This is a genomic window from Streptococcus sp. 2018WUSS126 (genome assembly GCF_044427425.1).
GTDB lineage: Bacteria > Bacillota > Bacilli > Lactobacillales > Streptococcaceae > Streptococcus > Streptococcus hashimotonensis.
The window spans coordinates 115344-227944 of record NZ_JAOTGB010000001.1 but is presented as its reverse complement, the minus strand read 5'-3'; the positions used below and the strand labels follow the sequence as shown (position 1 = coordinate 227944).

At 41.4% G+C, this 112601-nt stretch carries 89 protein-coding genes, 3 tRNA genes, 6 pseudogenes and 1 other annotated feature (1 of these 99 only partly in view); of the genes and pseudogenes, 17 read left to right on the top strand and 81 right to left on the bottom strand.

Translation table 11 applies throughout. The annotated features are described in order from the left end of the window. Window positions 1-266 precede the first annotated feature (266 nt). From rpmA to ODU34_RS01085, 5 genes are all read right to left on the bottom strand, one after another. A complete protein-coding gene (gene rpmA, locus ODU34_RS01105; RefSeq protein WP_009909754.1) occupies window positions 267-560 on the bottom strand; it encodes a 50S ribosomal protein L27 in 294 nt (97 codons plus the stop codon). A gap of 46 nt (window positions 561-606) precedes the next feature. After that, window positions 607-921 (bottom strand): 50S ribosomal protein L21, encoded by a 315-nt coding sequence (rplU, locus tag ODU34_RS01100; protein ID WP_002941330.1) that lies wholly within the window; start codon window positions 919-921, stop codon window positions 607-609. 35 nt (window positions 922-956) lie between these two features. Further along, window positions 957-1045, bottom strand: a sequence feature (ribosomal protein L21 leader region). Window positions 1046-1113: 68 nt separating this feature from the next. Beyond that, window positions 1114-2442, bottom strand: coding sequence for a branched-chain amino acid transport system II carrier protein (gene brnQ, locus ODU34_RS01095; RefSeq protein ID WP_169051045.1), 1329 nt, complete (start codon window positions 2440-2442; stop codon window positions 1114-1116). A gap of 118 nt (window positions 2443-2560) precedes the next feature. Next, window positions 2561-3778 (bottom strand): tRNA uracil 4-sulfurtransferase ThiI, encoded by a 1218-nt coding sequence (gene thiI / locus ODU34_RS01090; RefSeq protein ID WP_105179457.1) that lies wholly within the window; start codon window positions 3776-3778, stop codon window positions 2561-2563. A gap of 1 nt (window position 3779) precedes the next feature. After that, window positions 3780-4922: a cysteine desulfurase family protein gene (locus ODU34_RS01085; RefSeq protein WP_105148335.1), complete on the bottom strand. Its 1143-nt coding sequence runs from the start codon at window positions 4920-4922 to the stop codon at window positions 3780-3782. A 112-nt stretch (window positions 4923-5034) separates the two neighbouring features. Between ODU34_RS01085 and ODU34_RS01080 the strand changes: the two genes are divergently transcribed. Beyond that, the gene (locus ODU34_RS01080; RefSeq protein WP_398578291.1) at window positions 5035-5448 is read left to right on the top strand and encodes a DUF6556 family protein; all 414 of its coding nucleotides are present in this window, start codon (window positions 5035-5037) and stop codon (window positions 5446-5448) included. Between the two features lie 59 nt (window positions 5449-5507). Then, entirely contained in the window at window positions 5508-5891 is a 384-nt protein-coding gene (locus ODU34_RS01075; RefSeq protein ID WP_205028062.1) for a hypothetical protein, read from the top strand. Between the two features lie 18 nt (window positions 5892-5909). Here the strand turns inward: ODU34_RS01075 and ODU34_RS01070 are convergent, their stop codons facing one another. The 16 genes and pseudogenes from ODU34_RS01070 to parE form a co-directional block, all read right to left on the bottom strand. Then, window positions 5910-6938, bottom strand: a complete 1029-nt coding sequence (locus ODU34_RS01070) for a threonine aldolase family protein (RefSeq protein ID WP_398578290.1) — start codon at window positions 6936-6938, stop codon at window positions 5910-5912. A gap of 61 nt (window positions 6939-6999) precedes the next feature. Beyond that, a tRNA-Arg gene (locus ODU34_RS01065) sits at window positions 7000-7071 on the bottom strand. Between the two features lie 37 nt (window positions 7072-7108). Then, window positions 7109-8314 (bottom strand): 30S ribosomal protein S1, encoded by a 1206-nt coding sequence (rpsA, locus tag ODU34_RS01060; protein WP_013730343.1) that lies wholly within the window; start codon window positions 8312-8314, stop codon window positions 7109-7111. A gap of 123 nt (window positions 8315-8437) precedes the next feature. Next, window positions 8438-8509 (bottom strand) — tRNA-Gln (locus tag ODU34_RS01055). Window positions 8510-8646: 137 nt separating this feature from the next. Beyond that, a tRNA-Tyr gene (locus ODU34_RS01050) sits at window positions 8647-8727 on the bottom strand. A 51-nt stretch (window positions 8728-8778) separates the two neighbouring features. Continuing rightward, complete coding sequence (locus ODU34_RS01045; RefSeq protein ID WP_012775068.1) at window positions 8779-9012, bottom strand: DUF2969 domain-containing protein; 234 nt, start codon at window positions 9010-9012, stop codon at window positions 8779-8781. A gap of 66 nt (window positions 9013-9078) precedes the next feature. After that, entirely contained in the window at window positions 9079-10101 is a 1023-nt protein-coding gene (locus ODU34_RS01040; protein WP_208497914.1) for a branched-chain amino acid aminotransferase, read from the bottom strand. Window positions 10102-10211: 110 nt separating this feature from the next. Further along, window positions 10212-10829 carry a DUF4230 domain-containing protein gene (locus ODU34_RS01035; protein WP_398578289.1) on the bottom strand — a complete coding sequence of 206 codons (618 nt, stop codon included), beginning with the start codon at window positions 10827-10829 and terminating at the stop codon, window positions 10212-10214. A 61-nt stretch (window positions 10830-10890) separates the two neighbouring features. After that, a complete protein-coding gene (gene parC / locus ODU34_RS01030) occupies window positions 10891-13344 on the bottom strand; it encodes a DNA topoisomerase IV subunit A (RefSeq protein WP_398578288.1) in 2454 nt (817 codons plus the stop codon). A gap of 27 nt (window positions 13345-13371) precedes the next feature. After that, on the bottom strand, window positions 13372-14184 hold the full coding sequence (locus ODU34_RS01025) for a hypothetical protein (protein ID WP_398578287.1): 813 nt from the start codon (window positions 14182-14184) through the stop codon (window positions 13372-13374). Window positions 14185-14254: 70 nt separating this feature from the next. Continuing rightward, a pseudogene (locus ODU34_RS01020) lies at window positions 14255-14811 on the bottom strand (GTP pyrophosphokinase). 28 nt (window positions 14812-14839) lie between these two features. Then, complete coding sequence (locus ODU34_RS01015; RefSeq protein WP_398578286.1) at window positions 14840-15343, bottom strand: YkvA family protein; 504 nt, start codon at window positions 15341-15343, stop codon at window positions 14840-14842. 32 nt (window positions 15344-15375) lie between these two features. Continuing rightward, on the bottom strand, window positions 15376-15966 hold the full coding sequence (fic, locus tag ODU34_RS01010; protein WP_398578285.1) for a protein adenylyltransferase Fic: 591 nt from the start codon (window positions 15964-15966) through the stop codon (window positions 15376-15378). A 48-nt stretch (window positions 15967-16014) separates the two neighbouring features. Further along, entirely contained in the window at window positions 16015-16359 is a 345-nt protein-coding gene (locus ODU34_RS01005; protein ID WP_029172649.1) for a hypothetical protein, read from the bottom strand. Between the two features lie 198 nt (window positions 16360-16557). After that, complete coding sequence (locus ODU34_RS01000) at window positions 16558-17370, bottom strand: phosphate ABC transporter ATPase (RefSeq protein WP_318804336.1); 813 nt, start codon at window positions 17368-17370, stop codon at window positions 16558-16560. A gap of 29 nt (window positions 17371-17399) precedes the next feature. Further along, on the bottom strand, window positions 17400-19343 hold the full coding sequence (gene parE, locus ODU34_RS00995) for a DNA topoisomerase IV subunit B (RefSeq protein ID WP_398578284.1): 1944 nt from the start codon (window positions 19341-19343) through the stop codon (window positions 17400-17402). A gap of 142 nt (window positions 19344-19485) precedes the next feature. Here parE and plsY point away from each other — a divergent pair, with 142 nt between their 5' ends. Then, on the top strand, window positions 19486-20130 hold the full coding sequence (plsY, locus tag ODU34_RS00990; protein WP_024406229.1) for a glycerol-3-phosphate 1-O-acyltransferase PlsY: 645 nt from the start codon (window positions 19486-19488) through the stop codon (window positions 20128-20130). Window positions 20131-20140: 10 nt separating this feature from the next. Here the strand turns inward: plsY and addA are convergent, their stop codons facing one another. The 7 genes from addA to uvrC all read right to left on the bottom strand — a co-directional run bounded on the left by addA (window position 20141) and on the right by uvrC (window position 35948). Continuing rightward, window positions 20141-23794, bottom strand: a complete 3654-nt coding sequence (gene addA / locus ODU34_RS00985) for a helicase-exonuclease AddAB subunit AddA (protein ID WP_398578283.1) — start codon at window positions 23792-23794, stop codon at window positions 20141-20143. Further along, window positions 23794-27060 carry an ATP-dependent nuclease subunit B gene (gene rexB, locus ODU34_RS00980; RefSeq protein ID WP_398578282.1) on the bottom strand — a complete coding sequence of 1089 codons (3267 nt, stop codon included), beginning with the start codon at window positions 27058-27060 and terminating at the stop codon, window positions 23794-23796. Before rexB ends, addA begins: the two co-directional genes overlap by 1 nt. A 290-nt stretch (window positions 27061-27350) precedes the next feature. Further along, window positions 27351-31277 carry a MucBP domain-containing protein gene (locus ODU34_RS00975; RefSeq protein WP_398578281.1) on the bottom strand — a complete coding sequence of 1309 codons (3927 nt, stop codon included), beginning with the start codon at window positions 31275-31277 and terminating at the stop codon, window positions 27351-27353. 362 nt (window positions 31278-31639) lie between these two features. Beyond that, window positions 31640-31804 carry a hypothetical protein gene (locus ODU34_RS00970; protein ID WP_024393955.1) on the bottom strand — a complete coding sequence of 55 codons (165 nt, stop codon included), beginning with the start codon at window positions 31802-31804 and terminating at the stop codon, window positions 31640-31642. Between the two features lie 656 nt (window positions 31805-32460). Further along, a complete protein-coding gene (gene obgE, locus ODU34_RS00965) occupies window positions 32461-33774 on the bottom strand; it encodes a GTPase ObgE (RefSeq protein WP_398578280.1) in 1314 nt (437 codons plus the stop codon). Between the two features lie 204 nt (window positions 33775-33978). Further along, complete coding sequence (locus ODU34_RS00960) at window positions 33979-34107, bottom strand: DUF4044 domain-containing protein (RefSeq protein WP_002935474.1); 129 nt, start codon at window positions 34105-34107, stop codon at window positions 33979-33981. Between the two features lie 56 nt (window positions 34108-34163). Continuing rightward, a complete protein-coding gene (gene uvrC, locus ODU34_RS00955; protein WP_398578279.1) occupies window positions 34164-35948 on the bottom strand; it encodes an excinuclease ABC subunit UvrC in 1785 nt (594 codons plus the stop codon). Window positions 35949-36401: 453 nt separating this feature from the next. Between uvrC and ODU34_RS00950 the strand changes: the two genes are divergently transcribed. Next, window positions 36402-37145, top strand: coding sequence for an ABC transporter ATP-binding protein (locus ODU34_RS00950; RefSeq protein ID WP_011922278.1), 744 nt, complete (start codon window positions 36402-36404; stop codon window positions 37143-37145). Next, complete coding sequence (locus ODU34_RS00945; RefSeq protein WP_105179442.1) at window positions 37142-38752, top strand: permease; 1611 nt, start codon at window positions 37142-37144, stop codon at window positions 38750-38752. Before ODU34_RS00950 ends, ODU34_RS00945 begins: the two co-directional genes overlap by 4 nt. A gap of 43 nt (window positions 38753-38795) precedes the next feature. Here the strand turns inward: ODU34_RS00945 and ODU34_RS00940 are convergent. From ODU34_RS00940 to ODU34_RS00855, 18 genes and pseudogenes are all read right to left on the bottom strand, one after another. Further along, a pseudogene (locus ODU34_RS00940) lies at window positions 38796-39217 on the bottom strand (VOC family protein). 88 nt (window positions 39218-39305) lie between these two features. Next, window positions 39306-40055 (bottom strand): LD-carboxypeptidase LdcB/DacB, encoded by a 750-nt coding sequence (gene ldcB, locus ODU34_RS00935; protein ID WP_032497807.1) that lies wholly within the window; start codon window positions 40053-40055, stop codon window positions 39306-39308. A 472-nt stretch (window positions 40056-40527) separates the two neighbouring features. Continuing rightward, a complete protein-coding gene (locus ODU34_RS00930; protein WP_024382988.1) occupies window positions 40528-40779 on the bottom strand; it encodes a phage holin in 252 nt (83 codons plus the stop codon). 411 nt (window positions 40780-41190) lie between these two features. Next, window positions 41191-41955 (bottom strand): CPBP family intramembrane glutamic endopeptidase, encoded by a 765-nt coding sequence (locus tag ODU34_RS00925; RefSeq protein WP_398578278.1) that lies wholly within the window; start codon window positions 41953-41955, stop codon window positions 41191-41193. 78 nt (window positions 41956-42033) lie between these two features. Beyond that, window positions 42034-42717 (bottom strand): YjjG family noncanonical pyrimidine nucleotidase, encoded by a 684-nt coding sequence (locus ODU34_RS00920; RefSeq protein ID WP_105179444.1) that lies wholly within the window; start codon window positions 42715-42717, stop codon window positions 42034-42036. Window positions 42718-42898: 181 nt separating this feature from the next. Further along, window positions 42899-43624 (bottom strand): TipC family immunity protein, encoded by a 726-nt coding sequence (locus ODU34_RS00915; RefSeq protein ID WP_105179445.1) that lies wholly within the window; start codon window positions 43622-43624, stop codon window positions 42899-42901. 242 nt (window positions 43625-43866) lie between these two features. After that, window positions 43867-44259 (bottom strand): hypothetical protein, encoded by a 393-nt coding sequence (locus tag ODU34_RS00910; protein WP_238140490.1) that lies wholly within the window; start codon window positions 44257-44259, stop codon window positions 43867-43869. Next, complete coding sequence (locus tag ODU34_RS00905; protein ID WP_105179446.1) at window positions 44240-44734, bottom strand: hypothetical protein; 495 nt, start codon at window positions 44732-44734, stop codon at window positions 44240-44242. Before ODU34_RS00905 ends, ODU34_RS00910 begins: the two co-directional genes overlap by 20 nt. Window positions 44735-45116: 382 nt before the next feature. After that, on the bottom strand, window positions 45117-45644 hold the full coding sequence (locus ODU34_RS00900; protein WP_024393939.1) for a hypothetical protein: 528 nt from the start codon (window positions 45642-45644) through the stop codon (window positions 45117-45119). Then, the gene (locus ODU34_RS00895) at window positions 45644-54847 is read right to left on the bottom strand and encodes a DNRLRE domain-containing protein (RefSeq protein WP_398578277.1); all 9204 of its coding nucleotides are present in this window, start codon (window positions 54845-54847) and stop codon (window positions 45644-45646) included. The genes ODU34_RS00900 and ODU34_RS00895 overlap by 1 nt, the downstream gene beginning before the upstream one ends. A gap of 221 nt (window positions 54848-55068) precedes the next feature. Then, a pseudogene (gene tnpA, locus ODU34_RS00890) lies at window positions 55069-55542 on the bottom strand (IS200/IS605 family transposase). Window positions 55543-55747: 205 nt separating this feature from the next. Beyond that, a complete protein-coding gene (locus tag ODU34_RS00885; RefSeq protein ID WP_105179107.1) occupies window positions 55748-56347 on the bottom strand; it encodes a hypothetical protein in 600 nt (199 codons plus the stop codon). Between the two features lies 1 nt (window position 56348). Next, the gene (locus ODU34_RS00880) at window positions 56349-57032 is read right to left on the bottom strand and encodes a class B sortase (protein ID WP_105179108.1); all 684 of its coding nucleotides are present in this window, start codon (window positions 57030-57032) and stop codon (window positions 56349-56351) included. Between the two features lie 252 nt (window positions 57033-57284). Then, window positions 57285-57671 (bottom strand): hypothetical protein, encoded by a 387-nt coding sequence (locus ODU34_RS00875; protein ID WP_105179109.1) that lies wholly within the window; start codon window positions 57669-57671, stop codon window positions 57285-57287. Between the two features lie 2 nt (window positions 57672-57673). Continuing rightward, complete coding sequence (pcrA, locus tag ODU34_RS00870; protein WP_105179110.1) at window positions 57674-59953, bottom strand: DNA helicase PcrA; 2280 nt, start codon at window positions 59951-59953, stop codon at window positions 57674-57676. A 180-nt stretch (window positions 59954-60133) separates the two neighbouring features. Next, window positions 60134-61501, bottom strand: coding sequence for a H2O-forming NADH oxidase (gene nox / locus ODU34_RS00865; RefSeq protein WP_105179111.1), 1368 nt, complete (start codon window positions 61499-61501; stop codon window positions 60134-60136). A gap of 137 nt (window positions 61502-61638) precedes the next feature. After that, window positions 61639-62602, bottom strand: a pseudogene (locus ODU34_RS00860) (IS30 family transposase). Window positions 62603-62941: 339 nt separating this feature from the next. Next, a complete protein-coding gene (locus ODU34_RS00855) occupies window positions 62942-63280 on the bottom strand; it encodes an ATP cone domain-containing protein (protein ID WP_002935455.1) in 339 nt (112 codons plus the stop codon). Between the two features lie 166 nt (window positions 63281-63446). Here ODU34_RS00855 and pepF point away from each other — a divergent pair, with 166 nt between their 5' ends. Then, entirely contained in the window at window positions 63447-65237 is a 1791-nt protein-coding gene (gene pepF / locus ODU34_RS00850; protein ID WP_105179178.1) for an oligoendopeptidase F, read from the top strand. A gap of 28 nt (window positions 65238-65265) precedes the next feature. On the opposite strand, the gene ODU34_RS00845 is transcribed toward pepF, so the two are convergent. The 18 genes from ODU34_RS00845 to ODU34_RS00760 form a co-directional block, all read right to left on the bottom strand. Continuing rightward, complete coding sequence (locus tag ODU34_RS00845; RefSeq protein ID WP_192874244.1) at window positions 65266-65868, bottom strand: alpha/beta hydrolase; 603 nt, start codon at window positions 65866-65868, stop codon at window positions 65266-65268. A gap of 37 nt (window positions 65869-65905) precedes the next feature. Beyond that, complete coding sequence (locus ODU34_RS00840) at window positions 65906-66874, bottom strand: VOC family protein (protein WP_105179179.1); 969 nt, start codon at window positions 66872-66874, stop codon at window positions 65906-65908. A 131-nt stretch (window positions 66875-67005) separates the two neighbouring features. Beyond that, on the bottom strand, window positions 67006-67713 hold the full coding sequence (locus ODU34_RS00835; RefSeq protein ID WP_105179180.1) for an MIP/aquaporin family protein: 708 nt from the start codon (window positions 67711-67713) through the stop codon (window positions 67006-67008). A gap of 13 nt (window positions 67714-67726) precedes the next feature. Further along, on the bottom strand, window positions 67727-69556 hold the full coding sequence (gene glpO, locus ODU34_RS00830) for a type 1 glycerol-3-phosphate oxidase (protein ID WP_105179181.1): 1830 nt from the start codon (window positions 69554-69556) through the stop codon (window positions 67727-67729). Between the two features lie 75 nt (window positions 69557-69631). Further along, window positions 69632-71146: a glycerol kinase GlpK gene (glpK, locus tag ODU34_RS00825; RefSeq protein ID WP_136647170.1), complete on the bottom strand. Its 1515-nt coding sequence runs from the start codon at window positions 71144-71146 to the stop codon at window positions 69632-69634. A 229-nt stretch (window positions 71147-71375) separates the two neighbouring features. Further along, entirely contained in the window at window positions 71376-72839 is a 1464-nt protein-coding gene (locus ODU34_RS00820) for a helix-turn-helix domain-containing protein (RefSeq protein ID WP_136647169.1), read from the bottom strand. Continuing rightward, a complete protein-coding gene (locus ODU34_RS00815; protein ID WP_105179184.1) occupies window positions 72829-74181 on the bottom strand; it encodes an FAD-dependent oxidoreductase in 1353 nt (450 codons plus the stop codon). Before ODU34_RS00815 ends, ODU34_RS00820 begins: the two co-directional genes overlap by 11 nt. Window positions 74182-74634: 453 nt before the next feature. Continuing rightward, the gene (gene dapA, locus ODU34_RS00810) at window positions 74635-75570 is read right to left on the bottom strand and encodes a 4-hydroxy-tetrahydrodipicolinate synthase (protein ID WP_024400438.1); all 936 of its coding nucleotides are present in this window, start codon (window positions 75568-75570) and stop codon (window positions 74635-74637) included. Window positions 75571-75642: 72 nt separating this feature from the next. Continuing rightward, window positions 75643-76719, bottom strand: coding sequence for an aspartate-semialdehyde dehydrogenase (locus ODU34_RS00805; RefSeq protein WP_105179185.1), 1077 nt, complete (start codon window positions 76717-76719; stop codon window positions 75643-75645). A gap of 167 nt (window positions 76720-76886) precedes the next feature. Continuing rightward, on the bottom strand, window positions 76887-77981 hold the full coding sequence (locus ODU34_RS00800) for a glycerol dehydrogenase (protein ID WP_024384405.1): 1095 nt from the start codon (window positions 77979-77981) through the stop codon (window positions 76887-76889). Window positions 77982-78101: 120 nt separating this feature from the next. Then, window positions 78102-79058: a glycerol dehydrogenase gene (locus ODU34_RS00795; RefSeq protein WP_105179186.1), complete on the bottom strand. Its 957-nt coding sequence runs from the start codon at window positions 79056-79058 to the stop codon at window positions 78102-78104. A gap of 31 nt (window positions 79059-79089) precedes the next feature. Then, on the bottom strand, window positions 79090-79758 hold the full coding sequence (locus ODU34_RS00790; RefSeq protein WP_105179187.1) for a fructose-6-phosphate aldolase: 669 nt from the start codon (window positions 79756-79758) through the stop codon (window positions 79090-79092). A 14-nt stretch (window positions 79759-79772) separates the two neighbouring features. Continuing rightward, a complete protein-coding gene (locus ODU34_RS00785) occupies window positions 79773-82217 on the bottom strand; it encodes a glycyl radical protein (protein ID WP_105179188.1) in 2445 nt (814 codons plus the stop codon). A gap of 151 nt (window positions 82218-82368) precedes the next feature. Further along, window positions 82369-83670, bottom strand: coding sequence for a PTS sugar transporter subunit IIC (locus tag ODU34_RS00780; RefSeq protein WP_024414650.1), 1302 nt, complete (start codon window positions 83668-83670; stop codon window positions 82369-82371). A 12-nt stretch (window positions 83671-83682) separates the two neighbouring features. After that, window positions 83683-83988: a PTS sugar transporter subunit IIB gene (locus ODU34_RS00775; protein ID WP_002935430.1), complete on the bottom strand. Its 306-nt coding sequence runs from the start codon at window positions 83986-83988 to the stop codon at window positions 83683-83685. 32 nt (window positions 83989-84020) lie between these two features. Beyond that, window positions 84021-84344: a PTS lactose/cellobiose transporter subunit IIA gene (locus tag ODU34_RS00770; protein WP_024376531.1), complete on the bottom strand. Its 324-nt coding sequence runs from the start codon at window positions 84342-84344 to the stop codon at window positions 84021-84023. Window positions 84345-84533: 189 nt separating this feature from the next. Continuing rightward, window positions 84534-85505, bottom strand: a complete 972-nt coding sequence (locus ODU34_RS00765; protein ID WP_105135745.1) for a sugar-binding transcriptional regulator — start codon at window positions 85503-85505, stop codon at window positions 84534-84536. A gap of 12 nt (window positions 85506-85517) precedes the next feature. Continuing rightward, on the bottom strand, window positions 85518-86261 hold the full coding sequence (locus ODU34_RS00760) for a DeoR/GlpR family DNA-binding transcription regulator (RefSeq protein WP_205014815.1): 744 nt from the start codon (window positions 86259-86261) through the stop codon (window positions 85518-85520). 131 nt (window positions 86262-86392) lie between these two features. Here ODU34_RS00760 and ODU34_RS00755 point away from each other — a divergent pair, with 131 nt between their 5' ends. After that, window positions 86393-87169, top strand: coding sequence for a glycyl-radical enzyme activating protein (locus ODU34_RS00755; protein WP_205014813.1), 777 nt, complete (start codon window positions 86393-86395; stop codon window positions 87167-87169). Window positions 87170-87584: 415 nt separating this feature from the next. Here the strand turns inward: ODU34_RS00755 and ODU34_RS00750 are convergent. From ODU34_RS00750 to ODU34_RS00735, 4 genes and pseudogenes are all read right to left on the bottom strand, one after another. Further along, a pseudogene (locus ODU34_RS00750) lies at window positions 87585-87873 on the bottom strand (DUF1905 domain-containing protein). An 8-nt stretch (window positions 87874-87881) separates the two neighbouring features. Beyond that, window positions 87882-88535, bottom strand: a complete 654-nt coding sequence (locus ODU34_RS00745; protein WP_205014811.1) for a DNA alkylation repair protein — start codon at window positions 88533-88535, stop codon at window positions 87882-87884. After that, entirely contained in the window at window positions 88525-89034 is a 510-nt protein-coding gene (locus ODU34_RS00740; protein ID WP_172078767.1) for a GNAT family N-acetyltransferase, read from the bottom strand. The genes ODU34_RS00745 and ODU34_RS00740 overlap by 11 nt, the downstream gene beginning before the upstream one ends. Continuing rightward, window positions 89035-89652: a DUF5052 family protein gene (locus ODU34_RS00735; RefSeq protein WP_024400873.1), complete on the bottom strand. Its 618-nt coding sequence runs from the start codon at window positions 89650-89652 to the stop codon at window positions 89035-89037. Window positions 89653-89836: 184 nt separating this feature from the next. On the opposite strand from ODU34_RS00735, the gene ODU34_RS00730 reads away from it, so the two are divergent. Then, window positions 89837-90652, top strand: coding sequence for a PrsW family glutamic-type intramembrane protease (locus ODU34_RS00730; protein ID WP_398578276.1), 816 nt, complete (start codon window positions 89837-89839; stop codon window positions 90650-90652). Between the two features lie 188 nt (window positions 90653-90840). On the opposite strand, the gene ODU34_RS00725 is transcribed toward ODU34_RS00730, so the two are convergent. After that, window positions 90841-92157, bottom strand: a complete 1317-nt coding sequence (locus ODU34_RS00725; protein ID WP_205014806.1) for an FAD-containing oxidoreductase — start codon at window positions 92155-92157, stop codon at window positions 90841-90843. A 214-nt stretch (window positions 92158-92371) separates the two neighbouring features. On the opposite strand from ODU34_RS00725, the gene ODU34_RS00720 reads away from it, so the two are divergent. After that, entirely contained in the window at window positions 92372-93181 is an 810-nt protein-coding gene (locus ODU34_RS00720) for a PrsW family glutamic-type intramembrane protease (protein WP_205014804.1), read from the top strand. 43 nt (window positions 93182-93224) lie between these two features. Here the strand turns inward: ODU34_RS00720 and ODU34_RS00715 are convergent, their stop codons facing one another. Further along, window positions 93225-94895, bottom strand: a complete 1671-nt coding sequence (locus ODU34_RS00715; protein WP_398578275.1) for a formate--tetrahydrofolate ligase — start codon at window positions 94893-94895, stop codon at window positions 93225-93227. 299 nt (window positions 94896-95194) lie between these two features. Here ODU34_RS00715 and ODU34_RS00710 point away from each other — a divergent pair, with 299 nt between their 5' ends. The 4 genes from ODU34_RS00710 to ODU34_RS00695 all read left to right on the top strand — a co-directional run bounded on the left by ODU34_RS00710 (window position 95195) and on the right by ODU34_RS00695 (window position 98795). Beyond that, window positions 95195-95890, top strand: a complete 696-nt coding sequence (locus tag ODU34_RS00710; RefSeq protein WP_024400423.1) for a phosphopantothenate--cysteine ligase — start codon at window positions 95195-95197, stop codon at window positions 95888-95890. Beyond that, window positions 95883-96431: a phosphopantothenoylcysteine decarboxylase gene (gene coaC / locus ODU34_RS00705; RefSeq protein ID WP_029172770.1), complete on the top strand. Its 549-nt coding sequence runs from the start codon at window positions 95883-95885 to the stop codon at window positions 96429-96431. The genes ODU34_RS00710 and coaC overlap by 8 nt, the downstream gene beginning before the upstream one ends. Beyond that, window positions 96418-96987, top strand: coding sequence for an ECF transporter S component (locus tag ODU34_RS00700; RefSeq protein WP_015646942.1), 570 nt, complete (start codon window positions 96418-96420; stop codon window positions 96985-96987). The genes coaC and ODU34_RS00700 overlap by 14 nt, the downstream gene beginning before the upstream one ends. An 89-nt stretch (window positions 96988-97076) precedes the next feature. Further along, window positions 97077-98795, top strand: coding sequence for a phospho-sugar mutase (locus ODU34_RS00695; protein WP_205014800.1), 1719 nt, complete (start codon window positions 97077-97079; stop codon window positions 98793-98795). 584 nt (window positions 98796-99379) lie between these two features. Here the strand turns inward: ODU34_RS00695 and ODU34_RS00690 are convergent. The 5 genes and pseudogenes from ODU34_RS00690 to ODU34_RS00670 all read right to left on the bottom strand — a co-directional run bounded on the left by ODU34_RS00690 (window position 99380) and on the right by ODU34_RS00670 (window position 102477). Further along, window positions 99380-100387, bottom strand: a complete 1008-nt coding sequence (locus ODU34_RS00690) for a hypothetical protein (RefSeq protein ID WP_238145851.1) — start codon at window positions 100385-100387, stop codon at window positions 99380-99382. Between the two features lie 102 nt (window positions 100388-100489). After that, the gene (locus ODU34_RS00685; protein WP_238145852.1) at window positions 100490-100618 is read right to left on the bottom strand and encodes a DUF3847 domain-containing protein; all 129 of its coding nucleotides are present in this window, start codon (window positions 100616-100618) and stop codon (window positions 100490-100492) included. Between the two features lie 210 nt (window positions 100619-100828). Continuing rightward, complete coding sequence (locus tag ODU34_RS00680) at window positions 100829-101431, bottom strand: Type 1 glutamine amidotransferase-like domain-containing protein (protein ID WP_105178603.1); 603 nt, start codon at window positions 101429-101431, stop codon at window positions 100829-100831. Between the two features lie 30 nt (window positions 101432-101461). Continuing rightward, window positions 101462-101635 (bottom strand): annotated as a pseudogene (locus ODU34_RS00675) (helix-turn-helix domain-containing protein); the annotation flags it as partial. 191 nt (window positions 101636-101826) lie between these two features. Beyond that, entirely contained in the window at window positions 101827-102477 is a 651-nt protein-coding gene (locus tag ODU34_RS00670; protein ID WP_398578274.1) for a DUF3885 domain-containing protein, read from the bottom strand. A 123-nt stretch (window positions 102478-102600) separates the two neighbouring features. Here ODU34_RS00670 and ODU34_RS00665 point away from each other — a divergent pair, with 123 nt between their 5' ends. Continuing rightward, on the top strand, window positions 102601-103476 hold the full coding sequence (locus ODU34_RS00665; protein WP_105178605.1) for a CPBP family intramembrane glutamic endopeptidase: 876 nt from the start codon (window positions 102601-102603) through the stop codon (window positions 103474-103476). 17 nt (window positions 103477-103493) lie between these two features. Here ODU34_RS00665 and ODU34_RS00660 read toward each other — a convergent pair whose 3' ends face one another. Then, complete coding sequence (locus ODU34_RS00660) at window positions 103494-104330, bottom strand: DUF975 family protein (RefSeq protein WP_105178606.1); 837 nt, start codon at window positions 104328-104330, stop codon at window positions 103494-103496. Between the two features lie 169 nt (window positions 104331-104499). Beyond that, window positions 104500-105888 carry an amino acid permease gene (locus tag ODU34_RS00655; protein ID WP_105178607.1) on the bottom strand — a complete coding sequence of 463 codons (1389 nt, stop codon included), beginning with the start codon at window positions 105886-105888 and terminating at the stop codon, window positions 104500-104502. A 246-nt stretch (window positions 105889-106134) separates the two neighbouring features. Between ODU34_RS00655 and ODU34_RS00650 the strand changes: the two genes are divergently transcribed. After that, entirely contained in the window at window positions 106135-107298 is a 1164-nt protein-coding gene (locus ODU34_RS00650; RefSeq protein ID WP_205014798.1) for an IS30 family transposase, read from the top strand. 301 nt (window positions 107299-107599) lie between these two features. Here the strand turns inward: ODU34_RS00650 and ODU34_RS00645 are convergent, their stop codons facing one another. After that, complete coding sequence (locus ODU34_RS00645; RefSeq protein WP_105095466.1) at window positions 107600-109261, bottom strand: hypothetical protein; 1662 nt, start codon at window positions 109259-109261, stop codon at window positions 107600-107602. 155 nt (window positions 109262-109416) lie between these two features. On the opposite strand from ODU34_RS00645, the gene ODU34_RS00640 reads away from it, so the two are divergent. Beyond that, the gene (locus ODU34_RS00640) at window positions 109417-110244 is read left to right on the top strand and encodes an exodeoxyribonuclease III (RefSeq protein ID WP_012775042.1); all 828 of its coding nucleotides are present in this window, start codon (window positions 109417-109419) and stop codon (window positions 110242-110244) included. A gap of 291 nt (window positions 110245-110535) precedes the next feature. Continuing rightward, window positions 110536-111435, top strand: coding sequence for a cation transporter (locus ODU34_RS00635; protein ID WP_105179547.1), 900 nt, complete (start codon window positions 110536-110538; stop codon window positions 111433-111435). Window positions 111436-111451: 16 nt separating this feature from the next. Here ODU34_RS00635 and ODU34_RS00630 read toward each other — a convergent pair whose 3' ends face one another. The 3 genes in view from ODU34_RS00630 to ODU34_RS00620 are tightly spaced (at most 2 nt apart) and all read right to left on the bottom strand, a layout consistent with a single transcriptional unit that may run on beyond the window. Then, entirely contained in the window at window positions 111452-111805 is a 354-nt protein-coding gene (locus ODU34_RS00630) for an arsenate reductase family protein (protein ID WP_044761300.1), read from the bottom strand. After that, window positions 111789-112295, bottom strand: a complete 507-nt coding sequence (locus ODU34_RS00625; protein ID WP_105179546.1) for a methylated-DNA--[protein]-cysteine S-methyltransferase — start codon at window positions 112293-112295, stop codon at window positions 111789-111791. Before ODU34_RS00625 ends, ODU34_RS00630 begins: the two co-directional genes overlap by 17 nt. 2 nt (window positions 112296-112297) lie before the next feature. Next, window positions 112298-112601 carry the final stretch of a phosphoglycerate dehydrogenase gene (locus ODU34_RS00620; RefSeq protein WP_014638089.1) on the bottom strand. Its footprint extends 878 nt past the window's final position, so the window shows 304 of its 1182 coding nt (coding positions 879-1182); the start codon falls outside the window, past its right edge — the gene reads right to left on this strand; its stop codon occupies window positions 112298-112300.

Below are 112601 nucleotides of genomic sequence, written 5' to 3'. Positions count from 1 at the left end.
AAGATCCATTTTCAGATGGCAGTTTTAGAACGAGATAAAAGCCCGTTGTTACGGGCATTAGTCAAGTAATTATAGCACTAACCTGAACGAAGTTCAGCGAACGTCTTTAGACGTCGCTGGAGAGAAACGGCTTATAGCCGGTGTACAAGCCACCCGTTTTCACGGGTGGTTATGACTTCAAGGAGAGTTGCTAAAAAGGTTCCCCGAACCTTTGCCTTTCATTTAATTCAAAAAGGCAAGAAAAAATGGTCCAGTGGACCATTTTTTTACTTAGCGATTGGGTAAACAGATACTTGTTTCTTATCGCGACCTTTACGTTCGAAGCGTACAACGCCTTCTACTTTAGCGTAAAGAGTGTCATCTCCACCACGACCTACGTTAGCTCCTGGGTAGATTTTTGTACCACGTTGGCGGTAAAGGATTGAACCACCTGATACAGTTTGGCCGTCAGCAGCTTTCGCACCAAGGCGTTTCGCTTGTGAGTCACGACCGTTTGACGTTGAACCTCCACCTTTTTTGTGGGCCATAAATTGCAAGTTAGCAAGATTCAAGTTTAACATATGTTATTCCTCCGAATTTCTGTAATGATTGCTTCAAGCTACGCGATTAAGCGTTGATAGCGTTGATAACAACTTTTGTGTAAGGTTGACGGTGACCTTGTTTGCGGTGGCTACCTTTTTTAGGTTTGTACTTGAAGGTAACAACTTTTTTCTGTTTACCTTGTTTTTCAACAGTACCAACAACAGTAGCGCCTGCTACAAGTGGAGTACCCACAACAGTTTTCTCACCACCAACAAGAACTACTTCTTCGAAAGTAACTTCTTGACCTGCTTCAACGTTCAATTTTTCAACGTAGATAGCTTGACCGACTTCAACTTTAACTTGTTTGCCGCCAGTTTTAATGATTGCATATGTGCTCATTATGCACCTCCTATGATTTTTGGGGCTTGCCCGAATTTGATGTGAAGACTCGCCTAGTACCGTGGGACGAACCACTTACTCTACTCTCAACGAAAGAACGGCATTCGTGCGGTTGCACAGGAAATGTGCATAGTCAACTATTGTAATATACCAAAAAACACTCGCAAAAGCAAGTGTTTTGAATTATTTTTCTTACATTTCGAAAACTTCGCTCTCCTGCTTGTGTGGTAAGAACAGAGAGAGGACGATTCCGACAAGAGCTGGTAATAACCATGCTAATGATTGTCCAGCCAATGGCAGAGCTGAGATGATTTTTGAAACAGCAGTCCAGTTGAATTGTCCTGCTAACACTTCTACCAATGACAAAGCTGTCACTACTCCCACAGTTAATTGCATACCATAAGTGGAAAGCGGTACAAATTTGTTAACAATGGTAATCAAGACAATACAGATAGTAATTGGATAGAGAACCAAAAGAACTGGAACTGAGAAAGTGATGATATTGTTCAAACCGAGGTTAGCAATACCAAAACCAATCAAAGTAAAGATTGTCGCATACACTTTGTAGCTAAAACGTGGGAAACGCTCAGCGAAAAATTCACCTGAAGAAACAATCAAGCCAGCCGTTGTCGTAAAGCAAGTAACGATAACCATGGCAGCTAAGAAAATTTGTGCACCCGGTCCAAAAATAGCCTGTGTTGCTTGCGAAAGAATGTAAACACCCTTGTTTGTATCGGAAGCCAAAACATCAGCAGGAACTGGGAAATGATTACCTAGGAAAGCCAAACCGACATATAGTGCTGAGAAAGCTAAGGCTACAACAAAACCAACAGACCAGATGGTTGAAACATATTCTTTCTTGCTGGAGAAACCAAGTTGTTTTAAGGTATTCACCGCTACAACACTAAAGGCAATTGAGGCAAGGGCATCGAGGGTGTTGTATCCTTCAATAAATCCTGTACCAAATGCCTGTCCTGCTGAGTAAGCATCGGCTGCAGGAAGTGGATTTGTAGAACCATATTTAACAATACCAAGCACAACCAAAATCACAATCAAAATGGCAAAAACAGGAGTTAAAATACGTCCGATACTGTTTAAGATTTGAGACGGATTGAGGGCAATCAAATAAGCTGCCACAAAGTAAAGAGCTGTAAAGCCAAACAACCAGATACCCAGATTCGCATCACCCAACAAGGGTGCAATACCAATTTCAAAGGACGTTGTTGCTGTACGCGGAATGGCAAAGAAAGGACCGATAGCCAAATACAAGGCAACAAGATAGACCGTTGCAAAGGCAGGAGAAATCTTACGAGAAATCTCATGTACATAACCTTTTGGGTTTAAGGTACCGACGATCAAGGCAACGACAGCAATACCAACACCCGATACGACAAATCCTAAAATAGCTGGCCAGAAATTCTCACCAGATAAGACACCAAGTGCAGGTGGAAAAATCAAGTTTCCTGCACCAAAAAACATACCAAACAGGAGTAAACCTGTTAGCGCTCCTTTTTTCATAATAACTCCTTTGTATTTTTCTGAAGTCTTATTATATCATACAAATTCGATTTTTCCGAACGATTCGTATTAAAAAATCCAGCAATAACTGGATTTACATGTATGTCGAAATAATTGTATGCTACAGTAAGTCTTCAATCAAACTATCCACTTCGTCTTTCACTTCCTCTTTCGGTGTGATTTCAGTTACGATAATCCCAGCCACAGCACGTTCCACCAAGCTTTCAACATCCATACGGGCTTCGTATTGCTCGACATTTTTAATTTTAGGGTTGGTTTTTGGACGGTCAGGGGCAAAGATGGTACAGCAATCCTCAAATGGCTGGATGGAAATGTCAAATGTATCAATTTCTTGAGCAATATCAATGATTTCCAACTTGTCCATGGTAACGACAGGACGGATAACAGGTGTATTTGTCACCGCATTGATAGCCTGCATGGATTCCAAGGTCTGACTTGCCACTTGTCCTAGACTTTCACCATTGATAATAACCATGGCACCACGCTCTTCCCGTACTCGGTCTGTAACCCGCATCATGAAGCGACGTGTCAAGGTCATCAAATAAGCTTCAGGTGCTTTTTCTTTGATTTCTTCTTGAATTTCTGTAAACGGCACTTCGATAAAGGTGATATTACCACCAAAGGCAGTCAATTTACGAGTCAAATCATGGGCTTTTTTAAGCGCACCTGGGCTAGTATAAGGCGGACTTGCAAAGTGCAGGGCTTCGATTTCAACCCCACGTTTAAGTGCTAAATAGCCCGCAACAGGCGAATCAATACCACCTGATAGCATCAGCGTACCCTTGCCAGATGTACCAACTGGAAGACCGCCCGCTCCCTTGATTTCTTCATGGGAAATATAAGCAGCGTCAGGACGAATCTCCACTCGCAAGGTAATATCTGGTGACTTCATTTGCACTTGCACATTTGGAATGGCTGTGAAAACCGCATCTCCAAGGACTTGGTTAAGGTCACGGCTGTCCAATTCAAAACTGTGGTCACTACGACGTGCCGCAATCTTGAAAGTCATCCCTTCCTTGTAAATGGACTGCATAATCTCCACAACCGCCTCTTTCAAGGCTGGAACAGACTTTTCAATCTTATAAGACGGTGCGAAATTTTGGATACCAAAAATCTTCTTCAAAGAAGCTGAAACTTCCTGATAATCTGCCCCATTCAAATAGACATGACCACGGTCACGGTCAAAATAAACCGTCACTTCTGGGTAAACAGAAAGGACATGCTTGATATTATTGCGGAGTTTGTTAACAAACCGCATCTTGTTTTTCCCTTTGGTTGACAATTCGCCATAGCGAATCATAATTTCTGAATAGTTCATTCTACCTTACTTTCTGTGTGTTCTGATAAATTTGTTTGAAAATCGTGAGGAATTGCTCGATTTGCCCCATATCGTTGTCATCATCCAAGCTGATACGGACGGCAGTTTGAGCCAACTTCTGCGGAACACCCATGGCAATCAGTGTTCCAGCTGGTTTTCCAGCCTTGGACGAGCAGGCTGAGGTGGTCGAAATGTAAATCTGGTGATCTTCAAAGGCGTGGACAATGACCTCGCCACGAATATTTTTAATTCCGAACGTCACAATGCTTGGCACAAAGTCCTCTGTCCCAGAAAAGACAGTCACATCAGCATATTTGCCCAATTCATCCACAAGGATCTGCTTCATGGCTGCCAGCCGCTTCTGGCTATCTACCGCCTTGTCCAAGGTCAAGCGAAGTGCCTTAGCTGTTGCTGCAATTCCAGCCACATTTTCCGTTGTTGAGCGTTTGTCGCTTTCCTGTCCTCCTCCTGTCAATAGCGGAGCGATTTTCTTGCCTGACTTAACATAGACGAAACCTACTCCTCTGACAGAATGGAATTTGTGACCTGAAAAACTAGCAAAATCAACTCGGTCTGTCAGATACCGTTCTATTGGCACCTTGCCGATAGCCTGTACCGCATCCACATGGAAGGAAATGGTTGGCTTATCAGCTAACAGTTGAGATATTTCCTGAATGGGCTGAATGGCACCAATTTCATTGTTGACGGCCATGATAGAAACCAGTGTGGTATCTGGACGAATCAAGCTTTCTAAGGCTGAAACATCCACAAAACCTTGGGCATTGACCGGAGCCAAATCCACCTCAAAACCTTGCGTTTTGAGCCAAAGTGCCGACTCTTTTACCGCTGGATGCTCAATAGCTGACACGATGATGTGCTTGCCCAGGTGTGCCTTTTCAAATGCCACTCCCTTGATGACCCAGTTGTCACCTTCCGTACCACCTGAGGTGAAAAAGATTTCTTTGCTATCCTGGCCAAGCAATTCTGCGATTTGCTTGCGAGATGCTTCCAAAATACGGGTTGCCTGACTGCCTAGACTATGGAGGCTAGAGGGATTTCCCCAGATTTTTGTCGCCACTTCCGTATAGGTCTTGAGAACTTCTGGATAGACCTGTGTCGTTGCCGCATTATCAAAATAGATCATTTTTTATATTCCTTTTATTGCAATAGTCCTATTTTATCATGTTTTCATGCCTTTCGGCAATCTTTAAGATAGTTTTAAACTTCCTATCTTAAACTAAAGGTGGAGGTACATCATGAATACACGTAAGAATACAAATAAAAAACCGGCTGGTTTAACTAATTTTCAAAAATATTTAACCTTTATCGGATCTATTTTAGGGATTATCACTGCCTGCATCACTATCTACACCTTTACAGCAAAACCTGCAACATCCTCAACATCTCCAAGTACTACCATTTCATCATCCAGCGCCACTGGCCCCAGCCAATCATCAACCGACAATCCATTAACAGAAGTACAAGCTTCAACAAGTTCAAGCTCCGAAACAACATCCTCAACCCAAACCGAGACCAGCTCTTCAGTAGAGTCTACTGCATCTTCCTTGTCTACAGAAACGTCTGCTACAGAAGTTTCTGAGACAACGACAGAAACCCGCACTAATACAGAGGTAACTAGTGGGGCATCCGAAACGACTTCTAATCAATAGCACAAAAATATTTGTTTTACTTTCTTGGATTTGATATACTAATTTCAGGAGGGGACAATATGAAATACGTCATTCTAAAAACACCGATTTTCGTTTGGCTACTGATTTTTGCGCTTATACAAATCTTCGCCTTATCGTCATTTTTACCAGAACCATTTGATACTCGTTCATTGCTCCCCATGGGAATATTAATCAGCTGTTCAATCAGGGTTTCCAGTGAAGTTAAAGACCAGGATGGCCAGTATGCTCCATTTAAGTACTTATGGTGGGTCATACTAGGATGGACTGTAATCGGTATTCTATTTGGTATCACTATAAAAGCACCACTAGAATTGCACATTGCTCTGATTGTACATGCAATCGCAGGAGGAATAGGCTACCGCCTTATTGAACGTTATGCAGTTTATCGCTATCATTATTTACAGACTAAAAAGAAAGGCTAACCCTTTCTTTTTTGATTACTATAATATATTTATCAATTCATCAATATCTGCTTGACTAGTTGACCAGCTGGTCGCAAAGCGGATGATACTGTGGCTATCGTCGTATTTTTCCCAGAAGCCATAGGCAATTCCAGCTTCTGTCAATCTAGTCAATTCTTCATTCTTAACAATAACGAATTGCTGATTGGTTGGAGATTTGAGATAAAATTTAAAACCTTTCTCTTCCAAAATCTGGGTCAGTTGCTCTGCCATTGCGATAGCATGACGCCCCAATTCAAGATACAAGTCATCAGTAAATAAGCAATCAAACTGGACCCCCATCACTCTTCCTTTCGCCAACAAGGCACCATGGTGTTTGACGATCGATACGAAATTCTTAGGCTGGTTGTTCTTTGTAAATACCAAAGCTTCTCCCAACAAAGCACCAAGTTTTGTCCCTCCGATATAAAAAACATCGGTCAGCTCTGCAATTGTTGGCAAATCAAGATCCGTATCGCGAGCTGCAAGACCGTAACCCAAACGAGCTCCATCTAAAAAAATCGGAATATTATGGGTGCGGCAAACTTGGGATAATTCTTCCAACTCTGACTTGCTATAAAGTGTACCATACTCTGTTGGATGGGAAATATAGACCATACCAGGATGAACCATATGGGCATGATTAGCATCTGCGTAGAAATCGGAAACATAGTTCTCAACTTCACTTGCGATAAGTTTGCCATCCGTATGCGGTAAGGCCAACACTTTATGGCCTGTGAATTCAATTGCTCCCGCTTCATGAACTGCAATATGACCAGTATCCGCCGCAATGACTCCTTCATAGGAAGCTAACATAGACGAAATGACAATTTGATTGGTCTGCGTGCCACCTGCTAAAAACGTAACTTGTGCATGAGGACAGTCCGTAGCAAGTCTGATTTTTTCGATAGCAGATTCAGTATATTTATCAGTGCCATATCCAGATAACCCTTCTTGGTTGCTTGCAACTAAGGCTTCTAGCAAGGTAGGATGGGCACCTTTGTTATAGTCATTTTCAAAATGTAACATATCACAGCCTCCTTGATATAATATAACAAAAAAGCCTGTTAATCCAGGCTTTTCAATTTAGTCCACCCTGAGGGAATCGAACCCCCATCTCAAGAACCGGAATCTTACGTGATATCCATTACACTAAGGGTGGAAAGGAAAAACTTGCACAAGGCAAGTTTTTATATGAATTACAATTCAATGTCACCGAAAAGGTCAGCCATTGAGAATCCAGATTGAGTTTCTGGCAATTCGTAATCACGTTTTTCTTCACGTTTTTGACGACGTGGACGTGGAGCACGTTTTTCAGCTTTTTCTTCACCTTCAACTGCTGCTGGACGCTCTTCCAAAGCTTTGATAGAAAGTGATACACGCTCATCAGCTGCGTTTACTTCAAGAACTTTAACAGTTACTTCTTGACCTACTGACAAAGCATCTTTTGGATTTTCAACACGTTTGTGTGAAATTTGTGAGATATGTACCAAACCATCGATACCTGGCAATACTTCAACGAAAGCACCGAAGTCAGTCAAGCGTTTTACTTTACCTTCGATGACATCGCCAGCTGCCAATTTTTGCTCAACGCCATCCCATGGACCAGGCTGCGTAGCTTTCAATGACAATGATACGCGACCTTCAACTTCGTCGATTGCAAGAACTTTAACTTCAACTTCTTCACCAACTGTTACAGCTGATTTAGGAGATACGTTACGCTCGTGTGACAATTCAGTCAAGTGTACCAAACCATCTACACCACCAAGGTCGATGAAAGCACCGAAGCTTGTGATACGTGCAACTTTACCAGTCACAACTTCACCAACTGCCAATTTACCGAATACTTCAGCACGTGCAGCTGCAGCTTCTGCTTCAACAACGTCACGACGTGACAAGATGAAACGGTTCTCAGCAGGATCAACTTCTTTGATTTTAGCATCAAATTCTTGACCTACAAAACGCTCAGTGTTACGAGTGAAACGGCTGTCGATCATTGAAGCTGGGATGAAACCACGAAGACCTTCAAATTCAACTGCAAGACCACCTTTAACGGCACGAGTTACTTTAACTGTAACAACTTCTTCTTCACGACCAACAAGCTTGTCCCATGCTTTACGTGCTTCCAAACGTTTTTTAGATACAAGATAAGTAACAGTGTCTGTATCTTTACCAACAACTTGGCGAAGCACTAACAATTCAAGTGTTTCACCAACTTTTACAAGGTCGTTGATATCAGCATCACGGTCGTTAGTCAACTCACGAAGAGTCAATACGCCTTCAACACCAGTACCTGAGATAGCTACGTTTGCTTGACCAGCATCAACTGTCAATACTTCTGCAGTTACCACATCACCAGGTGTAACTTCGCTTACACTGTTCAACAAATCTTCAAATTCGTTCATTATAAAAAAACCTCCGACAATCAGGTCTTTCGACCCAACATAAAATATATTTTATTTAAGGCACACGCAAGGACAACAACAATTAGACATCTTTGACGAACTAGACTATATCTAGTACCTTTACTGGGGTAGCTGGATTCGAACCAACGCATGAGGGAGTCAAAGTCCCTTGCCTTACCGCTTGGCGATACCCCAAAACATTTTCTAAGATAGTATTCTGAAATGAACTCGGGCTAAACGCTGTGTAAAAAAGATAAGTCGCCTAGCAAATCAGGATTTGCAGTCAACTTCCTATTTTTACTATGCGTTTGACACCCTTAGTATCTTAGACATGGAGAGAGAGGGATTCGAACCCCCGAACCCGAAGGAGCGGATTTACAGTCCGCCGCGTTTAGCCTCTTCGCTATCTCTCCGTGCACTAACAGTCACTATTCTAACATAAAATAGCGACTATTACAAGCCTTTTAGTGACTTAAATTATAATTTTCAATAATATTTCCGACTGCTTTTTCTAATTTTTTGTAAAAGCTTTCGGTATTTCCATTTTTAATAACTGCAAAGTTATTTTCAGCCAATTCTGCAATTTCTCCAATTACTTTTTTACCTATAACAAGGCGGTATCCAGGGAACTCTTCTCTATTGACAAGAACTTTGCTATCTTCAATCTGAATTTCAATTTTTTTATCTTTTTTACTCATTTTCAAACCTCACTTTTACTATTCTACAAAAAAAGAGAAGAGCTTGCAAGTGCAAGCCTTCTGAAATTATTCTACTTCGACAATCCAGCCTTCTGGCGCTTCAATATCACCAAACTGGATACCTGTTAATTCGTCATATAATTTACGAGTGACAGGTCCTACTTCTGTTTCACTATGGAAAACATGGAGTTTGTCTGCAATCTGGATACCACCAATTGGTGAGATAACTGCAGCTGTTCCGCAAGCTCCTGCTTCGACAAACTGGTCTAATTCTTCGACAAGGACTTCTCGTTCCACTGCCTTCATTCCCAGACGATGCTCTGCCAAATACAAGAGAGAATACTTGGTAATGGACGGCAAGATTGATGGCGAAATCGGTGTAACAAACTCGTTATCAGCTGTAATACCAAAGAAATTAGCAGACCCTACTTCTTCAATCTTGGTGTGGGTAGCTGGGTCCAGGTAGATCACATCTGAGAAGCCCTGCTTTTTGGCATATTGGCCCGGTAAGAGCGATGCTGCATAGTTGCCACCAACCTTAGCCGCCCCTGTTCCATTTGGTGCCGCACGGTCGTACTTGTCCTGAATGAGGAAGTTGGTCGGAGCCAAACCACCCTTGAAGTAGTTGCCAACCGGCATAGCAAAAACGGTGAAAATGTACTCTTCTGCTGGTTTTACGCCGATGATGTCGCCGACACCAATCAGGAGCGGGCGGAGATAAAGGGTACCACCAGTTCCATAGGGAGGAACGTAGTCCGAGTTGGCTTTGACCACCTCTTTACAAGCCTTGATGAAAAGGTCAGTCGGTACAGGCTCCATGAGCAAGCGGTCAGCTGTTCGTTGCAGGCGCTCAGCGTTTTGGTCTGGACGAAAGAGCTGGAGTTTTCCCTCCTTGGTGCGATAGGCTTTAAGGCCCTCAAAGGCCTGCTGACCATAGTGAAGGGCTGGTGAGCTTTCTGAAATGTGCAGTTCCGCATCTTCGGTCAATTGCCCTTCAGACCATTGGCCGTTTTTGAAATGAGCGATGAAGCGGTAAGGTAGTTTCATATAAGAAAAACCAAGGTTTTCCCAGTCGATTGTTACTGTCATAGGTATTCTCCAAAGGTATTTTTTACTATTTTACTACTTTTGAAAGTGATTTTCAATTAAAAATTCAGAAAATTTTGTGAATATAAGAAAAAGCCTGGTAAACCAGACTCTTACTCTTTAAAAACAAATTCTAATTGAATTTCAGGTGAGATAGCATTAAATAAATTTTGATAGTAATTTTTTGCTGACTCTTTTATGTCTTCCTGATAATCTGCTAGAAACGTTTCTTGTTCTGCTGACTGAAATTCATCTGTGATCAGTTGGGCAGTATCGATTTCTTCCGTCGCAAAACTCAGTATCTCACCACTCTTATCATATAAGGTATAAGGTTCTTCTGCATCTAATTCCAATCCAATGACTTCAAAGGCTGGAAGGGTAATTTTGTACCGATTTTCAGAAAGATGTTCAATGGATACAGGACTTTTGATACCAAATTTTGCCTTGTACTTGATGATTAAGAGGGCTGATTTTTCTGAGAAGGGCATTTCTTGACCAAATAAGACCGTATAGTTTTTAGCGGTCACAATTTTCTGGACAGCCGTATTTAGAAATACCAATTCATTGACTTGCTCGACAGACTCAATAGCCGTATGGACACTCATTTCCTGCTGACTGCTCTTCTCACCAGAGATGTAGCCGTATCCCCATACACCACACAATAACAGAAGGAAGGACAGAACAAGCCATAGATAGACTTTTATACTGAAAAATAATTTGATAATTTTCATAATATGTACCTCTCTTACAGTATAGCAAAAAGACTGCTTTGCGAGCAATCTTTTCATCTTTTTAGTCTATCCAGGCTCTGAAGACTTCCTCATCGGAAATGGTATCTGAAATGAAGCTGCCGTTGCTAGTGCGTTCAGACAGGCTAAGCTGGGTCACATCAACCTCATAGAGTTTGCCCGTTTTAGACTGCACGTGAAGCACTTGACTTGTCGTTTCATCTTCATTTGCTGTACTAAAGAGATCAAAATCTCCCTGATCCGTCAAGACTGGACCCGCCGCAAAGACACGGTGAGGCTTAGCCTTGAGTTCACGAAGCACCTGCAAACCACGCTTGGCACGGCTGGTCACAGGGATTTCCTCCGCCGCCATCCGCTTCAAACTACCACGCTGGGTCAGGAGATAGACGGAGCTGGTATTGCTGATAAAGGCCGCAGCCACCACATCCCCATCCTTGAGGTTGACCGCCTTGACACCGGCCGCCTTGGCACCGATGATTGGCACTTCTTCAATGTTAAATCGCAGAGCGTAGCCCTTTTCTGTCATGAGCATGATGTCATCCAAGACTACAGGCGATACGGTAATGACCACATCATCCACATCTTTGAGTTTGGCATACTTGGTTGACTTGGACTTATAAGTCCGCCATGGCGTGAACTCCTTCCGCTCCACACGCTTGATTTGACCGTATTTAGTCACCGCGAAATAAGTTCCCTCTTCAAAATTCTCAACCAGTTCAGCGAAGATAACCTCTTCATTGGTATCAAAGTTCATCAAGGTCTGACTCAGGTGTTCACCGATGTCTTTCCAACGAATATCTGTCAGTTCATGGACAGGTCGGTAGATAACATTTCCAAGATTGGTAAAGAGCAGGAGATGCTGAGTTGTCTTGGCATTTTGCAAGAATATCAGCTGATCATCATCTCGCTTGCCCATTTCTTCAAGGGTTGAGGCATTGAAAGAACGTGGACTGGTCCGTTTGATGTAACCTGCCTTGGTCACGCTGACAAAAGTTTCTTCTTCGACAATCAAGCTGGCGGTGTCAATCTCAATCGTTTCTGCCTGATCTTGCAATTCACTCAAACGAGGATTGCCAAACTGCTTCTTAACCTCACGCAGTTCTTTCTTCATGAGATTGAACATGGTCCGCTCATCACCGATAATGGCTGCCAAGGTCTGAATCTGCTCGCGTAAGCCTGCTTCTTCATTTTCCAAGGTCACAATGTCGGTATTGGTCAAGCGGTAGAGTTGCAAGGTCACGATTGCTTCTGCCTGTTCCTCGCTAAACTCATAGCTGACTTTCAAGTTTTCCTTAGCATCCGCCTTGTTTTCAGAGGCACGGATAAGGGCAATAACCTCATCCAAAATAGAAATAACACGGATCAAGCCTTCTACGATATGGAGGCGTTTCTCTGCCTTTTCCTTGTCAAACTTAGAACGAGCAATGATAATCTCACGGCGGTGGGCGATGTAGCTAGACAGAATTTTCTGCAAGCCGACCTGACGCGGAGTGAAATTGTCAATGGCCACCATGTTGAAGTTGTAATTGATTTGTAAGTCGGTGTATTTGTAGAGGTAGTTGAGAATGGTTTGCTCATCGCTGTCTTTTTTCAGCTCAATGGCAATCCGCAGACCTGTACGGTCTGACTCATCACGCACCTCAGCAATACCAGGCACCTTGTTGTTGACACGGATATCATCAATCTTCTTAACCAGAACAGCCTTGTTGACCTCGTAAGGAATCTCGGTAATGACAATCTGTTTCTTTCCTGCCTTGAGTTGTTCAATTTCACAACGGCTACGGACAACGACACGGCCCTTACCAGTTTCATAGGCTTTCTTGATTTCGTCAGCCCCTTGGATAATAGCACCTGTTGGGAAGTCTGGTCCAGGCAGGAACTCCATCAACTTTTCTAACTTAGCAGTCGGATGATCAATCATGTAAACAACGGCATCGATGACCTCCGCCAGATTATGCGGCGGGATGTCAGTCGCGTACCCTGCTGAAATTCCTGTCGCTCCATTAACCAAGAGATTAGGGAAGGCAGCTGGTAGCACCGTGGGTTCTTTTTCCGTATCATCAAAGTTCCAGGCAAACGGCACTGTCTTTTTCTCGATGTCGGCCAAGAGATAGCCAGCCATTTCCGACAGACGAGCCTCGGTGTAACGCATGGCCGCAGGCGGATCGCCGTCCATGGAACCGTTGTTTCCGTGCATCTCCACCAAGATCTCGCGGTTTTTCCAGTCCTGACTCATACGGACCATGGCATCATAAATAGAGGAATCACCGTGCGGGTGGAAATTCCCCATGATATTCCCGACTGACTTGGCAGACTTACGGTAGCCCTTGTCAAAAGTGTTGCCGTCCTTATTCATGGAATAAAGAATCCGACGTTGCACGGGCTTGAGACCGTCACGAATGTCCGGCAGAGCCCGCTCCTGAATAATGTATTTGGAGTAGCGACCAAAACGCTCTCCCATGATGTCCTCAAGGGACATATTTTGAATGTTAGACATATAATGTTTATCTCTCTATTCTCGTTTTTACAAAATATCCGTACCGTCTTGAAAATTGTATTTACTATCTTTTATATTAGGTATGATAACGTTGAAATATAATTTATTATCCTCTGATTTTGATTGGAGATTAATTGCCGTTGGAATGAGATTAGACGAGTCTGTGTATATCAACTTGGCATAAAAAATCAATTTTTTATTCTCTGGTAGATGATAGTATTCATAGCTACCATCTTTAGGTATTAGAGAGTTCTCAAGAAGAAGGTTATAAAATTCTCTAAGTCTTTTTTTCTCTGGCAAAATTCTTTTTTCATTTTTAGAAAATTCTTTCATTCCAATCGCGTTCTGGACTATTATTTCAAGAAGTCTTTGAGGCATCACATCTTGCTTAAAACCTTTACTCGTAAATTCATTGGCTTCTCTAGTTTCATAAAATAAATTATATTGATGAAATTCCTTTAAATCTAGTCCTTTTTTGTATTCTACATACTCTAAAATAGAGTGGGCTAACAAGTGACCAATTCGAAAACTATTTGAATTGGGTTCTAACTGAGTTATAGGTTTTAATTTTTTCCTATTTCGTTTTGTTCGCGTCTTCCCACCCTCTAAAATAGCTACAATTTCTGTTGCTTTATTCTGTTTCTGATATACAATAGGAATACATTTGTCCAAAGCACTATATATAGATTCCTCAGGTATGTCAGGCTGTAAATTATTTATTATAAACCAGCCCAGTTTTTCTAAATAGATTACGTTCGATGAATCGACGCCTATCTTATCACAAAATAATGCTAGAGATGTGAATCCCATTTTATCCAATACAACTTTCTCAGATAACACTAAAATCAACTCCTAAACTAATTCTAATATTAAATATTGATTTGTGATAGATAAGCACGAGGTACCTATTTCAAACAAACTTCCTTTTATACTTGATATGACTAGCAATATTGCCCTCTACATCATTCTCATCCCACAGTTGCAGTTCCCACGGATAGTAGAAATTGCTCTTATTTTTGAAATAGATATGAATACCGATATAGCCTCTTTATCTCGCAGATACCAGTTTTTCAGACCATATTGTTCCTGCCAGTCATCCAGACGCTCCATGACCTCCGCAATTTCCTCAGAAGTTAAAATCATACGAACACCGAAAATATCATTGAGAATGGAGTTGACAGGATAGCCCTCGCTTCTCTCCTTAAAACGCTCAATCTTATCCAAAATCGATTCCGATGTTTTGACACGATAAAAATAAGCAATATTCTTGACATCGGCACGCATCAAGTAATCGTTAATGGACTCGTGTAAGTTGAGTCGATAAGTCAGAATAGGCTGGGTTGGAACCTTGGCAAAGGTATGCTTAAGATTGACTTTTTCAACCTTACCTGTTTCAAAATAATCCTTTGAATACTCCAGATGAATACGGTTAATCTCACTTATTAAGCGTTCAACTTTCTCTAACATCTTCTTTCTCCTTTTGAAAATAGCAGAGCTACTCATCCACTTTCCACTGGCTTGCTTGCCAGCTTCTAAAGTCATCGACATCTGTTTTGATTAATTTCAAACAGGCATTAAGGATAAAGGCATCGTCAAGTAGACCTGCTCCAAGGATGAAATCTGGTAAGGCATCAATAGGACTGAAAAAATAAATCAAAGCACCTATAATTGCAAGGATTGTCCCTTTGGGTAACTTGCTGTAATCTCTACGGATATAGCTTCGCACCATGGAAATCAATCCTGGAATAGCCGCAAACTTATCTCCACCAAAAGGCATACGAGACAGTTTCCGTTCCGTGCTATGTAAAAAATGTTCTAATTTCCCTTGCTCAGATAGCAAGTTTTCTGCATGTTGCCGAGTTTTGGAAGATTGCCAAATCTTCAATGCTTGGTCAAATTTCTCTTCCAATTCCTGGTTGTTTTTAAATGGCTTGCGCTTTCGAGCCCATTCCGTCAACTGTTTTTGAAAACGGTCAGTTAGTTTTACTCTTAGTGGCATAAAACACCTCACATCATTTGCTTATGCTAGATTTACAAATCCTCAGTACGATAAAGGTTATAGCCCTCATAGTAATAAGAATGGTCGATGCCTTTGAAATAAGTAGCCTGACCAAGATCTTCCGTTAAGGCTTGCAATAACAGATATTTAAGCTCTCCTGTTGATACATGACTTCTAATCATCGCATTGAAATATTCATCTTTATCAATACTATTCCAATCAACCACCTTGCCCAATCTATCCCGTAGCATACAATCCAGCCAGATACGCATACTGCGTCCATTTCCTTCACGGAAGGGATGTGCAATGTTCATATCCGCATATTTTTCAACGATTTCGTCAAAGGTTTCATGAGGTAGCTTGTCAATATAGGCCAAAGACTGTTCCAGAAAGATTCGTGGAGCAAATTGAAAATTCCCTTTGGCAATGTTGACATCACGAATTTTCCCTGCAAAGTCGTAAATAGCCTGATGAATGTGTGCCAAACCTGCAAAAGTCCCAACTTCTATCTGGAACAGTTGGCCTGTTTCGAACAAGAGGGCTGCCTTTTTCTTGCTGATTTGTTCTTCAAGACGGGCTAATTCAGCCGAATTTTCAATCCCCAATTTATTTTCTAAAACCATATGGCACCTCAACAGCCGTATATAATGTTTTATGTAAAGCAACCATTTTTATTCATATGTAATGTTATAATTTTCTTTGACATAGTCTAAAGTTTCGCTAAACAAATCTTCGGCTTGACCTTGAAAATTCAAAGTCCCCGTACTTTCATACCAAGTAAACTTAATTTTAAGTCCATTACTATTTCCAAACTCTGATATCTTTGTCCGTACTTCTTGACCCGGTGCTGGCGAATGTGTCTCTGATTTCCAATGAATTAGAGTTTTTACCCCTGATAAATTTTGTATAAAATTAGTAATTTCTTTTGCTTCTTCTAAAGCAAACTCCCGAATAGTACAAATAAGATTGTCTCCTTTTTTAGTACCTTTATATATTACTGTTACTTCCTTTTTCATCATAAACCTCTTTTGTTTACTATTTTTATTAACTTGTATTAATTTGCTTAAAATACCGTACTCTCTTCCAGGGTAAACTTCACATTGTCTTCAATCCACTTGCGGCGTGGCTCGACCTCATCGCCCATGAGGACGGATACACGGCTTTAGGAACAATCGATTCCTATCGCAAATTATCGAATTGAACAGTTTATAGTATTAGTTAGCTATATTTTTAACAAATTGACAGACCCTTCGGGACCAGTCTGTCATCCCCTCCTGACAATAGTCTAAATAATAAACTTTTGAAGACATATCTAGGGGAATAATTGTCTCAAAATGTGATTTTTCACTTGAGGGAACAATACAGGCAAATAAATATTTCAAACTTAAACAATCCCTGACCTTTGCAGGGTGGTATCCATCAAAAACATAACCATCTGCACTGACTATATCGTCGTACTTAAAATGAAAACTTACGCCTGGAATAAAAGATTTCCCCAACTCTTCCTCTGTTGGTTCTCTACCTAGTAATCTTTCCATTGCAAGTCTGTAGCCAGAACTTGTATTTGACCAACCTAGCATGACATAATCAAAATAATCTTCTGGATCACCTGCTGCGTTTCGATTATCCTGAACGAGTTCTTGATGAGTTTTGTTGAACGCACGAACAGCGGACAATAATTGACCGCTCTTGAAAATATCTTGTGCAGTTTCGACAGTACACGTATGACTTAAAAAATCCGAATAAACATAATTACCACCAACATCATATGTTGAGGCCACAATCTTTTTCGAAGGAGTAAATGGAAATGCAGTGGGTGAGCAACAAGACAAATAGTCAAGTTGTTCGAGCATTACTTTGTCTTCACAATCTATTTGCGTCTCTCTGCCGTAAAGTTTCTCATAAGCTAAAAAAGCTACAATTTTCTCTAATTCCCAATCTTGAATATTAGGATAGTCAGACAAAGCAAGAAAATATGTTCCTTTCCATTGGAGACTATAAGATTCATTCCAAATTTGTAATTTCATAACGTAGTCTTACAATTGTATTTCAATTTCTAAAACACCGTGTTCTCCTCCAAGGTAAACTTAACATTGTCTTCAATCCACTTGCGACGTGGCTCGACCTTGTCGCCCATGAGGACGGATACACGGCGTTCAGCACGCGCCAAATCTTCAATGGTGACACGGATAAGGGTACGGGTTTCAGGGTTCATGGTTGTTTCCCAGAGCTGATCGGCATTCATCTCACCAAGACCCTTGTAGCGTTGGAGGATAAAGCCCTTGCCAAAATCCTTGCGGAGATCTTCTAATTCCCCGTCAGACCAAGCATAAGCAATCTTTTCTGTCTTGCCCTTACCTTTTGACATCTTATAAAGTGGCGGAAGGGCAATGTAAACCCGTCCTGCTTCTACCAATGGTCGCATATAGCGATAGAAGAAAGTCAGCAAGAGTGTCTGAATGTGGGCACCGTCCGTATCCGCATCGGTCATGATAATAATCTTGTCATAGTTGACATCTTCCAGCGTAAAGTCTGATCCAACACCTGCACCGATGGTGTGAATCATGGTGTTGATTTCTTCGTTTTTAAGAATGTCCGCCATTTTTGCCTTGGCAGTGTTGATCACCTTACCTCGCAAAGGTAGAATGGCTTGGAACTTGCGGTCACGGCCCTGTTTGGCAGAGCCTCCGGCTGAATCTCCCTCGACCAGATAGAGTTCATTTTTAGCTGGATTTTTGGACTGGGCTGGGGTTAGCTTACCTGACAGGAGGCCCTTGTCCTTCTTGTTTTTCTTACCGTTTCGGGATTCGTCACGCGCCTTACGCGCAGCCTCGCGGGCGTCACGCGCCTTAATGGCTTTACGAACTAGATTTGATGCTAATTCCCCATTTTCCAAAAGGAAGAAGGTTAATTTGTCCGATACAATGCCGTCCACCACAGGACGAGCAAGCGGGCTTCCCAGCTTGTCCTTAGTCTGCCCTTCGAACTGCAAATGCTCTTCTGGTACAAGGATAGAAAGGACCGCAGACAAACCTTCACGGTAGTCAGAGCCTTCCAAGTTCTTGTTCTTTTCCTTGAGCAAGTTGGTCTTGCGAGCGTAGTCGTTCATAGCCTTGGTAATGGCTAGTTTGAGACCTGTTTCATGGGTACCGCCATCCTTGGTACGAACGTTGTTAACGAAGGACAGGATGTTATCTGAATAGCCGTCGTTGTACTGCATGGCCACTTGGACTTGGAAACCTGCATCTTCTCCTTCAAAATAGAGGACAGGTGTCAGAGTTTCCTTGTCTTCGTTGAGGTAGGATACAAAGTCCTGGACACCATTTTCATAGTGATACTCTTCCTGCTCACCCGTCCGCTCATCTGTCAAGGTCATGGTGACTTGTTTGAGCAAGAAGGCTGATTCTTTCAGGCGTTCGGCAATGGTGTTGAACTTGAAATCAGTCGTTGAGAAGATGGTATCGTCAGGCATAAAGGTAACTTTTGTACCTGTTTTTGATTTTGGAGCGGTACCAATCTTCTCTAAAGTCGTAACTGGTTTTCCGCCCTGCTCAAACCGTTGCTTGTAAACAGCACCGTCACGGGTAATCTCAACTTCCAACCAGCTGGACAGGGCATTGACCACCGAAGAACCAACCCCGTGGAGACCACCTGAAGTCTTGTAGCCACCTTGACCGAACTTACCACCTGCGTGGAGAACGGTGAAGATGACTTCAACCGTTGGCTTGCCTGTAGCGTGCATACCGACAGGCATTCCGCGTCCACGGTCAGACACAGACAAACTGCCGTCCTTGTTAATGGTCACATCAATCCGATCACCGAAACCTGACAGGGCTTCATCGACAGCGTTATCGACAATCTCCCAGACCATATGGTGCAAGCCATTTCCGTCTGTGGATCCGATGTACATACCAGGGCGTTTGCGAACGGCATCTAGGCCTTCCAATACCTGAATGGCATCATCATTGTAATTATTTATATCAATCTCTTTCTTAGCCAAAATTGACCTCCATACTTATCATCCTTTCTATATTACAAGTTTTTTAGCATTTTTGCAAAATATTTCTGCTACCTATCGGCTGAGACAGCTCACAAAATAAGATTTTGGACTAAATTAGATGAAAATATGCTATAATGAAAACATGTTAGTCAATCTTATTTTACTATTTATTGCATATTTATTGGGATCTATCCCGTCAGGACTTTGGATAGGTCAAACTTTTTTCAATATCAACATTCGTGAACATGGTTCGGGAAATACTGGAACAACCAACACATTCCGTATTTTAGGTCCAAAGGCTGGTACGATTGTATTTGTAATTGATTTTCTCAAGGGAACGTTGGCAGCCTTGCTTCCGCTGATTTTTCATGCCCAAGGAATTTCTCCGATTGTATTTGGCTTAATGGCTGTACTGGGTCACACTTTCCCTATCTTTGCCCAATTCAAAGGTGGAAAGGCGGTTGCAACATCTGCTGGTATGCTTCTGGGCGTCGCACCTGCTTTTTGCCTCTATCTAGTCATCATTTTTGTGACTTCTCTTTACCTCACTTCGATGGTTTCCTTCTCCAGCGTGTTGGCTGCTGCTTTAGCAATCTTAGGAGCTCTGCTATTTCCAGCAATAGGTATCATCCTGCCAAGCTACGACTGGCTCTTTACAGTGATTATCGTCTTTTTGGGCCTATTTGTCATTATCCGCCACAAGGAGAATATCCAGCGGATTTTGAAAAAAGAAGAGAACCTTGTCCCATTCGGACTCAATCTAACCAAACAGAAAAAGCGAGTTTAACCACTCGCTTTTAATTTGTATTGACTTCAACCACTTCAATTCTTTCCCCACCAAGCAAAATCAAATGACAGTCTACACGATCTATCTTGTAGGCTTTTTTCAATGCCTCGGCATAGAGTTGCATTTGAGCTTGGTAACGTTGGCTGAGTTGGATTGGTTGGTCATATTTGTCTGTCTTATAATCAAAGAGGACAATATGATCATCATATAGCAGGTAGCCATCGATAATCCCACGAAGGACAAATTGTTCCTGCGACAAAGAATCCGTCTGCAAACTTGCAAATGGAGCTTCTCTGTGGAGTTTGTCTGTATTGGCTAGAATTTCTCTTCCTAAATCTGTATCAAAGAAATCCAAAATCATTTGAACATTGATTTTGTCTTTAATCGCTTGCTCAGCATGAACAGCTTCTAGGGCTTCTCTTACCGTATCTTCTGTCACCAACCAAGACAGGTCCAAACGTTGCATGAGTTCATGGACTGCTGAACCGACTTGGGCTCCAGTAATTTTTGGCTTCTTGGAGAAATCTGGCAAGTTGAAAGTCCGTTTTGGCTGGTATTTTTCCATAACTTCCATGCCTTCTTGTTCCAAGATTGGTTCATAAAGTTTTTTTATCTGACTTGGAGTGCGTAAACTTGGTAATTCAATAGCAGCCTTATAGCGTTCGTTCAACTCTTGGACAGAAGATAATTGGTCCAAGGCCTGGGCAATGTCTTCTGATTGACGAATATCTTTAAGGCTGGTGTTTTCTAGCTTATTCTTCAATGTCAGTTTACCAATCTTCTCCTCTGTCAAATCCTCATCTGTCACAAAGACTTTCTTGAAGTGCAAGTCTTCTCCTGAAAAAGCCTCATCAATGGCTAGAATCCAGTCTTGGAAGGTCGCCATACTTTCACGTGTTGATTGGGCAAGTACGCCATCTTCCTTCTTGCCATCGTATTTTTCAGCTAACTTGTCAGCATTGCCCTTTCCAACCAGATACAGCTTCTTCTCTGCACGCGTTAGTGCAACATAAAGCAACCGCATTTGTTCTGAAAGATTGGCAATTTTTAGCTCTTGGAGATTATTTTGATAAGGCAGGGTGTTCATTAAGACTCGCACCTGAGGCAATGGGCTAGTTACCTTATCTTTCATATCCGCTAAATATTGGATACCCAGACCATTTTTTCGGCTGATGATGACTGACTGGTAATGGTCTTCCAAGTTGAATCGCTTATCGATGTTCATTAGGAAGACATACTTGAACTCCAAACCTTTTGACTTGTGGATGGTCATAAGCTGTACAGCATTTTGCGGTAGAAACTCTTGTACATCTGCCAAGTCCTTATCATTTGCTAAGGCACGGTCAATCATGGCGATGAAGCGGGACAAGCCCTTGTAGCCTGTTTTTTCAAACTGGTTGGCACGCAGACCTAGTGCATATAGATTGGCCTGACGCTTGCTGCCATTTGGAAGAGCACCGACATAGTCATAGTAGAATTTTTCATTGAAAATCTTCCAGATCAAGTCATAAATAGAATGCAGCTTGGCATAGGCACGCCAGTTTTCCAAAATAGACAAGAAATCCTTGATTTTCTTTTTCAACTCTCCTGACATCAGTTCAGGGTGCTGCCCATTTGTTTGCTGGGCTAATGCCATTTTCTGGTAAAAGAAACCTGTCCCAGCCTGCAAGGAAATCCGTGTCAGTTCATCCTCATCGAATCGGAACATAGGCGATTTAAGCAGGGCAACCAAGGCGTAGTCGTTGAGTGGATTATTGATAACCCGCAAGGTATCCAGCATGATCATGACTTCTAAAGATTGCAGATAGGAGGCTGCTCCGCCATCTGTCACAATAGGAATCCCATGTTTTTCAAAAATGGACATAATGAGATCATTGTGCGTCCGCTTTTGTACCAAGAGAGTGATGCCCTTGAAGTCTGCACCTTCTTCATTGTGAAGACGAATAATCTCCTTTGCAACGACCTCAATTTCACCAGCAGTCAGAGGTGTTTCCTCCTCGGAATCCGTTGAAGAATGTACGCTCTCCTGCTGGTCGTAAATCAAGTATTCCATCTCATGCTTGGGCTGGGCAATTTTTTGACCAGGACTACCAGCCACCAGACTGTGGGTGTCGTCATACTTGATTTCCCCTACTTGGCGGTCCATCAGGCGCGTGAAAATAGCATTTGTTGCCTCCAAGACCTCAATCTGACTACGGAAGTTTTCCTTGAGCAGAATCAATTTCCCAGCCTGAGGATTTGCCTGGTACAGTTCAAATTTCTCTTGGAAAATCATCGGATCCGCCTGACGGAATCGATAGATGGACTGCTTAATGTCGCCCACCATAAAGCGATTATGCCCGTTAGACAGCAAGTCCAGCATCCGCTCTTGGCTATGGTTGTTATCCTGGTACTCGTCCACCATGACTTCGTGGTATTTTTCTTGGAAAAACTGGCGGATATCCGCATTTTCTTCTAAAATGCGAATAGCGAAATGCCCAATATCGCCAAATTCAAAAGCTGCTTCCTTGATTTTGACATCCAGATAAGCCTGCGAAAAATCCAAGACAAAGTCACGTAGTAATGTAAGCAGTGGCAAAGCTTGAACCTGATAATCTTTCAGCAGAGTTAATTCATAAACTTCCTGACCTAAATCTCTAAGTCCTGAGATAATCTGGCTCTTGCCAGCATTGTATTCTTCTTTAAAGGCTATCAAATGCTCATCTTTTGGTCGATTGGCATTGGTCAGGCCCTTGCCTCTGGACTGATCATTGATGAGAAGGATTCTTTCAACCCGCTCCATCAAGTCCTTCTGGTCCAGACTATCTAAACCTGTCAACAAATCCAAAACTTCTTCCACATTGGCAAAATACTTAGCGGAACCAAAGTCATTTCTGCCCCATTCCACATGGTAGCGGAAGAAATCTGCAGCTTGATAGAGCTTATCTAGAACTTTTTCCCTAAAACCCTGCTCTAAGATCTGCTCTATACGCTCTTGACTGTACAAATCAGCTTGAACAGCCTGCTCTTTCAGCCATTTAGTTGGACTGCTCGTCGATTGGCTAAAATCATGCACCTGATAAACAACCTGACGGAAACTACTATTATCCTTGCGGTTACCTGAAAAATTGCGAACCAGTTTGCGGAATGCACCATTTTCATCCTGTTCAAGATAATCTGCAAAAAGCTGATCGAAAACCTCTTTTTTCAGACTTGCTTTTTCAGTCTCATCCTGTAAAATCCGAAACTGCGGAGAAATACCAAGGCTATAACCATAGGTTGTGACCAATTTCTGCGTAAAGGAGTCCATGGTCCCAATATCCGCCTTGGTCAAATCCGCCAACTGGGCAGACAAATGCCGACGCAATTCCATATCGGTCGTCTCCGCAATGGTTTCGTTGAGATTTTTCTCAATCCGCTCCTTCAACTCACCAGCCGCTTTGACTGTAAAGGTCGAGATAAAAAGCTGGTCGATTCCCACACCACGCTTCAACTTATCCAAAATCCGTTGAACCATGACAAAGGTCTTGCCTGACCCAGCCGATGCAGAGACCAGAACATTCTGACCGTGCGTGTAGATGGCTTCAATCTGCTCAGGTGTGCGTTTTTGTTGCTTATCAGAATTGGCTTCCGCCAGCTGCACAGCCTTGATTTCTTCCGCACTTAAAAATTGTTCAAAAGCCATTAGTCCTGACCTCCTTTCATTCGTTCCATCCAATCTTGACGCTTGGCCTCTTTGATCAACCGCCGCGCCATGCCCATGTGCCGATCCGCCTCAAAACCAGTGATTGCCTTCAACTGCTCACCTGCCACCGAACGACCATCTTTGGTATAAGGGTTAATAGCAAAGCGACCATCCAGGATGTCCTTGGCAGCTTGTTTGTAGAGTTCTTGGTTGTGGTTCAATAAAACCGCAAACTCATCTTCCGTGTAGAGTTGGTTACGAGTCTGATAAAAATGATTGAGCCCCAGACTTTCCTCCTTCAAGAAAAGCCCCTTGTAAACCAAGCTCGTATTGGCAGCTCCTTCTAGCTGTTCTAAATTCTTCGTATCTTTTAACTTGATAATCGGATCCTGCAAATGCAAATACATAGCCCCAAAAACTGGTTTATCCTTGGTTTCATCCAGCTCTTGTAAGGCTGCCAAGTAGGTCACCAACTGAGGTTTGAGACCATTGTAAAAATCCCCAACTGAAAAAGATTGGTCGCTGGACTTGTAATCCACAACACCGACAGCCTGATTGATTTGTAAGGTATCCAAGCGGTCAATTGTACCATTTACATGCACACTCTTGCCATTTTGAAGGTCAAAAACCAGCGCCTTATCCTGACGAAAACTCTTTTCCTGACCATCAATTTCAACCAAATCATTATCCCGCAAAATAGTCGCACTGGAGCGAGCAATCTTATCCAGCACCTCCTCCGTATAACGAGCATCCGCATCCTGGTTATAAAACATAGCAAATTCTGCCTCGTCACGCGTATGCAGGATGGCCTTGTCCACTTTTTGATCAAAATCTAGATCAGATTGGTCCATGACCACACGTTCAAAAATCCGATGCAAAAACAAACCATGCTGAAAGGCAGTCGGATGGATGGATTCCTGTTCCCGCAAGCGAAGAACATTGCGGACAAAGTAAAGATATTGGTTGTTGTAGAAATTGGTCAAGCTGGATGCAGAAAGATTGAGCGGCTTATCCTCTGGATATAAAGCAGCCAAGGTATCAGCTGCAAGCTGTTTAGAAGTAATTTCGCCAGTAATGGTCGGAATTTCAATGCCTTGCGACTCCAATTTCTTCTTCAAATGGCGAACCAGGACTGTCCAGAAGGCCGTCTGCCCTTCCCATTCTTCAAGTTCAAGAGAGGGTCTTTCTGACTCAATCAAACGGGATAAGAGACTCTTGTAGTGACCAATGTCTTGCGGACTAAGTGTTTTCATCCGACCACGTTCTTCGGATTTCAGCCCCATTTTTTGGAGAATCTTGATATAAGGGGAGAGACTATCCTCGCCTTCGTTATATATCTGAGGAGTTGAAATGACTAACTGTTCCGTCGCAGCATTCAGCAGAGACATCATGGCAGCATGGTTCTTCTTGATATTCTCTCGACTGACCAAATCAAAACGTGAAGAGCTAGCCGAAACAAGATTGACTTTTTCCATCTCTTCTTCTGTCAATAGACTGGTATTCTTGGCAACTTTTGGAAAATTGGACTGGCCCATACCGATAGCAAAAACATACTTAGCAGTGTGCGGCTCGATCAAATCATAGGATTTGACATTGACCACATCAACCGTTGCAGGAACGGTACGATAGTGACTGGCCTGCATGCCAGCCTGTAAAATAGCCAGAAATTCATCCATTTTCAATTTTTCTTTTCCGAAAATCTGATGAAAATTCTCTAGAATATGGGTGAAACTTTTCCAGACCTGCTCTTCTTTTTCTTGCTCTACTTCACTCAAATTTCGAGACATTTTTTCCATATTTTTAGGAAGCTCAATTGCCTCCAAAAAAGCCATAAATTTCTCAAGCAAGGCAGTTCCAGATTGTGGTCCAGCCTTAAACAGCTGGTTCAAAGGCTCCATAATCTTAGCACGCAGGGGTTCCAAGACAGTCAAATCATAGACAAGCCTTTTCTCCTTGATGGCTTCAGCATCGTAGTCCGCTCTGCCATTAACCGAAAAAGCCCTCGAAAAAGCAGCCTGCCCCTTCATATCCGCAAAAAGGATGTAAGACTCAAATAGGTCCAGCTCCTTTTGGGAAATGCTGGCGTACAAACCAGATTTGAGGAGATTGAGCAAGTCTTCCGCTCGGAAACGATAGCGGCGCAAGCGCTCCAAGGACTCCACAAAATGGACCAGGGGATGATGACTCATCTCCTCTGCCTTACCGAAATAGTAAGGAATCTCATACTTGTCAAAAATCTTGCCAATCTGCAACTTGTAGCTATCCACATCACCCAAGAGCAACAAGATGTCTTTATAGCGAGCCCCTTGATGCACATGCTGACGAATCGCAGTCGCAACCTGCTCCACCTCTTCTTTTTGGTTAACGACTTCCCATAGTTGGATTTTTTCTTGGTCAGCTGGAGTCAAGTCTATCATGGTCCCGCTGTAGTCATAATAGGCTTCCATATTCTTTGAAAATTTACCAATACTGTCCAAGACTGGCTCTTGACCAATATAAGTAGCCTTAGTCTGGAACTGCGTTGATAACTGACGTAAAAAGTCAACGTTGGCTTGATAAACGTTCCCTTCCGCATAGGTCGCTTGAACAGCTTTCTTGCTGGCATATACACCAATCAGGATTTCCGACACCCGTTCATTTAAAGCACTTACTAAAGCTTCTTCTTCTGCCGAAAAACGAGAAAATCCGTCTACCACCAGCACAATGTTCTTCAACTGCTCATCCAACTGACCAGTTTCCACCAAGCTAGTCAGCTGTGCTAACTTAGACTGATGCTCAAAGCCTTCTTTGGACAAAATGTCTGTTACAGCCAGAAAAATCTTTACTAAATCAGCCTGCTTATCTGGTGACTCCATGGCTTCCAAGTCCAAAACAGACATATTTGCCCGTTGCAATTCTTTGTATAAAGCAACTAGCTGGTTAATGAACCCAAAATCTGTCTGTAAACGACCATAGACTTTCAAGTCGCCGTCTTCAAATTGCGATAGAACACGAAAGAAAATCATGGCCAGACCAACATCATCCAGTGGTTGACCTGTTTCTTTCTTATCAATCATCAAATAGCGGACCAATTGCCCAAAACGGGTCACGATAATATCAAAAGTTGCCTGTTCAGGCAGGTATTCCAAGACCTTGCGCTCCATCTCAAAGGATAGAGAGTTTGGAGCAATGTAAAAAACACGCTTACCTTCCTTAGCAAATTCTGCTGCGGTATCCGTTAAATACTGCGTCAGAGGATTGCGAATATCTGTATAGACTAATTTCATATCAAATTCTCATGCTTTCGTTGAATATACTATATCTAGTATATCAAAATAAGACAAAAATATGGAAGTGGAAAAGAACTCGACCGAACAAAAAAAGAGCTCGTCTCCCACCCCCACACAGCTCCAACAGTCAGAGTAGTGACTGTTGGAGGTTGGAAATGGAGCGAACTCTAAGATGTAGCTCTGGACTTTTTGCCCAGCCTCATTTTTTCGGAAAGGCAATCCTGCCTGTTACGTACAATTCTTATACTTTCTATATGGGGGAATAAAGTCTGTATAAAGAATTTTGACTAATCTTCGTTACGACGACGTTTTCTTGCAAACGCAAGTGTTGCGACAAGCATTGCTGTACCAAGCGCACCTGCCACAGATGAAGCCTCACCAGTATTTGGCAATTGAGCTTTACCTGAAGCGGTTTTACCTGCTTGAGGTTTTGCAGGAGTTTCCTTCTCAGGTGTTGTTGGTTTATTAGAAAGTTTGCGATAAATATGTGTCGTATTACCTTCTTCATCAACTACAGTACGCACATACTCGTAACCTGAAATTTGACGTTTTGGTGTTGACCCATCCTCTTTTGGCGCAATAGGGTTACCTTCTTCATCAACGTGGTTAGTCACAACTTTCTTAGCAGGTGTTTTCTTGTAGATGTGAGTTGTATTACCATCTTCGTCAGTAACAGTTTTACCTGTGAACTCGTAACCTGGGATTGATTTGTTTGGTTTTGTTCCCTCTTCTTGTGGCGCAATAGGGTTACCTTCTTCATCAACGTGGTTAGTCACGACTTTCTTAGCAGGTGTTTTCTTGTAGATGTGAGTTGTATTACCATCTTCGTCAGTAACAGTTTTACCTGTGAACTCATAACCTGGGATTGATTTGTTTGGTTTTGTTCCCTCTTCTTGTGGCGCAACAGGGTTACCTTCTTCATCAACGTGGTTAGTTACAACTTTCTTAGCAGGTGTTTCAACTTTACGGTAAACGTAAGTCACAACTGTTTCACCTTCTACAACTTTACCATTTTCTGTACCATCAACACGAACCAATTCATACTCTTCATCTTTGAAAGTAATTGTCTTAGGTTTGTTGTCTGTAGTGTCGTATGGCGTACCCTCTGGAGAAGTCGGTGTATCTGTTACAGGATCCTTGATAACTGTACCATCTTCTGTCACGTAGTTAACAACAACTGTACCATTCTTAACTTCCGGTGTTTTCTTGTAGATGTGAGTTGTGTTGCCATCTTCGTCAGTAACAGTCTTACCTGTGAACTCGTAACCTGGGATTGATTTGTTTGGTTTTGTTCCCTCTTCTTGTGGCGCAACAGGGTTACCCTCTTCATCAACGTGGTTAGTTACGACTTTCTTAACTGGAACATAAGGAATTGGTGTATCAACACCTGGATTTTCTGGTGTTGGTGGTACATATCCCTTACCTGGATCGTTTGGATCAACTGGTTCCAACGGTGTGTTGTCCTTAGGATCAACCGGTGTGTATCCTGGAACGTAAGGAATATTTGGAATCTCACCATTTGTTCCTGGTATCGTTGGATCGATTGGCTCATCTGGCTCTGTTGGGTCAAATGGGTAAGGTACTTTTGGACGCTCTGACTCTGGTACATTTGGAATCTCTGGAATCCAGTTTGCAACTTTCTGGTAAACATAAGTTACTGTGATTGTTCCTTCGATAACTTTACCATTTTCCTCACCATCTATCTTAGATGGAACAAGGACATAGCGTGACCCATCTTTTGTGACGATTTCGTTTGGTTTCTTGTCAGTTGTAGTATAAGCATCTCCAACCGGTGCATCAGACACATCCGTTTCTGGATCTTTAATTACATTACCTTCTGTATCTTTGTAATTTACAACTACAGAACCTGTCACTGCTTTATAGACATAGGTAACTTCTTTATTAACACCAGCTTCAATCTTGCCTGTTGTTGGGTCAATACCTTTCGCAGTATTATTGCCAACTGCAATCAAGTTATTTCCAGTGCCAACTTTACCAACCGGATAATCACCAGCAGGAACAAGTTTGTACACCTTGCCTTCAAAAGTGATGGAAGCTAATTTCTGATCCAAGTCGGTATCATAATTATAACCAGGTTTCGCATCTTTTTCATCTGAAACAGGAGCTTTGATTACTTTACCATTGACATCAACAAAGTTAACATTAACGTTACCAGCTTTTTCGTAAACATACTTAACAGTTGTTGTACCTTCAACCACCGCACCGGTTGTCTTAGCTGAATCAGATTTAACTTCTTTGTAGAAGTAGACTGTCCCGTCAGCAGCAACCAATCTATCCGGTCTATGGTCAGCATCTGTATTATACTGGGTACCAAGTTCTGACTTAGGAGTATCCACAACTGAATTTACAATTTGTTTTCCGTCAGTATCGTAGTACTCAACAATGACATCACCGTATTTAGGACTCACTTTATAGACATGAGTTGTCTCTACAGCTGTAGCCACTGCAGCGTTTCGGAGATATTGTTGGATACCAAATGGTTTATACCCCTTATCAACGTGAGTTTCACCTTTAGCCGTACCAATCCATTTAAATTCTGTGCTACCTGTATTTGCAGTCGTCCAAACTTGGGTACCGATATAAATTCGACCATATTTACCACCAGTTGTATCATCCCCAGACCATTGGGCAACTACACGATACTTACTACCTTGGTCATTTGTAGCACTTTCCTTGAATACCATAAAACCATCCTCAACTGTATAAGGAGATAGAATAGTTGTGTTGGTATTATAATCGTATACCTTCGAATCAGCAGTGTAGACAGTTGGGGAGGTTTCAAGCAACGGAATAAAGCCAGTAGTATCCGTTCCAGTCCAGTCCACAGTACCCGTATAAGTTGGATCCAAAAGATAGATTTTGATAACAGATTGGTTGTCTGCTACAACCTCGCGAATAGCCTTATATTGTACAGTCCCTTCTCTAACGGCACCTGCAAGCATGACCGTACCTTTTGGATAGGCACCTTGAACAGCTCGTTGTTCTGTTTTTACATAGTCATAACCAGTAAAAGTACGGACTTTAGATGAAGTAACCTTTTGACCTGCAATGGTTTGTAAACTGTAAGTCGCCAAAACTGTTCCATCTTCAGTAACATAACGAGTTGTATTGACTTGATATGCAGGTACTATGATTGTGGAATAAAGTCGATCTGCATCATCAAAAAATTTCAATGCCCCTGGAGTACTTGTTGTAGCTATTGAAGCATCATAGGTTAAGATAATTTTACTATTCTTCTCGTTGACTGTTTTAGGATAGCTAAAAGTGGCAGTACTACCAGCTTCAAGTTTGTAACTCTCTAATACTTCTCCGTCCTTCGTACTAACCAACTCTGCTAATACAGTTGAGGTTGATGGATCCGAGTCCAAAGAATAACGGATATAAGCATTAACAACAGCCCCTCCAATAATCGATCCTTCTTGGTTTTGATTATAAGCATTTAAATCAAATGACTCAAAAGTATACCAACCAGATTCTTTTGTAGCCTCAATTTTATCTCGAAGCGTATGAGGAGCAATTTCTGCACCATTTGGATCAGACATTGAAGGTGTTGCTGTTGTCGTTCTATCTAGAAGGGTACCTTCGCCATCGCCAACTTTCAATGTTGATGCAGTTGTATCAAGAGCCGCTGTCAAGAGACCATCTACAGTGTATTTTTGCAATGCATTCCCCAACGCCTCATTGGCTGCTTTAACCGCTGCGACTTGCGCTTCAACTTGCTCAACAGTTGCTGCTGGGTCCGCCCAAATTGCCTTAGCTGCTGCAAGTTTTGCTTGAACATCCGCTACAGCTCCCGCAAGGGTTGCATCTTCAGTTTTAGCCAACTCTTTTTGACCAAGATCAACCAACAGTGGTGATTCTGATGTTACCTGTTCAAGAACAGCTTTCGCTTTTTCAACTTCTATCGAAGTCGTAGCTACCGCACTCGTATTTTCAGCCGGTGCTGGCGTAGCTTCAGCATTTGTTTTTCCAACTTCTTCTGCAACCGCTTCTGTTGAAGCAGGCGCTACACTACTGGCAATAGTTGGTTCTGACGAAGCACCAGCTTCTTCAGCTTTAACAACCTGTGTACCGGCACCTAAAACTAACGACACACCAAGCAAAACACTTGCTGCACCAAAATGATACTTACGAATCGAAAATTGTTGTTTCGTGCCGTACCAGTCAAATGATTTTTTATTTGCTTTACGCATAAAAAATCCCCCATATAAATATTAATTTAATTACACAAATTTTCTACTCTTTGTATCAAAGCCTTGAAAACTCCTGCAATCATCTGAGGTATTATACTACAAATAACTTTAAATGCCAAGTAATATTATAAAATTCCTCAAAAAACATTATGAATTCGCTTCAATTCGAGAAGAAACCAGTATATTCATAGTTTTTTCATATTTTTTAAGAAATTTCACTTTTGAGAATTTCTATAAAATTACCGACACCGCAAAAATATTCGCGCCATATCTTGTATTCTTATACATATAGCCAATAATAAATAGTCAATAAATTTTAAAAAAATCTGCCTGTTTTCTGATACAACAAGCAGATTTTGACTTTATTCCTTTTCTTGCTCTCTTGCCAAACGCTCACGTTCCAAACGGAATTTGCGATTGGGATTGAGCCTGTTAAAGAGTTCTTCTAATTTTTCAGCATTCCAAACATCGGCTGCTGAAACAAAATTCCCATCTTTATCCTTGAAGGATATTGGCTTATCACCCATACAGACCTCCAACTATTTTTTTAGATTGCTCACAAACGACTGTCACCAACTGAATGAAATTTGTAAAGCTATAGTCTGCTCTAGAATTTCTAAGTTCGTACTAGACTAACTTACCGGACAGGTTACGACATGGAGTACAGGCAGTCGAAACTACTGCCTGTACGGAATAGTCCACCATAGCGGCTACCGTACTACATCAAGTCCTTTAGGACTTAAAGGTAGTTCCAACGTTACGACACGGAGCCCAAATGGTCGATACTACCATTTGGGTGAAGTTAGTAAAGTAGCTAGCCAAGGTCCCCTAGGACTTGGCGTAGTTTGACTAGAGGCTGGGCAAAAAGCCTAGCACCACTCTTCAGAGTTCGTGTCAACATCTCAGCGCAGTGGTTGATTGGCAGATTTGTTCGTGTTTTACACTCCAAATCTGATCTAATCAACTGTGCGGGGGTGGGAAGACGAACTCTTTTTTAACTAGTCGAGTTCTTTCCCACTCCCAGTCAAACTGCTTACCTCGCTTGCGAGTTTTCAGGCTCGGGCTGAAAAAGTCCCCCAGACATGGTCGCTTTCGTATTTCAAGGCGACCAGCTGATACAGTTCCCCAAACTACCTCGCTTTCGAATTTTTAGGCTCGGGTTAAAACTGTCCCCCAGACAGTTTTAATCCACAAACTCAAATTCGAACTTGCCAATACGGACGATGTCGCCGTCTTTGGCACCACGCGCACGGAGGGCTTCATCAACACCCATACCACGTAACTGGCGAGCAAATTTCATGACAGATTCGTCACGATCGAAGTTGGTCATGGTGAAGAGTTTTTCCAGCTTGTCACCAGATAGAATCCAACTTGCATCGTCTGCACGACTGATTGCAAATTCTGGTTCATCTGGATTAAAGCCATAGTAAGCCTCTTCTTCTTGGAAATCTGATTCGTCGTAGAGCAAAAATTCTGGCGTTTTCTCAAGCAACTCGGCTGTGGCTTCTAGTAGATTTTCCAGACCTTGGTGAGCAATACCAGAAATTGGGAAAATCTGTGGCAATTCTTCAAACTCATCATAGTTGGCTGCCAATTTTTTCTTGAACTCTGCCAAATGTTCTTCTGCCTCTGGCATGTCCATCTTGTTGGCAACGATAATCTGAGGACGCTCCATCAAACGAAGATTGTAAGTTTCCAATTCATTGTTGATGGCTACATAGTCCTCATAAGGATCACGACCTTCACTTGCTGACATGTCCAAAACATGCAAGATAACACGTGTCCGCTCGATGTGACGGAGGAATTGAGTTCCAAGTCCCACGCCTTGACTAGCACCTTCAATCAAGCCAGGCAAATCAGCCACTGCAAATGACTCGCCAGACTTGGTCCGCACCATTCCTAAGTTGGGAACAATGGTTGTAAAATGGTAAGCACCTATCTTAGGTTTGGCAGCTGTAATCACACTGAGAAGCGTTGACTTACCAACTGATGGAAAACCAACTAGACCAACATCAGCCAGGACTTTTAATTCCAATTCAAGGTTCCGCTCCTCACCAGGTTCCCCATTTTCAGAAATCTCTGGTGCTGGGTTCTTAGGTGTCGCAAAACGAATATTTCCACGACCACCACGACCACCGTGGGCAATGACAAATTCTTGACCATTTTCAACCAAGTCCGTAATGATTTTACCTGTATCAGCGTCACGCACAGTTGTTCCCTGCGGTATACGAACAATTAAATCTTCCGCTCCTCGACCGTGCATACCTTTGGTCATCCCTTTTTCACCATCATCAGCCTTAAAGCGACGGTTGTAACGGAAGTCCATCAAGGTCCGCAAGCCTTCATCTACAACGAAGACAACATTTCCACCATGACCACCATCACCGCCCCAAGGACCGCCGTTTGGTACATACTTTTCACGACGGAAGGCAACCATCCCATCGCCTCCCTTACCTGCCTTGACCTTAATCTTGGCGGTATCTAAAAACATACTCATAATTTACCTATTCTTTCCTAGAAAAAAACGCTTAAAAGCGTTTTAGACCTCTATTCACAAGCGAAGTGCTTATATATAAGCGAAGGTTTTTTAGCTAATCAAGGTCGTTCTTTGAGAGAATACTGACTGTATTTTGAAAAAACTAACGATGAACAGCTTAAAAACCAAACTTAGATAAAAGTGCCGAACTGTCAATACAGGTTCTTAATTCATCAATGCATTAATAGCTGGTAAAATCAAGCCAGCCAATGTCGCGACAACCATCACGACAACGATTACTAAAGTCACTTTCTCAAATGTTGTTTTTTTGTGTTTTTCTTCACCAAAAGCCATTGCTTTCTCCTTATTTAGTCATTGATAGTTTATTCTAACACATTATGGGAATGTTTTCAAATCTCATCCTTTGAAGAAAGGCTTTCCTTCACCTTCTCCGCCACCTTATACGGCACTCCTGCTTCTGCGATTTCTTGCAGGCTGGCCGACTGGATATTGCCAATAGACTTGAAATGCTTCATCAAAGCCTGTTTGCGTTTTGGTCCCAAGCCCTCTATGCCGTCCAATTTGGATGAGAAGGAATTTTTTGACCGAACCTGACGGTGAAACTCGATAGCAAAGCGGTGAACTTCATCTTGAATCCGATGCAGGAGGAAAAATTCCTGTGAATTGCGAGGTAACTCAACTACTTCCAGCGGATTGCCAAAAAGCAACTCGTGGGTCTGGTGCTTGTCATTCTTCTGTAAACCTGCAATGGGAATGGACATCCCCAACTCCTGCTCGATGACCTGCTTGGCAACATTGACCTGCCCCTGACCACCGTCAATGATAATCAAATCAGGCGGTGTCAAACCGTCCCGCTGCACCCGACTGTACCGCCGCTGCAACACTTCTCGCATGGAAGCATAGTCATCCGGTCCCTCCACCGTCTTAATCTTGTACTTGCGGTATTCCTTTTTATTAGGCACCCCATTTTCAAAGACCACCATAGCCGACACAGGACTGGTCCCCATGATGTTGGAGTTGTCGAAAGCCTCAATCCGCACAGGCGTCGTAATCCCCAAAAGCTGACCGATATTCTCCACAGCACCGTAGGTCTTCTCCAGATTTTTCTCCAAAAGATTAAACTTCTGCTCCAGACTAACACGCGCATTCTTGGTCGCCAGATTGATGAGTTGCTTCTTCTCGCCACGCTGGGGCTTAAGCACCTTGGTATCCACCAGAGCTTCTACGGCTTCTTGGTCAATATCCTGCGGTATCAAGACCTCTGAGGGAATCAAATGTTGCTGGTCCCTGTAAAACTGACCGATGTAGGTCAAAAAGTCTTCGTCCGCATCATTATAGTATGGAAAAAGATTGACATTCCGCTCAATCAGTTTCCCCTGCCGAACAAAGAAAACCTGCACACACATCCAGCCCTTGTCCACATAGTAGCCAAAGACATCCCGATTTTGCAAGTCATGGGCCATCACACGCTGCTTGGTCCGCAGGGTGGAAATGGATTGCAGGACATCACGGTATTCTGCAGCCTTTTCAAATTCCAAATTGCCAGCAGCCACTTTCATCTTTTCCTGCACTTCCTTGACAATCTTATCATCATGACCTGTCAAAAACTGGGCCACTTCCTTAGCCATCTTGTCATAGTCAGACAGGCTGGGCAGGTTTTCTCCATGGGCCAAACATTGCCCCAAATGATAATAAAGACAATACTTGTTCTCAGGCAATTTACACTTGCGGAAAGGATAGAGGCGTTCCAATAGTTTGAGGGTCTGGTTGGCCGCCCCCACATCTGGATAGGGTCCAAAATACTGACCGCCATCTTTTTTTATCTGCCGTGTAATCATCAACCGTGGATGACGTTCCTTGGTAATTTTGATAAAGGGATAAGACTTGTCATCCTTGAGCATGATGTTATAGCGAGGCTTGTTTTCCTGAATCAGATTGATTTCCAGTAAGAGGGCCTCGATATTGGAATCTGTCACGATAAATTCAAAGTCGGCAATTTCAGATACTAAGGCCTCTGTCTTGGTATCATGGGCACCACGAAAATAAGACCGCACCCGATTGCGCAGGTTTTTGGCCTTGCCCACATAGATAATCTTTCCGTACTTGTTTTTATGGAGGTAGCAACCCGGACTGTCCGGCAGCAACTCCAACTTATGCTTGATCAAATCGTTCATAGGTCTATTATAGCAAATTTTCGGATAATCGAGCTTATTCCACTCCATTGTATATAGTCTTTTAGTTTACTTTTAGTACTCGCTTCAAAGGTTTGGGGAACCTTTGAAGGCTGGAAATAGCGCGAACCAAGTTCGCTTCAAAAGCCGCAGGCATAACTGAAGTTAGGCAAGGCGAGTTCAAACAATCCAGTGGAGTGTTTGAAGTTGGAAATAAGGAAACGGAGTTTCCTCTTACGTCGAAGTAATAAAAGAAAAACTAAATGACGATACTCGACTTCTTGGAATATATCCCATCTATACTACAAAAATATTGATAGAAACTATTGCTTTTGTACTAATTCAGCAGTATAATAAATGTAATTAATTGTATATATTATTCGAAGAACATTGGAATAAGGCTCGGAATACCTAGCAAGCTCCTACTTTTAGTTCACGAATAACAAGGAGGTTACTATGATACAATTTGACCATATCACAAAAACATACGGCGAAACAATCGCACTTGATGACCTAAATTTGACAATTGAAAGCGGCGAGATTTTCGGTTTAATTGGTCACAATGGGGCAGGAAAAACAACGACAATCAGTCTATTGACTTCGATAATCGAAGCCAGTTATGGAACTATCTCAGTTGATGGTTTAAATCTAGAGGAGAACCGTGATGAAGTCAAGAAACGGATAGCCTACGTTCCAGATTCGCCAGACATCTTCCTACACTTAACAGCTTTTGAATACTGGCACTTTATGGGCAAGGTCTATGGTGTAGAAAAGGATACAGTTGATGACCGTATCGCTAAACTATCTAGTCTATTTGATATGACCGCGCGCCAGCATGAGCCTATTGATAGTTTTTCACACGGTATGCGTCAGAAAACCATTATTATTGGTGCATTGATCCCTAACCCTGATATTTGGATTTTGGATGAACCCCTAACTGGACTGGATCCTCAGGCCTCTTTCGACCTAAAACAAATGATGAAAGAACATGCTCAGTCTGGTCACACCGTTCTATTTTCTACACACGTCCTTTCAGTAGCTGAACAACTCTGTGACCGCATTGCAATTCTCCGAAAAGGGCAACTCATTTTCGTAGGAAGTCTAGATGAACTCAAATCACAGTATCCAGATAAAGATTTGGAGACCATCTATTTGGAATTAGCTGGACGCCAACAAGTGAAGGCAGGTGAGGAAGTATGAGTAAATCCATCATTTGGGAACTAGTAAAGATTAATATTCTTTATTCCAATCCTCAACTTCTAGCTTCCGTCAAGAAGAAACAAAGCAAGCGCAAAGACGCCTCCTTTTCAGCCTATAAAAGTGTCCTCTTGCAACAAGTATTTATGGTTTTGAGTTTCGGACTTCTCTATTCTGTCTTTTTCATGGGAGTAGATTATAGTCAGTCCATCGGTTTCTTTTCTCTGCAACTAGCGCTCTTTACCATTATTGCCATTGTCTACGGTTTTACAGGTTTCTTCTCCGTTTTCTACGATAGTAAGGATACAAAGTTGTATTTAGCACTTCCCCTGAAGCCACAAGAAGTCTTCCTCGCTAAAATCCTCTCTGCACAAGGGATGGTCTTACCCTTCCTCATGCCGTGTCTGTCTTTACTTCTAATCACTTACTGGCAAATTGGCGGTCCGCTCCTCGCCTTAGCTTCCATTCCTTCCTTTTTGATACTCTGGATTTTAGTTAATTTAGTCAATCTGATTATCATGCACTTTGTTGGGGAAGTTCTGACAAAAAGCCCTCGTAAAACATTGATTTCTACAATCCTGATGACAGGTTCTTCCTTGCTGGCTTTTGCTGCACTCATGTTCCTGCAATCTCAGCAGACCGTTTCACTCGAATCTGGTGGCTTTGTTGATTTTCCTATCATACCTATATTTGCTGGATTCCATTACTTGGTCAGCCATACTATCTCACTAGAAACACTCCTTCATTTTGGACTTCCTCTCATTTTGATGATTGGACTTATTGTATTTGCGTTTAAAACTGTCATTCCCAACTACTTTAATCAAGTTTTAGCGATTGAAAATGCTTCGACAAAACGGACCAATAATGCTAAATCTGCCAAAATTCCTAGCAATCTCAATCAGGCTTTAGTGAAACACCACCTATCTACTCTTAAAGATAGCAACCTCATGGTCCAAACCATGATACAACCAATCATCATGGGAGTGGCGCTTTTTCCAAGTTTTAGCCGTTTCATGGAGAATGGTGGTCTGAGTTCAGTTGAATGGGATTTCTTTGGTATTGCTCTATTAGCTGGATTCTTGCTTGGTAGTCTATTTGCTGGTTCTACAACCTTCATCGGAGTGGCCATGTCATTGGAGAAGGAAAATTATCATTTCATTCGAACACTTCCTATAAGTTTCAAAAAATTTATCATCCAAAAATTCTGGGTATTGGCTGCCGTGCAATTTGCACTACCGACTCTACTTTACTTTGCTTTGGCGCTAGGTTTCATGAAAGTCAAATTCATTCTAGCATTCTTCTTTACAGTCGGCATCATTATCTCAGCCCTGCTAACTGGTCAGATTTATTACTGGCGTGACCAACGACTCCTCATGCTCAACTGGCAAAATAGTAACCAGTTATTCGGTCGCGGAGCGGGTCAATGGTTGATTGCTGGATCTATCATAGGAACAATGTTTCTTGGAGCCATCATTCTAGTTTTCAGCATCATATTAGCTGGCACTATTGGTGCAGCTTATGTAAGCTCAGCCTTGATGACCTTACTGCTTATCCTATCAGCTACTCTTCAACTGTATATTTACAAAGCTTATTGGCAAAAACTAAAATAGATTGGACAATGTCCAATCTATTTTAGTTTTCTGCGTAATATTCCTAACCGTAGCCTTCTACTTCAGCATTGATTTGCCAAGAGATACCAAACTTGTCTGTTACATTGCCATAGGCAGGAGACCAAGGAACTGCTTGAAGTTCCATATTGATAGCAGTTGCATCTACGGATAACTTGCTGTATAGTTCCTGCGCTGTCTCAGCATCATCTGTGATAAGCGCAACTGTAATATTGTCACCTACTGTATAAGGCATTTCTGGGTTGTTGTCTGACAACATAAACCGTTGACCATTCAAACGAAACTGTGCATTCATCACGTAATTTTCTAGTTCAGCAGGGCAGTCTGGTAAGAATCTTTAAATAGATTTACTTGCTCAACTGTTGCCCCAAGAGCATTTTTATAAAACTCGATGGCTTCCAAACCATTACCATTAGTAACCAAGTATACTTCCATTGCTTTGAGCATGATGGACCTCCAAAATTATGATGGTTTATTATATCACGAGTTAGTTATACGGACAAATTTTTCGACTTATTTCTGACTAAATGTAAAATTAGTAGTCTCCACCTGGTACACCAAAATATTCTTCCAAGGTCAAGCCTGAATTGTAAATATCTGTCGCTTCTTGACCAATATATCGCACATGCCAGGATTCTGCCATATAGCCTGTGCTAGATTCTTTTCCTGGAAGATAGCGGACAATAAAGCCATATAGGTGTGCATTCGTAGCCAACCACTGAGAAGCATTGGGTTCTTCTAATAAATTACCACTTGTATCCAATAAATCAAAGGCTAATCCTGTCTGGTGTTCACTATATCCAGCTCTTGCAGAATACCTATCTGCCGCTGCTTGTCCTTCTTGATTTACATAGGACTGATAGAGACTTGCCTGAGTTTCATAGGAACGAAATCCACTGTAGTTGTTGGAGATACCAAATCCTAGCGCCTGCATATCTGCTTTTAAACGTTGAAAAGCTGCTAAGGCTTCAGGATTTTCGCCTGGTGCATAATCAGCTGCAAGCGGATGCTTTTTATTGGCGATAATCACTTCGCCATATTTTCCTTGTACACTATAATAGGAACCGTTAAAATTTACCTGAGTCTTTGTGTTTGTTACTTCTTGATTCGTTTCCGCTGATGTAGAGCTGCTTGTTGACTGCTCCGAAGATGTTGAAGCAGACTGACTTGAAGTAGTCGAAACAACCGTTGACGAATTTTTTGTAGTATTGGTCTGTTCCGTCTTTTGATGACATGCTGCTAGTAAAAACATAGCCGGCAAGCATAACAGAATAGTACGTTTCATTATTATCACTCCGTTCTCTTATAATTATGTCTATTGTAGCACAATCATAAGACCCCGTCTAATGGCGGCTTATGATTTTAACCATTAATATTTTAATGCACGTTGAACTTCTCTAGATTTGTTTTCTTTACAAGAATGCACATTTACCACTGTTGCAAAAATGATAACATACATGTCATAAAAAGAAACACCAGCCTTTCGACTGGTGGACATATATGATGTTAAATACCTGTATTCACAAGTAAAGTGATTTATATACAAATAGTTTTTGAGGAAATACTGACTGTATTTTGAAAAATCAGTATTAGCTAGAGATACTGATACTCAATGAAAATCAAAATCAGACTAGGCGACGCAGATGCAGATAGAACTGAAGTTCATCAAATCAAGTCAACAACGTCTGATTTTGATTTTCGAAGAGTATGAACTGTAAGTACAGCTGAGATACCTCAGCAATAGTCCCTACCAAACATTATTTTTGATTTTTAGATGACATACCGTTTGTTATGATGTCTTCTACCTTCACATCCGGTTTATTATTTAGCACTCCTAAAAATACAAGAATACTGAGGATAATACAAATAGTCTGCTCGATTTGGTTTAAAGTACGACTACATTCAATATTGAAATAACAAACCAGGACATTATCAACGAGCATCAATACCAACGAAATTAGTCCAATCCAAAACATATGTTTTTTCAAACGATTCTTTATTTGTTTCATATCTATACTCCTTTTTGATGTATAAAAATACATTTTACCATAAATAAATCATTAATTCAAAAAATATAGAATAAAAATATGATAAAGCAATCGAAATTTGACTGAATAGATTAAAAAGTTTCACTATGGTCGAATGAATTAGCTTTCAGACAAGGAACTGAGGTACAAGTTGCTAGAACAACCTAGAGGCTGTTCTAGATTGGAAATAAGACTTGCGAAGCAAGTCATTTTCGTAGAGTATGGCAAAGCGAAAGAGACGATGTATCAAGGCTAATTCAAATGTCTATATATCAGCATAATAAAACGGGTGATGATACCGAGTTGATAGAAACTACATATCATCATCCGTTTGTCAGCTGTAGGGAGAAAGAAATGTTAGCCGATTAGCTTGATGTCCGTTCTCTGCATTATTTACCCTGCAATAAACAACGAGAAGAAACTTGTACCAACCATATCCGCAAGAGCATGTCCTAAGAAATAGGGCAATAAATTATCATTTTTCCTTGTATACATGTAGTAATAGAAAAGACCGAAGGCTACACCAATAACAAGAGCAGATACCATTCCTTGATAGGTATGGAAAGATATACGGACAATTGTTGAAAAGAGTAAGACCAGCGAACGCTTTTTCTTATCTGTACTCAACAATAAGCCTAAGAAAAAGAACTCTTCATAGAAGCCATTAAACAAGGAATAGATAACTGTGCTGTAGTCAACCGCTAGGAAACGGTTGAGCACTGTCATGATATTCCAGTCATAGTAAGGCAAGTATCCGAGAAAATTATACCCACCAGACAGACCTGGAATATATGAAAAGGCTGTAAATGCCAAATCGCTAATCAGACCAGCACCGATGAAAATCAGTGGTCCCCAGAGTAAAACTCTCCACTCTAATTTTACTTTTAGCTGCTTGAAATCATAATTCCGAATCAATAAATACACCAGGGCAAACAGGAATAACTTTCCTTGATTGGCTAGAGCCCACCAATTGTCTGCTGCAGTAAAGGATTGGACTCCTGTTTCCACTACTTCTGTTGCAGAAAATGATGCTATCCATTGCATGGTTGAGGTATAAATAGCATTACCACATAAAATCGTTGTGATAATAAACAAATCTATCCAAGTGAGTTCTTTTAGGGGCTTGGTTGGACGAATGCGTCTCAATAATCTTTTCACCTTTTCCTCCTTATATTTTGGTACATATTCTTTCTGTACAATTATATACTAAAATCCTTATAAATTTCTTAAAATATCTTATAACAAATCTAATAATTCTTGATAGCTATGAATGGTATAGGTTGGAACTGCTTTACTGTTGTTTATCTTGTGAGTCGGATTGTACCAAACAGTATCCATACCTGCATTATTTCCGCCTTGAATATCTGCTGTCAAACTGTCTCCAATCATTAAGGCTTGGTCAAATTGAAAACCTGAAATCTGCTCTGCTATTTTTTCATAAAAATCAGCCGCAGGCTTTTGCGTCCCCATCTGCTCAGAAATAAATACTTCTTTGAAATACGATTGAATGGGTGAGTGAAGCAAGCGATTTTCCTGTATATAGGTCACGCCGTTGGTCGCCGCATAAATTTGGTAGCCTCGGTTTGTCAATTCCTGCAAAAGTCTATCTACACCTGTAAAAATTTGTCCCTGCCGCCCAATAAATTCTTGGTAGCGCAAAGCCATCTCCCTTCCATCAACCTGCCGACCAAAGTGGGCAAAGGTCCGTGAAAAGCGGGTATTGATCAGCTCTTTCTTTGTAATGTTCCCTTTTTCCAAATCCTTCCACATGCCCTGGTTGAGCGGTCGATAGACTTCTTTAAAAGCTTGAATATCTTCAACCTCCATAGCTGTCAAAAACTGGGTTAAGGCTACTTCTTCTCCACGACTAAAATCAAGAAGAGTATGGTCAAGATCAAAGAGTAAGTGTTTGTATTGCAAGATGATAAGTCCTTTCTAAGCAGAAACTACTGAAGCGATGTCAGGCAGTATGTCTAAAGTATACCACAGTTTCTAAAAAAATAGCTCTGTGTCCTAGGCTCTATTATACTTTCAGTAGCTCTGGACGTACGGATTTCCTCATTTTCATTGATCAACAAGCCATAATATACAAGCTTGCAATTTATTTTAATACACTTGATTCTATAATTTTAACATCCCCAAGATTGTCAAACGAATAGCGTTGACTCCCCTTTTCAAACCAAGTCTTGAGAACGACATCATTCAAAATATAGGATGATTTTTCCCTTAACCAAGTAGCATCTATGCCATAGGTGTTCAAATAATTTAATAGTTCTTCTTTTTCAGTTACCTGCAAAGAAGGGAGGCCTTTGGAGGAAGAAAACCAATAGGAACTCTCTAGATGTTCTTGCAGATTTACCGCTTCACCCCTTTTTTTATCTATCCAATAGTCAGACTTAGCCCATACTAAAGAACTATTTGAATTAGAAATTTCAATGCTTCCTAGTAATTTCTTATCCCTATACTCATAGTCTATATATAAATAAGTATCATTCCCTAATTTTTTTGAATACTCAATACTGAACGCTTGTTCCAGACCAACAAATATAGATACCTCCCCTCCATCTGGGTCATTAACAAGAACGGGTAACTCTGTTATTCTATCCGGTTCTCTAAATGATTGCGAACTTCCTAAAATAGTACTCAAATCTGGTAAGCCTTTCAGTGCCCCACTATATACCTCGGCATAGTTCATTTCAAAGAATACATTCTCTAAGGAATTATATTTTATCTTTTGACTATAGTAATTAAAAACTTTAAAAATCAGAAATGAGCTCGTGACAATTATGACAATTATAAAAAAATATTTTGAAAATTTATGCTTCATATATACCTCCACATCATTGGCTCAAATCTTGAATAAATTGATGAGCGACTTGACAGTTTCCACATGATATTTTATTATCAAAAATTTACAAATTTATTCTACCATACCAAAAAGAAATCACCTAGAAATGTCTAGATGATTTCAATAACTATTTTGATATATTACCTTAGCTATTTTAACTTTCTCCACAATGAGAATTACAGATTACTACTCCTCAATGTCAATTAACATCCTTAAACCTTCTAATTCTCCTTTAACTTGTTGATAATAGGCTGACTATCCGAAATAACATCGATACCAAAATTGATACCAAGAATTTGATAATGACGGAATGGGGCCTGGTGATTTTCTCGTATAATTCTTTTTAAATGGCTATCAAGAAGTTCTACCAAAATAGCTTTATGTATCATCGGAATATTTTTAGGATCATCCCAATATTCACACGGATTCAAATCCCACCCTTCATCAATGACTTTACAAAATAATATTTTCTCAAAATCTATGCAGAAATGATTTTCTTGATTTTTCAACCCATCAAGATAAATTTTTAGGTTCATATCTTGATCTATCTGACATCGAACTTGGTACCAATCATTCTCAATTTTGCCTCCTATATCAACCCACTTGGCCATCATTTATCCCTTCATCATGAATTAAAATTTCTTCTCCCTTGTATAGAATGACATCAATAACCATATTTGTTGAGAGAATTTGATAATGTTCTAATTCTTCTTTTTCCAATACTCCACCAGCCACTTGAACCACTTGTTCAACCAGCAAACTATTAACTATTTTATACAAAGGGTACTCTATCCCTAGTTCAGATACGCTTGGAACTTGATATAGGTTCAGAGATAATTCTCGTTCTGTTAGTCTATAAAAATGACAAAATGGAAAATCAAGGACAATTTCAGACTGGTTGCCTTTTAATACAATCATTGCGATTTCAAAATCACTACTCTCACCAAATTTTGCTTCTGCAGTATATCTATCTTCTACTAATTCACCCCAACGTAAACGTATCTCGTTTCTTGATTTTTCAGCACTAACATCTAGCAATTTAGAATTGTGAATGATATCCTGATATTTTTCCTTCACATCATTAATCACGATTTTACCCCCTACTTCTAATATCAGTATCGACCCCTGTAAGGAATTTTAAACTGAAATTCCAACGATGAGAAACCATCCTTACTATTTTGCCATAACTTATCCATAAGATATTGTTCCCATGTCTAAGTCACACATATCATACAACCACGCCATCATTCATGGTATTCCTTTATCCATTAAAACTGAGCTATAAGTGTGGATACGTGTTTAAGAATTTTTAGCTTTTGCGAAAATATCAGAGCTATCTCGACAGTTTTAAATGATATATTGTTTTTAAAGCTCTAGACATTTATTCTACCACACCAAAAAGAAATCACCTAGGAAATCTAGATGATTTCGTATAACCGCAGTCCTCTCCTATAACTGAATACTCCATCTACTAATGTGATAATACTTCAAAACAAAAATAGCCATAGGGTATTGATTCCTTATCAAAGTCGTACATATCGTATAGCCACGCCATCATTTGTGGTATACCTCTTTGCATTAAAAAGGACATATAAGCATGAATACTTTTTTTAAAATCCAAAATATCTGCTTTTTCTACCAAAAAATACATCTGTTTCATATCATCTAAATTAATGTATTTATCTAGTATTTTATAATCAGATTCGGGTGTCAGCCAAAACATGTTTTTTTTTGCAAACTCTTCTTTTTCAATTAATGTTACATTTTCTTTGGTCTCTATATAAAGATGTGCAATATCAAATTCCTCTTGAAAATTTAACATTTCATTTACATAAAATGGTGTAACATGAAGCGAAGAAGTCGTCTCATCCGCTTTTAAAATCTCATCTAACAATATAAATAATTGTATAAGATTCGGATAGATTCTATTTTGGGATTCACTATCAGTTGTATGGAAATATACAATCTCATTGATTCTACCTTTTGGTTTTTCAATCATTATCTAGGTCCTTTCCAGTTAGGATTATTTAAGTCCGAAATTTGAATAACCTTCTTTGTGCTATCGTCGACTGCAACATAATGTATTTCATCAATATAATAGTTAGTTACACTACTATTAGTATATTTGTTATATCCAGAGGTCGTTTTAACGGGATTATTAATAGTGTCTGCGATTTTTTGATTATTCCAACCTCTGTCTAAAACTTGACTAGAATAATTACTCTTCGAAAATTTATCACTAAAAATGATATCGTCTGCCGTGAGTGTTTTAGCAACATCACCAACATCCTCAACATCATCCAACTTATCTGTAGTTTTTGCAACATCACTAACATAATCAAACGTATCAACTAAATCATCAGTTGCATCTAGAATCTTACCTAATTGGGTAATTTTTCCAGCTTTCAAAAATGGTAGTAGATTACTTGCTAAATCAAGAGAGAGCTCCCCTGCTGCAAACCAGCGATTCGCTTGTTCACCTGTTGTCGGATCAACCCCATCTTTCAGACGCTGAATGTTATTCCATCCGCTTAACTCTGCAACAAACGTTGGAAATACGTCTTTTCTTGCTTCTGTATAGGAAGCAAATTTAACCTGACGAGCATATAGTATTTCTTCCGCTGTCATTTGCGGAGATTGAAGATACTGATCCAGTGTCATTTTATCAATGCGCTCTTTTTGAGCCACTGTCAATCCATACTTATTAGCTTCTTCAATCTTGTGGAAATCCGCAATGCTAATATTTGGCTTGTTTCGAGAACCTGAATCCTTACCTTTCGTAGTCTGAGGATTACATACGTGTTTAAGAGTTTCCTCCAGCGCCTTGCCCCAGTTCTTAATGAGATTCTGGACCTCCCTCAACTTAGCCATACCTTTGGAACCTGTAGCCCTGCTATACTCATTTCTGATGTTTTGCTGGCGACGTTGTTCGACGCGTACTTGCTCTCTTGCTCGGTCACGTTGTGCCTGCGCCTGCTCATAACTGGTCGGTTTGATGATTGGGGTATTGCTGTACACCTTCGGTGTATAGACGTATGAGTAGTTTCCTGTTTGTTTCTGACGGATTTGATGGGCTTTGTGTTGAGGTGTGCTCGGTGCATAAAGCGTGCCATCATCTGGGTTAATCAGAGGTCTTGGACTATCATAGACCTTACCACCAAATCGGTCATCAAACATGGCATGCGGTGAGCGGATATGCCCACTCGGGTCGGTGTAGTTGGCTGGGTTGTTCTGCACATAAGTGTAGAGGTTTTGGCTGAGCGGGTCTGTTTGACTACCTGGGTAGCTGTCAGCCGTCAGGAAGGTGCCTGCTTGACTATCGTAGTATCGTGCACGAAGGTAGTCCAGACCTGTGATGTTACGGGCTTCGCCATTGTAGGCAAATGGGTTGCCTGTGGTATCTGTGGTCTGCTTGGTTGCTCCGTAAAGGGCATAGCTTGAACTTGTGACTGCCTGTCCATTCTGAGTTAGACCTGTCACAGAGCCAGACTGGCCGGTCAGATAGTGATAGCTGTCGCCAGTGCTCTCGTTAGTATAGGTAGCTCTGCCATTGCCATAGGTCTCCCGTTTCTGGAGCTGGTCGTCATAGGTTTGCAGGACTTGGGTGTGCTGCTGATTGACGTCGTTGACGTAGTTTCGTGTCTCGTAATAGTTGTAGGTGTCTTCCTTGGTCGTGTAAGGGATGAGAACATCCTGCACTTGACTCCTGTAGAGCACTTCATCTTCACCCGGTAGGTTGTCCTCGCTTGGCGGATTGACCACAAGCCCTTCTTCCGTCGCTCGGTCCTTGGCTACCTTCTGATGGTAGGCAGTTGAGACGGTATCGAAGGTATCGATCCAGTCATAGCCCTCGCTGGTCGTGAAGCTCGAGAAGAACTGGACGACATTCTGCGTGAAGCCATACCAGAAGAGACTGTTGGCTTCGCCATCTGGTGCAGTATACGGAGACTTGTGCTTCTTATCCGCTGGCTTGCGCTTGAAGAGCTGGTAGGTGTTGGTCGCTTGGGTCCTGCTGGCAGTGAAGACACGGTTATCATCCCCATCATAGAGGGCAGCGAAAAGCAGACCTTCCTTATCCTTGACCGCCAAGAGACGATTTTCCGTGTCATAGATATAGTCCAGCTTGGCATCACCAGCACCAGATGATGTGCGGTTGCCATTCTTATCATAGGTGTAGGTGATGGTCTTGTCGCCAGACTTCATTTCAAGCAGGCGATTCTCGGCGTCATAGCTAAACTCTGTCTTGCTTTTCTTACCGTCCACCGTCTCCGTGCTGGTCAGCTTGTTTCCTGCATGGTCATAGGTGTAGCTGAAGGTAGAGAGTTCCTTGCCATCCTTACTTGAAACGGTCATCTGGACGATTTGCCCTAGACTATCGTAGGTGTAAGTTTGGACCAGAGTTTCCCCATCCTGCGTGATGGTTTCCTTGGCGATGTAGTTGCCATCGTCGTACTCGTAGGCATAGCTGGAAATCAGCTTGCCTTTCTTGTCACGATGAACAATCTCTGTCACACGATGGGCTGCGTCGTAGGTCAGAGCACTTGTCGTGCCGTCTCCACGCTCAATCTTGGTCATGTCACCAGCCTTATCATAGGCGTAGGTGGTCACCTTGCCGTCACGGTCGGTCACCTTAGTCAGGCGGTCGAGCTCGTCATAGCTATAGGCTACCTCGCTACCATCTGGATAGACCATCTTGGTGATATTGCCATAGTCGTCGTAGGTGTAGGTAATCAGACTGCCATCACCCTGACGAACACCGGTCAATTCACCCTCTTCATTATAAGCGTAGCGAGTCTGACCCGTCAAGTCACTCATCGCCACTCTACGACCATCCGCATCATAGCTGTAGAGGACCTGACCTTCTGACTCGGTAGAAGTCTTCTTGGTCAGCAGTTGGTCCAGCTTGTTGTAGTCATAGCTAATGGTCTGACCATCAGCCTTAGTAATCTTGGAGAGTTGGTTATTGACATCGTAGGTGTAGGTCTCGCTGTCTCCCAGCGCATTCATCTTTTCGACGACATTTCCTAGCTGGTCATAGCTATACTTCGTCACCTGACCATTGCCATTGGTGATGGAGGTGAGATTGCCCACACTATCATAAGTGTAGCTGCTGGTTGATGCTTCATCTCCACTTCCCTTGGTGGCGGTCAGCAGTTGGTCTTCTTGGTCATAGGTGTAGCTGGAAAGGCGCTTGCTTCCTGAGAGAACACTGGTCAGATTGCCATTGCCATCATAGGTGAGGCTACTGCTTGCGCCTGTAGGACTGGATACCTTGATTAGGCGGTTATCCTTATCATAACTATAGAGACTGGTCTGACCTGCGGTATTGGTCTCGGCTGTCAGACGATTGCCTGCGTCGTAGGTCCGCTTGGTCACCTGACCAAGTGGGTTAACTTCCTCTAGGAGGTTGCCATTCGGGTCATAGGCATAGGTTGTCTCTCTCTTACCATTGATGACTCGCTTGGTCACTTGCCCTACAGGATCATAGCTCAGCTCCGTCTCACGGCCTGTCGGACTGGTGATCGTTTTAAGCTGATCCAGCTTCGTATAGGACAGACTGGTCTTAGCACCGCTCGGACTGGTGATGCTGGTCAGATTGCCCATCTCATCGTAGACGTAGGTCTTTTCTAGATTCAGAGCATTCTTTTCCGCCAAGAGACGACCGGCAACATCGTAGGTGTAGCTAGTCGCTCGATCCGACTGGTCTACTTCCTTGATAAGATTACCAGCTACATCGTAGGTATAGGTCTTGGACAAGCCTTGTGGCGCTGTCTGTTTCTCCAGACGACCAAGAGCGTCATAACTATAGCTGAAAGTCGCCTGATTTGGAAGAGTTCGACTGGTCGCACGACCGTAGAGGTCATTGACATAGCTTGTCACATCCCCACTCGGGTCTGTCTCTGTCGAGAGACTACCAGTTTGGTCATAGGTATAGCTTGTCTTACCGCCAGTTGGCTTGGTTAGGCTAAGTAGACGGTTGAGACTATCGTAGGTATAGCTAGTGGTATTTCCCTCGCCTGTTGTTTCAGACAGACGATTGCCCACTGCGTCGTAGGTGTAGGTCTGGCTGGCACCTGTAGGAGCCACCGTCTCCAGTAAGCGACCGAGTGGGTCGTATTTCAAGACAGTTTCCTGTCCCTTTGGATCTTTGTATAGAACCAGGCGTTCATTAGCATCGTATCCGTAGGTAGATTGGTGTCCGTTGGCATCTGTGACACTTGCGACATTCCCCAGCACATCGTACTCGTAGTTGGTCTCATGCCCCTCAGGGTCCGTTTCTGTCACGACACGGTTGAGTTGGTCATAACTGTAGCTGGTTTCACGTCCAAGATGGTCTACCTTCTTCTGTAAATTTCCATTTTCATCATAATGGTAGCTAGTCTCATGTCCTTCTACATCCGTCTTAGTCGCTAGATTACCTGATAAATCATAGGTGTAGCTTTCACTACTTCCATCTGCATAAGTGACCTTGGTCAACTGATTGTAGCTGTCATAGGTCATGCTTGTGGTCTGACCAAGGCTGTTGGTTGTCGTCAGGCGATTGCCTGCTACGTCATAGGTGTAACTTTCATTTAGAGATTGATTATCCTTCGCAGCTATCAGACGATTGGCAGCATCATAGCTATACTCAGTAACGAGACCACTAGATTGCGTCTGCTTAATGAGGCGATCAAGAGCATCGTATTCATTGACAATACTACTACCATCTGCCTGGATAACTTCTTTAACCTGAGCCGTTGGGGTATAGCTCAACTGAGTTGCATGACCATTTGGATTGGTCACTTGGGTCAGGTAGCCAAGTTCATTATACTGATAGCTTGTTTTTCCACCTAGAGCATCAATTTCCTCACGAAGTTGCTCCATTTGGTTGTAGCTAAAGTGAGTTGTATGACCAAGTGCATCGGTGACTTGACCAACTTGGTTTTGCCCTGTATAGCGTGTGCTGGCAGTATTTCCTGCCGCATCGGTCAAGCTGATTTGATTTCCGTTCGCATCATAGGTCATCGTGGTTATTTGACCAAGAGCATTTGTCGTACTGCTCAAACGACCAGCGGCAGTATAGTCATACTGAGTGGATATGCCCTTGGCATCTGTCTGCTCGAGAACATTTCCCATGCTATCATATCGGTAGGAAACACTCGTCTTATCTGGATAGATGACCTTGGTCACATTGTCAAGTGCATCGTAGCTATAGCTGGTCGTACGTTCATCCAGGCTTTCGGTCAGTTTATTTCCTAGCGCATCGTAGGTATAGCTAACCGTGCGGCCTGCTTGGTCTTGGTAGCTGAGACGACGACCTAAAGCATCGTAAGTGCTGGTCGTACTCGTACCAATTGGGTAGGTGACTTGAGTCACATTCCCTGCCTTGTCATAGCTATAGCTGGTCACCTGCCCTAAAGCATCTGTAATGCTTGCGATTTGGTTGACTGTCTCATCATAGGTATATGATGTTGTCTGACCAGCTTCATTGGTCCGTTCCAAGACACGACCAATTGCGTCACGTTTGTAATGCACCGTTTGTCCAGCAGCATCCGTCTCTGTCAGGAGACGACCTCTGCTATCATAACTATAGCTCGTCGTACGGCCTTCGGCATCTGTCAAACGAAGGAGGTTCCCAACACTGTCATACTCGTAGCTATACTGACCACCTTCACCGTTACTTGCCGCAATCTTGCGTCCAAAGGCATCGTAAGTAAAACTGCTAGTATTCCCATTTCCTTCGGTCACTGCAATCACTTGCCCTGCTGGGTCAAATGTCTGACTTGTACCGACACCATCCGCATCTTTTTCACTTAGTTTACGACCTTCGGCATCATAGGTCATCGTTGTCACACCACCACGAGGGTTGGTGATGGAGGTGACTTGATTATGAGCGTTATAGGTAAGAGTAGTCACTCCACCAGCTGCATTGGTCACTTTGACCAAATTAGCCCCATCATAGGATAACTGGACTGTGTTTCCTAGAGCATCGGTGGTTGAAAGAATGCGTCCTTGCTCATCAACTGTGTGGGTAATGCTAGTACCATCTGCCAAACTTGTAGAAAGAAGGTTTCCTTTCGCATCATAAGTATGGCTAGTAGTCTGTCCTGCAAAATCTGTTACAGAAAGGAGATGGTTGTTTTGGTCATAAGTAGATGTTTTGACCGCTCCGTCAAAACGAGTTTCCGTGAGAATATTTCCCTGACTATCGTGAGTGTAGCTAGTCGTTTGACCCAATTCATTGGTCTCACTCACTAAGCGGTTATTATCGTCATAAGCCTTACGAATACTGCTTCCATCAGGATAAGTAATGGCTGTTGTACGATAATGTTTGTCATAGGTATAAGTCGTCACTTGACCATTAGCATCTGTCGTTACTGTCTGTCCATCACTATAGGAAAGAGTGGAGACTGCTCCTGTTCCGTCGGTCTGCTGGATGACACGATGCTGTTCATCATAGACATTCTCGATAATCTTGGTCCCATTGGCATCATACCAAGCTATCATCCGCCCTTGTTCGTCATAGTCGTAACGTGTCTTAGCTCCTGCTGCGTCCGTGTAAGAAATAAGATTTCCTGCTTCATCATAGTCATAAGCTAATGTCGAACCGTTCGGTAACTGGATCGCTCCGATATAGCCTGAATCATTTTGGGTCACACCATATACAAGACCTGTCGGTGATGTAATCTTAGTCAGTTGAGCCTGTTCGTTATAGGAAAGGCTAGTTTTATTCCCTTTTTCATCTGTCTGACTGGTCAAGAGCCCATGGAAATTGAAGAATTTTTCCTGCTGATTGCTATCGGTAATGTGGTATTCCTTGACAGCGTAATCCTCTTCGCCATTCCCAAAATCAGCTTTTTTAGTCTCTATTTCCTTTACCGTCAAGGTTAGATCATAGCCCTCTGGCGCCTTATAGATATCACCTTCTTTGATAAAGGTCAAAATAGAACCATCTGTACGGATATAGTTAATATTGCCCTCGTCATCAAGTGAAAGTTGTTCGTTGAAGGCAAAAGACCATCCTCGACCAAATAGACTATTGATACCTGCTGCTTTGGAGTTATAATTGCGGACAATCGCAAAGTCTCCACCTAGGTCTGAGATAGATACATCTGTTCGTTCTAAGTAGAAATTACCTGTATTAAGATTTATCGGTTCAAAACCAAATTCACAGTGTAAACCACGCCCCATCAACAGCATATCCACGTCTGCTTTGACCTTATCAGTCAGAGCAGGTGGGTTATAAGGCTTGTTCGCATTTTTACTTGGATTGCGGATAAAGAGAGTGTTGTTTTTAACCAGAAGCATATCTTGAATCCGGTTGTCAAAGGCAATCTGTTTTAGCGGTACGCCATAATAGCTGGCTATCTTAGGAAGAGTATCATATTGGGTTACCTTGTAAATGATGAAAGAGTCACTACTCTTCTTCCCACTCGTTTGACCATCTTTCTGGCTTTCCGCATCGATGGTGTAGAGCGTATTTAATTCAGGCTCTGTAAACAGCACGAGCGTTTGCCAGTTAGACAATTTATCTTTGTATTGTGTCGTTCCTTTTTCAAATGCTGAAATAAAGGAAGCCGTGTCAGGGTATTTGTATGAAAAGCTGGCTGTACTCTGACCAGTATAATTCTTAGCAGGGTCACTGAGCTGGTAGCCAACCTGTGCAGCAGGGCTAGTCAGACCATCCGCAAAAACTCCTTGGAATTGGAGTTTACCAGACTTATCTGTCTTCACCATTGTCCGGAGATTGATAGTCGTATCACCGATAGCATAATTGATATCTACTGGATCTGGGACGGACCAATTAATCGTAATGCTTGGCGCTTTTTCAGGACTAAAGCCAATTTGACCAGCATTGGAGGCTGTGGCTTCAGTCGTATAAAAGGCACCGCCATCTGCTCCCTCATCTGTTGCAGCGACAACTAAACCATAGTTTGGATAGAGTCCTTGTACCCAGCCGTTGACCGCATCACGAATATCAAAGTTGTGCATCCCAACCTTTTTCTCGGAAATGGCATTTTCACCTGCAATTTCTCGACCTAGATTGACGGATGAATTCCAAGTCACCGTGTTGATATTAAAATCTTCTGTTAAACGATAGGCAGCAAACTGTGTCCCCTGATTTCCAGGTGCAGTGTACTCATAGAGATTGAGTGTTGCGCTATCAATTTTAGCTTCTGAAGGAATATTCTGCTTAAAGTCATAGTTGACCTTAAAATACATACGACTACGACCGATGTCCTTAACGTCTGCGAATCTTTTCATTCCTATGGATTCGACCGTCATATATCCAATATAACCATAAGCATATCCCTGATATTGACCGTGGACCGAACTCGTTACAGAATCTAGTATATTTTCTCGTGGGACAGTAATGGTTGGATCGATACGAACAGGATATTGACGTGCCTGATCTGCCAACCATTCTTTCCCTGCGACGACAGTAATATGGTAGTGTCCATCTTTTTCAGCCAGTTCCAATTTTATATCTTGACTGGTTTCTCCTGCAGCATCCACCATAAGAGGAGCATTTAAGACAAAAAGTATTTCTTTTTTACCTTTTTGGCGAACCAAGACTTGATTGGTTTCAAGACTTACATCATAATTTCCTGCCTCTAAAACGTAAGTAAAACGGTTCTTTTCTTCCCATTTACTCAGAACGATTTCTTCTTTAACGCCGTTTGACTGTACTGTATATTGGACATCTGTCGCACCGTCAACGTTATTATAAAGGATAGCGTTGTCCTCTACAGTCGCATGCTCGTAGGTTTTATCCAAAGGATAGAGCGATATTTTATCTTCCTGACTAATAACATCAATCGGCGTAGTCTCGGTCACCTTAGCGGGAAGCACTACATCAACAGGTGATTCTTTCGGTAGATAATAATGCGTGCCATCCGCATGATAGGAATACAGATCAAGGTCAATCGGAACTTCCCGTCCCTCGTGGTCAATATAGGTCTTAGCCTGGCTACCAATATAGGTCACAAAGCGTGTCTCGTCCACCTTGTAAAGTTGTTCTTGACCACTTTCGAGAACTGGTTCTCCATACTGCGCCCGTAAAGCTGCCTCTTCTGGATTTTGCCCTTCTTCAGTGATTTTAGGCTGCTGAATGGCATCTCCGCCATCAGTGGCACTTGCTGCGGTTGTCTGGTCGGAGTTTGATGCATTGGTTGTATTTGCATTATCACCACCGACAGTCGACTCACGCGCTTCCTCCACTGCTTCTTCATAATAAGCCTGACTTTGCGAAGTTTCAACAATTTCTTGAATTTCCTGCGCATAGACCAGGGGACTATTGGCCAGTCATAACCACCCGTGAAAACGGGTGGCTTGTACACCGGCTATAAGCCGTTTCTCTCCAGCGACGTCTAAAGACGTTCGCTGAACTTCGTTCAGGTTAGTGCTATAATTACTTGACTAATGCCCGTAACAACGGGCTTTTATCTCGTTCTAAAACTACCATCTGAAAATGGATCTTCATACTCTTTGACACTCAATTTATCAAGTGCAATGTCATTTTTCTCCTGTTCGCGAATATATTTCGCAACTGTCTTTTCATTCAGTCCAACGGTACTAACATAGTAGCCTCTAGCCCAAAACTTTCAATTTCCATACTTATATTTTAAGTTAGCATGTTTATCAAATATCATTAGAGCACTTTTGCTTTTCAAATATCCCATAAAATCGGAAATCGAAAGTTTTGGGGGTATCAAGACAAGCATATGAACATGGTCTGGCATCATGTGTCCCTCAATAATTTCCACGCCTTTGTATTGACATAGATGACGGAAAATATCAATTAAGTCCTGTCTAATTTTGTAGTAAATGGATTTTCTACGGTACTTAGGTGTGAAAACTATGTGATATTTGCACATCCATTTGGTATGTGATAAACTGTAACTGGTTTTAGCCATTTCTTTTTCCTCCTTTATCTAACCTGAACAATTAGATTATAACAGGAAAAAGAAATGGAAGCTCAAAGCCTTGTCAGCCACCAGCATAGCTGGTGGTTTTCTTGTTTTTCTCTACGAGAAAAACTGGCTCGAAGCCATAATAAAATAGTCGAAAGCATCAGCCAACTAACAATTTTTCTTCTCTTTTTCATATATATCATCCTAATTATTTTTCAAGTAAATAATACACTGTCCCTAAAATAACAATCATATCTGCAAGTCCCAACAAGATGTCTGATATGGCAGACCATATCAACCCGATATTGGCTGTTATAAGAATTACCAGTAAGACAATGGCAATTATTCTTCGGAAGTTCTCCTTCTTCCAAGAAAAGTTACTATCTTTATAAAAGCAATACAGGTTAAAGATGACCGTTACTTTGATAAATGTCTGAAATAGGCTCGTCACTAACCAGATGGCATTTTTTACTTCTTGATAGCCAAATGAAGTGTAATCATAGATTAGCTGCCCTAATCCTCCAAGCAGCAAGCCTCCAAGCACGCTAACTGCTAATGCTAGACCAACAACTTTCGCTACTCGTTGCTCCTGATTGAACTGCCTTAGAAACCAAATGGCTAATTTTCCAATAAAAAATAATCCAATCCCAAACAAGGAAAGTCCTACCAGCCCTAGCCACAAAAGGACCGGATCATTTTCAGACCAGGGTTTCAATAGACCGACTCCCATCAATTTTTGCCCTATACCCACAAAAATATATCCAATCGCAAACTCAAAAAATTTTCTATTCTCTTTAAAAATAACCATGTTAGCTTCCTCCTTTTCTGACGGCATGAACTACAAACCGTCTCTCATTTCCTACCACGTCACAAGTAGATAAAATCAATAACTTATCCCGAGTAACATCAAAATCAAACGAGCGATAGAATCCACCATATTCATTTGCCCAGACTTCTAACAGAGAGACATATGACTCCACCTGCTTCGTATCCCCTAGCCCATAGGTGTGATACAAGTGATCATCAGTAAAGGAATATGCTGCAACAATCTGGTATAGAAAGTCTTTCCCGTCTTTGGTAATAGTTACTGTCTGGATTGATTCAAATGTAGAAGGCTCCGCTAAATAGTCTAGGCTACCAAACATGGAATCATCACGCATGGCATGTCCATAGATAATCGTCACAGGATCCTCAAAACTAGTCTGATTTACCCTTTCAGTAAAAATAGCACCATACTGAGTCTCATTTCCTTCTGCATCATGGGTTAAATAGTAGGCGTCGTCTGTAGGATGTTGTAGAACAGGGTAGTTAATTTTCGTTCCTTCCACCCGAATCCAAGCATAGGCATCTGAGTTTTTTTGAAACGTTTGTTCAAGATTTTTACTCTGTATACGTCGTTCTTCAGTCTTTTCCAAATCACCTATCCCGTACAGGAATAGGAACACAGTACTTATTAGAAGTCCTAGTCCAAATAATTGTCTAAATCTTTTCACAATATCTCCTTTTCCATAATATTTTACCACAAGTTTATCGGTTAGTGTGACTCTTTTGAAAAAAATTACAAATCTACAAACATATCACCAAGTAACAAATGATACTCAATGAAAATCAAAAGTAGCCTAGGAAACGAAGCTGAAGATAGAACTGGAGTTCATCAAGGCAAGTTGACAACGGATAATTTTGATTTTCGAAGATTATAAATAAAAAAATACAACACATTTAATGCATTGTATTTTAAGCACTATCTATATTTCCAGAAAATTAGCCACCGCTTCTTTTTTCCTAGGAATGGATAGCATACGATCACTAAGTCCACTCTGTAACAAGGGTGTACACTTCTTAATGTATTCCTTTTCTTTATTTCTTCTGACTCCCATCGCTTCTTCAAGCTCTAGAATTTCAAACATTAAGATAAGGTTTTGATCACAAAGGATTTCAGTGGTCATACCTAAATACTCTGGGTATTTTCTTAACTGATATAAATGTTGTGCACATCTTATCAGCATAGAGAATGATTCACCGATATACAAGACCCGCCGTTCACCATCAACTTTTTGAAGCGAAATTTGATATACTCCTCCCTTGATGGCTTTTATAACATCGTTTTGAAAAAATTGTACCTGAAGATTCATCCCTACTCTTCCTTACTAATCGGTGCTAAGCTTGCCAAGACTTTTTTGAGGCCCATTTCTGGGAAATTGATTTTGAGTTCTTGGTTGCTGCCTGCGCCTGATACTTCAAGGACTGTCCCACGTCCCCATTTCTTGTGGACTGCGATGTCACCAACTGACCAGTTGGTGCCTGAGCCAGACGATTTGTTACTTGATGCGAAGGGCATACTGCCTCCGAGCTTGGCAGATGGTTGTACGGATGCTTTTCGACTTTGCATGGCCTGTTGCAAACTCATACCTTGTCCAAACTGTGTCGCTCTGCCATTGACATAAGAAGCCTTAAAGCTAGTATTGGCTGGACGAGCGAGTCCCTGGTAATCAAGGAGGTCACTGGAGATTTCTCGGATAAAGCGGCTTGGTTGGTTGTAGTTGGTGCGACCAAAGAGCAGGCGGGAATTAGCATTGGTCAGGTAGAGGGTCTGCTCAGCACGGGTGATGCCTACGTAAGCCAAACGACGTTCTTCTTCCAATTCGTCCTCTTCTTCTGCTGCACGACTGAGTGGGAAGACATTTTCCTCCATGCCAATCAAGAAAACGACTGGAAATTCCAGACCCTTGGCCGCATGGAGAGTCATGAGGGTCACTTCTGAAGATTCTGTATCGCCATCATCTGTATCCGCAATCAGTGCCAAATCAAGCAGGAAGCGTGTCAACCGATCCAGACCTGTCTCTTCTTCCTCAGCATCCTTTTCATCAAAGTTTTTGGTAACAGAAAGGAATTCCTGGATGTTTTCTATGCGAGCATTGGCTTCCAGCGTATTTTGTGCGGCAAGGACATCGATGTAGCCTGTTTGGTTCAATACTGCCTCGACTACTTGGGTAACCGTCAAGTTGTCTAATTGATTGCGAAGGTTATAGAGGAGATTGGCTAGGTCGAAGACTGCCTGTGCTGCCTTCCCTTTAATCGGCGATAACATAATATCCTGAGAAGCTTCTAGCAGGGACATGCTGTGGCTGGTCGCAAAATTACGGAGTTTGTCAACCGTACCAGGTCCAACGCCACGTTTTGGCTCATTGACAATGCGTTCATAGGAGATATTATCCGATGGATTTGCAATGATATTCAAATAAGAAATCACATCACGGATTTCCTTACGACTGTAGAACTTGGTTCCTCCAACCATGGTATAAGGGATATTAGATTTGAGTAGGGCTTCTTCAATGGTACGGGACTGGGCATTGGTCCGATAGAGAACTGCAAAATCCTTATAAGCCTTGCCTTCTCGGTGCAACTGGTCAATCTGCCCTGCGACAAAAATCGCCTCGTCATTCTCATCTCTGGCACGATAGTAGGTAATCAAATCCCCTTGGGCATTCTGTGTCCAGAGTTTTTTGGGACGGCGATTGCGGTTGTTTTCGATGACCTCATTGGCAGCCTGCAAGATATTCTTGGTCGAACGATAGTTCTCCTCCAAAAGCACAACCTTGCTCTCTGGATAATCCTTTTCAAAGTCCAGGATATTTTGCATATCCGCACCACGCCAACCATAGATAGACTGGTCCGCATCACCGACCACACAGATATTCTTGAAACGTGATGCCAGGAGCTTGACCAATTGGTACTGGGCATGGTTGGTATCCTGATACTCATCGACATGGATATACTGGAATTTCTGCTGGTAATAGGTCAGGACCTCTGGATTTTGGTCAAAAAGTCGGAGCGTCAACATGATCAAATCATCAAAGTCAACGGCCTCTGACTGTCTTAGTTCCTTTTGATAAGCCGTGTAGCATTTAGCAACAATCTGCGTGTATAGGTCGCCTGCCTGGGCTTCAAATGCCTTGTCATCAATCAAATCGTTTTTGGCATTAGAAATGGTTCCCAGGATAGAACGTTCACTCCATTTTTTCGGATCTAAATTAAGATTTTTCAAAATCCGTTTCATGAGACTGCGTTGCTCACCTGGGTCCACAATGGTGAAGTTACGGTTGTAACCGATATGGTCAGCATCCCGACGCAAAATCCGCACACACATGGAGTGGAAGGTAGCAATCAAACAATCTTGCGTAGCAGGATTAAGAGTGTAGGCCCGCTCCTTCATCTCACGCGCCGCTTTGTTGGTAAAGGTAATGGCTAGGATATTCCAAGGATTGACCATTTTTTCATCAATCAAATAAGCGATTCGGTGGGTCAGAACTCGCGTCTTACCCGAACCAGCCCCTGCCATAATCAATAGCGGACCTTCCGTCGTCTGTACCGCTTCTGCCTGTCTGTCATTCATTCCGTTTAATAATGGGTTCATTTTCTCTTACACTCTCTAAAAAATCATTCTCTCCATTATACCAAAAAATCATTTTTAGGGCAGGTGGTAAATTAGAAAGATCAACAAATCGTTGAGCGATGAATTTCCAAATTTGGAGGGTCATTAGTAGCAAGCGCCAAAAAAGCCCAGAGTCATCTCTGAGCTTTTGTATTCAATTGATTATTCAGCACCCAAGGCAGCTACTGTGATGTAGTTGTAAGGTTTGTTGAAGTGTGGCAAGAAGAACAAGTCTGTCAAGGCCAATTTTTCGATTGTTACACCTTCTTGGATTGCCAATGAGAAGAGGTGGATACCTAATGAGATGTCTTCACGAGCAGCCATTTGCGCACCAAGGATACGACGTGAATCTTTATCGTAAACAATCTTGATAGTAACAGGGAAGTTGCCGTGCTCCATGAATTCTGGTTTTTGGTTGTCTGTTACTTCAGTAACAGCAGCGTTCAAACCAAGACGAGTAGCTTTTTCAAGTGTCAAACCAGTTGATACAAGGTTAAGACCGTAGATAGAGATACCGTTAGAACCTTGTACACCGATACCTTCAAGGTCAGTACCACAGATATTGTGAGCTGCTACGATACCAGTACGTACTGCGTTTGAAGCCAAAGCGATGTAGCTTGTGTCACCAGTAGCGTTGTCGTAGATAGTTGCACAGTCACCGATAGCGTAAACGCCTGGGATTGAAGTTTCTTGGCGTTTGTTTACAAGGAAGGCACCATTACGGAAGCGCTCGATTCCTTCACCTGCAAATGCAGTATTTGGACGGAAACCAACAGCCAAGATAACCATATCAACATCGTATTCGTTCTTGTCAGTGATGATTTTCTCAACTTTACCATTACCAGCAACCTCTTTAACAGTTTCGCCGAAGGCAAGTTTAATACCATGCTCTTCCAAGTTTTTAGCCATAAGGTCTGACAAGTCACGGTCATAGTACCCAGCCAAACATGTATCCACAACGTCAATAAGTACTACTTCTTTACCTTTACGTTGGAATGCTTCCGCAAGCTCAACACCGATGTAACCAGCACCAACAACTGCGACGCGGTTGATGTCTTTGTTTTTCAATTTTTCAATAACATCTGCTGAGTTTTGGTACAATTTAACGAATTGCAAGTTTTCAAGAGTTGCTTCAAATTCAAGAGAACCTTCTTTGATTTCAGCACCTTTGATTGGTGGCAAGACAGGTTGTGAACCAGTTGCGAAAAGAAGTTTTTCAAATGATTCAACATGTTCTTGACCATTTACAAGCGCTGTAACTGTTTTGGCATCATAGTCAATGTTTGTAACAGGTGATTCCATGTATACTGTCGCGCCCAAGCTCTCCAACTCTTCTTTGTTTGAGTAGAAAAGTCCTTCAGGACCGCCAATTTGCTCACCGATCCACAAAGCCATACCACAACCCAAGAATGAAATATTTGAGTTTTGGTCAAATACAACGATTTCGTTTTCTTGACCATAATTTGTCAACATAGTTTTGATTGCGGCAGTACCAGCATGGTTAGCACCGACAACAACGATTTTAGCCATAATGTAAAATCTCACTTTCGAAAATATATTTTTTTACGAACTATATTATACAATACAAATGTTACCGATTTCAAAAAATATGCTCAGAATATCACATTTTTTTCAAAAAGTTTTTGAACCCAAATTTCAAGTTGAAGTTAGCCACCCAAAAGAAATTCACTTGGCGACTTGTAGTCCAAGCATTTTTTAGGGTAGTTGTTAATCCAATTTTCGATAAAAGCTACTTCTTTCGAAGTCGTTTTCTTGGTTCCTTTAGGTAACCATCTCCGAATCAATCGATTATGATTTTCATTTGAACCTCTCTCCCATGAAGAGTAAGCATGTGCGTAGTAGATATGTTCCTCAGGAAATACCTCAGACAATCGTTTGAACTCCGAACCATTATCTGCAGTAATGGACAGAATACGATTCTCCCCTAATAGTAACGTAAGCTCCTGATTGACAGATTCCGCAGTTTTATTTGGAATTAACCTTATAATTTGGTGTCTGCTCCGCCGGTCGGTTAAGACTAACAGGCAATAATTTTTCACCTTAGTCAACCTTAGTCAGTAGGACGGTATCAATTTCATAATGACCGTTTTCCAAGCGCAGATTGATGACCTCCGGTCGCTCTTCGATTGATTTACCAGCCGGCTTAAAGTTCGAACTAGCTTGCTTCTTGACACCTTTCCTTTTTCTGGGATAAAGCATGTCGGCCTTCGTCAATCCTAAATGACCAGTATGAAACCAGTAGTAGATGGTTGAAATACCAACTTTCACTTGCTTCTTCTTAACCATCATTTCAGGCGAGAATTTTTGCTTATGATAGTGTAAGATCTTCTCTCTGATTTCCTTTGTTAGAATTAACTTTTTCACCGACCGTTTTCGATTGGATTGGTAAACAGTTTGTGCGTAATCGGCAGAATAGACCTTTCTGTATAGCCCTTTTCTCACTTGTTGTAAAGTTGTACCTCTTTTGACTTCATTATGAATCGTTTGAGGCGCCTTTCCTAACAAGCCTGCAATTTCACGATTGGACTTATTTTCATTCTTCCACCGCTCAATCAAGCGACGGTTATCTATTGTCAAATGTTTCCCTTTTGGGGTATAATGTTCTTGCATCTCTGTGCCTTTCCTTGTGTTTGTGGTGAACAACAAGTATAGCACAGAGGTGTTTTCTTATACCTTACATCAGATTTCATTTGACAACAGGAACCCTTGAACCTGTTTTTTCAGCTAAACCAAGGCTATAATTAGCCTTGGTCACCTAGCCTAACAGCTTCAAACCTGTTATCAAATGAAATCATCAACTTACTCAAACATAGTGAAACATCTAATTCTTGACTAAGGTAAGGTGGCTAACTTCATTATAGAACTTTCAAAAAGTTTTTGAAATGCTATTTTCTTTAAACAATGTAAAGATATATAAAAGCAAAAAACCTAGATTTCTCTAGGTTTCTCTTAACGTACTTGTTCAAAACGCAGATGTACAATAATCTTATCGCCATAGCCGTTACGTTCCAAATCACGTTGCAAGCGATAGGAAATGTAATGCTCAGCAATAGAAATATACCCTGCATCTAAAAGACGGTGTTCAACTTGCGACTGAACCATGCTAATCGTTGGTCGCTCTGTATGAGCTTCTTCCAAGTCAAGCACTACTTTCTTTGTGACCTGTGCAAGATTTTTCCGCCAAGTTTCATCAATGACATAAACTGTCTGTGCAGCTTTAATGATGGCTTGGTAGATTTTATCTGGGTCAAATTCAACAATCTCTCCACTACGTTTAATGACTTGCATAAAAGCTCCTTTCTGGTTTTCAGTAAACCCTTTCATACTTACATTATCTAGGTTTTTGTGTATTTTGTCAAGTATTCTTTTTCATAAATTTTGCCTTGGCTTATTTTCGCTGAAAGCCCTTTAGTATGATATAATGGACCTATTAAAATGAAATAAGGAGAAAATCATGACAAACGCAATGCCTAAACGTCAAGAAATTGATGTGCAATTAACTTGGGATACGGACATTCTATTTCCGACCCCTGATAACTACAAAGAAAATTTAGCAGCCTACGCTAAGCAAGTGACAGTTTTCGAATTGAATTACAAAGGGAAATTAACTGATAAGGATACCATCGTTTCCGCCTTAACAGAATACGAAAAAATCGTTATTCTTGATAGCAGACTTTCCCACTATGCCTTTTTGCCATTAGAAGTTGACAAGATGAATACTGAATTGGCGAGCCTGGCCAACGAATACGACCTCGTTTCTGCCAAGGCACGTCCTCAACGAGATTTCCTCTATTCAGAACTTGGTCAGTTAGATGAAGCCTTTCTTCTTGAATTAAAAGAAGAACAACCACAATGGGCTGCTTTCTTCGATGCTATTTTACGAGACAAGCCGCATCAACTCCATCCGCTACAAGAAGAACTTCTCTCAAACTTCGCCCCAACTTTTGGTCAGCCATATAATAACTACGGTGTGACCAAGTTTGAAGATATGACCTTTGATAACTTCGAGGCAAATGGCGAAACGCTCGGCAATAGCTATGTGCTCTTTGAAAATGATTATGAACTTAGCCATGATACCGAAATCCGTCGCAATTCAGCTGCTGGTTTCTATTCAACCTTGAAGAAATACAAGAATACAACTGCCGCAACTTATTTGTCTCATATCAAAAACGAGCAAATCGAAGCTCGCCTGCGTGGATTTGACAATACGATTGACTTCCTCTTGCATAGTCAAAACGTCTCCCGCGACCTCTTCGACCGTCAAATTGATGTCATCATGAAAGAACTGGCTCCTCACATGCGTCGCTATGTCAAACTGGTTGCCAAGGCTCATGGTTTGGATAAAATCACTCATGCTGACTTGAAAATCAGTCTACCATCTGAATACAACCAACGCATTACTCCAGAAGAATCCAAACAATTCTTGATTGACTGCTTGGGCCTTCTTGGTGAAGATTATGTGAAAATGATTGAACAATCATTTGATGAGCGTTGGATTGACTTTGCTCAAAACGAAGGTAAGGCTACTGGTGGCTTCTGTGCTACTCTTTACGATGGACCATCCTATATCCTACTTTCATGGACAGGTTTGATGAACGAGGTCTTGGTATTGGCTCACGAATTGGGTCATGCTGGTCATTTCCAATTGGCTAAGAAACAAAGCGTCCTCAGCTACGATCCATCCCTCTACTTCATCGAGGCCCCTTCTACTGCAAATGAAGTCTTGACATGTAACACCCTTTTGAAAAACAACCAAGACCCTGGCTTCCAAGCTTACTTGATTAGCGAGTTGATCAGCCGTACTTACTTCCACAACATGGTGACTCACTTGCTTGAAGCAGCCTTCCAACGTGAAGTCTACACTCGTTTGGACAATGAAGAATACCTCAATGGTGATATTCTCTGCCAAATCAAGTTGGATGTCATCAAGGAATTCTGGGGTGAAGACTTTGAAATCGGTGACGATGCAGGTCTTATCTGGATGCGTCAACCACATTACTACATTGGTTTGTATCCATATACCTACTCTGCTGGTTTGACCATCGGTACGGCTATGGCTAAACAACTGGAAGAACATCCTGAAGAAGTTGTTGAAAAATGGTTGGAAACCTTGTCACTCGGTGCAAGTCTTTCTGCCCAAGACCTTGCTAAACACGCTGGTGTTGATGTTTCGACTGACCAGCCACTCAAAGAAACCATTGCCTATGTTGGTTCATTGGTTGACAAATTAGAATCTCTCATCTAAGACAAATAAAAGGCTTGAACTTATAGGTTCAGGCCTTTTTGTCTGTTCTTTCTTGGTACCATTTTCCCACAAAGGTCAATTCGTCCTGGCTTAGAAAATGTCCTTTGTCAAAACGAGCTAGGTTGGCTCTGGGAAAGGCTGACTCTTGCCAGTCATCTACAAGATTTTCAAGTGCGACTGGGTCGACATATGGGTCATTCTGCCCCAGTGTAAACAAAATCTCTGCTCTGCTATTTTGCATAGGAAACGCATAATCTAAAGCCGAAGGGTGGAGCAAGATATAATTGTCCGCCAGGTTTGACTGTTTGGTCAACAAACCCATGATGAAGTTGGCACCGTTTGAAAAGCCAACGAAGGTAATCTGTTGGTAGGGCTGAATGGCTAAGTCCTGCAAAAAATCCAGAAAAGCCGACAAGCGCTTTTCAAAATCGACAAGATCCAGCTGACCGTCAATGAGAGGTGCAAAGAAACGCCTTTCCCTGCCTTGACCCCAACTTCCATTGCAAGAAAGAACAGAGGCTTTAGGGTCCAGCTGTTGGCGAAGAAAAATCATAGATTCCTTATTGCCGCCTGTACCGTGGAAAAAGACCAAGAGACGGGGACTGGTCCCTTTGATAAAGTAATAATCCATACTTCATTTCTCCTAATATCGTCATTTGGAGCGAGTACTAAAAGCAACCTGAAAGACTATAACGTTGGGAGAGATTTTTTTCGATTTCCAGTCTGTCCTCTTCAAAGAAACTTGGCAAGAACAGTTCAACATTATCTAGCAGCTTATCTTGTCTTGGCATGGCAGCCTCTCTTTCGCCAGCCATGGTCGCGACCTCAAACATGAGATAATTGGGCGCTCGGAAGTACAGGGAATGCATGAAATCTCGATTGATAATTCCAGAATGGGGACGATTGATGAGATTTAAGCGACTAATCAGGTCTTCCAAGTCGGACTCATCTAAGACACCAAACGCGATATGATGAATGGCCCCGACTCCCATCACGCTGATTGGCGACTCTTGGTCAAGAATCAAATAAAGTCGATGTTGGAAGGTGTTGTCAAAGAGCAGCGAAATCACCATCTTATCTTCAAAGACAAATCGGCTTTCCTCGACAAATCCAAAGGTTTCGGTCAGCAAATCTAACAATGCCTTTTCTTCACGAATTCGCATATGAAGACTGGCAATACCAAGAATGGCGTATTCCGACGGAATTTCATCTGTTTCATACGGAAACATTTCTCCAATTGAGTCATGATAGGTCAAGCCAAGCAACTGCCCATCTTCATCTTGGAAATTTAAAATATGTCCATTTCCAAAGGCCTGAATTCCTTCGTTTTCCACTTCAAACTCTGTCAATCTTTTCTGCCAAAATTCCAAGGCAGTAAAATCTTTAACCAGAAAAACAGTTCGTTCCAAACGATTGCTGCCAGATCGATGACTAGGATGATTGGGCATATCAAAAATGGTAAATTCCGTTCCATAGCGACCCTCATCATCACCGAAAAAGAGATGATACATGCTTGAATCTTCTTGATTGACAGTTTTCAATGTCAATTTTAATCCGAGAATATGATGATAAAAATGATAGGCTTGATGAATATTTCCAACCAAGCTTGAAATGTGATGAATACCTGTATTGTTCATAAGATGACCTCACTGATTATGATAAGGTTATTTTATCACTAATTATTGATAGATTACAATCTTTTGCTCACGATTGACAGCCAAGTAATAAAAAACTTCCCTAACCATCGCTGATTAGAGAAGGATATTTCTTAAAATATGAGACCATATAGGAGAGCCGCAAGCAAGCCTCCGATGATGGGACCAACTACTGGTACCCAAGCATAACTCCAATCCGAATCTCCCTTGTGCTTCAATGGAAGGATGGCATGCATGATACGAGGACCAAGGTCACGCGCAGGGTTTAGGGCATATCCTGTTGGACCACCAAGAGAAACTCCGAGGGAAACAATCAAACCGCCGACGATTAAAGTGCCAAGACCTGTTGGAAAATCATACTGACCGAAAGCCAGTAATCCCAAGACCAAAACAAAGGTTCCGATAGCTTCGCTAGTTGTATTGGAAACAAGGTTGCGGATGGCAGGTCCAGTAGAGAAAGTTGCCAATATAGCACCAGTGTCTTCTGTTGCATCGTAGTGATCTTTGTACATGAGGTATACCAAGATACTTCCGATAAAGGCTCCGAGGAATTGGGCAAGAATGTAAGGGACTACAGAAGCCCATGGGAGATTTCCTGCGAAAGCCATTGCAATTGATACAGCTGGGTTGAGGTGGGCAGGTCCCAATAAACCACTCACAAAAGCTGCCATGGCTACTGCCAGACCCCAACCAATTGTGATTACAATCCAACCAGCATCCTTGGCCTTACTCTTATCTAGTACTACTCCTGCTACCACACCATTACCTAGTAAGACTAGTAAGGCGGTTCCCAATACTTCACCGATTAATTCATTTGTCATCATGCACCTCTTTCTATTTTTCTTTCAAATAGGTCAAATCATTCTTAACAAGCGTATCAGCCAACAATTGTTCCTGTTGAGCAACTTCTTCTTCTGACCAAGCATAGTAAGCTGCCATTTCTTTCAAAATGTCTGGTGCTACTGCATCCAACTGCTCACGCATAAAGAGCATGTAGTTGGTACGACGGAGAAGATAGTCAACTGCAGTCAAGGTCATTTCTTCCTTCATAGCATAGTGAAGGGAAAGCAAGTCACGCTTGTTCAAGTCAGAAACGGCTTCTACCTTATGGTTCAAGGCAAAGACTTTTGGTGCATTTGAGCCGTACAAGTTTGCCAAGTAAAGTGCATCATCATAGACAAGACCTTTCTTCACACCTAGTTGAGCAAGATGTTCGATTTCTTCTGCAACGTTAGCTGGGTTCAATTCACCACCAGAGACTGGGTAGGTTTTAGAATTGATGAGTTTGAAGCTGCGACCATATTCTTCTTTAAGGATGTCTGCAACCTTTTCCATTGCTCCTTCGGCCATCTTACGGAAGTCCGTGATTTTACCACCTGCAAGGGTCAGCAAACCATTGTCATCACGATCAAGGGCAGAGCCACGTGATACTGCCGAAGGATCCAAGTGTTTTTCAGAAACACTGCCTTCCAAATGTGTCAAATCTTGCTCCACATCGTCACGAGTCTTTTCATTGTTCAAGTAGCCTTTGACCGTTTCAATCAAGCTATTGAAGCTATCATCGCTGAGTTTTCCGTTGTTTCCACCATTGTAGTCAGAAGCACCATTTCCAGACAAGAGGGGACGAAGACCTGCCCAACCGCTCTCAATATCATCCAAGGTCAAGTTTGCTTCTGGGAAGCGATTGTTGACAATATCGAGTAGGTAGTCAACGTCTTCTTGGGTTACCATCGGATTCGCCAAATCGCCAGTGTAGTCTGTATCTGTCGTACCAAAGTAGGTTTTATTTTCACGTGGAAGGACAAAGACCATGCGACCATCTGCGTGACCAGTATCAAAATAAGTCGGCTGTGGCACAGACAAGCGAGAACTGTCTACCACCAAGTGCACACCCTTGGTTGGACGCATTTGAAGGACACCTGAGCCTTCGCCACCCAGATTACGGACTTCATCACTCCACGGTCCTGTTGTATTGATAACCAAACGTGCACGAATTTCAAAGGTGCTATCTGTCAGTAAGTCACGAGCGACGATACCGACAACTTTTCCAGCCTCATCTTTGATGAATTTCTCAGCTTTGACGCGGCTGGCAATCAAGGCACCGTCTTTAGCTGCACGTTTAATATTTTCAATTACCAAGCGTGCATCATTATTGCGGAAGTCGAGGTAGACACCGCCACCAATCAAGCCTTCTTGCTTCAAGTTTGGTTCGCGTTCCAGCACTTCTTCTTTGGTCAAAACCTTATTGGCCATATCGGTATTGTTGACGCCAGCCAAGAGATCATACAGGTCCATAGCCACTTTCAAGCGAAAGAGACTAAAGGTAGAACCTGGCTCATCATAGACTGGAAGCAACATTGGGTCTGGCTTTGGAATATGTGGGGCAATATTTTGTACTACTGCGCGTTCAGATACGGTATCCGATACCACTTCCACATCAAATTGTTTGAGGTAGCGAAGACCACCGTGGACCAATTTTGTTGAGCGACTTGAAGTTCCTTCTGCAAAGTCTTGCATTTCAATCAAAGCTGTTTCCATACCACTTGCTGCTGCCTGTAAAGCCACACCAGCACCTGTAATACCACCCCCAATAATCAAGAGGTCAAGTTGACGATCCTGCATTCGCTCAATAGCTAAGCGTCTTGTTTCTTTTGAAAATTCCATACGATTCACTTCCTAACATTCTAATAGAATTGTCTAGCTAGAAGAAAAAATCCATTCCCCTAGCTAACAAGTCCTTTATTGCTCCTCATCCACTTCTGCAAATAGTTGAGTTGCTGCGACAGCTTTTTTCCATCCCTTGTAAAGTTGTTCCTTACGAGCTTCGTTCATGGTTGGTTGGAAGGATTGGCCGACAGCGTTGAGTTCTTTCAATTCATCCAAATCTTTCCAGAAACCAACTGCTAAACCTGCTAAGAATGCTGCTCCAAGAGCTGTAGTTTCAAGGTTTTGAGCGCGTGCGATTTCAATGCCCAAAATATCTGCTTGGAATTGCATGAGGAGGCTGTTCATTGCTGCACCACCGTCAACCTTCAAGACAGAAATATCAATACCTGTATCCAATTGCATGGTATCAATAACATCACGAACTTGGTAGGCAATGGATTGAAGCGTTGCTTTGACGAAGTCTTCTTTTGTTGTACCACGAGTGAGACCAAAGACTGAACCACGTGCATCTGAGTTCCAATACGGAGCTCCAAGTCCTGTAAAGGCTGGAACAACATAGACTTCATCATTGCTGGTAGACTTACGAGCAAGCTCTTCTGACTCAGGTGATGTAGTCACCATTCGCATGCTGTCACGGAGCCATTGAACCGCAGAACCCGCGATAAAGATTGAACCTTCAAGAGCATAGTAAACTTTTCCGTTGATTCCATAACCGATGGTAGTCAAAAGGCTATTTTCAGATAGCTGCATGTCTTCACCAGTGTTCATCACAATGAAGGAACCAGTTCCGTAAGTATTTTTCACCATACCAGGCTCAAATGCCAATTGTCCAAAGAGTGCTGCCTGTTGGTCTCCTGCCATACCTGAGATTGGCACTTCTGCGCCATAGAAATGGAATGGAGCTGTCTTTCCATAAACTTCAGAGTTTGAACGCACTTCTGGCAACATGGCTTTTGGAATATTGAGAAGAGATAAAATTTCATCATCCCATTTCAACTCTTCAATGTTGTAGAGCATGGTACGAGCTGCATTTGAATAATCCGTCACATGGCATTTCCCATCGGTCAATTTCCATACCAACCAAGTATCAATGGTTCCAAACAGAATCTCACCTTTTTCAGCACGTTCCTGCGCTCCAGGAACTTGGTCCAAAATCCAACGAACTTTGGTTGCTGAGAAGTAGGCGTCGACTACAAGTCCAGTCTTTTTATGAATCATGTCTGCATGACCATCCGCTTTCAGCTGGTCAGCAATATGAGCTGTTTGCCGAGATTGCCAGACAACGGCATTGTAAATTGGAAGACCTGTTTCCTTATCCCAGACAACGGTTGTTTCACGCTGGTTGGTAATACCAATTCCTTCAATCTGATCAGGACGAACACCGCTTTCGATAAAGGACCCTGCAATCACAGACTGAACAGAATTCCAAATTTCATTGGCGTTGTGTTCAACCCAACCTGGTTTAGGAAAAATTTGCGTAAACTCTTTTTGGTAACTGCCAACTTTTTCACCTTTTTTATTGAAGATAATGGCACGTGAACTTGTAGTTCCTTGGTCAATGGCCATGATGTATTTTTCAGTAGACATAGGTCTCCCTCCTGTTTGTTTATCTTTTTTTGAAAACGCTTCCGTTTTCTTGGTAATTCTATTCTAACCCATTCTTGTGAATTTTTCCTATCATTTTTTTCAAAAAGATAAAAAAATCTGATAAGCAGTGGCTAGAAAGATGATTCTATCAACTGTTATCAGAGTTTATAAAATAAATTTTTCAAGGTTAAATGCACTTACATTTTTCACAAAGACTATCTGACATTGTCTAGCGATGCTCGATAGGAAAAGAAGTTTTGGTCGCCATAATCTCTGATTGACAGGACTTTTGATGGTATATATCCTGTATCCATGCCTTTAATTGTACAATGTCTTGGATTTTCAATCGATTTCCTAGGCAATAAATTGGAAGGCTTGTATTTTCGAGGTAATCTGTAATGATCAAATCATAGTCATACCCTGCTTGATAGGGCTCAATAAGAACCTGACGATTGCCTTCTAACTTCTCCCTTAGTTGCAACAAGAGAGGATAGGATAGAACCTCATGTAGGGAAGAAGCAAAAGCAACCTTGACCTGTATAGGCTGGACCTGACCAAAATAAATATACAAATCCGCAATATTTGTCAGATAAGAGTTCCTTATTTCTTTATCGACTTTTCTATGAAAAACTGATTTATAGACGTCTTTTAGCAAGTCTTCTGCTTCTGGATAAAAACTAGAAGCTTCTACTTCTTCCAGTTCAACGGAAGAATAAAAGAAGTATAGCTGGCTCATAATTTGGTTCAAATGATAGAGCGCTTCTTCTGAGACTGGTAAATTTTCCTCAAAGTATAACCGTAATTTCTGAAGAGCCAAAGAGGTAGCTTCCATAATCGGCCCACCGAAACCAAGAACCTGCTCTAATTGATGTGGCGCTAAAATGAAATGACTAAACAGGAAAGCAAACAACGCCATAATCTCCCCTTCTTGAAAAGAGGTGGATTGTTGCTGACTTAGTGTAAAATACATCTTTCTCAAACGTCGGTAAAACTTATGTTCTTGATAGGGTTCCATCAATTTATAAAGGGGCTTAAAATCTAGCTGTCGCAATCGAGAGCGTTGCTGTGAAATCATTAACCACAATAAAAGACGATGGGCTTGCTTGGGATTGAGCGGCGATTGATAGAAGCGTTCGAAAACCGGCAATAAGGCCTCTAGTTTCCCAAGCACAAACTCTTCTTGTAATTCCGCTCTCCTAGTAGTCAAGCTCAACATTTGATGTAAAAAGTACCGTATTTGATGCTCACTACCTTTTAGACGACCGCTTTTGATTCCAATACCAAATTCTGCCAATATCTGGTTCAAAGAAGCAAGATGGCGATTCAGAGTCGCTTCGCTTATCAGCAATTCTTGAGCCAGCTGTTGAATAGAGACCTCTTCCTTATCAGATAAATAAACAATAATTTGATATTTGGTACTGGTTTGACAGAGATAGGCTAGGATACGATGAAGACTCAAACTGGCCTTTTTCTTCAAAAAGACCTTTTCATCTTCGAGTTGAAAAGAGAGTTCCAAGTCGGTTACTTCTGCTTCTTCATTGAAAGATACAATATAGCGAAGAAGAGTTGATTTTGACAATTCTAAATAGTAACAAATATCTTTTAGTGATGGTGCCTCTTTCCTATCTTCTAAGTAGAGGAGAAGCTGATAAATGGCGCGCTCACGCTTTTCCAATAAGGAATCAATCCGCATAGACACCCTCCCCATCAACCTGATAAAATTGCCGAATATACTCTTGAGCGGCCTCTACGATGAAGGGAACCAGAGGAGTATTTCCAGGAAGACAGAGCCAAGAATGTTCTACCAAGTCAAAGACGGTCAAATCCTTTGAAATCGCAAGAGACAGTACATCCATCTGCTCAATATAATCTGCAGTAGAAACGAGTTGTCCCCCTATGATGCGTCCACTCGTTTCTTCGACAATTAGTTTGAAATCTACTAAAGTTGGTTCCCACTGGCTATATGGCCTTTTAATCCGAATTGATTTACTCTCTAACCACAAGCTCGCTTCGCTCTCGGTCAAGCCAAGGCTAGTTATATAATAACCAAATACATGACTAGAAACAATCCGCTGGACTCTCTTAATAGGAGCAATCCTCTTTTGCAAATTTCGAGCAGCCATCCTCCCTGTCATAATCGCATGATGAATCATTGGAAGATATGCCTGTCCAAAATAATCTACTGGGAGACTAACCAAATCACCTACAGCAAAAATATTCTCTTGGCTTGTTTCAAGAAACTCATCCACCCATACAGTCCCTTCTGCAGTCACTTTTAGCCTATCTTTCACTAGCTGAATATTGGGCGTCAAATTGGTGGATGGTAAGACTAAATCAGCTTGATAGTTACCTGTGACTGTATGACAAACCAGCTGTTCTTCCTGAGTATCAATCGTTATCTGATTGACTGTTTCGGATAAATGAAGTTGGATTCCTCTTTTTTCTATCTCTTGACGAATCGGCGCAATCATATCCTCATCAACGTACTTTGCAAGGAGCGAATCTTGCGCTTCAAACACATGCAAATTCAAATCCAACTGGCTAAGTGCATCCAAGCTTTCCAAACCAATCTGTCCTGCCCCAATCACTGCAACTGTTTTTGCATCTGTCAATTTCTCTAGACTAGCTTGTGCTTGAGATAGCGTTTTTGAACGAATTAGATAGTCTTGAAGGTCTTCCGTTCCCCATTCCCATGTCTGACTAGCTCCCATAGCCAATATTAGTCGGTCATAAATAATATCACCTATATCTTGATGATGCCGTATCTTTACCTTTCGCATTTCGGGATAAACTGCGAGACATTCTGTTTCAAAAAGACAAGAAATAGCTGCATGCTGCACCTCACTGAACAAAGAAATCTTCGCTTCTTCCCAACCAGCAATTTTTCCTGCCACTTTCCAATTCAAGGTATTTGGAAAGTAAGCCACATCTTTTTCTCTATCAATTAGCGTTATATGAGCATTTTGATACAATTTTCGACATTCCAAAGCTGCGCTTAAACCAGCAAAGGAGGCGCCTATAATAACAATATTCATACTTAATCCTTTTATCGTTTTTAGTTATTATATCAAGAATGCCAAAAAAATGAAAAGGCTTGCAACTGGAAAAGCACACCAGATAACCGATGTGCTTGTGTAAAATTAAATAAACCGACGAAGAGGACAAGAAGCTCCACTTGGTTAATCGTTTTCCAAATTCCTCACTCTTTATGCTCTAACTCACGTTAAAATACTTCGCTTTTTTATTTTCAAGCTCAGGTACGAATAGACCACCGGTCTACTCGTATCCCCCGAACAAGCCTCGCTTTCATATTTTCAGGCTCGGGTTAAAACAGTCTATCCGTAGACTGTCCTCGCTTTCGGTTTTTTGAGCTCGGGTCTTCTGTGGTCACTTTCGTATTTCTTGGTGACCTGCTGAAACAGTTCCCCGAACAAGCCTCGCTTTCGTATTTTCAGGCTCGGGTTAAAACAGTCACTTCCCTGACTGTTTTAATAATCTGGTCGTACGACTCCTGTCACAGTCGCTTTAGTTGCTTCGTAGTCGCCGTCAACGACTACTTTGATAATGCGTTTGGCATCTTCTTCTGGGCATGGAACCAACGGCAAGCGGAGTGGACCAACTTCAAATCCAAGATAGTTGAGAACTGCCTTAACTGGTGCAGGACTTGGATATGAGAAGAGGGCATTGACTTTCGGAATGAATTTGCGTTGAATAGCAGCTGCTGTTCGAATATCTTGTTGTTCGATGGCTGTAAACATTTCATACATCTCATCACCATTCGTGTGAGATGCAACAGAAATCACACCATCTGCTCCCAAGTTCATTGCATGGAAAGCATCGCCATCCTCACCTGTATAAATCAAGAAGTCATCAGGTCTATGCTCAATTAGGTAAGCCATGTTGGCAAGGCTTGTACACTCTTTAACACCGATGATGTTTGGATGCTCAGCCAAACGTAACATGGTTTCTGGCGTCATTTCAACCACGACACGACCTGGGATATTGTAGATAATGATTGGCAAATCAGAGGCATCCGCAATAGCCTTGAAGTGTTGATACATTCCCTCTTGAGAGGGTTTGTTGTAGTAAGGCACAATGGCAAGACCTGCCGCAAAGCCGCCGAATGCCGCCACTTCTTTGGCAAACTCAATTGAGTCGCGCGTATCGTTTGTACCAATACCTGCAATCAAGGGAACACGACCGTTGACAATTTTTTGCACAGCACCAAATAGTTCCAGTTCTTCTTCGTGTGTCAGGGTTGGACTTTCGGCAGTTGTTCCTGCTAATAAAATCCCTTCTGTGTGATGGGACAACAGATGCTCAATCAACTCGGGTAAAACTTCAAAATTAATCGAGCCATCTTCTTTGAAAGGGGTAATCATTGCTGTAATAATTTTTACATCACGTAAATCTTGAATAGACATAGGCTTCCTCTCTTACTGATTGTTGCTAAAAAAGGCTGAGTGCAGCCTTTTGTGTACTTTTGGTTAATGAAATTATTTCAATTCAAATTTCAAGTCTACCGTTGGACGAACTAGACCACGCTCATGAAGGGTTTCAGCGATTTGAACAGAGTTCCATGCAGCACCTTTGAGCAAGTTGTCAGAAACAACCCACATGTGAATACCGTTTTCCTTATCCAAATCTTTACGGATACGACCAACAAAGGTATCACGGCTACCAACAGCATTAATCGCTTGCGGATAAATTTGATTAGCCACATCATCTTCTAAAACTGCTCCTGGGAAGGATGCAATAGCTGCCTTCACTTCTTCAATCGGTGCAATTTCTTTAGTTTCGATGTAAACAGACTCAGAGTGAGCTGACAAGACTGGAATACGGACGCAGGTTGCAGAAACAGCAATACTGTCATCTTCCATGATTTTCTTAGTCTCTTTTGTCATCTTCATCTCTTCATAAGTGTAGTCATTTTCAGTGAAGAGGTCGATTTGCGGAATCGCATTGAAACCGATTGGGTAGTGCTTCTTATCGCCTCCAGAAGGAAGAATGTTTGCTTCTACAGCTTTTGGCTCAACACCATCATTCAAGACTGCACGCAATTGAGCTTGCGTTTCCAAGATAGCTCCCATACCAGCTCCAGAAACTGCCTGATAAGTAGATACGATGATCCGCTCCAAGCCCCATTTCTGACGAACAGGTTCCAAGGCAACCATCATTTGAATAGTTGAACAGTTTGGACAAGCAATGATACCATTGTGGGCATCAAGCGCGTGAGCATTCACCTCAGGAACAACCAAAGGCACATCTGGATTTTGACGGAAGTAAGAGGTATTGTCAACTACTACAGCTCCTGCTTTTACTGCGTAAGGAGCATACTTGGCAGATGTAGAGCCACCAGCTGAGAAGAGGGCAATGTCCACTCCTTCAAAGGCTGTTTCTGTTGTTTCTTCAATGACAATATCCTGTCCCTTAAACTGCAAGGTCTTGCCTGCTGAACGAGCAGAAGCCAAGAAACGTACTTTCTCGATTGGAAATGTTGACTCTTCCAACATTTTAATCATTTGGGCACCGACTGCACCAGTGGCACCAACAACAGCTACTACATAGGCCATAGAAATCTCCTTTAAGTCAATTCTTCAAAATTTTCTAAATATTTTATATTTAACAATTATATCATAATTTTTTCAAATGAAAAGCCCTGAGAAAGAATTTCCCAAGGCAATTACTTCGAACCTCTATTCCAAGTTTAGATGGACATGCTCAACTGTGAATGCTCTTCTTATTTATCTAATGAGCGAACATAGTAGTCAACAGCCATCAGAGCTTCTGCTACATCTTCTGCTGAAATAGCAAATGGCATACCGTGAATTGTTTCTCCTTCAATCGTCGCTTGTTGGCCGACTTTCAATAGATCTTCATAACTAGCATCAGCCAAATGTAACTCCTCCAAAGTTGTTGGAAGATTCAAGGCTTGATAGAAACGGATGTATTTTTCCAATTCTTCTTTCGGACGGTTTTCCAAGAAGAGCTGGGTCAAGGTCCCATAAGCCACTTTTTCACCATGTGTCAAATGGTGAATGTCTCCCTCCAAGGCGGTAAATCCATTGTGTATCGCATGCGCCGCAGCCAAACCTGCACTTTCAAAGCCTAAACCACTTAGCAAGGTATTTGCTTCAACAATATTTTCTAAAGCAGCTGTCACAACCTTGGCTTCACAGCTGGCCATGGCTTGAAGTCCGTATTCAAAGAGTGTTTGTTCACAGGCTTGTGCAATAGCGATACCAGCAAGCGTCTGACCTCCTCCTGCCATTGTTGTTCCATTGCTTTGTAAAATAGCACGCGCTTCTACCCACGTCGCCAAGCCATCCGCAATGCCAGAAGCCAAAAGACGTGGCGGTGCTTGACAAATAATCGCTGTATCTACCAAGACAAGATCTGGATTTTTCTTATAGAAAATATAGCGTTCAAACGCCCCTTCTTCAGAATAAATGACAGATAAAGCAGATGTCGGAGCATCTGTTGAAGCAATGGTTGGAGCAATGACGACTGGTACCCCTAGTAAATCAGCAATCGCCTTGGCTGAGTCAATCGTCTTGCCACCACCTAGACCGATTACGACGTCACTAGCTTGTTCTTTTCCGATTTCTACGACGCGCTGGATTTCCTTGTCAGATGCTTCTCCATTAAAGGCAACACGATGGACTTGCATCCCTTCTTCAACGAGATAGGACAAAAACTTCTCACCGACAATCCCATATACTAAATCATCACAAAGAATTAAAGGCTTTGTTCCCAATTTTCCGATAGCTTCTGCACCTTGAAAAAGGACATGTTTACCTTGAATATAGCGAGATGGACTTGCAAATACTTTCATAAGAATTCCTCCTTGAAATAATAGATAGTGTTATATTGAGTAATAAACGACAGTTAGCATTGCCGAAAGCAAGAGGTATGAGCCCGCATTTTAAATATTGCCATTGTACAGCGATGCCTACTAGCAACGTGTCGAGCAATCTTCTCCCATCTCTAGTGCAATTTCCTTGAAAACTACCTCCAGCGACAATAGATTGCTAGAGTTAGCAGACAAAAGCAACTGTTGACACCACTTCAGCCTGGCTTGAAATTCTTCTGATTCCTGAGTCAAATAGATCAAAAGCAAATAGAGGACAAGATTTCGTTTCAATGGCTCATCCACTAAATCCTCTCTTCTTTCGCTGAGCTTTGATTCTATTTGTTGAATCACGTCCCAAGCATCACTAGGTAGGTCTAATGTTACACAAGTAGAAAGAACTTCTAAGACATCTTGTACTTCTTTTGATAATATCCGGGCTTCAAAATCCTCTATAGCTTGAAGGCTATTATTAAATAAAACGCTCTCAAAACCTCTGATAAGAATATCATCTATCAGACTGAATAGATGATTTCTTTTTACTTCTTTTATGGCTGCTAGATAAAGAAGAGTATTGACCACTCCATTCATCAACTCCGTGGTAGGTTGTGTCAATAATTGGTCCCTATCCGCGATAATTAGCTGGATGGACTCATTAAACAATGGTCGCTCTCTTTTCATATTTTCCACCGATAGCCGAGGCAGAGTGGTAAACGGTGAAGTCGGTATAAGAACGGCTGGCAAGTCTAGTAAATCCGCAACAGACTTTGTACAAGCTGCCACAGAACTATTACCAATGCCAATAATATGGTCTGCACAATGTCGGAAACCAACTTCCCCACATTCTTCAACCAAGTTCTGGTCCCACTCCTCTATATAGGCTATTTTAACAATGAGTCCGTGACAAGTTAAGACTTTCACAAAGTTTTCTACAGTCGTATTATACTCCTGTTTTGCACATAAAACAAGGGGGCGATGACCTATTTTCAAAATGTCAATCGCACAAGTGTCTAAAAGATGATTTCCTTGGATAGTGCGTGAAAGACCTGAGAATTGTTTCATAGTGCCCCCTTATTTTATTATATAGAACTGTTTAGATAGTATATCTTCCATGAATGGCAGACCAATCATCTGCAAAATCATTTACCGCCTTTTCAATGGATGGCATAGAAAAGGCTGCTTCAAATACATCTGCACCTGCCGTAATAGCCTGCGCCCCATTTGCAAATGCTTGGTTCACTTGATCCACATTTTTGAATGACGCCGCTAAAATTTTACTTTCCGAACACTCCCTGTCAATTGCTTCTGATAACTGAGCGATGACCGCATTCGAATCAATATTCAGATTGGCCATACGATTGTAGTATGGTGCCAAGTAATCTGCACCCGCTTCAATAGCTAGCAAGCCCTGAAAAACGGTATAAATCGCTGTTGCTGTAATCTGATAGCCTTGCGCTTTCAATGTTTTCATAGCAGCCAAACCAGCAGGCGTTACCGGAACCTTAATATAGACATTTTTCGGTGCCAATTCACGAATTTTTTTAGCGTCTGCCAAAATCCCTTCATAATCCTTTGCCACAACTTGCACATGTAGTGAAGCATTTGGACCGATGATGTCACGGATAAGGTGCAAACGTTCAAAAAAGTCAATGTCACCTTCTTTCTTCGCAATCGTTGGGTTTGAGGTCACCCCCGCAAGGGGTAAAACCTCAGCCCATTTTCGTATTTCCTCTATATTTAAGGTGTCCAGCATGAATTCCATAATAATAACCTCTTTTACAATGTATGTTCTGTACGACCAATGATGTCGTCTTGTGTTGCTCTCGACAATACATTGAAGAATGCTGAATAACCTGCTACACGGACAATCAAATCACGGTGTTTTTCAGGATGTAGTTGTGCATCAATCAAGGTTTCTCGAGAGACAACATTGTACTGAATATGATAGCCATGCAAGCGGTTAAAGAATGTCCGCAAGAGGGCAATTAATTTTTGTTTGTCTTCTTCTTTGGCAAGTGTTTGTGGATTGACCTTCTGATTGAGCAGAACGCCTCCAACAATTTCATGCGTTGGTAATTTGGCAACTGATTTCAAAACGGATGTCGGTCCATTTTTATCCATATTATGTGATGGAGAACAACCTTCTGCCAACGGTGTACCTGCATTTCGACCATCTGGAGTTGCCAAGGTACCACGCCCTTGTCCAACGTTTGCTGAAATGGATGATGTACCTGAATAACGGATACCACCAATCGGACCACGACCAAAGCGAGTATTTGGATATTTGGCAATCTCATCGATATAAATATCATACGCTGCTGTTACCAATTGGTCTGCATAATCATCATCGTTACCATATTTTGGTGCATCTTCAATCAACATTTCCTGGATTTCTTTACCACGCTCCCCAGCATAGTCTGTTTCCAAAGCATGCCACAATTCTTCTGGAGTCAATCGTCCTTCTTCAAAGACTAATTTTTTGATTGCTGCTAGAGAATCAGATAAATTGGCAATGCCAACCTGCAGACCAGAAATGTAATCGTAAATCGCTCCGCCTTCTTTCAGGTGCTTGCCACGACCGATACAGTCATCTGTCAGAGCCGAGCAGAGAATGTCTGGTACTTCTCTTTCTAAAGCAATGTCAATTGCATTTTCAACGATAACACTCATCCGTGTTAGATGACGAAGTGTCTTTTCCCATGCCGTTTCAAGCTCTTCAAAGGATTTCATATCTTTGAAGTGACCAAAGGCTGGTGCAAACCGTTTACCTGATGCAGGATCGATACCATCATTCATGGTAATCAATAAAACTTTCGGGAAGTTCATATAGCTCATACCTGTACAACGGTATCCCCATTTACCAGGAACAGCCGTTTCTACACAGCCAATCGCACTGTAGTCATAGGCATCTTCTTCCAAGACACCTTTCTCTATAAAGGATGGAATGATAATTTCATCGTTGTTGAAGGCGGGCATACCAAAACCAAGTTTCATGACTTCAATACATTCATTCATGAATTTAGCATCTAGGCCTGCATGATAGCGAACAGTCAAGTTTGGCTGTGGCAGGTGTGTTTGGGCAACAGATTTCAATACTAAGTAAGAAAGTGGATTGACAGCATCCTTCTTATCACGTGTTTGTCCACCAATGGTTACATTTTGGTATAGGGGACTACCAGCAGATGAGAAGGTATGTGATTGACTACGAACCTTGTTGATAGTAATGGTCTTAATCCACAAGTTAGTCAAGCGTTCGACGATGCTGTCTTCCGTTTCACGTCCTGCTTCTAAATCAGCTTTCACATACGGATACATGTATTGGTCGAAACGTCCATAGGATAGAGAATGTCCATTTGACTCGATTTGCAAGATACACTGGATAAACCAGACAGATTGCACTGCCTCTGCAAATGTTTCAGCAGGTTCATACGGCACCTTCGCACAAATCCGTGCAATCTCCAGTAGTTCTTGACGGCGTTGAGCGGTTGGAGCTTTCTCTGCCAATTCAGTAGCCAAGGCGACAAAACGATCTGCGTATGCTTTCACCGCATCAATGATGATAAAGATTGAATCATAGAAATGATATTTATCAATACTTGCAGGATCCGTCAAATCGAGATTAGCCTTTGCTTCACGAACTCGATCCTCAAAACCACGCAAACCTTGTTCCAATACCTTTTGGTAATTGACAGCCAAGTGGGCATCGCCAGAGTTCATCTTACCTTCCATACCAAAGAAGCCAGTTTCCATATAAACTTGAACTTCTTCTGGAAGCAAGACACCTGCACGTGAACGAAGATTGTTCTTTTCCCAGAATGGAGCGATGCTGCGCAACTGCTCCTTGGTTTCCTCGGTAATATAGAAGACATCCCCGTCCCGTTTTTCGAATAAATCCAATTCATTCAATACAAACTCTAAGGTATATTCTGGGAAGATGGGAGCATCTTTATTTGAAGAAGCTTGGTTACCTGCAATCAGACTTTCTTCTTCAATATAAAGCGTCATGTTCTCCAATATTTCTTTGAGCATATAGGCCCTTTTTAATACATTGGGCTTTTCTCTATGTTCTTGATAGGCTTTTGTTGCTAAAACAGCCCGTTCCGCGTCAATATAGGGCTTCTTATCAAGGACATCTTCTCTGTATTTGTTCATCCGATCTGTCAGACTTCCAAAATACTCAGTTTTAATGCTAGTGCCAGCTACTTCAGTCACTGTTTTCATAGTTTCACCCTTTCTTTCGAAACTTAATTTTGTTTCGTTTGTAAATTAAGTATATCCTGTAATAGGGGTTATTGTCAATTGATGCTAGTGAGAGCTAAGATTTCCGAAGCCATCTGCACATTTGTGCAACTCTTTTGTCTGACCTCATTGACTAAACTGTTTCTTTCATTTCACTTTCATAGGCAATCTTATCTTGGATTTTGAAGAATGGGAAATAAACAATAGTTGAGACAGCTAAAATAATGATTTGAACAACTGCACCTTGCCAACCACCCACCATAAAACCAGAAATGATTGCTGGGGTAGACCATGGTAGGGTCACACCTGAAAATGGTTGCATAAAGCCTATTGAGATTGCACCGTAGACAATGAAAGCCGCTAAGATCGGTACCAAAACAAATGGTAAGAACATAACAGGATTCATCACAATTGGGAAACCAAAGACGACTGGTTCATTAACGTTAAAGAGTGCAGGAAAGGCCGCTACCTTACCAAGAGCCTTATATTGTTTTGATTTTGCGGCAAATAGCATTGCAAAAACAATACCAAAGGTAATACCTGAACCTGACATGATCAAGAAACTATCCAAGAATTGTTGGGTCACGATGTGGGCACCATTTTCCAGAGACAATTTATCTGCTGCTAAAAGGGCCTTATTGGCATCGAGGTTTGACAATAGTAAAGCAGTAACGACACCATTGACAACTGACTGGCCATGTACACCAAACCACCAGAGGAAGGAAATGAAGAAAGCAATTCCAATCGCACCTGGTAATGAACCTGTCAAACCTTGTAGTGGCACTTGAATCACATCGTAAATCATTTCAATGAATGTACCACCGTTTGTCGCCATCTTGGAAACAATATAGACAATCATAGATAGCAAAAAGATGACAAAAGCTGGAATCATAGCTTCAAACTGCTTGGCAATAGCTTGCGGTACTTGTTCAGGCATCTTGATAACAATATGACGCTGAATAAAAGTCGTATAGATAGCGCCCACTACCAAACCAATAATAATCGCACCGATAATTCCTTGACCACCAAACCATACTTTTGCGATGGCATCACCGATTGGTTCTCCATCAACTGGGATATAAGAAGATTTCAAGAGGATAAAGAATGAAGACAAGGACAGTACGCCCGCAGGGAGAGGCTCAACTCCACTATTTTTGGCATAAGAATAGCCGATCGCAAAACAAGAAATCAAGCCCATAATTGCAAAGGTTCCGCTATAGACTTGCATAAACGGTTCAGTCCATTCCGCTCCAAATATAGAAGCTATTGCAGCATTTAAGCCTTCAAAAGGCAACTGCCCCAAAATTAAGAAAATACTACCAACTACTGTTAAAGGCAAGATAGCCAACATACCATCTTTTAGAGCGATGATCCCTTTCATATTCACAAATTTCATGATTGGGACAATAATTTTTTGTGTATCAATTTTGGACATGACCATACTCCTTTATGAAACCATGCTGAGTGCCAATTGAAGAACTTTTTTCCCGTCCAACATCCCGTAGTCTGCCATTGGAATCACGGCAATGGGGACTTGCTTTTCATCACAGAGCGCTTTTGACTTATCAAGCGTATATGCTACTTGTGGTCCCAGTAAAGCTACATCGATTTCGTCAAGGTAATCTGCAATTTTCCCTTGAGAATGCGCGTCGATTTCTACTTCGACACCTGCGTCTGCTGCTGCAATCTTCATGTTGTTTACCAACATACCTGTAGAAAAACCAGCGGCACAAAATAGAGCGATTTTAACCATTTCGGTTTCCTCCTAAATATAATTTTTTTGTTTTAGCCAACTTTTTTTAGTTCTTTCCGCAAATCAATGATTTCTTTAATCAAATTGATTTCTGTAATAGATGTCATCAAATGATCTTGCGAATGGACAAATAGTGCTGTAATATCAGATTTTGCTCCCCCAGCTTCCTGTGCTAAGAATTTTGTCTGCATATTGTGAGCTTCTAATAATGCTGCATCTGCTAATTCTAATTCCTCTTCTGCTCGCTCTTCTTCACCTGCTTTAACAAGCGACAAAGCTTGGTAGGCGTGACTTTTCGCATCTCCAGCATAAATAATCAATCCCATGATCAATTGATCTGCAATAATCATTTCCATTTCTTTTCCTCCAATTTGTTTTGTTTGTAAGTTATTATATTTCTTTCGTAAGTAAATCATATCATTTTCTCTTTATAGCGTAAATATATTTATAGAACATTTTCTGTTTTAATTTATTTTTGCACTTTTGTGCATATTTGAGGATAAAAAATACTTCAACCAGCTTTAAGCGATTGAAGTATTCTCTTGCTAATTTGTATGGACGTACTCATCATTATCCAGTTCTAAAACTTTTACGATGGTTCGTTCATCTGTTACCAGATGATGAATGTAGCCAGCTCGCAATACAGCTAAAATGGCTTGGGCCTTTTCCTCCCCATATGCAAGAGCTATGGTATCGGGAACTTCTTTTAAATCATCTAAAGAGATGGCAATGGTCCTCTTTTGCAAATCCTCAACGACAGCTTGACCGTATTGATTCAGGCCACGACAGCAGGTTTCACCGACTGCACCTTCATCTGACAAGGCTTGAAAATCATCTGTCGTCAACATGTCTAACCACTGACGATTTTTTTCATCGACTCGGCCGCCAATACCGATTGCTGCTACATCTAAGTCCTTCCAGTCAGCACGTAGCTCCTCGAAATATTTAGAAGAAAGAATACCTTGAGCGAGTTCTTGATTCTCCTGGATAATCGTCGCATTGATAAAACTACATTCTCCACGAAATTTATTGGCCATATCGTAAATCAGAGTATTCACATGATAACGTGCGTGGATATGACTTGGACCGCCAGCTATTGGAACAAATTTGACACCTTTCATACGATGATTCCCTATCTTATCTACAATAAGACTGAGGCTTCTCCCCCATGAAAAACCAACTTTCTTTCCATCATCAATTAGATTGGTAAGCATATCGGCTGCAGCCTGTGCCAGACGATTTTCTAAATCAAGCTGGTCCTCATCGGTGCTGTTTTCAACCAGTTCTAAACCTTTTAATCCATATTTTTCTTGAACATATTTTTCAAGTCGGTATAGGCGCCTATCAAAATCTTGAATTTCTATTTTTACAATGCCTTCTGACTTAGCCTTGGTCAACATTCTACTGACTGTCGTTCTATAAATTCCTGTCTCAGCAGCAATCTCAGCTTGGCTTTTCCCCTCTTCGTAATAAAGATAGGCTATTTTTGCCAACTGCCTTCTTTTTTCTTGCTTCATACTGCCCCCAACCTAAACTAGCCTTACTGTGACTCTAGCATTTTCTAATTCTTTAACAAGATCTTCAGAAATCGACGTATCTGTAATGACCTGAGCAACTTGACTTAAACCAAATCTGCGTACTGTCCCTCGTTTTGTAAATTTACTAGAATCTGTTAGCACAATCATGTTTTCAGCAACATCAGACATGTACTGTACTACTTCGCTTCGCATTAAGTTTTTACCTGTAAAACCATGCTCACTATCATAGCCATCAGTTCCTACAAAAGCCTTATCAACATGGAAAAACTGAATCATTTTATGTAAGAGCGGCCCAATTGTTACTTGGGAATCTTTTTGAAACTCACCACCCAATAAAATAATCTGACAGCTATCATATTGTCGCACATAATTGGCTATAAAATAAGAATTTGTTATGATGGTCACATTTCTCTTGGTTTTGCAAATTTCTTCTGCCAAGAGAGCACAAGTTGACCCAGACTCTATCATAATCGTTTCATTGTCGGCAATAAGATTTGCTGCTTCTTTTGCAATTCGTTTTTTTACGTCATAGCGAAAGGACATCCGAATATTGAGGTCATCGCCACTATTTAGAACAGCATAGCCGTGTTCTCTACGTAATAAACCTTTTGATTCTAACTTATCCAAATCTTTACGGATGGTTACCTTAGAAACGTCCAGTTGCTCCGCCAAACTATTGACATCTATTTTTTCATGTTGTGATACCAGTTGTATAATTTTATCTAATCGTTCCATTTCATCACCTCATCATTATTCTATCAAATTTTGACTCTTTTTCAACTATTTGCAACTTTTTAACTTACGTTCGTAATTGTAAAACTTTCTTTTGTGTGATAAAATCAAATTAATCGAAAAGGAGAAAGAGCATGAATACACGAAAAGGCATTATTTTTAACATTCAACATTTTTCACTCCATGACGGTCCAGGTATACGTACGACAGTTTTCTTGAAAGGCTGCCCCCTACGCTGTCCTTGGTGTGCAAATCCAGAATCTCAACAACGAAAACCTGAACCCATGCTTGATGCTGTTAGTAAAAAAATGACCATCATGGGAGAAGAAAAATCTGTTGATGACATCATATCCGAAGTCATGAAAGATATTGATTTTTATGAAGAATCTGGTGGTGGGCTCACGCTGTCTGGCGGAGAAATTTTTGCCCAATATGAGTTTGCGAAAGCTATTCTTATGGAGGCAAAAAAACGTGGCCTTCATACCGCTATTGAAACCACCGCTTTCGTAGAACACCGCAAATTTGTTGACCTTATCCAATACGTTGACTTTATCTATACTGATTTAAAACATTACAATACAATTTCTCATAGAAAAGTCACCGGCGTCAACAATAACCTTATCATACAAAATATCCAATACGCCTTTTCCATCGGAAAAGAAATCGTCCTACGTATCCCTGTTATCCCTGACTTTAATAATTCCCTCGAAGATGCTGAACAATTCGCCTGTCTCTTTAATCAACTCAAGATTGACAAAGTCCAACTACTCCCCTTCCATCAATTTGGAGAAAATAAGTATAAGCTTCTCAATCGAACCTATGCTATGACCGATGTCAAGGCTCTCCATCCAGAAGATTTAAAAGACTATCAAGCAATCTTCATCAAACATAATATCAACTGCTATTTCTAACTTTGAGAAATACAAAAACTTCCTCGGCTGAGCCAATAGCATTCCTATAGAAATACATACTAATATGCAAAAAAAGCCCACCTCAAGGGTGGGCAAGGGCATCGTTTCCGATGAGAATAGAAGGTTCACACAACTATTCAAGGTCCGCTCCTGCGTTTCAATTTAATGAAGACCTCCCTAGCGTCGAAGGGAGTGGGAAAGAACTCAACCAGTCAACCAAGAGTTCGTCTTCCCACCCCCGCACAGTTGATTAGGTCAGATTTGGAGTGAAAACCACGAACAAATCTGCCAATCAACCACTGCGCTGAGATGTTGACACGAACTCTTAGGAGCGTGCTGAACCTTAATCACCACCCACTACTCGGCTCATCGCATGAATCTATTCTACCATAATCTCAAGGATTTGCAAGCCTGATTACTCCATTCGTTCTTGAATGGTTACTTGTACTCTATCACCAGCCTTGTTTTCCAATAGCCGCTCGAATAGCCTTTTGAACGCCAATAATGTAACAGATATTGCCTGCTTCATCCTTAACTCCCATATTGACAATGGAGCCATCATAGGGATGACCATCAAATCTGGCATGTACCTTTACCCTCCCCTTGCCAAACTCTTCTCGTATATCATAGGGAAAGATGACATAGGCTCCACCCTTATCTGGTACTGGATGGATAAGGGCTTCAAATTCATAGACTTTAGACATGGCTCCTCCTAGATGTACTTACTAGCCTCACGGATGGACAAGCCTGCCATTTGGGAACGATATTTGTCAAGGAAAGCCCGCACCCAGTCAGGATTGGTCTTAGAATAATCCCGCAAACTCCAGCCGATTGCCTTGTTGATAAAAAATTCAGTCTGATTGAGATTATTGATCAGGATTTGTTCCAACAGTTCCGTATCCGTCTTTTCTTTCTGCAAGAGTTGGTGGTCAATGGCAATCCGTCTCAGCCAGAAATCGTCATCAAGACTCCATTCCAAAATGGTCTGCTTGGCCTCTGGATTGTCCAAAACAATCTTACCGACTAGTTTATCTAATCCATCAATACTATCCCACCAAGACTTGCTTTGAGCCAGTTTTTTCAAGCGGGGTAGGTCAGCTAAGACTAGATCTTTTTTCTTGGTGACCAGGTAATCAATGGCGACATACTGAAACTCCCGGTAGGGGCTGGCCCAACAAGCCTCTACAAAATCCCAATCAATTCCCGGAGCCTTAAAATCTTTGAAGAATTGCCTAGCAACTTTCCGTCGATCAGGTGTCCGAACACCTAGAAAGTCAAAGTGATTCTTCATATAGGCTTTCATGGGTTGAGCTTGACTGGCATCCGCCACAGCCAACAAGCGTTTTTCTAATTCTTCAATTTTCATTTTGCTTACCTACAAGAGATTTTTGAAGCCAGACAATATCATGCCATGTATCAAATTTATAACCAACTTTTTTGAAATGAGCTACCTGTTCATAGCCCCTCTTCTCATGGAGTGCTATAGAGGCTGGGTTTGGTAGGGCAATGCAGGCTAAGAAATTTTTAAAACCACGCGCGGTCAGTTCCCTTTCCAAAGCATTGTAGAGAAGAGTTCCAATTCCTTTTCCACGTGCTTCTTGCTGAATATATACAGATAATTCCACCGTCCAATCATAAGCCGCACGGGCATAGTAGGTTGAAGCATAGGCATAACCAACAAGAGCGCCCTCTTCAACTGCAACCAGATAGGGAAACTTCTCCAAGGTCTTTTCAATTCGACTTGCAAAGGCTTCGACAGTCGGCACTTCTGTTTCAAAGGTAATAGCGGTCTTTTCTACATAAGGAGCATAAAGAGACACAAGGTCTGCAGCATCCTCTATCCTTGCGGAACGAATGTCTATCATCTAGTTCTCCAATAATTCTCTATCATAAATTGTATAATCACAACGGTAGATAATTAACCGTTTGCCATCAATCAAGAGTTCAGAAGTCTTAGGTGCATCAGATGCATAAAGAGACACTTTATCACCTACATAAGTAGCAAGCGGTGTTCCGTTTTGCGAACGAATCAAAACCACCTTTGCCTTACCTGTAAAATCATTTTTGAGACTAGATACCATACGGTTAACAAGCGGAATTGCACGATCGTAATTTGCAATATCTACTGTGGTCTGATATTTCGCATACAAGTCTTCCAAACCTTCTTCTGCTGCAATCAAAGATGAGCCTACGTGGTCAATTTCGTAATTCCCAAGTGTCACCTTCAAGACCGACGAATCCGCATTGGAATAGCCTTCGGCATCCACCGAGTCAAATTCCTGATTCCGCGAAATCGATAGGGACTTACCAGACATTTCATCTATCAATTGAGAATTTTCATCGTATGTCCGTACCGTCATCTCCAAACCAATCCATTCTTCCTTGGTATTTTTCCACCAGTTAGAAATTGACTGACAGGCAGACAAACTAACAAGGCTCAAACCAAGAACAACAGATAACATGATTTTCTTTTGCAATTTCATATAATAGTCCTCCAACATATTTTACTTATTATATCATGGAATACAAAAACCGAGAAAAAATAGATAGACCTGAGATAATAAAAAGATGGCTATGATAAACTATAGCACGGTAGGGATAGGTGACATCTACTAAATTAATATAAAGGAAGTCATTTTTATGAAACAATTCTGTGCTAAACACAAAATGAAGCTACTTATTTTTTTAGCCGTTTGGAGTTTTTTCTCTGGCTGTAAAGTTCTTCTTACCTTTTTTGGGAAACCGGATGGAATGGACGGAAAATATCCTCTCTTCTTTCTAACTATTTCCTTAGTTGCACTTTATGTCCTCCCTATGATTCTTATCATTCGTTATGTAGCGAAACGTTTTGATATTTCTAAAAAAGTTATCCATCTCAGTTGGATTTTGGGTATAACAGCTAGTTTTTACTTCTCTGGTATTGGTCAAACACTTTTAGGAGCTTTTTGGTTATTCATCATCAAACCACCTCAAACATTTATTCAAAACTGGGGAGCAGCTGTCACCGCCCCCTTCCATGAAGAATTTGGTAAGGGCCTAGTTGTACTACTCGTACTCCTCTTGCTCAAAGAACTTACTCTAAAAAATGCCGTAGTCAGCGGTATGATTGTAGGTTTGAGTTTCCAGATTATTGAAGACGGCCTCTATGTCTTCCAACAAATCTTTAAATCTAAAGCAGATGGCTTCGCCACTCTTATCGAACGTATGCTTCACGCTGGCGGAACTCACTGGACCTTCTCCCTTGCATTCGCAGTCGGTTTGGTCGCTCTCGTCTCAAAAAATAGCGGCATGTCTAAAAAACAAGGACTTTTCTGGATGCTGATGGCTGTCTTAGCACACTTTTTCTTAAATACTCCATTCAACGAAGGACTAACATCTAACTCTGGTGAAATAACCGTTCTCATGCTCTGCTTTAGTTTCTGCGTGGCACTTGCTGCATTTTTCAAAGTAGACCAAATTGAAACGACTCAGCACCACCAGTAACACATACTGAAACAAGCCTGCATTGACAGGCTTTTATTATGTTACAAACCAAGTATTCGAAATGGTTGTTGATTCATCAATATCTATTACCAATCTTTATCCCATTCCAATCTGTCCAAGAAATCACAGATAATTATAAAAAACCGCCCTTTCGGACGGTCATTCAGCACCTAAAATTGGTCTATCCATTAAAAATTAAAAACATCATTCAAATTCTCAGCCATAGTCGGATGGGTGAAAATCTGCGTCTTGAAGTAGGTATAAGGAATCTTATTGTCAATTGCCATAGCAATCAAGTTAATCAACTCTTCTGAATTACGACCAAATAGTGTTGCACCCAGAACTAGCTTACTTTCCTTGTCCACGATAACCTTGAAAATGCCTTTGAGGTCATTATTGACATGGGCACGCGGCATATTGGCAACAGGCAGTTCATTGGCAATGTAGTCGTAACCTGCTTCCTTGGCTTCCTTCTCGGTCAGACCGACACGAGAAAGCACAGGCGTGATAAAGACGCTGGTTGGAATAGACATACGTTGGCTCAAGCTATAAGTTCCTGTTCCAGTCAACTTGCCAAAGACGATACGGAAGTCGTCTAGGGATGTGTAAGTGAATTGTGGACCGCCATTGACATCGCCCACTGCATAGACACCTGGAACTGTCGTTTCGCAATAGTCATCCACCTTGACAGCACCATTTTCCAAAAGCTCAATCGCCGTATTTTCCAAGCCCAAATCAGCAGTGTTTGGCACACGACCTGTCGCATAGAGGACGGCATCAAAGACTGTCGTTTCACCATTGACCGTCACGACAACCTGCTCGCCCGCAGCTGCTACTTGCTCAATTTTAGCACCCAAGACAAAGGTCACGCCAGATTCTTCCATATACTCCTTGGCTAACTTAGCAACCACTTCCTCTTCTCTTGGTAAAATAGCAGAGCTGGCTTCATAAACCGTCACCTGACTACCGAGTTTGCTGTAGAGTCCAGCAAATTCCAGACCGATGTTACCTCCGCCGATAATAGCCAACTTGTCAGGACAAGTTTCCAAGTTCTGAATACCTGTACTATCATAAACGTGAGCTGTATCCAACAAACCTGGAATTGGTAGCACGCGCGACTTAGCACCTGTATTGATGACAATCGTTTCCGCAGTCAGTTGGATGGATTCCTCACCAGCTGACACTTCCACAACCTTATCCGCCACAAAACGCGCGTGTCCTTGATACAAACTAGCACCACTACCTTTCAAGACTGCTTCGTTTTTGTTCCGCAAGCGAGTAGTGACGGTTTCTTTTTGTTCCATGACCTGCTCAAAGGTCCAGTTTTTATCTGCTGCGACCAAGAGGGTTTTGGTTGGAATACAGCCGATATTGATACAAGTCCCGCCAAACATAGCAGGATTTTCCTCTACTAAGGAAACTTTCTTCCCAGCTGCTGACAGCTTACCTGCCAAGGTCTTACCAGCCTTTCCAAAACCAATGACTAACAAATCATATTGTTCCATAAGATACTCCTTTTATTTTTTCAACATTAGTCTATCAAAAAAGAAAATTTTTGGCTCAATTCTGCTACGGCCTATTATGGAGTCCTAGTGCAGGAAAAAACATTACAATAACTGAGAAGGTTTAGATAAAAAATAGGTATATTATAGACAAAACGTACTCATTTTTGATACAATGTATCCATACACTAGTTTATTAACACAGAAAGGTCAAACTATGAAAGAAAAATTTCAAATGTGTAAAACCTATCTTCCAGTCGTCTTAGCAACGATTGGATTTGTCAACGGTTGCAAAATTATCTTTGGAGAATTCGGTAAGCCAAATGGTATGGAGGCTAAATATCCTCTCTTTCTCCTCACAATTTCCTTGGTCGCTATTTACATCGTCCCCCTACTAATGCTGACATATTCCTTAGCTAAACGCTATAACATCTCCAAACAAGTTATAGGGCTTAGCTGGCTTTTAGGCTTAACAAGTAGCATCTCTTTTTCTGAACTTGGACATACAGCTATTGGATATTTCCTACTCGAAATTGTTAAAGCTAGTGATAATTTCCTAAAGGACTGGGGCGCAGCTATTTCAGGTCCATTGGCAGAAGAAATCGGTAAAGGGCTAACTGTTCTACTTGTACTGCTTATTTGTAGAAAAATGACACTAAAAAATGCATTGGTAAGCGGTGTGATTGTTGGATTAGGTTTCCAAATCGTGGAAGACATCACCTTTGTTTTTAGAGATATGTTCATGAATAAGTTAGACGGCTTTGAAACCATTCTTGAACGCGTTGGTCAAGCTGGTTGGGCCCATTGGGTGTTCACGCTTCTCTTTGCTATTGGTTTAGTAGCCCTTCTCACGAAAAATACAGGCATGTCAAAAGCACAGGGAGTATTTTGGATTGGTGCAAGCTTTGGAATCCATTTTCTCTTTAATTCACCATTCAACACTGGTATCTTCCAGACGGTGTTTCCTATCTTGAGTATTTTCCTTGGCTTACTTGCCTATCAAACGGTTGAGAAACTTTCTGAATAGACAAAAAATCCGCCTTTGAGCGGATTTTTTATATTCATTCTTGTTAGAACAAGCCGATAGCTGTCCCATCTGCTGCCACATCCATGTTGAGAGCTGCGGGAGCTTTTGGCAAACCGGGCATGGTCATGACATCTCCAGTCAAGGCAACGATAAAGCCTGCACCTAATTTTGGCACAAATTCACGGACTGTAATGTCAAATCCTGTTGGTGCACCGAGGGCAAACTGATCATCTGAGAAGCTGTATTGGGTCTTGGCCATGCAGACTGGCAACTTATCCCAGCCATTCTTAACAAATTCAGTCAGCTGATTGCGAGCTTTCTTCTCAAAGACAACGCCTGTACCACCGTAGATTTGTGTAACAATCTTGGTCACTTTCTCTTCCAAACTATCCTCAGCCTTGTAGAGACGTTGGTAGTTGGCTACATTATTTTCAATAGTAGCAACAACTGTCTCAGCCAGTTCAACACCACCATCAGCGCCATTTGCCCAAACACTTGCCAACTCGACAGGTACACCAATTTCAGCGCAAAGTTCTTTCAAAGCGGCAATTTCATCAGCTGTATCTGAGACGAATTCGTTGATAGCAACCACCGCTGGAATACCGTACTTCTGGATGTTTTCAACGTGACGCTTCAAGTTTGCAAAACCAGCTTTGACTGCCTCTACATTTTCAGCAGAAAGTTCTGTCTTAGCAACACCACCGTGCATTTTAAGCGCACGCAGGGTCGCTACAATCACCACAGCATCAGGAGCCTTAGGTAAGTTCGGCACCTTGATGTCAAGGAACTTCTCTGCTCCAAGGTCAGCCCCGAAGCCTGCTTCTGTGACGGTATAGTCGGCCAATCGCAGAGCGGTTGTTGTTGCTAGGACTGAGTTGCAGCCGTGGGCAATGTTAGCAAATGGACCACCATGAACAAAGGCTGGCGTGCCATAGATGGTTTGGACAAGGTTTGGTTTAATAGCGTCCTTCAAAATGAGGGTCAAAGCACCTTCCACCGCCAAATCACGCACGTAGACAGGACTGCGATCGAAACGATAACCGATAACAATATTTGCCAAACGTTCTTTCAAGTCATTGATGTCCGTCGCCAAGCACAAAATCGCCATGATTTCAGAAGCTACGGTAATATCGAATCCATCTTCACGCGGAATACCATTGAGCGGACCACCCAAGCCAACTGTTACCTTACGAAGGGCACGATCGTTGAGGTCCACAACACGTTTCCAGATAATACGACGTTGATCAATCCCAATCACATTCCCCTGATGGATATGGTTATCAATCAAGGCTGAAAGGGCATTGTTTGCTGTGGTAATGGCATGCATGTCGCCTGTAAAATGCAAGTTGATGTCTTCCATAGGTAAGACCTGAGCATAGCCACCACCTGCAGCTCCACCTTTAATCCCCATGACAGGTCCCAAAGAAGGCTCACGGAGAGCAATCATGGTTTTCTTGCCAATTTTAGAAAGAGCATCTGCCAAACCGATAGTAATAGTCGACTTACCTTCACCAGCTGGCGTTGGGTTGATAGCTGTTACTAAAATCAACTTACCAGGCGCATTTTCCTTGACGGCATTGATTTTATCGAAAGACAATTTTGCCTTGTATTTTCCGTAAAGTTCAATATCATCAAAGCTGATACCAACTTTTTCAACGATTTCTGTGATTGGTTTCAAGGTTACACTTTGTGCAATTTCAATATCTGTTTTCATGAGAGCTCCTAATTTCCTTATTTTTTATGGACATTATACCATACCACAACTTATTTTCGCATATTTTTTACTATTTATTCACTAACGTACGGAATTTTCAGAAAAACTACAGGTTCCCTTACTTAAACAGATACAAATTTTTAAAAACTGTATTCTCATCATATCATAGCTCTACACTTCCGTCTAAGACTGATCCTTATATTTTTTATTAGTGTTATCATTTTCCAGTGTCACAGATTTATTAGCAAATGAGTTAGTGCAAACTTTACGAAAAATAGAAATTCTAGTAAAATATGAACATGAAACTATTGATTACATCAGGCGGAACAAGCGAAGCTATCGATCAAGTCCGCGCTATTACAAACCATGCTTCTGGAAATCTTGGAAAAATCATTGCCGAACAAGCCTTGAAACGTGGTCATGAAGTTACTCTTGTGACTACAAGACAGGCTGTTAAACCAAATTCTCAGAAGAATTTAACCATTATCGAAATCACAAATGTTGATAGTTTGAAAGAAACATTAGAACCTTTAGTCAAAACACATCAGGCCCTGATTCATAGCATGGCTGTATCCGATTATACACCTGTTTATATGACTGGTTTAGATGAACTAAGAGCAACTGAAGACATCTCTAATCTACTAAAAAAACAGAATACAGAAAGTAAGATTTCATCCAAGGATGACTACCAAGTTCTTTTCTTGAAAAAAACTCCTAAGGTCATTTCCTATGTAAAAAAATGGAATCCAGCTATCACACTCTTTGGCTTCAAACTATTGGTTAATGTTCCCAAGGAGGAATTATTTGCCGTAGCTCGCCAAAGCATTGAACGAAATGGCGCTGATTATATACTTGCTAATGACTTGAAGGATATTGGAGAAAATCAACACATTGCCTATTTAGTTGATAAAACAAGGGAAATTCAAGCACAGACAAAAGATGAAATTGCTCAGCTCATTTTAAATACCCTAGAAAAAGGAGAACAAAATGGCTAATATCACACTTGCCGTTACTGGCTCTATTTCAGCCTACAAAGCAGCTGACCTAACCAGCCAATTGACCAAGCTCGGTCATCAGGTTACAGTCCTCATGAGTCGCTCTGCTATGGACTTCATCACACCTTTGACTCTCCAATCCTTGTCAAAAAATCTGGTTCACACAGATGTCATGGTCGAAGAAAATCCTACTCTTATCAAGCATATCGATATTGCCAAAGAAACAGACTTATTTTTAGTTGCCCCTGCTTCTGCCAATACTATCGCGAAATTGGCACATGGTTTGGCAGATAATATGGTTACCGCAACAGCTCTAGCTCTTCCCCTTGGGACTAAAAAACTAGTTGCCCCTGCCATGAATACCAATATGTACCTAAATCCAGCCACTCAGAAAAACCTTCAAACCCTGACAGAATACGGCTTTGAGGAAATCAAACCGCGTGAAGCCCTGCTTGCTTGCGGCGACTTTGGTACAGGCGCTCTGGCCGAGGTTGATGTGATTCTTAACAAAGTAATGGAGGTCCTAAATGAAAACAAATAAATCCAGGGATGTTGCGACTCTTGCAATATTTCTAACAATCATGATTGTCATTGAAGTGGTCAGTCAGATGATTTTTGCTAATTTTATCTTGCCAATAAAACCGACTATTACCCATATTCCCATCATCATCGCTTCCATTCTTTACGGTCCACGCTTAGGGGCACAACTGGGTGGTTTTATGGGAATAATGAGTATCATTCGGAATAGTATCATCATTTCACCGATGAGCTATGTTTTTTCTCCTTTCGTAGAACATGGAAACTTCAATTCTATCCTGATTGCCTTAGTTCCACGTATTTTAATCGGAGTTACACCATATTTTGTTTATAAATTGATGAAAAACAAAAAGGGGCTCCTACTAGCAGGTCTTACTGGTACCTTGACAAATACAATTTTTGTCTTGACTGGTATCTTCTTCCTATTTTCTAATGTATATGCTGGGGATATAAAATTGTTACTAGCTAGTATCGTCTCATTCAATTCTATTGCAGAATTAACCATCTCCGGTCTCTTAACCATAGCTATCGTTCCAGTTTTACAGAAAGTTCAAAAATAAATATCAGAAAATCATGTGAAAGCGTGATTTTTCTTTTCAAACATGGTATAATGAAAGCGTTTAATAGAAAAATTTTAAGGAGATATGCGATGACTTATCAAGAAAACTATCAGACATGGCTCGACTTTGCGGACCTCCCAGATTACTTGCGTGAAGAATTAGTCGCAATGGATGAAAAAACAAAAGAAGATGCCTTCTATACAAACCTTGAATTTGGTACAGCGGGTATGCGTGGTTATATTGGTGCGGGTACCAACCGTATCAACGTATTCGTTGTCCGTCAAGCTACAGAAGGTTTGGCAAAATTGGTTGAATCTAAGGGTGAAGAAGCTAAAAAACGTGGTGTTGCCATCGCTTACGACTCACGTCACTTCTCTCCAGAATTTGCCTTTGAATCTGCTCAAGTTTTGGCAGCACATGGTATCAAATCATATGTATTTGAAAGCCTTCGTCCAACTCCTGAGTTGTCATTTGCAGTTCGTCATTACAATGCCATCGCAGGTATCATGGTGACTGCCAGCCACAACCCAAAAGAATTCAACGGCTACAAGGTTTACGGTGAAGACGGCGGACAAATGCCACCTGCTGATGCAGATGCATTAACCAACTTCATCCGTGCCATCGACAATCCATTTGCAGTTGAATTGGCTGACCTTGAAGCCAGCAAGGAAAATGGCTTGATTACAGTTCTTGGCGAAGAAACTGACATTAAATATCTTGAAGAACTCAAAGACCTCAACATCAACCCTGAATTGATTGCTGAATACGGTAAAGACATGAAGATTGTCTACACACCGCTTCATGGTACGGGTGAAATGTTGGCTCGTCGTGCCCTTGCACAAGCTGGTTTTGAGTCTGTTCAAGTTGTGGAGGCACAGGCAACTGCTGATCCTGACTTCTCTACTGTCGCTTCACCAAACCCAGAAAGCCAAGCTGCTTTTGCCCTTGCGGAAGAACTCGGCCGTGAAGTCGGTGCAGATGTCCTTCTTGCAACTGACCCAGACGCTGACCGTGTTGGTGTTGAAGTTCGTCAAGCTGACGGTTCATACTGGAACCTTTCTGGTAACCAAATCGGCGCTATCATTGCTAAATACATCCTTGAGGCCCACAAGCAAGCAGGCACACTTCCTGCAAACGCTGCCCTTGCTAAGTCAATCGTATCCACTGAGTTGGTAACAAAGATTGCTGAAAGCTACGGCGCTACCATGTTCAACGTCTTGACTGGTTTCAAATTCATCGCTGAGAAAATCCAAGAGTTCGAAGAAAAACACAACCATACTTACATGTTTGGTTTTGAAGAAAGCTTCGGCTACCTCATCAAACCATTCGTACGTGACAAGGATGCTATCCAGGCTGTACTTATGGTTGCTGAAATTGCTGCCTACTACCGTTCACGTGGCATGACCTTGGCCGACGGTATCGATGAAATCTTCAAAGAATACGGCTACTTTGCTGAGAAAACAATCTCTGTTACCCTTTCTGGTAAAGACGGTGCAGAGCAAATCAAGGCAATCATGGCTAAATTCCGCGATAACTCACCTGCACAATTCAACGCAACTGACATCGCAGTATTTGAAGACTTTGCCCTTCAAACTAAGACAGACAAAGATGGAAACATTGAAAAACTCACTACTCCTCCATCAGATGTCTTGAAATACACCTTGGCAGATGATTCTTGGTTTGCAGTTCGTCCGTCAGGAACAGAACCAAAAATCAAATTCTACATCGCAACGGTTGGTGAAACCCTTGCTGAAGCAGAAGAAAAAATCGCCAACATCGAAAAAGAAATCAACGAATTTGTTGGTTAAGAATTAGAAAGTACAAACCACCCGTGAAAACGGGTGGCTTGTACACTGGCTATAAGCCGTTTCCTCCAGCGACGTCTAAAGACATTCACTGAACTTCGTTCAAGTTAGTGCTATAATTACTTGACTAAAGCCCGTAACAACGGGCTTTTATCTTGCCATGGCTTCAAGCCAGTTTTTCTCTACGAGAAAAACCAGAAACGAACTCTGTTCGCATCAGTCGTAGAGGTTAGATTTGGAGTGTAAAACACGAATTGCTGAGATTTGCCTTGCAAATCCTATCTCCAACCTTTAACCTCGCTTTTCCCTTTCTAGGCTCGGGCTGAAACAGTTCTCCGAACTGTTTCACTCCACTGGACTGTTAAACCCAATCAACTACTGCGCTGAGATATTGACACGAACTCTGAGATACTCAATATACAATTGCTCAAAACTCCTATCCAAATCAGCAATCATCACTTGTTGAAAATCCAAACAAAGCCTTGACTATGACGACAATGCCCAGCCGATAACAAATCGTAAATGTAAAAAACAGAAACGCACCCATAAATATTCTCATTCAGTGGCGAGAAGGATTACTCAGCAACCTATCCTCTCACGATTTCTAATAATTTTTCATAGGAATCAACCACATCATAAATCCTATCATCCGCAATCAATCCTTTTTCCTTCAAGGCTTTAAAGTGGGCCTTAGCACACTCAATCTTAGCCAACTCTGCCCCCTTCAATTGCAAGGTTGACATAGAACCCTTGGTTTCAGCTACGAAGTAGACATGCTTGACCGAACCATCTCGGAAGGCAATAGCCCAGTCTGGATTGTAATCACCCAGCGGCGTAGAAATCTTAAACTTGCTAGGCAATTTGGCATAGACCATGACATCGTCGAATCGCTCCAAGTCCTCTTTGAACTTCCTCTCCGTTCCAGAATCAACCTTCACATAATTATAAACGCCCTTCTCAGACTTGAGCATATTGGCATCTGACACCTTACCACTCAAAGGATTGTCCGTAAAAATGGAACTATCAAAAGTTTCCTCTAGGATATTGTAGCGGATATGCTCAATCACTTGACTCGCCTTTTGCTCATTGATGAGTCTGCTAGCTTGTTGAATAAATGCCTCAGGGTTATAGGCAAACATGTCAAACTTGCTTGGTGAGATCTGTTTCAAGATATTGGCAACTGTTTTCCGTTTCAACTCCGTGCGACTGGCGATTTCTCCTAGCAAATCATAGCGGAATTGAATAGATGACTTGTCTAACTCAGCCTGACGCTTTCCGTCCTTATTAATCTTGAAATCCAAACCTTGTTCAGCCTTCATTTCTCTTGCCTCTGCCTCTGTAATCATATAGCTTGGCTTTTTGACAAAGAGGACTTCATTTAAAACCTTAACGGACTTTTCAATCAACTCCTCATCATCAAACTCCACATAATAGGTGGACTTGTGATGAATACTTTCCCACAAACGCTTAAACTCTTGGCGATTGTAGTTATCAGGGTTGATTTCTCTGGCAAAAACCACTTCCGAATCATTTTCACGTTCAATCTGGTAGCGATTAGCATCGTAAATTGTTTCTAGAATATCTTTTACAGCCACTTCATAGCCTGCCAGATTTTCAGATAGAGTAAACTGACTTGTTATCAGTTTCTATTGTCTTTATTTTTTAATCTTTACTGCCTAACAGAACGGTTTGCTCAGTCAGTTTTTTGAAATTTCTTTTATCTCCTCATTGCTTTTCTCACTTACCCCTTCAATAAAGCTTTCAAGCATTGCCCCTCGTTCTATCAGCCTGTGGGTTCTCTTTTTTCTTCCCTCAATGCTTGCCATCTTTTTGATTTGCTTTTCCTAATTTTTAAGTTGAACCATCTTTTTTTTCATATTTTTCTAATTCCGCCTGTTTAGCTTCTATTTCTGATTGTATTTTTTGTAGATTTATTTTATTATCCATAAGAGTCCCTCTCGTTATAATTTTACAACAAAAAAACAGCAAATCATTTTGACTTACTGTTTTGAAAATAAAGTATTTTTATTTTGTTTTTATTGCTCTCCAATTATGTTTGATGACTGACCATCAGAAATAATAGCTTGATGATTGTTAATAGGACATATCTTCAAATCTAGAAATTCTTTCAAAATAGTAGCGGTAATTTTCTTGAATGGCGCAGTAAGATAATGTGGCAAGACATAAAAGTCAACTAAGTTAAGCCCACTATCATCGTTTTGCGAATATCCTTCCGGTTTTTCATCCATTCTTTCAATGTAAGAAATATTAGGTGCACATATAATAGCGCCAGCTGACTCACCAATCATAAGTTTTCCATTTTCAAGTTCTGCCTTTAACAATTTATCAACACCTGTTTTGCGTAATTGGTCAATTAGAAAAAATGAATTTCCGCCAGTAAAATAAATAATATTTGCATCTTCAAAAGCTGACTTTATAGTTGAAAAATCTTCCTTTGAAATGTCAACCTCTGTAACAGTTGCTCCCATCTTATTAAATAGTTTTCTTGCAGAACCTACATATCCAGTATACCCTTCATTAAGAGAAGCAGTTGGTACAAAAACCACTTTTTTCATTTCAATTTCTTCTTTAATTAAATTACCAACGCTTGAAAAATGTGAACATAAAAATAACTTCATATAGATATCCTCCTTAATTTCAACTTTTAATTATTCCTTATACTCATCATCAAAAGAAAATACATCATTAGGTGTGCAGTCAAGTGCTTTGCATATTCTCTCTAAGTTCTTAAATGTAATAGGCTTATCTTTTCCCATCTGAGCCATAATATTGGTGGTAAGTCCTGCCATAGCTATGACATCTGTTTTCTTTAAGCCTTTTTTCTCTTTCTTCTAAAAAGATCTTCCCCGCTGAAAGTCTATTATCAATTTTACTTTCCATCAAAAATAAAGTCGCCACCTCCCAAAATAGATTTCCACCCCGCTTTCGGAACTTCTCTACTGTTCTATTCTACCATATTTTCCACAGGTTTTACTGTGGATTTTTTGAACCTGTATTCACTTGTGAAGGACTTTTATCTAAGAGATGATATATCACCTTTAGTAGTGATTTCCTCCCCCCTCACCCTTCTCTCCATCTCCTCCATATCATAGTCAAATAGGAGGTCATGGCAGTCTGTAAAGAGCTCCAAACGTTTGTCATCATCTAAAACAGCAATATCAACTCCCCGATCATCGTAGCAATGATAGATGATATTGTCCTGACTAGATAGGAAGAGAACTGAACTTGATAGATAGTTAAAACCTCCATGGTCGGCTTTGACAATCTCCCTCAACAAAGCGTTCAGGTCTTGGTCGGTAACTGGGAAAAGATAGCGCTCAAAGACTAGCACATCTCCCGTCCAGTCCTCCACTTCTATCAACTCAGGCTCAGGAACCTTGTCGAAGTTAAATTTCGATGAAAAATGCCAGAGGTAGGTGTCTATGTCCCTATCTTCCTGTCGAAGGAGCGAAAGGAGCACATAGTCGTATTCTGAACTAGCCTGCTCAAAAAGTTCCACTGCACGTGCATAGGCTCTTTCAAGATAGATTGCTCTTGGTAATTCTTCTGCTTCATCTGCAGGCCCAATTTCAAATCTAAGCGCAAGAGGTGTCCCGTAAAAAAATGGACCCACTAGTCGATTATCTTTCAGTTGGAAGGACTTCAGCCATTGATTCAATTCCATACACTATTCTCCTTATATAGCTTTGTACTATTCTACCATATACTAGGAAATTAGGTCTAGTCTTCTTTGGAAAAATATGGTAGAATAGTGAACTAGTAAAGTATATTATAAAAAGGAGGTCCCATGAAAACCGAATTTATTAATGAGAAAGCTCAATCAGCTTTCAATCTCAACATCCTCACCTCTCCTATTGTAGCTACTATTTTGTTGATAGTGGGAGATTCACTAGGAGCGGTTATTCTTACTCCAGTAACCTTTTTACTCCCAGTTAGCGAAACCCTTTCTGTAAGTTTTGAACTGTTCGCCTTCGCTTTTATCAGTCTGATGGTCATTTTATGGGCACGGTATATTGAAAAAAGCCCGTGGGCAGGACTTGGTTTTACCAAAAAAGGGGCGGGAAAAGATTTTCTACTAGGTTGGGGAATCGGAGCTGCAATGCTGACCACTTGCACACTCATCATGTGGGGATTAGGCGCGATTGAATTTACAAGCATCCAGTTCTCTACAAAATTAGTCGGAGAATTTATCATCCTTATCCTTGCCTGGTCTATCCAAGGTACGACAGAAGAAATTCTAACAAGAGGATGGATGTTCTCATCACTTTCAGCTAAACACAATATTCCTATTGGTATCATTATTTCTTCCCTCTTCTTCACATTTCTCCATCTCGGAAACAATGCTATTTCACTCATTCCAATTTTGGATTTAACCCTATTTGCCATTCTTGCCTGCCTCATTATGCTCAAAACAGGCAACATTTGGGTGATTGGTGGCTTACACGCTGCGTGGAACTGTTTCCAAGGGAATGTTTTTGCATTCCCGGTCAGCGGCACCGATGCTGGTCAAGCCTTTGTTCAAATCGGTATCACTGGTCCTGAGTGGCTATCTGGTGGAAAGTTTGGTGTAGAAGGCTCCGTCATCAGCTTGCTTGTCCAAGGAATAATGATTTCCTGGTTGGTTTACGACCTCTATTTCAAGCGCAAAACAAGCTCCCTATAATCATAAAAGACTGTTAGCTACTCTACAGCTGACAGTCTTTGTTTTTTCAATTTTTCGTAGAAAATAGTCCTAGATAAATGATAGTAAGGAGTCACAAAAAAAGATAACAAATGAAGGGTCAATAATTCCCCAATAAACCAACCTAAAAAGGATAAATCTAACCAAATACGTTGCCAATAGTTCCCTTTCATCAAGAAACGACTTTCCCTAAATACAGCCAGAGGACCAGTATAACTAGCATTATCCAAATGGTCATACAAGACAAATACAACCTGTGAGTAGGTATAGTAGACAAAAAGGTAAATAATCATTCCTAGTAGGAAAATCGGAGCCCCTATCTTCATTAATTGACTAGGCTGATGAACTGCCAGCTCTGCCATTGCCCCAGGAGATAAGACCATCAAACTACTCATTGTGAAACCTTTAATAAATAAAGCAGCCCCTAGATTAGCTGGAAGTCCAGCCATAAAAAGAAGCAAATAATAATAAAGAAAAGTGGTCCAGATAGGCTTCTTCCATTCTGTCTTTAGAAATGAAAAACTATCTTTTAAAGAAAACTCCTGTCTATCCCCTCTTAACAATTCCAATAAATGAAAACAGGACAGACCGATGAACAGCTGTAACAGCAGAGCGAAGCCGAACTCACCTAAATAGGTCAACCTGATTGAAGACACCAATCGCCCCTCCACAAAAGCACTGTTTTGACGGAGCTCTAGAAATGTCAGTAGGCGAAAAATTGTTACTGGTATAGCATAAACAATAGATAGCAAAATGGAGGGCAAAAATAGTAGTGTTGTGCCTCTTGTCCGCTCGCGAGTCATCATCGCTCTTGATACTATATCACTCGTCATCATCACAATTCCCCTCCAATTTTCTCTCCTTATTTATAAAGTCACGTCGCAAATATTCTATCTACATCGGACTACTTTACCATCCTACTATTAGTATAAAACTTTATCCATTAATTTTCCAGAACATCTCTTAAAAACAGGAAAATCCCTTCAAATAAAGAAGGGAAATCTATTATTTGGCTTCCGAATGACGATAACCATAACAGAAGTAAATCAAAATTCCAATGACCAAGGATACTCCGAATGCTAACCAAGTATCTAAACTATATTGGAACATAAATGAAAGACAAATGATAATCGAGAGGATAGGCAACAAGGGAACAAGAGGTGTTTTAAATTGTCCATCTTTTGGCAAACCTTCGACTTGATGCAGACGAATAATACCCAGCGCCAGCATGATCAAATAAGCTAAGGTACAGATATTGAGGAAGGAAGCAATACTTGCTAGTGGGAAAATACCTGCACAAATGGCTGCAAAAATCCCCACAAGAATGGTCGCATTTTTAGGAACCTTGCTTGTTTGTGTCAATCGGCTCAATGATTTCGGTAGCAAACCATCACGACTGATGGAATAGACCATTCTCGTCAAGGCGTAGGTCATCGAAATACATACTGTAATCAATGTTAGGATTGCTACAATAGAAATATAACTCGCTGCCCAATCCAATCCAACTTCTCGAAGTGCAAAAGCAACCGCATCTGCTACATTCAACTTAGTATAGTGAACCATACCAGTCAAGACTAATGTCACTACAATATAAAGAATTGTTACAATAGATAGAGACAATACGATTCCTTTTGGTACATTCTTCTCAGGTTTTTTCACCTCATCAATCGCTAATGAAATAGACTCAAATCCCAGGAAGGCAAAGAACATGAGAGACGCTCCCGCCATAATTCCCGCCTGTCCACCATAAATGGCACCAAAACCAAAAGGAGAGAAGTTCGACCAGTTTTCTGGTTTGATAAAGAATAACCCTACTAAAGTAAATAAAGCCAACGCTGAAAATTTCAAAACTACCAAGGCTGAATTGAAACGAAGAGCTGCCTTAGAATTAAGCAAGACCACACCTACCACGAAAATTAAGACGATAACTGGTAAGAGGTCTACATAGGTACCAGCAGCGGGGTTAAAAGTTCCGCTCAGAGCTGTTGGCATAGCGATACCAAAATTAGCTAGGAGTCCTTTCAAATAAGCTCCCCAACCAGATGCAACGCTCGATACAGCAGTCAAGAATTCCATGATCGTCAGCCAGCCAGCAATCCAGGCAGGAAATTCACCAAAAACCGAGTAGAGATAACCATAGGCACCACCGTTAGTCGGTATACGAGAAGCAAATTCTGCGTAAAACAAAGCTGTTAGTCCGACTGAAATTGCTGCAATAACAATTGAGATAATCAGAGCTGGACCTGCATACTGGGCTGCTGCCAAACCAGTTACCGTAAAGATACCTGTTCCAACCATCGAACCAATACCTAAAAATATCAAATCAACCAAGCCTAAATGCCGACGCATTTGACTATTGCGACCGACTGCTTGTTTTTTTCTAAATAAACTCACAAAATACTCCTTCAGAATAAGAATATGGATACTTGACAGAACAAGCTACCGATTCCTGTCAGAGAACCTCAACGCCCCATTATACCATAAGTTGAAATATTTCGCATGAGTGATGACAAGCAAAAGAGCAAGGCTGTTCTACCAGTAAATTCCCAAAGTAAGTTCTAGTCTGTCTTAAAAACTGGAAACTAGAATGAGACAAAGAAATAAGGTAGAACTTACTATGGGACAAGTTGGTAATCGACAATGAAAAACAAACACTTAACTCTCTCTGATCGCAACGATATTCAAATAGGAATTGAACAACTTAAGCCCTTCTCGGCTATCGCTACTAAGCTAGGAAAAGACCCGTCCACAATCTCAAAAGAAGTTCGGAGAAATAGGCTGATAAAAGAGAACTCTAGTACCTCCAATTGTGAGACCTGCCCTCTGCTAAAAAAGGCTCCCTACGTTTGTAATGCCTGTCCGAAAAAGAGAATCAATTGTGGATACCAGAAACAGTTCTACTACGCAAAAAGAGCTCAGCTTGATTATGAAGCTAAGCTCTCAGAGTCGAGAACAGGTGTTGCCCTAAACAAAGAAGAATTCTATCGTATGGACGAGATTGTCTCTTCTGCCATCCAAAAGGGACAACACCTCAACCACATCATCGCTTCCAATGAACTTTCGGCTTCAAGAGCTTCTATCTACCGATACCTTGAAAAAGGGTATCTTTCCACAAAGCCCATCGATTTCCCCCGTGTCGTGAAATTCAGAAAAAGGAGAACCAGAAACCTACAACCCATTCCTAAAACTGCCAAAGAAGGCCGGTCTTACGAGGACTTCCAACGCTTTCTCACAGAGAAAGGAATCAGCTATTGGCTGGAAATGGACACCGTTACTGGACGGATTGGCGGAAAAGTACTTCTCACCTTCAACCTCTCCTTCTGTAACTTTATATTCGCTCGATTACTTGATAATAAAACAGCTAATGAGGTCGCTAAACACCTCTACGCTATCAAGAATGCCCTGCATCAGAAAGAGATGGACTTCTGCGAAATATTCCCTGTCATTCTGACCGACAATGGTGGTGAATTCGCTAGAGTGGACGATATCGAAATGGATGTCCGCGGAGAATCTAAGCTATTCTTCTGTGACCCTAATCGTTCTGACCAGAAGGGGAGAATCGAGAAGAATCACACACTTATCAGAGACATTCTTCCTAAAGGAAGTTCGTTTGATAACTTGACACAGGATGATATCAACCTAGTTTGTTCGCATGTCAACAGTGTCAAACGAGCTGCTTTCAACGGAAAATCCGCTTATGAACTCTTTACATTTACCTACAGTGAGGAATTGGCAACACTTTTGGGAATCTCTAAAATTGACCCTGAGAACGTCATCCAATCACCTCGATTATTAGATAAGTAATCGCTAGTTTTTAGCATAAAAATCAATCAAAAATAGAAAGGAACTTGTCCTATCCCAAATTCCAGATAACTAGAACTTACTTTGAGACGTCTCAGAGCCAGTAACTTTAGTGTACTCTTTTTTTCAACATTTTCAACCCTAAAAATTCCTTGAATCTGCAGCTTTAGGCAAAAACAGAACTTAGTCTGAGACTAAATTCTGTTGGTGTTATGCAGTTTTCTCAAAGTAACTTCTGGAAGGACGGGAACTAGAACTTACTTTGAGAATTTACCAGGCTGTTCTACCTCACTCTTTCTTATGATTATTCTGGATTAACCTTAAAGTTTTTAAGATAATTTTTCTTATCTAACTGACCGCTAAAGTGATCTCCTACTTTGATAAACGGTAAACGATCTGTACTATCTTCCGTTGCTTTGACTTTATAAATCTTACCCTCAGACTCAATATAGTAGATTGTCGCACCGCCAATTATTTGACTCGCTAAAGCTTCTACTTTTCCACTGATAACCTCAGTCTGTTCACCAACTTCTCCATTTTCAGTCACCGTCAATCCTGAAAGGCTAGAAGCATCCGTTCCTGTGACTTGAGAAATTAAGAGCGCAATATCGTTGTTAACAGTAACCTGTTGATAATCTTCGGCATCAACAAGAGCGTATGATTTAACCAAGCCGGCATCATCTTTCAAGGATACTAAATAGTAAGCTGTATCTGCCAACTTAACTAGGCTTGGAGCAGTGGCTTTATAGCCCTTCTCCTGTACTTCACCTTCTGCAGACTTTTGCGCTGCTGTTTCCGTCGCCGAAGCCAATTTGTAGTTGGTAATTTCACGAGTTCTCATATTGACAAGAATGAATCCAAGGTTGGATGAATCAGCAGTTGCTGAAGTGATACCTGTGTAGAGATAAATATCTGAGCCGATAGAAATATAATTATAGCTGTCTGTTGTATTTTTCACACCAGTTTGACTGAAAATGGTATTCCAGAAACCATTTTGATAAGTATAGTGGTCATCTACACGGCTGATAACATTGTCTGCTGAATAAACACGGTCTACCCACTCTGGAATATCTTCCAGACTATACTTCTTACTTTCCCCTGTTACTGCATCCAATACAATAGCGCCAATCGGGTCATTTGATGAAAGTCCAAATTTTGGCTCGTAAATCGTTGCAATATAATACGGATTTCCTTGGTCATCCACTTCGAAGGATGGTTTCCCAAAAATAGTTGTCGGGTATTGCAGGCGAAGATGACGCAAGGTATCATTCAGCAAAAATTCGGAATCTGAATAGTGCATGGCTTTGCTCAACTTGGCAAGTTCTGCCTTCCCTGTTGTCTGATTAACCTTCACATAGTAACCAATACCATCTTGATGGTTGCTCAGCCATTTCCAAAAATTCTTATATTCCAAAGGCGATACACGGAATGGTTGCTGACCGATAGTAATCTGGCGATAATCATCCGAAATGCCAAACTGGGAGACCTTGTCAATGGTACCTAGATAAGTATCACCGATTTTTTCGGCTGAGGCACGATCTAAAAGGGCCAATTTGGATATGTCTGTTTCAGGAAAATCTGCTTTAAAATCCGCATCCTTGACGCTTATGACAGCAGCGTAATCCTTAGCACGAAATACACGTGAGTTGATAAGCCCCAGCCCCAACAAAGCCAGGACAACCAATACCCAAATTCGTCCCAACCATTTTAAGTAAGCTGGCAGTTGCGAGGTTTTAATCTGATAGGTATCCACTTGTCTCTGGCGACCGGAAATCTTAGTCACCTTTTGAAAAGCACCTTTGGAGCTGAACATGGAAAGTATGAGCCAAACCAGTCCGACAGATTGAAGGAAAAATATCCAGAAGTCCACACTCAAAATATTTAAAGCAGGCAACTGGTACCAGTAGTAGATTAGCATTTCCAAAACTAGGGCTAACCAGGCAAAAACAAATAATTTTCTTTTCATAATAACCTCCTTGACACAGATTTATTAGTTCTATTGTATCACAATTTTAATGTTATAATACAAGAATTATAAAATTTTTTTCAAGTTTCCATATTCGCCTGCAACTTTTATTTTTGGTATAATGTAAAACAGTAACAGACTAGAAAAGGAAAATTATGAAACTCATTTCTTGGAACATTGATTCTCTTAACGCTGCATTGACTGCAGAATCTCCTCGCGCCCTATTATCACGCGCAGTCATCGATACACTTGTGACAGAAGACGCTGATATTATCGCCATTCAGGAAACAAAATTGTCAGATAAGGGACCGACTAAAAAGCATCTAGAAATTTTGGAAAGCTACTTCCCTGGATATGCCAATACCTGGCGTTCATCTGTAGAACCAGCTCGCAAAGGCTATGCTGGTACACTCTTTCTCTACAAAAACCATCTAACTCCAACCATTACCTTCCCTGAGATTGGTGCTCCAACAACCATGGATTCTGAAGGGCGTATCATCACGCTAGAATTTGACGACTTCTATGTCACACAAGTTTATACGCCAAATGCTGGTGATGGCTTGAAACGGCTTGCTGACCGTCAAATCTGGGATGTACAGTATGCTGACTACTTAGCAAAACTTGACAGCCACAAACCTGTTCTTGCAACAGGTGACTACAACGTTGCTCACAAGGAAATTGACCTTGCTAATCCCGCAAGTAACCGTCAATCTCCAGGATTTACAGATGAAGAACGTCAAGGTTTTACAAATCTTCTAGCAAAAGGTTTTACAGATACCTTCCGCCACTTGCACGGTGATGTTCTCAACGCCTATACTTGGTGGGCACAACGTAGCCGCACCAGTAAAATCAACAACACAGGCTGGAGAATTGATTACTGGCTTGTCAGCGACCGCATCGCCGACAAAGTAAGTAAGTCAGATATGATTGACTCCGGTGCTCGTCAGGACCATACACCAATTGTAATGGAGATTTCATTCTAATAGTGGATATTAATACTCAATGAAAATCAAAATCAGACTAGGCGACGCAGATGCAGATAGAACTGAAGTTCATCAAATCAAGTCAACAACGTCTGATTTTGATTTTCGAAGAGTATAACATGATTTCAATTATCAGATAACAGATATTAAAGGCTTAAAACCCGTAGGTCTATTGCAAGGGTTTTAAGCCTTTATTTCTTATCACTCTACCTTGTTTTAATTTGCTTGATTTGAAAGCGATGTCATTTTATGATAAAATAAATATATAGATATACATTAAAAGGAGGGGTTATGGACCATAAAACTATCGAACGCAAATCTCTAACTGTTTCCTCTGTTGTGAACGGTTTATCTGGACTAGCAGGCATTGCCGTTTATATCATGACTGACCTAAATGCCCTCCTCCTAGACGGAGTCTTTTCTCTAATAGCATTTATTTCGTCCTTAGTTGCAGTTTACATATCGAAAAATAGCCATCGGAAAACCGAGACATTTCCTCAAGGACTGTATTTTCTAGAACCTCTCTACGCTATCATGAAATCTCTCGCAACTCTACTACTCCTTGTATTTGCTGTACTTGAAACTAGCGCGACAGCCTTTGCTTACTTTGTTCATGAAATCGGTCATCAAATGACTACAGGTCCCGTTCTACCTTATACCATAACCATGTTTTTTGTCTGCATGGGGCTTTACCTATACAACCGCCATATGAGTGCCAAAGTCAATCATCTGTCTACTATCATATTAGCAGAAGCAAAAGGCAACCTTATAGACGGACTCATTTCAGGTGCAATTGGAATTGCAATTCTTCTGCTCTATCTTGTTCCTATCAACTCTTGGTTAGGCTTCCTGCATTATACTGGTGACTTCTTTTTGACACTAGCACTAGCAATCATTTCATTTAAGGAACCTTGGAACTTATTAGTGGCATCTTTCAAGGAACTCGCCAACGGAACGATCCATTTCCCTGAAATACATGATTCTATCTATCAGCTATTGGAGCCTTACTTAAAGGAAGATAGCAATGATGTTGAAATCCATATTTTCAAACAAGGCATGAAGATTCGCGTTAAAATCAATCTCCACAATGTCCATCACGAAATTATCCAAAAACTCTTAGAAGATAAGCCTCAGATGCTCTATCTTTTGAAAAAACATCATGAATATATTTCAATAGAATATGCGCTATAATAAACAAAATCTCGGCTTATAAACCGAGATTTTCGTATTTTGTTCGATAGCCAATCTGTAAGATTTTACCATCCTGAATCAGTAGGGGACGCTTAATCAGCATACCATCATTAGCTAGAAGATTAAGTGCCTGCTCCAAGCTAAGACTATCAAACTTATCTTTCAAGCCTAATTCACGATAGCTATTACCAGAAGTATTAAAATACTTTTTCAATTCTAGTCCTGTCGCCTCCATCCAAGCTTTTAGGTCTTCAGCACTAGGCGGTGTTGACTTAATATCAATAGCTTCAAATTCCAATCCTAAACTCTTCAACTCCGCCTTTGCTGCTCGGCAAGTCGAACATTTTGGATACTCATAAAATAAAATCATCTTTCACCTCAAATTCTGGATTCTCATGTCGCAAGAGCCAGATTTTCTTATCCAGTCCACCTGCATAACCTGTCAACTGTCCTTTCTGATTGAGAACTCGGTGACAAGGAACAATAATAGAATAAGGATTACGCCCAACTGCACCTCCTACTGCCTGACCAGAACGAAGGCCCAGTTGCTGAGCCAATTGTCCATAGGTAGTCGTCTGACCAATCGGAATCATCTTCAATAATTGCCAGACACGCTCTTGGAAATTTGTTCCCACAGCTTCTAATGGAAGGGTTGAAAAGTCCACCTGATCCCCTGAAAAATACTTGTCAAGCAATCGAGCTGTCTGGTCTAAAATGGGATGGGAGGCTAAAATAGCTTTCTCGTTCAAGCCTCGTTCAAAATATTTTTGCCCTTCAAACCAGACCCCTCTTAATCCCTTATCACTAGCCATTAATGACATGGGCCCAAGTGGACTGTGATAGATTTGTTTATACAGCATGATTAGTTTTTATTCTGAATGACACGCACTTTGACAATTGCATCCGTTGCTTCAAATTTAGCAACCAACTGCTCAATTTTCACTTTATCCGCTTCATCCAAATCAAGTAAAGTATAGGCATAGTCACCTTTAGACTTATTGATGATATTATCGATATTGATTCCCAACTCAGATACAGCCGTTGTAATCGTCGCTACCATATTAGGAATATTCTTATTAATCAAGGTAATACGATACGGTGCATCTAGGAATTGTTTCACATTTGGGAAGTTAACTGAGTTGATAATTTCACCCGTCTCCATAAAA

Bases quoted from the DNA above. Each gene is read 5' to 3' on its own strand.
- ODU34_RS01080 (WP_398578291.1), top strand. From the start codon at position 5,035: ATGAATACACGTAAGAATACAAATAAAAAACCGGCTGGTTTAACTAAT.
- ODU34_RS00840 (WP_105179179.1), bottom strand. From the start codon at position 66,874: ATGAACAATACAGGTATTCATCACATTTCAAGCTTGGTTGGAAATATT.
- ODU34_RS01035 (WP_398578289.1), bottom strand. From the start codon at position 10,829: ATGAAAATTATCAAATTATTTTTCAGTATAAAAGTCTATCTATGGCTT.
- ODU34_RS00930 (WP_024382988.1), bottom strand. From the start codon at position 40,779: ATGAAACAAATAAAGAATCGTTTGAAAAAACATATGTTTTGGATTGGA.
- rpsA (WP_013730343.1), bottom strand. From the start codon at position 8,314: ATGAACGAATTTGAAGATTTGTTGAACAGTGTAAGCGAAGTTACACCT.
- ODU34_RS00645 (WP_105095466.1), bottom strand. From the start codon at position 109,261: ATGAAAAGAAAATTATTTGTTTTTGCCTGGTTAGCCCTAGTTTTGGAA.
- ODU34_RS00695 (WP_205014800.1), top strand. From the start codon at position 97,077: ATGACTTATCAAGAAAACTATCAGACATGGCTCGACTTTGCGGACCTC.
- rpmA (WP_009909754.1), bottom strand. From the start codon at position 560: ATGTTAAACTTGAATCTTGCTAACTTGCAATTTATGGCCCACAAAAAA.
- rexB (WP_398578282.1), bottom strand. From the start codon at position 27,060: ATGAAATTAGTCTATACAGATATTCGCAATCCTCTGACGCAGTATTTA.
- ODU34_RS00735 (WP_024400873.1), bottom strand. From the start codon at position 89,652: ATGAAATTGCAAAAGAAAATCATGTTATCTGTTGTTCTTGGTTTGAGC.
- ODU34_RS00795 (WP_105179186.1), bottom strand. From the start codon at position 79,058: ATGAAACAATTCTCAGGTCTTTCACGCACTATCCAAGGAAATCATCTT.
- ODU34_RS00915 (WP_105179445.1), bottom strand. From the start codon at position 43,624: ATGAAGCATAAATTTTCAAAATATTTTTTTATAATTGTCATAATTGTC.
- ODU34_RS01005 (WP_029172649.1), bottom strand. From the start codon at position 16,359: ATGAAAAAGGAAGTAACAGTAATATATAAAGGTACTAAAAAAGGAGAC.
- ODU34_RS00820 (WP_136647169.1), bottom strand. From the start codon at position 72,839: ATGCGGATTGATTCCTTATTGGAAAAGCGTGAGCGCGCCATTTATCAG.
- ODU34_RS00765 (WP_105135745.1), bottom strand. From the start codon at position 85,505: ATGAAGCAAGAAAAAAGAAGGCAGTTGGCAAAAATAGCCTATCTTTAT.
- ODU34_RS01085 (WP_105148335.1), bottom strand. From the start codon at position 4,922: ATGATCTATTTTGATAATGCGGCAACGACACAGGTCTATCCAGAAGTT.
- ODU34_RS00885 (WP_105179107.1), bottom strand. From the start codon at position 56,347: ATGGTTATTTTTAAAGAGAATAGAAAATTTTTTGAGTTTGCGATTGGA.
- ODU34_RS00950 (WP_011922278.1), top strand. From the start codon at position 36,402: ATGATACAATTTGACCATATCACAAAAACATACGGCGAAACAATCGCA.
- ODU34_RS01075 (WP_205028062.1), top strand. From the start codon at position 5,508: ATGAAATACGTCATTCTAAAAACACCGATTTTCGTTTGGCTACTGATT.
- ODU34_RS00900 (WP_024393939.1), bottom strand. From the start codon at position 45,644: ATGATTGAAAAACCAAAAGGTAGAATCAATGAGATTGTATATTTCCAT.
- ODU34_RS00975 (WP_398578281.1), bottom strand. From the start codon at position 31,277: ATGCGTAAAGCAAATAAAAAATCATTTGACTGGTACGGCACGAAACAA.
- plsY (WP_024406229.1), top strand. From the start codon at position 19,486: ATGTTAGTCAATCTTATTTTACTATTTATTGCATATTTATTGGGATCT.
- ODU34_RS00760 (WP_205014815.1), bottom strand. From the start codon at position 86,261: ATGGAACGATTAGATAAAATTATACAACTGGTATCACAACATGAAAAA.
- ODU34_RS00650 (WP_205014798.1), top strand. From the start codon at position 106,135: ATGAAAAACAAACACTTAACTCTCTCTGATCGCAACGATATTCAAATA.
- ODU34_RS00910 (WP_238140490.1), bottom strand. From the start codon at position 44,259: ATGATGGCCAAGTGGGTTGATATAGGAGGCAAAATTGAGAATGATTGG.
- ODU34_RS00685 (WP_238145852.1), bottom strand. From the start codon at position 100,618: ATGGCAAGCATTGAGGGAAGAAAAAAGAGAACCCACAGGCTGATAGAA.
- pepF (WP_105179178.1), top strand. From the start codon at position 63,447: ATGACAAACGCAATGCCTAAACGTCAAGAAATTGATGTGCAATTAACT.
- ODU34_RS00805 (WP_105179185.1), bottom strand. From the start codon at position 76,719: ATGGCCTATGTAGTAGCTGTTGTTGGTGCCACTGGTGCAGTCGGTGCC.
- ODU34_RS00630 (WP_044761300.1), bottom strand. From the start codon at position 111,805: ATGATTTTATTTTATGAGTATCCAAAATGTTCGACTTGCCGAGCAGCA.
- ODU34_RS01040 (WP_208497914.1), bottom strand. From the start codon at position 10,101: ATGACAGTAACAATCGACTGGGAAAACCTTGGTTTTTCTTATATGAAA.
- coaC (WP_029172770.1), top strand. From the start codon at position 95,883: ATGGCTAATATCACACTTGCCGTTACTGGCTCTATTTCAGCCTACAAA.
- ODU34_RS00715 (WP_398578275.1), bottom strand. From the start codon at position 94,895: ATGAAAACAGATATTGAAATTGCACAAAGTGTAACCTTGAAACCAATC.
- ODU34_RS00815 (WP_105179184.1), bottom strand. From the start codon at position 74,181: ATGAATATTGTTATTATAGGCGCCTCCTTTGCTGGTTTAAGCGCAGCT.
- fic (WP_398578285.1), bottom strand. From the start codon at position 15,966: ATGGTTTTAGAAAATAAATTGGGGATTGAAAATTCGGCTGAATTAGCC.
- ODU34_RS00730 (WP_398578276.1), top strand. From the start codon at position 89,837: ATGAAGCTACTTATTTTTTTAGCCGTTTGGAGTTTTTTCTCTGGCTGT.
- ODU34_RS00945 (WP_105179442.1), top strand. From the start codon at position 37,142: ATGAGTAAATCCATCATTTGGGAACTAGTAAAGATTAATATTCTTTAT.
- ODU34_RS01070 (WP_398578290.1), bottom strand. From the start codon at position 6,938: ATGTTACATTTTGAAAATGACTATAACAAAGGTGCCCATCCTACCTTG.
- ODU34_RS00720 (WP_205014804.1), top strand. From the start codon at position 92,372: ATGAAAGAAAAATTTCAAATGTGTAAAACCTATCTTCCAGTCGTCTTA.
- addA (WP_398578283.1), bottom strand. From the start codon at position 23,794: ATGGCTTTTGAACAATTTTTAAGTGCGGAAGAAATCAAGGCTGTGCAG.
- ODU34_RS00775 (WP_002935430.1), bottom strand. From the start codon at position 83,988: ATGGTTAAAATCGCTCTATTTTGTGCCGCTGGTTTTTCTACAGGTATG.
- dapA (WP_024400438.1), bottom strand. From the start codon at position 75,570: ATGTCTATTCAAGATTTACGTGATGTAAAAATTATTACAGCAATGATT.
- parC (WP_398578288.1), bottom strand. From the start codon at position 13,344: ATGTCTAACATTCAAAATATGTCCCTTGAGGACATCATGGGAGAGCGT.
- thiI (WP_105179457.1), bottom strand. From the start codon at position 3,778: ATGAACTATTCAGAAATTATGATTCGCTATGGCGAATTGTCAACCAAA.
- ODU34_RS01000 (WP_318804336.1), bottom strand. From the start codon at position 17,370: ATGAAATTACAAATTTGGAATGAATCTTATAGTCTCCAATGGAAAGGA.
- ODU34_RS00855 (WP_002935455.1), bottom strand. From the start codon at position 63,280: ATGCAAGTCATTAAACGTAGTGGAGAGATTGTTGAATTTGACCCAGAT.
- ODU34_RS00700 (WP_015646942.1), top strand. From the start codon at position 96,418: ATGAAAACAAATAAATCCAGGGATGTTGCGACTCTTGCAATATTTCTA.
- ODU34_RS00680 (WP_105178603.1), bottom strand. From the start codon at position 101,431: ATGAAGTTATTTTTATGTTCACATTTTTCAAGCGTTGGTAATTTAATT.
- ldcB (WP_032497807.1), bottom strand. From the start codon at position 40,055: ATGAAACGTACTATTCTGTTATGCTTGCCGGCTATGTTTTTACTAGCA.
- ODU34_RS00970 (WP_024393955.1), bottom strand. From the start codon at position 31,804: ATGGGTGATAAGCCAATATCCTTCAAGGATAAAGATGGGAATTTTGTT.
- ODU34_RS01045 (WP_012775068.1), bottom strand. From the start codon at position 9,012: ATGAGTAAAAAAGATAAAAAAATTGAAATTCAGATTGAAGATAGCAAA.
- ODU34_RS01015 (WP_398578286.1), bottom strand. From the start codon at position 15,343: ATGCCACTAAGAGTAAAACTAACTGACCGTTTTCAAAAACAGTTGACG.
- ODU34_RS00635 (WP_105179547.1), top strand. From the start codon at position 110,536: ATGGACCATAAAACTATCGAACGCAAATCTCTAACTGTTTCCTCTGTT.
- nox (WP_105179111.1), bottom strand. From the start codon at position 61,501: ATGGCTAAAATCGTTGTTGTCGGTGCTAACCATGCTGGTACTGCCGCA.
- ODU34_RS00740 (WP_172078767.1), bottom strand. From the start codon at position 89,034: ATGATAGACATTCGTTCCGCAAGGATAGAGGATGCTGCAGACCTTGTG.
- ODU34_RS00785 (WP_105179188.1), bottom strand. From the start codon at position 82,217: ATGAAAACAGTGACTGAAGTAGCTGGCACTAGCATTAAAACTGAGTAT.
- ODU34_RS00670 (WP_398578274.1), bottom strand. From the start codon at position 102,477: ATGGAATTGAATCAATGGCTGAAGTCCTTCCAACTGAAAGATAATCGA.
- ODU34_RS00845 (WP_192874244.1), bottom strand. From the start codon at position 65,868: ATGGATTATTACTTTATCAAAGGGACCAGTCCCCGTCTCTTGGTCTTT.
- ODU34_RS00710 (WP_024400423.1), top strand. From the start codon at position 95,195: ATGAAACTATTGATTACATCAGGCGGAACAAGCGAAGCTATCGATCAA.
- glpK (WP_136647170.1), bottom strand. From the start codon at position 71,146: ATGTCTACTGAAAAATACATCATGGCCATTGACCAAGGAACTACAAGT.
- ODU34_RS00725 (WP_205014806.1), bottom strand. From the start codon at position 92,157: ATGGAACAATATGATTTGTTAGTCATTGGTTTTGGAAAGGCTGGTAAG.
- ODU34_RS00875 (WP_105179109.1), bottom strand. From the start codon at position 57,671: ATGAATCTTCAGGTACAATTTTTTCAAAACGATGTTATAAAAGCCATC.
- rplU (WP_002941330.1), bottom strand. From the start codon at position 921: ATGAGCACATATGCAATCATTAAAACTGGCGGCAAACAAGTTAAAGTT.
- ODU34_RS00835 (WP_105179180.1), bottom strand. From the start codon at position 67,713: ATGACAAATGAATTAATCGGTGAAGTATTGGGAACCGCCTTACTAGTC.
- ODU34_RS00665 (WP_105178605.1), top strand. From the start codon at position 102,601: ATGAAAACCGAATTTATTAATGAGAAAGCTCAATCAGCTTTCAATCTC.
- ODU34_RS00790 (WP_105179187.1), bottom strand. From the start codon at position 79,758: ATGGAATTCATGCTGGACACCTTAAATATAGAGGAAATACGAAAATGG.
- ODU34_RS00660 (WP_105178606.1), bottom strand. From the start codon at position 104,330: ATGATGACGAGTGATATAGTATCAAGAGCGATGATGACTCGCGAGCGG.
- ODU34_RS00960 (WP_002935474.1), bottom strand. From the start codon at position 34,107: ATGGCTTTTGGTGAAGAAAAACACAAAAAAACAACATTTGAGAAAGTG.
- ODU34_RS00800 (WP_024384405.1), bottom strand. From the start codon at position 77,981: ATGAAAGTATTTGCAAGTCCATCTCGCTATATTCAAGGTAAACATGTC.
- ODU34_RS00770 (WP_024376531.1), bottom strand. From the start codon at position 84,344: ATGGAAATGATTATTGCAGATCAATTGATCATGGGATTGATTATTTAT.
- obgE (WP_398578280.1), bottom strand. From the start codon at position 33,774: ATGAGTATGTTTTTAGATACCGCCAAGATTAAGGTCAAGGCAGGTAAG.
- pcrA (WP_105179110.1), bottom strand. From the start codon at position 59,953: ATGAACCCATTATTAAACGGAATGAATGACAGACAGGCAGAAGCGGTA.
- ODU34_RS00780 (WP_024414650.1), bottom strand. From the start codon at position 83,670: ATGTCCAAAATTGATACACAAAAAATTATTGTCCCAATCATGAAATTT.
- glpO (WP_105179181.1), bottom strand. From the start codon at position 69,556: ATGGAATTTTCAAAAGAAACAAGACGCTTAGCTATTGAGCGAATGCAG.
- ODU34_RS00745 (WP_205014811.1), bottom strand. From the start codon at position 88,535: ATGAAAATTGAAGAATTAGAAAAACGCTTGTTGGCTGTGGCGGATGCC.
- ODU34_RS00755 (WP_205014813.1), top strand. From the start codon at position 86,393: ATGAATACACGAAAAGGCATTATTTTTAACATTCAACATTTTTCACTC.
- ODU34_RS00640 (WP_012775042.1), top strand. From the start codon at position 109,417: ATGAAACTCATTTCTTGGAACATTGATTCTCTTAACGCTGCATTGACT.
- uvrC (WP_398578279.1), bottom strand. From the start codon at position 35,948: ATGAACGATTTGATCAAGCATAAGTTGGAGTTGCTGCCGGACAGTCCG.
- ODU34_RS00625 (WP_105179546.1), bottom strand. From the start codon at position 112,295: ATGCTGTATAAACAAATCTATCACAGTCCACTTGGGCCCATGTCATTA.